The organism is Runella sp. R0.1_18 (assembly GCF_057652155.1).
Window position 1 is genome coordinate 321589 of record NZ_JBYFCK010000004.1, and the last position, 115343, is coordinate 436931.

General features: G+C 45.0%; 102 protein-coding genes (2 of these 102 only partly in view). 61 read left to right on the forward strand and 41 right to left on the reverse strand.

From position 1 onward, the window contains the following. Both AC23P2_RS09220 and tamL read left to right on the forward strand, forming a co-directional pair. Nucleotides 1–1478 carry the final stretch of a translocation/assembly module TamB domain-containing protein gene (locus AC23P2_RS09220; RefSeq protein ID WP_487772924.1) on the forward strand. Its footprint begins 3280 nt before the window's first position, so only the last 1478 of its 4758 coding nucleotides appear in the window; the start codon falls outside the window, past its left edge; the stop codon is at nucleotides 1476–1478. Nucleotides 1479–1497: 19 nt separating this feature from the next. Next, the gene (gene tamL / locus AC23P2_RS09225; protein WP_487772925.1) at nucleotides 1498–3828 is read left to right on the forward strand and encodes a translocation and assembly module lipoprotein TamL; all 2331 of its coding nucleotides are present in this window, start codon (nucleotides 1498–1500) and stop codon (nucleotides 3826–3828) included. Between the two features lies 1 nt (nucleotide 3829). On the opposite strand, the gene AC23P2_RS09230 is transcribed toward tamL, so the two are convergent. Together AC23P2_RS09230 and AC23P2_RS09235 are read right to left on the reverse strand one after the other, a co-directional pair. Continuing rightward, nucleotides 3830–4663 carry a helix-turn-helix domain-containing protein gene (locus AC23P2_RS09230; protein ID WP_487772926.1) on the reverse strand — a complete coding sequence of 278 codons (834 nt, stop codon included), beginning with the start codon at nucleotides 4661–4663 and terminating at the stop codon, nucleotides 3830–3832. Nucleotide 4664: 1 nt separating this feature from the next. After that, on the reverse strand, nucleotides 4665–5210 hold the full coding sequence (locus tag AC23P2_RS09235; RefSeq protein ID WP_472491432.1) for a cupin domain-containing protein: 546 nt from the start codon (nucleotides 5208–5210) through the stop codon (nucleotides 4665–4667). 149 nt (nucleotides 5211–5359) lie between these two features. On the opposite strand from AC23P2_RS09235, the gene AC23P2_RS09240 reads away from it, so the two are divergent. Both AC23P2_RS09240 and AC23P2_RS09245 read left to right on the forward strand, forming a co-directional pair. Continuing rightward, nucleotides 5360–6583: an MFS transporter gene (locus tag AC23P2_RS09240; protein WP_487772927.1), complete on the forward strand. Its 1224-nt coding sequence runs from the start codon at nucleotides 5360–5362 to the stop codon at nucleotides 6581–6583. Nucleotides 6584–6804: 221 nt separating this feature from the next. Next, nucleotides 6805–10440 carry a PKD domain-containing protein gene (locus AC23P2_RS09245; protein ID WP_487772928.1) on the forward strand — a complete coding sequence of 1212 codons (3636 nt, stop codon included), beginning with the start codon at nucleotides 6805–6807 and terminating at the stop codon, nucleotides 10438–10440. Nucleotides 10441–10452: 12 nt separating this feature from the next. On the opposite strand, the gene AC23P2_RS09250 is transcribed toward AC23P2_RS09245, so the two are convergent. Continuing rightward, nucleotides 10453–11676, reverse strand: a complete 1224-nt coding sequence (locus AC23P2_RS09250) for a serine hydrolase domain-containing protein (RefSeq protein WP_487772929.1) — start codon at nucleotides 11674–11676, stop codon at nucleotides 10453–10455. A 114-nt stretch (nucleotides 11677–11790) separates the two neighbouring features. Here AC23P2_RS09250 and AC23P2_RS09255 point away from each other — a divergent pair, with 114 nt between their 5' ends. Further along, entirely contained in the window at nucleotides 11791–12420 is a 630-nt protein-coding gene (locus AC23P2_RS09255) for an LON peptidase substrate-binding domain-containing protein (RefSeq protein WP_487772930.1), read from the forward strand. Between the two features lie 91 nt (nucleotides 12421–12511). Here AC23P2_RS09255 and AC23P2_RS09260 read toward each other — a convergent pair whose 3' ends face one another. Beyond that, on the reverse strand, nucleotides 12512–13708 hold the full coding sequence (locus AC23P2_RS09260; protein ID WP_487772931.1) for an NAD(P)/FAD-dependent oxidoreductase: 1197 nt from the start codon (nucleotides 13706–13708) through the stop codon (nucleotides 12512–12514). Between the two features lie 42 nt (nucleotides 13709–13750). On the opposite strand from AC23P2_RS09260, the gene AC23P2_RS09265 reads away from it, so the two are divergent. The 3 genes from AC23P2_RS09265 to AC23P2_RS09275 are packed head-to-tail and all read left to right on the forward strand — an operon-like array spanning nucleotide 13751 to nucleotide 16940. Beyond that, entirely contained in the window at nucleotides 13751–14983 is a 1233-nt protein-coding gene (locus AC23P2_RS09265) for a glycosyltransferase family 4 protein (protein WP_487772932.1), read from the forward strand. 25 nt (nucleotides 14984–15008) lie between these two features. Further along, entirely contained in the window at nucleotides 15009–15458 is a 450-nt protein-coding gene (locus AC23P2_RS09270; protein WP_487772933.1) for a PaaI family thioesterase, read from the forward strand. A 30-nt stretch (nucleotides 15459–15488) separates the two neighbouring features. After that, nucleotides 15489–16940: a cellulose synthase family protein gene (locus AC23P2_RS09275; RefSeq protein WP_487773128.1), complete on the forward strand. Its 1452-nt coding sequence runs from the start codon at nucleotides 15489–15491 to the stop codon at nucleotides 16938–16940. 77 nt (nucleotides 16941–17017) lie between these two features. Here the strand turns inward: AC23P2_RS09275 and rpmB are convergent, their stop codons facing one another. The 4 genes from rpmB to AC23P2_RS09295 all read right to left on the reverse strand — a co-directional run bounded on the left by rpmB (nucleotide 17018) and on the right by AC23P2_RS09295 (nucleotide 20234). Beyond that, on the reverse strand, nucleotides 17018–17242 hold the full coding sequence (gene rpmB, locus AC23P2_RS09280) for a 50S ribosomal protein L28 (protein ID WP_028525126.1): 225 nt from the start codon (nucleotides 17240–17242) through the stop codon (nucleotides 17018–17020). 77 nt (nucleotides 17243–17319) lie between these two features. Continuing rightward, on the reverse strand, nucleotides 17320–18348 hold the full coding sequence (ruvB, locus tag AC23P2_RS09285) for a Holliday junction branch migration DNA helicase RuvB (RefSeq protein WP_487772934.1): 1029 nt from the start codon (nucleotides 18346–18348) through the stop codon (nucleotides 17320–17322). Between the two features lie 71 nt (nucleotides 18349–18419). Beyond that, complete coding sequence (locus tag AC23P2_RS09290) at nucleotides 18420–19157, reverse strand: hypothetical protein (RefSeq protein ID WP_487772935.1); 738 nt, start codon at nucleotides 19155–19157, stop codon at nucleotides 18420–18422. 9 nt (nucleotides 19158–19166) lie between these two features. Then, nucleotides 19167–20234 (reverse strand): Ldh family oxidoreductase, encoded by a 1068-nt coding sequence (locus AC23P2_RS09295; RefSeq protein ID WP_487772936.1) that lies wholly within the window; start codon nucleotides 20232–20234, stop codon nucleotides 19167–19169. Between the two features lie 109 nt (nucleotides 20235–20343). Between AC23P2_RS09295 and AC23P2_RS09300 the strand changes: the two genes are divergently transcribed. Next, nucleotides 20344–21069: a 3-keto-disaccharide hydrolase gene (locus tag AC23P2_RS09300; protein WP_487772937.1), complete on the forward strand. Its 726-nt coding sequence runs from the start codon at nucleotides 20344–20346 to the stop codon at nucleotides 21067–21069. A gap of 121 nt (nucleotides 21070–21190) precedes the next feature. On the opposite strand, the gene AC23P2_RS09305 is transcribed toward AC23P2_RS09300, so the two are convergent. The 8 genes from AC23P2_RS09305 to AC23P2_RS09340 all read right to left on the reverse strand — a co-directional run bounded on the left by AC23P2_RS09305 (nucleotide 21191) and on the right by AC23P2_RS09340 (nucleotide 28981). Next, complete coding sequence (locus AC23P2_RS09305; RefSeq protein ID WP_487772938.1) at nucleotides 21191–21412, reverse strand: hypothetical protein; 222 nt, start codon at nucleotides 21410–21412, stop codon at nucleotides 21191–21193. Beyond that, complete coding sequence (locus tag AC23P2_RS09310; protein WP_487772939.1) at nucleotides 21387–21623, reverse strand: hypothetical protein; 237 nt, start codon at nucleotides 21621–21623, stop codon at nucleotides 21387–21389. Before AC23P2_RS09310 ends, AC23P2_RS09305 begins: the two co-directional genes overlap by 26 nt. A 61-nt stretch (nucleotides 21624–21684) precedes the next feature. After that, complete coding sequence (locus AC23P2_RS09315) at nucleotides 21685–23724, reverse strand: OPT family oligopeptide transporter (protein WP_487772940.1); 2040 nt, start codon at nucleotides 23722–23724, stop codon at nucleotides 21685–21687. A 58-nt stretch (nucleotides 23725–23782) separates the two neighbouring features. Beyond that, nucleotides 23783–24463, reverse strand: a complete 681-nt coding sequence (locus tag AC23P2_RS09320) for a pirin family protein (protein WP_487772941.1) — start codon at nucleotides 24461–24463, stop codon at nucleotides 23783–23785. Nucleotides 24464–24486: 23 nt separating this feature from the next. Next, nucleotides 24487–25230, reverse strand: coding sequence for a dioxygenase family protein (locus AC23P2_RS09325; RefSeq protein WP_487772942.1), 744 nt, complete (start codon nucleotides 25228–25230; stop codon nucleotides 24487–24489). A 273-nt stretch (nucleotides 25231–25503) separates the two neighbouring features. Beyond that, nucleotides 25504–26832: a S41 family peptidase gene (locus tag AC23P2_RS09330; protein ID WP_487772943.1), complete on the reverse strand. Its 1329-nt coding sequence runs from the start codon at nucleotides 26830–26832 to the stop codon at nucleotides 25504–25506. 196 nt (nucleotides 26833–27028) lie between these two features. Next, nucleotides 27029–27718 (reverse strand): LytR/AlgR family response regulator transcription factor, encoded by a 690-nt coding sequence (locus tag AC23P2_RS09335; RefSeq protein WP_487772944.1) that lies wholly within the window; start codon nucleotides 27716–27718, stop codon nucleotides 27029–27031. A gap of 87 nt (nucleotides 27719–27805) precedes the next feature. Continuing rightward, nucleotides 27806–28981, reverse strand: a complete 1176-nt coding sequence (locus AC23P2_RS09340; RefSeq protein WP_487772945.1) for a sensor histidine kinase — start codon at nucleotides 28979–28981, stop codon at nucleotides 27806–27808. A gap of 98 nt (nucleotides 28982–29079) precedes the next feature. On the opposite strand from AC23P2_RS09340, the gene AC23P2_RS09345 reads away from it, so the two are divergent. From AC23P2_RS09345 to AC23P2_RS09385, 9 genes are all read left to right on the forward strand, one after another. Then, nucleotides 29080–29652 carry a helix-turn-helix domain-containing protein gene (locus AC23P2_RS09345; protein ID WP_487772946.1) on the forward strand — a complete coding sequence of 191 codons (573 nt, stop codon included), beginning with the start codon at nucleotides 29080–29082 and terminating at the stop codon, nucleotides 29650–29652. 31 nt (nucleotides 29653–29683) lie between these two features. After that, nucleotides 29684–29929, forward strand: coding sequence for a GlsB/YeaQ/YmgE family stress response membrane protein (locus AC23P2_RS09350; RefSeq protein ID WP_028525139.1), 246 nt, complete (start codon nucleotides 29684–29686; stop codon nucleotides 29927–29929). A gap of 85 nt (nucleotides 29930–30014) precedes the next feature. Continuing rightward, on the forward strand, nucleotides 30015–30956 hold the full coding sequence (locus tag AC23P2_RS09355; protein WP_487772947.1) for a M20/M25/M40 family metallo-hydrolase: 942 nt from the start codon (nucleotides 30015–30017) through the stop codon (nucleotides 30954–30956). Nucleotides 30957–31031: 75 nt separating this feature from the next. Continuing rightward, nucleotides 31032–32312: a PQQ-dependent sugar dehydrogenase gene (locus tag AC23P2_RS09360; RefSeq protein WP_487772948.1), complete on the forward strand. Its 1281-nt coding sequence runs from the start codon at nucleotides 31032–31034 to the stop codon at nucleotides 32310–32312. Nucleotides 32313–32847: 535 nt separating this feature from the next. Then, a complete protein-coding gene (locus tag AC23P2_RS09365; RefSeq protein WP_487772949.1) occupies nucleotides 32848–34725 on the forward strand; it encodes a hypothetical protein in 1878 nt (625 codons plus the stop codon). A 107-nt stretch (nucleotides 34726–34832) separates the two neighbouring features. Then, entirely contained in the window at nucleotides 34833–36281 is a 1449-nt protein-coding gene (locus tag AC23P2_RS09370) for a Gfo/Idh/MocA family protein (protein ID WP_028525146.1), read from the forward strand. 377 nt (nucleotides 36282–36658) lie between these two features. Continuing rightward, complete coding sequence (locus AC23P2_RS09375; protein WP_487772950.1) at nucleotides 36659–37723, forward strand: zinc-binding dehydrogenase; 1065 nt, start codon at nucleotides 36659–36661, stop codon at nucleotides 37721–37723. Nucleotides 37724–37728: 5 nt separating this feature from the next. Further along, the gene (locus tag AC23P2_RS09380) at nucleotides 37729–38979 is read left to right on the forward strand and encodes an MFS transporter (protein ID WP_487772951.1); all 1251 of its coding nucleotides are present in this window, start codon (nucleotides 37729–37731) and stop codon (nucleotides 38977–38979) included. Between the two features lie 6 nt (nucleotides 38980–38985). After that, nucleotides 38986–39735, forward strand: a complete 750-nt coding sequence (locus AC23P2_RS09385; RefSeq protein ID WP_487772952.1) for a sulfite exporter TauE/SafE family protein — start codon at nucleotides 38986–38988, stop codon at nucleotides 39733–39735. Between the two features lie 76 nt (nucleotides 39736–39811). Here AC23P2_RS09385 and AC23P2_RS09390 read toward each other — a convergent pair whose 3' ends face one another. Continuing rightward, nucleotides 39812–42775: an Ig-like domain-containing protein gene (locus AC23P2_RS09390; protein WP_487772953.1), complete on the reverse strand. Its 2964-nt coding sequence runs from the start codon at nucleotides 42773–42775 to the stop codon at nucleotides 39812–39814. A 270-nt stretch (nucleotides 42776–43045) separates the two neighbouring features. Here AC23P2_RS09390 and AC23P2_RS09395 point away from each other — a divergent pair, with 270 nt between their 5' ends. Genes AC23P2_RS09395 through AC23P2_RS09405 form a run of 3 tightly spaced genes read left to right on the forward strand, consistent with a single transcriptional unit; the run spans nucleotide 43046 to nucleotide 44925 of the window. Further along, nucleotides 43046–43525, forward strand: a complete 480-nt coding sequence (locus tag AC23P2_RS09395) for an RDD family protein (RefSeq protein ID WP_487772954.1) — start codon at nucleotides 43046–43048, stop codon at nucleotides 43523–43525. After that, complete coding sequence (locus AC23P2_RS09400) at nucleotides 43525–43905, forward strand: DUF2752 domain-containing protein (RefSeq protein WP_487772955.1); 381 nt, start codon at nucleotides 43525–43527, stop codon at nucleotides 43903–43905. Before AC23P2_RS09395 ends, AC23P2_RS09400 begins: the two co-directional genes overlap by 1 nt. A gap of 6 nt (nucleotides 43906–43911) precedes the next feature. After that, complete coding sequence (locus AC23P2_RS09405) at nucleotides 43912–44925, forward strand: threonine aldolase family protein (protein ID WP_487772956.1); 1014 nt, start codon at nucleotides 43912–43914, stop codon at nucleotides 44923–44925. A gap of 408 nt (nucleotides 44926–45333) precedes the next feature. Here the strand turns inward: AC23P2_RS09405 and AC23P2_RS09410 are convergent, their stop codons facing one another. Then, a complete protein-coding gene (locus AC23P2_RS09410) occupies nucleotides 45334–45810 on the reverse strand; it encodes a hypothetical protein (protein ID WP_487772957.1) in 477 nt (158 codons plus the stop codon). A gap of 261 nt (nucleotides 45811–46071) precedes the next feature. On the opposite strand from AC23P2_RS09410, the gene AC23P2_RS09415 reads away from it, so the two are divergent. Continuing rightward, nucleotides 46072–46665, forward strand: coding sequence for a DUF502 domain-containing protein (locus AC23P2_RS09415; protein WP_122933820.1), 594 nt, complete (start codon nucleotides 46072–46074; stop codon nucleotides 46663–46665). 1 nt (nucleotide 46666) lies between these two features. Here AC23P2_RS09415 and AC23P2_RS09420 read toward each other — a convergent pair whose 3' ends face one another. From AC23P2_RS09420 to AC23P2_RS09435, 4 genes are all read right to left on the reverse strand, one after another. Next, entirely contained in the window at nucleotides 46667–47881 is a 1215-nt protein-coding gene (locus AC23P2_RS09420) for an MraY family glycosyltransferase (protein WP_487772958.1), read from the reverse strand. A 94-nt stretch (nucleotides 47882–47975) separates the two neighbouring features. Next, entirely contained in the window at nucleotides 47976–48746 is a 771-nt protein-coding gene (locus AC23P2_RS09425) for a glycosyltransferase family 2 protein (protein ID WP_487772959.1), read from the reverse strand. Nucleotides 48747–48789: 43 nt separating this feature from the next. After that, nucleotides 48790–49365, reverse strand: coding sequence for a WcaF family extracellular polysaccharide biosynthesis acetyltransferase (locus tag AC23P2_RS09430; RefSeq protein WP_487772960.1), 576 nt, complete (start codon nucleotides 49363–49365; stop codon nucleotides 48790–48792). Then, nucleotides 49307–50245: a glycosyltransferase family 2 protein gene (locus AC23P2_RS09435; protein ID WP_487772961.1), complete on the reverse strand. Its 939-nt coding sequence runs from the start codon at nucleotides 50243–50245 to the stop codon at nucleotides 49307–49309. Before AC23P2_RS09435 ends, AC23P2_RS09430 begins: the two co-directional genes overlap by 59 nt. A gap of 95 nt (nucleotides 50246–50340) precedes the next feature. Between AC23P2_RS09435 and AC23P2_RS09440 the strand changes: the two genes are divergently transcribed. The 3 genes from AC23P2_RS09440 (at nucleotide 50341) to AC23P2_RS09450 (ending at nucleotide 54316) form a co-directional block, all read left to right on the forward strand. Then, entirely contained in the window at nucleotides 50341–51564 is a 1224-nt protein-coding gene (locus AC23P2_RS09440) for a 3-phosphoshikimate 1-carboxyvinyltransferase (protein WP_487772962.1), read from the forward strand. 106 nt (nucleotides 51565–51670) lie between these two features. Then, a complete protein-coding gene (locus AC23P2_RS09445) occupies nucleotides 51671–53440 on the forward strand; it encodes an ABC transporter ATP-binding protein (RefSeq protein WP_487772963.1) in 1770 nt (589 codons plus the stop codon). A gap of 21 nt (nucleotides 53441–53461) precedes the next feature. After that, nucleotides 53462–54316 carry a flavin reductase family protein gene (locus AC23P2_RS09450; protein WP_487772964.1) on the forward strand — a complete coding sequence of 285 codons (855 nt, stop codon included), beginning with the start codon at nucleotides 53462–53464 and terminating at the stop codon, nucleotides 54314–54316. Here the strand turns inward: AC23P2_RS09450 and AC23P2_RS09455 are convergent. The 6 genes from AC23P2_RS09455 to AC23P2_RS09480 all read right to left on the reverse strand — a co-directional run bounded on the left by AC23P2_RS09455 (nucleotide 54313) and on the right by AC23P2_RS09480 (nucleotide 61427). After that, nucleotides 54313–55905 (reverse strand): serine hydrolase domain-containing protein, encoded by a 1593-nt coding sequence (locus AC23P2_RS09455; RefSeq protein ID WP_487772965.1) that lies wholly within the window; start codon nucleotides 55903–55905, stop codon nucleotides 54313–54315. The two genes, AC23P2_RS09450 and AC23P2_RS09455, sit on opposite strands and share 4 nt — an antisense overlap. A gap of 3 nt (nucleotides 55906–55908) precedes the next feature. Beyond that, on the reverse strand, nucleotides 55909–56640 hold the full coding sequence (locus AC23P2_RS09460; RefSeq protein WP_487772966.1) for a GDSL-type esterase/lipase family protein: 732 nt from the start codon (nucleotides 56638–56640) through the stop codon (nucleotides 55909–55911). Between the two features lie 345 nt (nucleotides 56641–56985). After that, nucleotides 56986–57354: a hypothetical protein gene (locus AC23P2_RS09465; RefSeq protein ID WP_487772967.1), complete on the reverse strand. Its 369-nt coding sequence runs from the start codon at nucleotides 57352–57354 to the stop codon at nucleotides 56986–56988. A gap of 120 nt (nucleotides 57355–57474) precedes the next feature. Continuing rightward, nucleotides 57475–58848, reverse strand: a complete 1374-nt coding sequence (locus AC23P2_RS09470; RefSeq protein ID WP_487772968.1) for a cytochrome-c peroxidase — start codon at nucleotides 58846–58848, stop codon at nucleotides 57475–57477. A gap of 191 nt (nucleotides 58849–59039) precedes the next feature. Next, on the reverse strand, nucleotides 59040–60416 hold the full coding sequence (locus AC23P2_RS09475; protein ID WP_487772969.1) for a hypothetical protein: 1377 nt from the start codon (nucleotides 60414–60416) through the stop codon (nucleotides 59040–59042). 102 nt (nucleotides 60417–60518) lie between these two features. Beyond that, nucleotides 60519–61427: an alpha/beta hydrolase gene (locus tag AC23P2_RS09480; RefSeq protein ID WP_487772970.1), complete on the reverse strand. Its 909-nt coding sequence runs from the start codon at nucleotides 61425–61427 to the stop codon at nucleotides 60519–60521. An 84-nt stretch (nucleotides 61428–61511) separates the two neighbouring features. Between AC23P2_RS09480 and bamJ the strand changes: the two genes are divergently transcribed. From bamJ to AC23P2_RS09505, 5 genes are all read left to right on the forward strand, one after another. Then, complete coding sequence (bamJ, locus tag AC23P2_RS09485; protein ID WP_487772971.1) at nucleotides 61512–62291, forward strand: BamJ family beta-barrel-assembly machinery protein; 780 nt, start codon at nucleotides 61512–61514, stop codon at nucleotides 62289–62291. A gap of 86 nt (nucleotides 62292–62377) precedes the next feature. Next, on the forward strand, nucleotides 62378–64471 hold the full coding sequence (locus tag AC23P2_RS09490) for a carboxy terminal-processing peptidase (RefSeq protein WP_487772972.1): 2094 nt from the start codon (nucleotides 62378–62380) through the stop codon (nucleotides 64469–64471). A 3-nt stretch (nucleotides 64472–64474) separates the two neighbouring features. Continuing rightward, nucleotides 64475–64780, forward strand: coding sequence for a (2Fe-2S) ferredoxin domain-containing protein (locus AC23P2_RS09495; RefSeq protein ID WP_487772973.1), 306 nt, complete (start codon nucleotides 64475–64477; stop codon nucleotides 64778–64780). A 112-nt stretch (nucleotides 64781–64892) separates the two neighbouring features. Further along, nucleotides 64893–66224 carry an NCS2 family permease gene (locus tag AC23P2_RS09500; RefSeq protein WP_487772974.1) on the forward strand — a complete coding sequence of 444 codons (1332 nt, stop codon included), beginning with the start codon at nucleotides 64893–64895 and terminating at the stop codon, nucleotides 66222–66224. 91 nt (nucleotides 66225–66315) lie between these two features. Next, nucleotides 66316–66726, forward strand: coding sequence for an OsmC family protein (locus AC23P2_RS09505; RefSeq protein ID WP_028525169.1), 411 nt, complete (start codon nucleotides 66316–66318; stop codon nucleotides 66724–66726). Between the two features lie 94 nt (nucleotides 66727–66820). Here AC23P2_RS09505 and AC23P2_RS09510 read toward each other — a convergent pair whose 3' ends face one another. Both AC23P2_RS09510 and xylA read right to left on the reverse strand, forming a co-directional pair. Further along, on the reverse strand, nucleotides 66821–67735 hold the full coding sequence (locus AC23P2_RS09510) for an Rpn family recombination-promoting nuclease/putative transposase (RefSeq protein ID WP_487772975.1): 915 nt from the start codon (nucleotides 67733–67735) through the stop codon (nucleotides 66821–66823). 103 nt (nucleotides 67736–67838) lie between these two features. After that, nucleotides 67839–69167: a xylose isomerase gene (gene xylA / locus AC23P2_RS09515; protein WP_487772976.1), complete on the reverse strand. Its 1329-nt coding sequence runs from the start codon at nucleotides 69165–69167 to the stop codon at nucleotides 67839–67841. 361 nt (nucleotides 69168–69528) lie between these two features. Here xylA and AC23P2_RS09520 point away from each other — a divergent pair, with 361 nt between their 5' ends. From AC23P2_RS09520 to AC23P2_RS09530, 3 genes are all read left to right on the forward strand, one after another. Beyond that, nucleotides 69529–70368 (forward strand): fumarylacetoacetate hydrolase family protein, encoded by an 840-nt coding sequence (locus tag AC23P2_RS09520; protein WP_028525171.1) that lies wholly within the window; start codon nucleotides 69529–69531, stop codon nucleotides 70366–70368. A gap of 15 nt (nucleotides 70369–70383) precedes the next feature. Beyond that, the gene (locus tag AC23P2_RS09525; protein WP_487772977.1) at nucleotides 70384–71310 is read left to right on the forward strand and encodes a dihydrodipicolinate synthase family protein; all 927 of its coding nucleotides are present in this window, start codon (nucleotides 70384–70386) and stop codon (nucleotides 71308–71310) included. Nucleotides 71311–71510: 200 nt separating this feature from the next. Then, nucleotides 71511–73364 carry a glycoside hydrolase family 127 protein gene (locus tag AC23P2_RS09530; RefSeq protein ID WP_487772978.1) on the forward strand — a complete coding sequence of 618 codons (1854 nt, stop codon included), beginning with the start codon at nucleotides 71511–71513 and terminating at the stop codon, nucleotides 73362–73364. A 25-nt stretch (nucleotides 73365–73389) separates the two neighbouring features. Here AC23P2_RS09530 and AC23P2_RS09535 read toward each other — a convergent pair whose 3' ends face one another. The 3 genes from AC23P2_RS09535 to AC23P2_RS09545 are packed head-to-tail and all read right to left on the reverse strand — an operon-like array spanning nucleotide 73390 to nucleotide 75797. Then, nucleotides 73390–75213, reverse strand: coding sequence for an ABC transporter ATP-binding protein (locus tag AC23P2_RS09535; protein ID WP_487772979.1), 1824 nt, complete (start codon nucleotides 75211–75213; stop codon nucleotides 73390–73392). Continuing rightward, entirely contained in the window at nucleotides 75214–75567 is a 354-nt protein-coding gene (locus tag AC23P2_RS09540; protein WP_487772980.1) for a DUF5615 family PIN-like protein, read from the reverse strand. Then, nucleotides 75564–75797, reverse strand: a complete 234-nt coding sequence (locus tag AC23P2_RS09545; protein ID WP_487772981.1) for a DUF433 domain-containing protein — start codon at nucleotides 75795–75797, stop codon at nucleotides 75564–75566. Before AC23P2_RS09545 ends, AC23P2_RS09540 begins: the two co-directional genes overlap by 4 nt. Before the next feature lie 187 nt (nucleotides 75798–75984). On the opposite strand from AC23P2_RS09545, the gene AC23P2_RS09550 reads away from it, so the two are divergent. From AC23P2_RS09550 to AC23P2_RS09570, 5 genes are all read left to right on the forward strand, one after another. Continuing rightward, nucleotides 75985–78348 carry a PSD1 and planctomycete cytochrome C domain-containing protein gene (locus AC23P2_RS09550; RefSeq protein WP_487772982.1) on the forward strand — a complete coding sequence of 788 codons (2364 nt, stop codon included), beginning with the start codon at nucleotides 75985–75987 and terminating at the stop codon, nucleotides 78346–78348. A gap of 33 nt (nucleotides 78349–78381) precedes the next feature. Then, nucleotides 78382–79839: a DUF1501 domain-containing protein gene (locus AC23P2_RS09555; RefSeq protein ID WP_487772983.1), complete on the forward strand. Its 1458-nt coding sequence runs from the start codon at nucleotides 78382–78384 to the stop codon at nucleotides 79837–79839. Nucleotides 79840–79967: 128 nt separating this feature from the next. Next, the gene (locus tag AC23P2_RS09560; protein WP_487772984.1) at nucleotides 79968–80501 is read left to right on the forward strand and encodes an REP-associated tyrosine transposase; all 534 of its coding nucleotides are present in this window, start codon (nucleotides 79968–79970) and stop codon (nucleotides 80499–80501) included. 95 nt (nucleotides 80502–80596) lie between these two features. Continuing rightward, complete coding sequence (locus AC23P2_RS09565) at nucleotides 80597–82738, forward strand: FN3 associated domain-containing protein (RefSeq protein ID WP_487772985.1); 2142 nt, start codon at nucleotides 80597–80599, stop codon at nucleotides 82736–82738. Nucleotides 82739–82777: 39 nt separating this feature from the next. Continuing rightward, nucleotides 82778–83323, forward strand: coding sequence for a DUF2911 domain-containing protein (locus AC23P2_RS09570; RefSeq protein ID WP_487772986.1), 546 nt, complete (start codon nucleotides 82778–82780; stop codon nucleotides 83321–83323). Between the two features lies 1 nt (nucleotide 83324). On the opposite strand, the gene AC23P2_RS09575 is transcribed toward AC23P2_RS09570, so the two are convergent. Next, nucleotides 83325–83867, reverse strand: coding sequence for a DUF2141 domain-containing protein (locus tag AC23P2_RS09575; protein WP_487772987.1), 543 nt, complete (start codon nucleotides 83865–83867; stop codon nucleotides 83325–83327). Between the two features lie 130 nt (nucleotides 83868–83997). Between AC23P2_RS09575 and AC23P2_RS09580 the strand changes: the two genes are divergently transcribed. Then, the gene (locus AC23P2_RS09580) at nucleotides 83998–85464 is read left to right on the forward strand and encodes an MFS transporter (protein WP_487772988.1); all 1467 of its coding nucleotides are present in this window, start codon (nucleotides 83998–84000) and stop codon (nucleotides 85462–85464) included. A gap of 216 nt (nucleotides 85465–85680) precedes the next feature. On the opposite strand, the gene AC23P2_RS09585 is transcribed toward AC23P2_RS09580, so the two are convergent. Further along, on the reverse strand, nucleotides 85681–86364 hold the full coding sequence (locus tag AC23P2_RS09585; RefSeq protein WP_487772989.1) for a hypothetical protein: 684 nt from the start codon (nucleotides 86362–86364) through the stop codon (nucleotides 85681–85683). A gap of 237 nt (nucleotides 86365–86601) precedes the next feature. Between AC23P2_RS09585 and AC23P2_RS09590 the strand changes: the two genes are divergently transcribed. The 7 genes from AC23P2_RS09590 to accC all read left to right on the forward strand — a co-directional run bounded on the left by AC23P2_RS09590 (nucleotide 86602) and on the right by accC (nucleotide 92059). After that, entirely contained in the window at nucleotides 86602–87147 is a 546-nt protein-coding gene (locus AC23P2_RS09590; protein WP_487772990.1) for a YceD family protein, read from the forward strand. Between the two features lie 60 nt (nucleotides 87148–87207). Beyond that, a complete protein-coding gene (rpmF, locus tag AC23P2_RS09595; RefSeq protein ID WP_028525183.1) occupies nucleotides 87208–87399 on the forward strand; it encodes a 50S ribosomal protein L32 in 192 nt (63 codons plus the stop codon). A gap of 128 nt (nucleotides 87400–87527) precedes the next feature. Next, nucleotides 87528–88466, forward strand: coding sequence for a phosphate acyltransferase PlsX (gene plsX / locus AC23P2_RS09600; RefSeq protein ID WP_487772991.1), 939 nt, complete (start codon nucleotides 87528–87530; stop codon nucleotides 88464–88466). Nucleotides 88467–88535: 69 nt separating this feature from the next. Further along, nucleotides 88536–89525 (forward strand): beta-ketoacyl-ACP synthase III, encoded by a 990-nt coding sequence (locus AC23P2_RS09605; protein ID WP_028525185.1) that lies wholly within the window; start codon nucleotides 88536–88538, stop codon nucleotides 89523–89525. A 94-nt stretch (nucleotides 89526–89619) separates the two neighbouring features. Next, on the forward strand, nucleotides 89620–90183 hold the full coding sequence (efp, locus tag AC23P2_RS09610; protein WP_472490899.1) for an elongation factor P: 564 nt from the start codon (nucleotides 89620–89622) through the stop codon (nucleotides 90181–90183). A gap of 36 nt (nucleotides 90184–90219) precedes the next feature. Then, nucleotides 90220–90699, forward strand: a complete 480-nt coding sequence (gene accB / locus AC23P2_RS09615) for an acetyl-CoA carboxylase biotin carboxyl carrier protein (protein WP_487772992.1) — start codon at nucleotides 90220–90222, stop codon at nucleotides 90697–90699. Nucleotides 90700–90715: 16 nt separating this feature from the next. After that, a complete protein-coding gene (gene accC / locus AC23P2_RS09620; RefSeq protein ID WP_183975257.1) occupies nucleotides 90716–92059 on the forward strand; it encodes an acetyl-CoA carboxylase biotin carboxylase subunit in 1344 nt (447 codons plus the stop codon). A 91-nt stretch (nucleotides 92060–92150) separates the two neighbouring features. Here accC and AC23P2_RS09625 read toward each other — a convergent pair whose 3' ends face one another. Next, the gene (locus tag AC23P2_RS09625) at nucleotides 92151–93188 is read right to left on the reverse strand and encodes a dienelactone hydrolase family protein (RefSeq protein ID WP_487772993.1); all 1038 of its coding nucleotides are present in this window, start codon (nucleotides 93186–93188) and stop codon (nucleotides 92151–92153) included. A gap of 564 nt (nucleotides 93189–93752) precedes the next feature. Between AC23P2_RS09625 and AC23P2_RS09630 the strand changes: the two genes are divergently transcribed. The 12 genes from AC23P2_RS09630 to AC23P2_RS09685 all read left to right on the forward strand — a co-directional run bounded on the left by AC23P2_RS09630 (nucleotide 93753) and on the right by AC23P2_RS09685 (nucleotide 108130). Then, on the forward strand, nucleotides 93753–94175 hold the full coding sequence (locus AC23P2_RS09630) for an IS1/IS1595 family N-terminal zinc-binding domain-containing protein (protein ID WP_028522187.1): 423 nt from the start codon (nucleotides 93753–93755) through the stop codon (nucleotides 94173–94175). Between the two features lie 387 nt (nucleotides 94176–94562). Beyond that, nucleotides 94563–95954, forward strand: a complete 1392-nt coding sequence (locus AC23P2_RS09635) for a porin (RefSeq protein WP_487772994.1) — start codon at nucleotides 94563–94565, stop codon at nucleotides 95952–95954. A 47-nt stretch (nucleotides 95955–96001) separates the two neighbouring features. Continuing rightward, the gene (locus AC23P2_RS09640; protein WP_487772995.1) at nucleotides 96002–97561 is read left to right on the forward strand and encodes an MFS transporter; all 1560 of its coding nucleotides are present in this window, start codon (nucleotides 96002–96004) and stop codon (nucleotides 97559–97561) included. A gap of 28 nt (nucleotides 97562–97589) precedes the next feature. Next, nucleotides 97590–97808 carry a DUF6814 family protein gene (locus AC23P2_RS09645; RefSeq protein ID WP_122933859.1) on the forward strand — a complete coding sequence of 73 codons (219 nt, stop codon included), beginning with the start codon at nucleotides 97590–97592 and terminating at the stop codon, nucleotides 97806–97808. 87 nt (nucleotides 97809–97895) lie between these two features. Further along, entirely contained in the window at nucleotides 97896–98105 is a 210-nt protein-coding gene (locus AC23P2_RS09650) for a hypothetical protein (RefSeq protein ID WP_122933860.1), read from the forward strand. After that, nucleotides 98098–100797 (forward strand): ATP-binding protein, encoded by a 2700-nt coding sequence (locus AC23P2_RS09655; protein WP_487772996.1) that lies wholly within the window; start codon nucleotides 98098–98100, stop codon nucleotides 100795–100797. The genes AC23P2_RS09650 and AC23P2_RS09655 overlap by 8 nt, the downstream gene beginning before the upstream one ends. A 16-nt stretch (nucleotides 100798–100813) precedes the next feature. Beyond that, entirely contained in the window at nucleotides 100814–101194 is a 381-nt protein-coding gene (locus tag AC23P2_RS09660) for a response regulator transcription factor (RefSeq protein WP_487772997.1), read from the forward strand. A gap of 126 nt (nucleotides 101195–101320) precedes the next feature. Next, nucleotides 101321–101455: a hypothetical protein gene (locus AC23P2_RS09665; protein ID WP_487772998.1), complete on the forward strand. Its 135-nt coding sequence runs from the start codon at nucleotides 101321–101323 to the stop codon at nucleotides 101453–101455. A gap of 24 nt (nucleotides 101456–101479) precedes the next feature. Next, on the forward strand, nucleotides 101480–103423 hold the full coding sequence (locus AC23P2_RS09670; RefSeq protein WP_487773129.1) for a propionyl-CoA synthetase: 1944 nt from the start codon (nucleotides 101480–101482) through the stop codon (nucleotides 103421–103423). A 342-nt stretch (nucleotides 103424–103765) separates the two neighbouring features. Further along, complete coding sequence (locus AC23P2_RS09675; RefSeq protein WP_487772999.1) at nucleotides 103766–104203, forward strand: hypothetical protein; 438 nt, start codon at nucleotides 103766–103768, stop codon at nucleotides 104201–104203. Nucleotides 104204–104502: 299 nt separating this feature from the next. After that, nucleotides 104503–106392 carry an acetate--CoA ligase gene (gene acs / locus AC23P2_RS09680; protein ID WP_487773000.1) on the forward strand — a complete coding sequence of 630 codons (1890 nt, stop codon included), beginning with the start codon at nucleotides 104503–104505 and terminating at the stop codon, nucleotides 106390–106392. A 247-nt stretch (nucleotides 106393–106639) separates the two neighbouring features. Continuing rightward, nucleotides 106640–108130 carry a DUF1501 domain-containing protein gene (locus AC23P2_RS09685; RefSeq protein WP_487773001.1) on the forward strand — a complete coding sequence of 497 codons (1491 nt, stop codon included), beginning with the start codon at nucleotides 106640–106642 and terminating at the stop codon, nucleotides 108128–108130. On the opposite strand, the gene AC23P2_RS09690 is transcribed toward AC23P2_RS09685, so the two are convergent. The 5 genes from AC23P2_RS09690 to AC23P2_RS09710 all read right to left on the reverse strand — a co-directional run bounded on the left by AC23P2_RS09690 (nucleotide 108127) and on the right by AC23P2_RS09710 (nucleotide 112326). Further along, nucleotides 108127–108531, reverse strand: a complete 405-nt coding sequence (locus AC23P2_RS09690) for a hypothetical protein (RefSeq protein WP_487773002.1) — start codon at nucleotides 108529–108531, stop codon at nucleotides 108127–108129. The genes AC23P2_RS09685 and AC23P2_RS09690 overlap by 4 nt on opposite strands. Before the next feature lies 1 nt (nucleotide 108532). Beyond that, nucleotides 108533–108718, reverse strand: coding sequence for a type II toxin-antitoxin system HicA family toxin (locus AC23P2_RS09695; protein WP_487773003.1), 186 nt, complete (start codon nucleotides 108716–108718; stop codon nucleotides 108533–108535). 167 nt (nucleotides 108719–108885) lie between these two features. Then, entirely contained in the window at nucleotides 108886–110247 is a 1362-nt protein-coding gene (locus tag AC23P2_RS09700) for a M28 family peptidase (protein WP_487773004.1), read from the reverse strand. Between the two features lie 50 nt (nucleotides 110248–110297). Then, on the reverse strand, nucleotides 110298–111314 hold the full coding sequence (locus AC23P2_RS09705) for a glycosyltransferase family 2 protein (RefSeq protein ID WP_487773005.1): 1017 nt from the start codon (nucleotides 111312–111314) through the stop codon (nucleotides 110298–110300). Nucleotides 111315–111348: 34 nt separating this feature from the next. Further along, nucleotides 111349–112326 (reverse strand): glycosyltransferase family protein, encoded by a 978-nt coding sequence (locus AC23P2_RS09710; RefSeq protein WP_487773006.1) that lies wholly within the window; start codon nucleotides 112324–112326, stop codon nucleotides 111349–111351. 197 nt (nucleotides 112327–112523) lie between these two features. Between AC23P2_RS09710 and AC23P2_RS09715 the strand changes: the two genes are divergently transcribed. The 3 genes from AC23P2_RS09715 to AC23P2_RS09725 form a co-directional block, all read left to right on the forward strand. Further along, nucleotides 112524–113591 carry an NHL repeat-containing protein gene (locus tag AC23P2_RS09715; RefSeq protein WP_028522174.1) on the forward strand — a complete coding sequence of 356 codons (1068 nt, stop codon included), beginning with the start codon at nucleotides 112524–112526 and terminating at the stop codon, nucleotides 113589–113591. Nucleotides 113592–113787: 196 nt separating this feature from the next. Next, entirely contained in the window at nucleotides 113788–114012 is a 225-nt protein-coding gene (locus AC23P2_RS09720) for a hypothetical protein (protein ID WP_028522173.1), read from the forward strand. Nucleotides 114013–114092: 80 nt separating this feature from the next. After that, nucleotides 114093–115343: the 5' portion of a hypothetical protein gene (locus tag AC23P2_RS09725; RefSeq protein ID WP_487773007.1), read on the forward strand. Its footprint extends 804 nt past the window's final position; 1251 of the gene's 2055 nt are visible here — the first part of the coding sequence; the start codon lies at nucleotides 114093–114095; its stop codon lies off the right edge, out of view.

Consider the following 115343-nt stretch of genomic DNA (forward strand, 5'->3'; position numbering starts at 1 on the left):
CGCTGTTTGACAGTGTAGCTTTTAATATCACCAAACTGGGCGCCACGTACCGCATTCCCAATAGCCGCTTGCAGTTTGCCAATTCGGATATATTTCTCAAAAAATTTGTGGTTAGAGATACCCTCAATCAGCCCTTGCAGGTGGACGGAAAAATCAACTGGGCCAACTTACCGAATGTGGCTTATAACCTGACGATTGAAGGAAAAGACTTTACGGTGCTTAACGCCTCACGCAAAGAAAATGACTTCTTCTACGGCAAAGGCATTGTGGACGCCAATTTGCACATCGAAGGCGTAGGTACCAATCCAACGATTGACGGGTCGGTCAAACTCAAACAAGGAAGTGATATTACGGTCATTATGCCTGACGATGATTTGGGCAAGGCAAGTACGGAAGGGATTGTGGAGTTTGTGAATAAATCAGATACGACTGCTACACCCAATGTAGGGAAAGAAACAGTTGCGCCGTTGGCTTTTGGGGCAGGTATTTCGCTCAACTTAGAAGCCGACGACCGCTCGCAATTGACCATTGTGGTGGATGAACTGAACGGAGATAACCTGAAAGTAAAAGGCAATGCGCAGCTCAATGCGGGCATCACACCCGAAGGACAACCGTATATTTTGGGATTATATGAACTTACCCAAGGGTCGTATAACCTTACTTTTGAAATTTTAAAAAGAGATTTTACTATCCAAAAAGGCAGCCGTCTGCTCTGGACGGGTGACCCCATGAAAGCTGATGTGGACATTACGGCGGTGTATCCCGTTGTTGCCGATTTAACACCCCTCCAAGGTAAAGCCGCACGGTACGGCAAAGTGCCGCTCGAAGTATTGCTCAAAATGCAAGGAAGCCTTAGCAGCCCGCAGATTAGCTTTGAAGTACGCCCCGATCCCACCAAGGTGCCAGCTAGTGTGCGTAGCAGCATCGAAGAAGATGGCGTTTTTAACAACATCAAAGACCCCGTTCAAATGAATAAACAGGTGTTTTCTTTGCTGGTCTTGAATAAATTTATGGGGGAACAGTCGTCTGATTTCTTCTCGTCGGTCAATCCCGAAGTGATAGCCCGCCAAAGCGTGAGTAAGCTTCTGACCGACCAACTCAACTTGTTGGCTTCAGATTTGATCAAGGGAGTTAAACTCAATTTTGATGTAAACTCAACCGCCGTGGCAACAGGAAGCGGCAGCTCAGGCCAAACCGACTTGAACGTGGGGTTGAGCAAAGCATTTTTGAACGAACGTTTGACGGTGAATGTGGGGCGAAACTTTGAGATTGAAAGTGGAAACCGTACCCAAAAATCCACCGAATTGGTCGATAACGTCAATATCAATTATAACCTGACCCGCGATGGGCGCTATGCGGTACGCGCTTACCGAAAAAATCAGTATGAAACCGTTTTAGAAGGATTTATTGTAGAAACAGGCGTGAGTTTTGCCGTTGTGTTGGACTATGAAACCTTCAAGGAAATGTTTAAAAAATAGGTTCTCAAATTAAAAGTAAATGTCAAGAATTACTGCTGTATGGCTTCTTCTGGTTGGAATCGTGCTGAGCAGCTGCTCGGTATCGAAGCACTTGCCTGCGGGAGAAAGTTTATACATGGGGGCAGAGGTGAAAGTGGTGGCAGACTCGGGGGTATCGGCCAAAGATACCAAGGCCGTGAAGGCAATGATAGAACCCATTATTCGCCCAGTGCCCAACAGCAGTTTGTTGGGGTTCCCGTACAAAGTTTGGTTTTATTATTTTATGGGCGAACCTACCAAAGAAAAGAGCTTTCGCGGGTGGTTTCGGAAGCGCTTTGGAGAGCCTCCCGTGTTGGCAAGCCGTCGGGCTGTAACTGCCAACAGTGAAATAGTGACGAATTATCTCACTAATGAAGGTTATTTTCGCACCGAAGCCTCGGGGGAGTTGGTCGAAAAAGGACGTACTGCCAAGGCCCATTATACGATTGCCCTAAAACCACGGTATTTGATTGAAAACGTCGAATTTGTGGATCCCAATACGGGACGAGGTTTTACCCGAGAGTTTCTCAAAAACCGCCAAGCGTCTTTGCTAAAACCAGGGCAGCCTTACCAGCTTTCGCTCATTGAGGCTGAGCGCCAGCGGATTGAACGGGATTTGAAACGCGTTGGGTTTTATTACTTTCGCCCCGACTACCTCATTGTCAAGGCCGATACCAACCTCAAACGTAATCGGGTAAACCTGTACGTGGAGCTAAAACCCAACACAACCCAGTTGGCCCTGAAAAGGTATTTTATAAAAAATGTATATGTTATTTCGGACAATGGCCTGCTGCGTTCGGATACCTTAGCGGGGGCAGTGTCGCGTCGTGGTTTTCAGATTGTGGATCCTGCAAGGGCATACCGCGTTCGGACCTTTGCCGACGCCATTGGTTTTCGCCCCAAGGCAATGTATAGTAGTGACATACAAGATGTGTCGTTGTCGCGGTTAATCAACCTCAAGAATTTTAAATTTGTCAAAAACCGTTTTGAACTACTTCCCCGTTCTGACTCAGCACTGTTGGATGTATATTATTATTTGACACCGCTGAAAAAGAAATCATTGCGGGCAGAACTAAGTGCCGTTACGAAGTCAAGCAACCTCACAGGGTCGCAGCTAAATCTGACGTGGCTCAACCGTAACCTGTTTCGAGGGGCCGAAATGCTACGCCTGACGGCCAATGCGGGGATCGACGTACAGATGGGAAGTCAGCGGAATATCAAAGTGCGGGATTATTACCGAACCAGTGTGGAAGGTGAACTGTCGTTCCCGCGTTTTGTCTTGCCTTTTTACCGAATGAACCCCGCCAAAAACCAAACATTGCCCAAAACAACGTTGACGGTAGGATACGAAGAGTTATCGCAAAAAGATTTTTATACCCAAACCTCAGTGAAGTTCAACTGGGGCTACGTATGGCGGCGAAGTACGAGGTTTGAACACTCATTTACGCCCATTTCGCTCAACATTGTCAAACCCCGAAACATCAGCGAGGCATTGGTGGACAGCATCACTAAGGCTACTACATCTTTGCAAGATTTACTTCGGTACTTTAGTATCCTCGAAAACCGCCTCATCTTGGGAGCGCAGTACAATTTTAGTTTTACACCTCAGCCTGCTTTTGGTAGCAAAGGAAAGTTTGTGTTAAACGCGGGAGCCGATATTGCAGGAAATGTGGCGGGTCTCATTGCCAAAGGCCGCCAAGAAGTGGGTTTGGTGTTTGGCATTCCGTACGAACAATACGCGCGTTTCGACGCTGATATGCGTTACTATTACGATTTTACGCCTTCCATCCGTTGGGCCAATCGTTTGCTCGGTGGAGTCGGAATCCCCTACGGAAACTCGTTTGCCTTGCCTCAGTTTAAGCAATATTTTGCGGGTGGAAGCAACGGGATTCGGGCGTTTCGTGGGCGGGCCATTGGGCCAGGAAGCTACCAGCCCGACTCACTGAGTTTGTTTGGCTTTACTTCCTTTGGGGATATTCGACTGGAAGCCAATACGGAGTTTCGTTTTAAAGTAAATCAATACATTGAAACGGCGCTTTTTGCCGATGCGGGCAATATCTGGATGTACCGAAACTTCGAAAACTCGTTTTATTTTCCCGAAGACAATGCGGTTTTTACCAATAAGTTTTACAAACAAGTAGCCGTAGGAGCGGGGCTTGGCTTGCGTTTGACCTTGCCGTTTTTGTTGCTGCGCTTCGACTTAGCGACACCCCTTCGCAAGCCTTGGCTTCCCGAAACCGACCGCTGGGTCATTCGTCAAATGGACTTTGGAAGCCGTAGCTGGCGAAAGGAAAATTTGGTACTCAACATTGCCGTGGGGTATTCGTTTTAGACTACACTTCGGCCACGCCAAAGGCGCGCTCGGGGGCTTTCCCTTCGGCAACGAGAAAACCGTTGGGCGTCAGGTGGGTAAATTCCTTAAAATCACGCACCAAATGCTGATAATCATAATAGCCTAGTTCGAGCGCAATTGTAAGCCAATCTTTGTGAGGGTGCGCGTTTTTGAGTTTGACAGCTTTTTCAAAACGTGTAATTCGGTCAAAGGTTTTGGGACTTACACCGACCCTTTCGGTAAAAACTCGGTGAAACTGGCGCACACTCAAGCAGGCGTCCTCGGCCAAAGAATCCATGACGGGGGCTCTGTTTTGGTATAAAAGAACTTGCGCCACTTTGTCAACCCCAAGCGATGGGCGTTTTGATTTTTTGATACAATCTTCCAAAAAACGCTCCGCTAACAGAATAGCCCCAAAAGGGTCGTCTAAATTGGAAATCTCTTCGTGAACCGAACGAATATTGCTTCCCCAAATCGCTTCCGCGTCAATAAACGTGTTGGTCAATTCGGAAGAAGGAAGCCCCGTGAGTCGAAATAAAGCCGTTGGTTGCAACACAATCTGCAACGCCCAAAAATCGCGTCCAATGTATCGGTTTGTCAGCAAAGTATGTTGGCCGTTGAGGGTACATTTGGGGTGTTTTTGGAGCGGTGCATCGTTGGAATAACCTACGTTTTGTAAATCTCTCAAATAAAAAACCAAGCACTGTTCGGGGCGGGGCACGTAGGCTTTGAAAGGCAATACCTCATTTGTCCCAAACTTAAATCGGATGATTTGGTGTTTGCGGACGTATTCTTGCAAATGCAAACTGGGCAGTACATCTTTCAGAATAACCATTTTATTTTAGGCTTAAAGGTGGTCCTACATTTTTCATGCCGTGCGCCATGGTGATTTGTTGAAACTCTTCTTCGGTCGGTGGCGCTTTCAATTCATTCATTTTTAGGAAAAATTCTTCCATTTTTCCCGCAGGCTGCACCATATAAATCAGCTTGCCTTTGTCGCTCAGTTGAATCCAAGTGTGAGGTATCTTGCGGGGTAAAAATATCGTATCTCCCTGATTTAAAACCTCTTCTTTTTCGCCCACCCGAAACCGATAGGTTCCTTCTACCACCGTAAAGATTTCGTCTTGGTCGTTGTGTACGTGCAAGACGGGGCCTTCTTTGACATGGCCAATATACTCAAAAACAGCCAATTGGCCATTGGTATCTTTTCCCGAAATCTTAACATCGTTGGGGTTGATACCTTTGTAGGGTGTATGAATCCCAAAACGAGCTTCTCCATTTTTAACGAGAAAAGGCTTAGGGTTGCTTTGGGCAAACGATTTGGGGGCAAAACTGCCAGCCGTAGCTACTGCGGTGGCAGAAAGAAAGAATCTCCGTTGCATACGAATGAAGTGAATTTTGTGCGTGAATGATGACACAAAAGTGGAAAGACGGAGGGTAAAGTTGGTGGTAAAAATCGGACGTTTTGGGGCAAGGAGAGTAATTTTTGGGGTTGAGTTTCTTTTCTGAGCATTCGCCTTAAACCTTAATCATGTCGCAAAAATCTACCTTACAGCACCTTGTTCAAATTCCCGTTATTGTTGCCGCACTGGGATATTTAGTAGATATGTATGACCTCTTTTTGTTCAGTGTCGTGCGTGTCAATAGCCTCAAAGCCTTGGGCGTATCGGCCGACCAACTTCTTCCCGAGGGGGTTTTCTTACTCAATACTCAGTTGGCAGGGTTGCTCATTGGCGGGGTGTTTTGGGGCATATTGGGCGATAAAAAAGGCCGTCTTTCCATTCTTTTTGGTTCAATTTTAATGTACTCGCTGGCCAATATTGCCAATGGCTTTGTCCAAACCGTAGAGCAGTATGCTTTCTTGCGTTTTATCGCGGGCATCGGTCTCGCGGGCGAACTAGGTGCAGGAATAACGCTTGTGTCAGAAGTGTTACCCAAAGAAATTAGGGGCTACGGAACTACGGTCGTTGCAACGATGGGGCTCGTAGGGGCAATCATGGCTAATTTTGTGTCCGATTGGTTCGACTGGCGGGTATCGTACTTTGTAGGCGGTGGCATGGGGCTTGTGCTGCTGATTTTACGCCTCAATGTGTTTGAGTCTGGGTTGTTTGAAAAAATAAAATCGCGGAAAGTCCAGAAAGGTAATATTTTGATGCTGTTCAACAATCGTCGCCGTTTTACCAAATACCTATTGTCGATTCTCATTGGTATTCCTTTGTGGTTTGTGACGGGGGTATTGATGACTTTTTCGCCCGAATTTGGCAAAGCCGTCGGACTGACCGAGCCCATTTTAGCGGGAAAATGCGTCATGTTTGCCTTTTCGGGGCAAATCGTTGGTGACATCGTCAGTGGGTTGGTGAGTCAGTACCTCAAAAGCCGCAAAAAGGTCATGGGGCTGTTTATTCTGCTTTCGTTCGTATTTATGCTCGCTTACCTGCTATTCCCCGTCAAAAGCGCCGATTCGTTTTATATAATTTGTGTGTTATTAGGCTTTTGTAACGGTTATTGGACGATTTTTATCACGATTGCAGCCGAGCTTTTTGGAACAAACCTGCGCGCGACGGTGGCTACCTCCGTGCCTAACGTGGTGCGTGGAACCGCCATCATTCTTACGTCGGCATTTGTAGCGCTAAAACCCAGTTTAGGAATCATCAACAGCGCCGTATTGATTGGAACAGTCACAGTAATCATAGCCTTGGCATCGCTGTATTTCTTGGAAGAAACTTTCACCAAAGACCTCAATTACGAAGAATGAGTTGAACTCCTATCGAGGGATTGTATATTTTATTACCTTACCGTTAAATGCGACAAAATTTTCGGTAAGGTTTTTTCGTTTTTAGTAAGACTTACCCCCTTTGAGATTAGATTTTGCTTAGAAACGCAGCGTAATCAACAAAATTTGCGTAAACAAGATAACAACATAATACGTTGAAATTAGGCACAAGATTTGAGGAAGAGGAGAAAGAGACTAAACCAATGAGAAAGCAACCCTACATATTTCTTGTTATCATCGGCTTATGGGCGTTGGGGATGGCGTTGCCTACCCAAGTACACGCTCAGTTTGACGTAAAAGGTAAACTGTGTATTCCAGACGTAGAATGTAAGAGCGATTCTGTGACATTTTCGGATACACTCAAGACCTCCACGGCTTGGCTTTGGGACTTTGGCGACCCAGGAAGTGGTACACAAAATACTTCTACCAAGGTCAGTGCCAAACACTTGTATCAAACGCCTGGGCCTTACACCGTGACATTGACCAGAACAGTAAATGGCGTACAGCAAACGGTTACTAAAACCATTAACATCGGTGTTCCTCCGCCACAGTTCCCAGGATGGCGACGCGATACCATGATTTGTAAAGAAGATTTGGGAAAATTAATCCTGAATCCTTATCCTTCCAATGCACCTTCTGGCGCTAAGTATTTGTGGTTTCCCAACGGAGATTCTACCCAAACCATGCGCGTGGACAGCTCGGGCTGTTATTCGGTAGAAGTAACCAACGCCGAAGGCTGTACCTACGAAGACCGCATCAACGTGAAAGTTTGTCTGGAACCTGAGCTGCCACCTGATTCAAAATGGTATTTTGGTACTAATGCAGGTATTAATTTTGTAGGAGGAGGAGAACCACAACCAATTACAGATAGTCAGATAAATACATCTGAGGGCGCTGCATCTATTTCAAATGCTAAAGGGCAACTACTTTTTTATACCGATGGTACTAAAATATATGATAAGAATGGAGGTGTAATGCCTTCTAAAGATGGAAGTACTACCCCTTTAGCAGGAAGCTCAAATTCTACCCAATCGGCCTTGATTGTTCCCAAACCAATTTGTAGAGGGTGTGAGTATTTGTACTATGTATTTACAACTTCAGATATTAATGGTACAAAACAACTAAGCTACAGTCTTGTTGATATGCGTGGTAATGGAGGGAAAGGCGAAATTGTGGAAAAGAATATACCATTGAATCAGGGCTCTCTTGCTACGGAAAGAATTGCAGCTGTACGAAATGACAGGGATTCGACCTACTGGGTAGTCACCCATGATTATAATAGCAATGCTTTTAAGGTATATCACGTAACCAAAGCGGGTATTGAAGGCCCTACGGCGTATCCGTTGGGAACGCTCCAAAATACACCTAGCCAAGCAGAGGGGTACATGAAATTTTCTACCCCTGATTCAACAGGACAAAAGTTAGCGATTATTGTTCCTGGCCCGCCTCGTAATTTAGTTCAAATTTATACTTTTAATGACACAACAGGACAACTTTCGGGGCCGACACTGACTCTAGATTTAGGAAAAATGCCACCTAAAGCATATGGGGTGGAATTTTCATCGGATGGTACTAAGATGTATGTAACCTTACAAAAAGATGACAGTGACACAACCCTATCGCGCCTTTATCAGTACGACATTAGTTTGGGAGACTCAGCCCGCATTGCTGATTCCAGAATACCTATTGATAGCTCGGCAACTGAAGTGTACGGGGCGTTGCAAAGAGGGCCAGATGGACGCATTTATATGGCGGTTAAGGGAAGTGAGTATTTGGGAGTAATTAATAACCCAGATGAGGACTCTAAAGAGGAAGTTAAGTTTGAATTACAAGGAATTCATTTAGGAGGAAAACTTAGCCAATTAGGTTTGCCAAACTTTGTGGCTTTACCACCACCACCACCTAGTGGCCCAAGTATAAGCTATAAAGATACTTGTTCAAATCAACCTACAACTTTTAACGGATCTCCACGTTGTGAACCAATGAAAGGAGATCAATATATTTGGAATTTTGGTGATGGTTCAGCTTCTATGACGGGGCAACAAGTTCAACATACTTATCGCGAGGCAGGAACTTACACAGTGACTTTGACACAAAGACATCCTTGTAGAGATACTGTCATGACTCAACGCATCACGATTATTGCCACACCTGACCCGATTAAATTACGTAATATTCCAGATACTTGTGTACCTGTTTTAACTTTAGATGCAGGCGTAGTAGCAGAACAATATGAATGGTATAGAGATGGAAGACCGTTTGCTAGAACTAAAACAATTACTCTACAGCCATTAGGAGGGTCGGGAACATACCGTGTTGTTGCATCTAATGGAATACTAGGCCAGTGTTCATCTCGTGGTAGTGCTGAAGTTAGAATAAGACGACCTCCTGCATATTCACTTGGATCAGATACGAGTTTGTGTGTTGGTGTAGGAAGTGTGGTGTTGGATGCGAGACCTACAGTTACGCAATGGGATGAGTTTTTATGGAGTACAGGAGAAAAAACGGAGTTAATTACAGTCACAAAACCAGGTGCTTATATTTCCCGTGTTTATAATAGGGCGCTTCAATGTTTTAACGAAGATACCATTCAAGTTCGACCCTCACCCAAAGCACGAATGCAAGCGACCCTTACCCCGCCGACGGGCTGTACCACGCGCGACGGTAGAATTGTGATTGGAAGTGCCACGCCTGCGGGCAATTATACCTTTAGCTGGTTTGGCCAACCGAACGACACGCCACTAACGGGCACTGGAAATACGTTGGCGAGTTTAGGCGAAGGGACGTACAAAGTCCGACTGACGGGGAATCCGACCGTTTGTCCGACCGATTCGTCGTTTACCTTGCGAGTTATCAAAAACCTGCGACTACAGCCGACGGTGGTTGATGCTCGTTGTACCATCCCAAATGCAGGAGCTATCAACCTTTCAACCTTGGCAGGAACTCCTACGCGCTATGTGTGGACAAATGCAACAGGTGGAACGGTGGGGACAAATGCGCCAATCATCAGCAACTTGTTGCCAGGGAAATACAACGTGCAAGTGACCGATGCGGGTGGGTGCGATACCACCCTGCGCGACATAACGGTGGGAGTCTTACCTGAGAAGTTTCTAAGCCTTGGCCCTGACCGTGAAAAGTGCATTGGTGATACGGCTTTGTTGGTGCCAACCCTTCCCAATATTGCAGGAAATCAATACCAATGGAGTACGGGAGAAACAACCAACCGAATTACGGTGAGTCGCGCAGGCACGTATTCATTGACAGTGACCAACGCCGTGACGGGCTGTACCGATACCGACAATTTTGTGTATTCGTTGGCGCCTAGGCCCGTCTATGATTTAAACCGTGATGTAGGGTTGTGTGATTTGGATGTGGGTGCAACGGCAACATTAATTATTCGTCCTACGACGCCCAATTTACGCTATCGTTGGTTTCCGCCTCTTGATGCCACAACGCTACGGGTTACTGTAAATCAGGTTGGAACGTACCGAGTAAGCATTACCAGCCCTGCCAGTTGTGAAGTTACGGACTCCGTGCAAGTGGTGGTGCGGTGCGAGCCTCGATTGTTTATCCCTGACGCATTTTCTCCAAACGGGGATGGCCAAAATGACCTGTTGGATGTGTATGGCGACCACTTGAGCGATTTTGAATTGAAGATTTTTAACCGTTGGGGAGAAGTCATTTTTTACACCAACGATATGAACGAGAAGTGGGATGGAAAATACCGAGGTACGTTTTATCCTCCAATGACCTATCCTTATGTGGTCTCATTTAAGTCTAAATTTTTCCCAGACCGCCCTCGTATTTCTCAACGAGGGGCGGTGACGCTACTCCGATAACCCAAAGTAGAGTTATCGTGGAAAAGCTTCTAAGATACGCTTGACAATCCCATCAAGCGACGAGTTTTCGATCCAGCGAACGACCATCACGAGTTCATGGTCGGGGTCAACATAAACGATGTTTGTCCCGTTACCAACGTGGTAATAAACGTTCGCTGGAGCACTTGGAAGCGGTTTGCGGTCGGTATTCAAAAACCAGTTCATATACCCATAGGTCGGTTGGGCTGTTGTAGGGGTTGTGGCTTGTTTTACCCATTGTTCCGACAACAGTTGCTTACCGTTCCAGCGGCCGCGATGCAGGGTCAATAGTCCGAAGCGAGCCATGTCATAGGCATTGATAAACATTCCTCCGCCCCAATGCCCGCCGCCACTCACCGACTGTGCAGGCTGTCCATCGAGTACAATCCACGCATTGCGATATCCTGTCCAACGCCACGTATTCGACGCGCCGATTTCGTCCATTATTTTTTCTTTTAGGACTTGGGGCAAAGGTTTTCTCCAAACACTCGTGGCAGCCAAAGCCAGTGCATTTACGCGTACGTCGTTGTACTCATAAACTGCTCCAGGGGTATTCCGAGGGCGAGTCAGCCACTTTGATGCATCGGCGTCGGGGCGGTCGGCCCAGTCGGGCTTTCCCCAAAGCGTCCCTTCCCAATCCGAGGTTTGACGTAGCATGTGGTCCCACGTAATGCGGCGATTGTGAGGTGTATCAAATAAGTTCAGAAGTTCAGGTTTGCCAAACTCTTCGGCTGGGCGCTGCACGGGTTGTCCGTACAATTCGATGGGTGGAACATAGCCCGCCACGGTGTCGTTTACACTACGAATCAGACCTTTATCCACTGCCAATCCTACCACTGTGGATAAAAAGCTCTTGGTGACACTGTGCGTAATATCGCAGCGGTTGGGTTCGCCCCACTGCGCCACAATATACCCTTTGTAAACAATGATGCCTGTTTGGTCGCCACGGTCGTTGAAGGGGCCAATGGCAAACCCATACGGTTCTTTTCCAAAAGTCTGGTAGTGTGACTGCTCCATGCTGCGCGGGTTTTTGGACTCCGATGCTTTCGCAAAAGCAATCGCTTCGGCCAATTTGCTAGGATTTAAACCCAGTTCGGCGGGTGTTTTTTGTGCCCATGTATGAGCAGGTGGGAAGTAAGGAGTGGGTGTAGTATTTTTTTGACCAAAAGAAGCAATAGCCAATGTCCAAAAAATCAAACCAGTAGCAACAATACGCATAAAGAGTGAGTTAAAATGTAAATTTAAAAGTAGGAAATTTTCAAAAAGCAGAAGTACATTTGTTACAACTGTTTTTTAACATTTCTGCCTATTCACTGGCAGTGTCGTAATCGTATGGAACGTTTTCTCCCTCTTTTTCCCTTGGCGTTGGTAGCTTATCCTACCGAAAATCTCAATCTCCATATTTTTGAGCCGCGTTATCGCCAGCTCATCAACGAATGTATCAATGAGCAAAAGACATTTGGGATTCCTACTTTTATTGGCAACAAACTCCCAGGCTACGGAACCGAAATGGAAGTTGTACGCCTAGTCAAACTTCACGAAGATGGTCGGATGGACATCAAGACGCGAGGAATACGGGTTTTTAGAATACTTACGTTACAAAATCCAGTGGCAGGAAAACTGTATGCGGGGGGAGATGTAACGTTTTTTGAAGATACGGATACTCCCCAAGGCGCGATGGCAGAGTTGCTGTTTCAACTCGACCGTCTATATACTTTACTTCAAACAAAAGTAGATTTTAATCCTGACATAGCGCCTTTCTCGTATCAAATTGCCCATAAAATTGGCTTATCGCAGGAAGAAGAATATCACTTGCTGACGATTCGTTCGGAAGCAGAACGCCAACAATATATTTTACGGCATTTGAATAAAGTACTTCCCGTCATGTCCGAAATGGAGCGTACCAAAGAACGCATCCGCATGAACGGACACTTTAAGAACCTCGATCCGTTGAATTTTTGATGTAGTGCTATGGGTTGCTCATGCCCCGCTTTATCGTCGAATTGGGAAAAGAGAGGCACGTTGATGTGTTGCGGGTTGCTCACAAACCGCTTTATTCCCGCATTCTGAAGAGATTTTCTAGCGGCCGTTTTCCCGAAATAACATTGGCAGCAAGTTCGCCTAGCGCGGGGCCGTGTTTATAGCCGTGTCCAGAGCCTCCTCCCAAAAACCAGCAATTTTCGGCCTCGGGATGCGTATCCAGAATGAAGTTGCCATCGGGGGAGTTTTCGTAAGGACACACGCGGTTTTCTACCAAAGGAGCATTTTTTAATGCAGGAAAACGGTGAGCCATAAAAGCCCGGGCTTTGGCCAAGACCTCCGCATTTGCTACGCGTTCTCCGTGGGTGGGGTCAAAAATTTCCCCTCGTTTGTCAACCCCTACTTTAAAGCCTCGGTACGCATTGCCTGGAATCCCATAATAAAAATCTTCCCCGTCGAGGTCAATCCAAGCGGGCATTTGGTCAAAATACGCGGTATGTGATGCAGGCACACCTAAGTAGTAAGCTTCTTGTTTGGTACAGGTAATGACATCGCCAAGTAGCTCAGGAAACAGCCGTCCTAACCAAGAACCACAAGCAAATACGTACGCATCGGCCGACAACGTACTGCCGTTGGACAAAGACAGTGCTTCCATTTTTCCCTTTTCAACCGCAGTGGGTTGTACCAGTGCATTGACATAGATACCACCTTCTTGCACAAATGCTTCTAGTACGGTTTGACAACTTTCGCGGGCTTTGAGATAGCCTCCGTAGGGGTCGAGTACGAGGTGGTGCAAATCATCGGTATAAATATGCGGATAGCGCTGCGCCGCTTCTGTTCTTGACAAGTACTGGTATTCTAACCCGTGTTTTTTCATAAATGGCAGCGTTGCTTCAATCATTTCGGGGGCTTCGTCGTAACAAAACCACAAGACTCCCGCATTATAAAACATCTTTTTATCCCACCGCTGCTGGTGTTCGCGCCATAGTTCAATCGCCCGTATATTCAAGTCAAAGTACGTTTCATTTGCGCCGTAGGTGGAGCGAATGACCCGCGTCTCGTCGCCCGAACTTGCCCGCGAATTGCCTGGCCCCCAAGCGTCAATCAACGTCACTCGAAATCCTAAACGGCGTAACCACAAGGCCGTCCATCCTCCAAAAACGCCTGCTCCCACCACCGCGACGTGGGCTCGGCTGTCGAGTAAGGCTCCTTGTCGGGGTGCTTCAAAGGTTTGATTGTTTCGGGGAGCAAAGGTAGGTTGAGCAGGCATAGGTTTAAGATTTAGGACTTTACTGTATCTTCGCACCAACTTATGAGAATTTTATTAATTCACCAATATTTTTTGGAAGACAACGACGGCGGAGGTTCGCGTTGGAACGAAATGAGTCGATTTTGGCAAGAATCGGGGCATCATGTTACTGTATTGGCGGGAATGGTGCATTACATGGGGCATCGTCCTGCGAAGTACAATGGTAAATATTTTGATCGCAGTACCAACCAAGACGGCGTGGATGTGATTCGTTGTCACGTTTCGGAGTCTTATAACAAAAGCTTTGTCGGACGACTTTGGGCGTATTTTTCGTTTACATTTTCGAGTATATGGGGTGGACTTCGCTATGCCCGTGGCAATTATGATGTCATTGTGGTGACTTCGCCACCTCTTTTTGTAGGAATCACGGCCTACGTACTGTCGCTGTTCAAACGCACTCCCTTTGTTTTTGAAATCCGCGACTTGTGGCCCGAATCTGCCATCGACACAGGAGTACTGACCAGTGGCATTCTTATCAAATTTGCCTATTGGTTTGAGAAATTAATGTACCGAAAAGCCCGCCTTATTAATGTATTGACGCCCGCTTTTCGCGACAAATTGATTACCAATAAAGGCGTGCCTGCCTCAAAAATTATTTTCATTCCCAACGCAGCCGATTTTTCCTTGTCGGAAGAATTACTCCAGACGTTTGATGTAGCTACTTTTCGCCGTGAACATCAGTTGGAGGACAAATTTGTGGTGACGTACGTTGGGGCTCACGGGGTGGCCAACCACTTAGTACAGGTGCTAGATACCGCCGAATTAGTACGCGATACCAACGTTTTGTTTTTGCTGATTGGGGACGGAATGCTGAAAGCTGAGCTCAAGGCCGATGCCCAGCAACGTGGCCTGAAAAATGTCCGTTTTATTGATTCAGTTCCCAAACGAGACGTTTTTAAGTATATTTTAGCTTCCGATGTAGGTGCATCGGTATTGAAAAAAGTAGATACGTTCAAGACGATTTACTCCAACAAAACGTTCGACTATATGTCGTGTCAAAAGCCTATTTTGATGGCCATTGACGGCGTTTCGAGGCAATTGTTGGAAGATGCCGATGCAGGTTTGTACGTCGAGCCCGAAAATCCTGCTGATTTTGCCGCCAAAATTCGTGTATATTTACTGAATCCACCATTGGCAAAACAACACGGACAAAATGGCTACCACTATGCCCAAGCCCATTTCGACCGCCAAGTATTAGCTACTAACTACCTAGCAGCGCTGAAACAAGTAAAGTAAAGTTTTTTTCACATACAACAACTTCATGACTCAAGAAACCAATCCACGTTTAGCATTTTTTCGTTCTCAAATCGGGCAACAGATGACCCATAGCCCATCGGGTCTTGGGCGTTGGCTTAATGGCAAACTTGTTGATATCCAGGCTAATTTAATGGTCGTCGAGTTTGTCGTGCGCGAAGATATGACCAACCCAATGATGACCCTCCACGGCGGCGCGGCAGCGTCTATTATGGACGATATTGTGGGCATGTTGGTGTTTTCACTTGACCGCGAATACGCTTACACTTCTGTCAATCTTAACTGTGATTTTCTCAATGCCGCCCGCGTCGGCGACGTACTCACAGCGCGGGCCGAGGTGATTCGCGCGGGTAAAAACGTCATCCATTGCGAAGCTCGAATTACCAATGCTGACCAAAAGATAATCGCAAAGTGTAGCACCAACCTGATTCAGACCTCAATGAAGTTGGCGTTTTAGGAAAACTCAACTCATGATGTAGCGTTGCGTATGAAATTTTTGGTGATTTTGTTATACCTCCTTCCCACTTGTGTACTGTTTCTGTACAGTTGCGCACAGCTGAGTTTGGTCTTGAGTTATTGGCGGGGTAAAAAATCGGGAAAAGACCTGGTCTTACATTCTTTGTCGCCCCCTTCGCTGGTATGTGTACAACTTCCCATTTACAACGAGCGCTACGTCGTCGAACGCCTCATTGAGGCAGTTTGTGCTTTTGAGTACCCCAAAGAATTGCTTGAAATTCAGGTATTAGACGACTCCACAGACGAAACCATTGCGCTTATCGCTCAAAAAGTGTCGTATTATCAATCATTGGGTTTTTCCATTTCGCACATTCGGCGGCCTCATCGCGAAGGTTTCAAAGCAGGCGCGTTGGCATACGGACTAGCCCTTACTAAAGCCGAATTTATTGCCATTTTTGACGCTGATTTTATTCCTGCGCCCGATTTTTTACAAAAAACCTTGCCTTATTTTTCTACCCCTTCGGTAGGGGTGGTACAAACCCGCTGGGGTCACCTCAATGCGTCCTATTCGTTGCTCACTCAGCTCCAAGCCTTTGGATTAGATGGGCATTTTGTGGTAGAACAAGGCGGCCGCAATGCTGATGGGCATTTTATCAATTTCAACGGAACAGCGGGAGTCTGGCGCGCGAGCTGCATTACCGATGCAGGCGGCTGGTCGTCGGATACCCTCACCGAGGATCTCGATTTGAGTTACCGTGCCCAGCTTCGGGCTTGGCAGTTTGTGTATCTTGAAAACGTGGAAAGTCCCGCCGAGTTGCCTGCGACCATGCCCGCGTTTAAGTCGCAGCAATACCGCTGGATGAAAGGTGCTGCTGAATGTGCTCGTAAGAATTTGTGGAAGGTGTTTAAAAATCAGGCACTTAGATTTTCTACAAAAATTCATGCGGCCTTCCACTTGCTCAATAGTGGCGTGTTTATCGCGGTCTTTGTGATGGCGATACTCAGCATCCCTGCCTTATTTATTACGCACGAGTCACCGCGTTATCATGCAGTATTGGGGATTTTTCAGTTTTTCCAATTGAGCGTTCTTATTCTACTTGGATTTTATGGCACGACCCACTACGGCCGAAAGTCATTTTTTGAATTAGTCTGGCAATTACCCCTGTTTTTGACGGTTGTCATGGGGTTGTCGCTCCATAATTCCATCGCTGTATTTGAAGGGTATTTAGGAAAGAAAACACCTTTTGTCCGTACTCCTAAATGGGGAATTGTAGAACATCAAGGAAATTGGCAGCAAAAAAAGTACCTTGTTCGGAGCCTCAATCCGCTCACTTGGGTAGAGCTAGGTTTGGTTTTATACTTCGGTTTTGGCCTTGCACTGGGTTTATATTGGCAGACTTACTCGTTGGTTGGGCTGCACAGTATGTTGGTATTGGGGTACGGGTTTGTGGGATATTATTCCGTCAAACACTCGTTATCCTAACTTTTTTGGCCACAAAGGGCAACAAAAAACCCCGCCGTCGCGGGGTTAAATCTTTTGCAAAAGATGGTCGTGTATGACTACAACGCACCTACTTCTTTCAAAACTGCTTCAATACCTTTTTTATTGATAGTACGAAGAGCTGAAGTAGCCAATTTAATTTCTACCCACTCGTTCAAAGAAGGAATAAAAAACTTCTTTGTTTGCAAGTTTGGATAAAACTTACGCTTGGTTTTATTGTTAGCGTGCGATACGTTATTACCAACTCGTGTTCTTTTGCCCGTAATTTCACAAACTCTGGCCATGACAATTGTTGTTTTCAGAATGAGGGTGCAAAAGTCGTAAATTTTCAAAAAAATAACAAGCCTTTTCTAAAAAAAGACTAGCCAAAGAGGTCGCCCGTCCTAAATTTAGGGACAATTCCTAGGTGTCGATAGGCTTTTTCAGTGGCTTCCCGTCCCCGTGAAGTACGTTTTATAAACCCTTCTTGAATCAAAAAAGGCTCATAAACTTCCTCGATTGTCTCGGCTTCGTCGCCGCAGGCGGTTGCAATTGTCGTAAGTCCAACAGGCCCTCCTTTGAATTTATCAATAATGGTGCTCAAAATGCGAATATCCATCTCGTCGAGGCCATGTTGATCTACATCAAGGGCTTTGAGGGCAATCTCCGCAATTTCAACCGTGATTCGACCTTGGCCTTTCACTTGGGCAAAATCGCGGGTGCGACGCAACAAATTATTGGCAATACGCGGGGTACCACGACTACGACGAGCAATTTCAAAGGCTCCATCGTCTTCAATCGGAGTGCCTAAAATGGCAGAAGACCTTTTTACAATGGACGATAGCAACTTCGCATCGTAATATTCTAGGCGGCAGTTAATTCCAAAGCGTGCCCGCAACGGCGATGTAAGCAAACCCGCGCGGGTGGTGGCACCAATCAGGGTAAAGGGGTTTAGACTAATCTGAATACTCCGTGCGTTCGGCCCCGAGTCGAGCATAATGTCGATTTTGTAGTCTTCCATGGCCGAGTACAAGTATTCTTCCACAATCGGGTTGAGGCGATGAATCTCGTCGATAAACAGCACGTCGTTGGGTTGGAGGTTGGTCAATAACCCCGCCAAATCGCTTGGTTTATCTAGGACGGGACCCGACGAAGTTTTCATGGTAGAACCCAATTCGTTGGCAATGATATTGGAAAGGGTAGTTTTTCCCAAACCTGGAGGCCCGTGAAGAAGTACGTGGTCGAGCGGTTCGCCGCGTTGTTTGGCCGCTGTTACAAAGATCCGAATGTTTTCAAGAATCTTGTCTTGCCCCGCAAAATCACTGAATGACAGTGGCCGTAATGCCTTGTCAATTTCTTTTTCGATGGGCGAAAGTGGCTCTTTATTTCCTGATAGATAATCTTGACGCATACATCAAAGATACGTTAAAATGGTGAATAGCCGAAGTCTTTGTGGACAAAGCGGTGTTTTACTACAAAAAACTAATCTCCTGCAAAGAACAGTCCTTTGATATAACTTTCCCACGGTTCGTTTTTGTTGAGACGTAGCCATCCGATGAGCCCAAAATCGGTACGAACCAGAAAATGTTCTTCTAGTTCAAAATCAGGGCGGCCAAATTCGGCCATCACTACTTCGACTTTGTAGCCTTTGGGGAGGCTGGCTACTACTTCTTTAGAGGTTTTGTCTTTGTACAAAGTAAGCTCTTTCAACGCCACTGATTGTAAACCCACGTGGTAAAAAGGTTGGGTAATTTCGGCGATGGTATCGTTCTTGATTTGAAATTTCCGACGTTTATCAAACAGGTTATTGGTATGGCCACTGACGTAAAAAGTGGTGCTATTGGTTAGAAATAGCTGCAACCCATTGACCATTCCTAGGGTTTTGCCCGATTTAGTTGCAATCATAAAATTGGGGTCTTCACTGGGCCCGTGCGAAAACAACACATACAGCGAATCACTGATTTGGGGATGCTTAAAACTAGCCAATCGCTCATAAACAGGTGCATCAGGGTCGGGGCAATACCAAGGGCTATTTTTGGGAAACTGTGTGCATTTTTTGCGACTGAGCTTGGCATTGGCTTTATCGTAGCCAAACACCACGGAGTTCATGCCGCCGTCGATACGGATTTTGGTCAGTTGTGGGAAATAATTGGGGGCTTGCCCAAAGGTGATATGCGCCACCAAACCACAGAGAATCAAGGTTGTAAATAGATTTTTCATAAAGGTTGATTAGAGAGAAACGCTAAATCGCTTGCCAAGCTCTTCCAATGACTGCACAACGGGGTCGAGCAAATCGAGTCCGTTTTCAAGGCGGTCGGCTTCGATGGCGCGTTCGGGGTCGCCAGGAATCAAGACTTGCTTGCCCTCAACGGCCTCGGCCGAGCGAAAACGGCGGATCCAGGTGTCCATGTGGGCTTTAAACTCGTCGGCTGGGCGGAAACCATCTATGCGCATCGCGCCAAAAAAGTGCCCAGTTCCTTTTCCCACGCCTTCGTTGGCAGTCATAAAACCTGCGGTAGCAAAAGGTGGTACCCAAGGCCCGTAATTAGCTCCCGACAATACGCCCGAAAAAATATCAACAATGGCGCCCAGCCCGTAGCCTTTGTGGCTACCGTGTTCTCGGTCAGAGCCGAGCGGAAGCAATGCCCCACCGTTTTTAATGGGGTTGGAATCGTCGGTAATATTTCCTGCCGAATCTTGTGCCCAGCCAAGGGGGGCGGGGAGGTTTTTGCGTTGTAAAATTTCAAATTTACCGTAAGCTGCCGCCGTACTGGCAAAATCGGCGACAAAGGCAGGTTCTTCTTGGGCAGGAACGGCCACGGCAATGGGGTTGGTACCGAGCATTTTTTCCAATGAAAACGTGGGGGCAACCAGCGGCGCGGCGTTGGTCATGGCCATGCCTATCATGTCGTGCGGGAGGGCGAGCATGGCATGGTAGCCCGCAATGCCAAAGTGGTTGGAATTTTGCACCGAAATCCAGCCCGAACCTACGTTTTTGGCTTTTTCAATGACAATTTCCATGGTTTTTGGCCCAACAACCAGACCCACTCCCGCGTCACCATCGACGACGGCGGTGCTGGGAGTTTGATGTACGATTTTAATGGTTGGGGTAGGGTTGAGCCGTTCGTGGTCAAACAGCCTCACGTAACCTGCCAAGCGAGCGATGCCGTGCGAATCAACCCCGCGTAAGTCGGCGGCTATAAGGACAGTGGCGGCTAGTGTCGCATCTTCTTCCGAAAAACCGATGCTTTGGAATATATTTTTGGTAAAAGTTCGTAGTTGTTCAGCAGAAAACATAGTGAAAAGTAGCTTGAAATTGTTTGGGCGCAAATGTCGCAAGAAATGCACGAAAGTAAAATAGTCTGCTTCTTGGCTTTGGATACGAACAGTCAAACTAATTTTAACGATGTATAAGCTAGTACTTTCACTCGCCCTGTTGATGGGAACTTGGGTCGCTCAAGCCCAAACGCAAAATGCCCTTTCGTCCCAAGAAAAGAAACAAGGATGGGAATTGTTGTTTAATGGTAAAGATGTGTCGGGCTGGCATACGTACGGTAGCAAAGGCGTAGGAACGGCGTGGAAAGTGGAAGGTGATGCCCTCAAACTAGACGTGCCTACCCGTGCGGGGAATAAAGCCCCTAATGGCGGCGACATTGTTTCAAATGTGCTTGTTTCGGGAGATTTTGAGTTTAAAGCCGACTGGAAAGTAAGCCCATTGGCCAATAGTGGTATTTTCTTTTTTGTGAAAGAAGCGGAGCAGTATAAAAACATGCACAATACGGGACTTGAGCTTCAGGTGTTGGATGATAAGATTTACGAAGGAGCGGCCGAAAATAAACACCGTGCGGGCGATTTCTTTGGTGTCGCCAACGCACGTCTCCGTGAAATAAACCCTGTAGGTGAGTGGAATCAGGTGTACGTGGTGTTTCGGAAAAATAAATTGACGATTACGCTCAATGGCTTTGTCGTTCAAGAACATGACTTATCAAGTGCTGATTGGAAGCAACGGATAACTAATAGTCCGTTGAAAAATGCGCCCATTGCCCAAAATCAACTCACGGGTGTCATTGGCTTACAAGACTGGGGAAGTACGGTTTGGTACCGAAACATTAAACTTCGGAAGTTGAAGTAGGCTGAGGCATTGCCTGAAATTTTTCTCGCAGATTAGCACAGATTTAAAGCCGCAGATGTCCGTAGGAAAAGGGCTTCACAAAGCCATTATTCTGCGGACATCTGCGGGCGAAAAATTCAAATTACCATGTATTTAGCCGCTCTAAGAGTTCTTTACCTTGCTTCTTACTTGAAATGGGCATTCTGATTTTGTATAAATCTTTGCCAAGTGGAGTCCCTTGTTGAGGACTTTCAAGAAGTTTATTCTTTAAATTTTGAATGTCCTTAACCAAAGAAGGGTATTTTTTGTATAAATACTTAAATTCCTTTTCGAAGGCTTCAAGAGGGATTATTTTCCAATTCATCTAAAAATTGGTCTAAAGTTTTTAACTGAACTTCACCTTTAATCGCTTTATTAAGCTGTTCCATACGGCCCTCGAACGAATCAAGAAACTCTTGCTTTTTACGCTTTTTTACGTCGTTCTTCCGTACTTCGTTTTTTATTTTCATTCGGTTCAAGACCGACTGTACAAATTGAAGTTCCTCCTCATTTCTTGGTTTGACAATCAGTTCCATAAGTGTGATTCTTTATCAAAAATAGGAGTTTTTAGTGAAAATTTGACTGTTAAAAACAACCTTACCGCTTCATCGCTATGCGATACAGCACCACGGCCATCGCTGTAAACAAACCTGCGCCGAGGAGTTGATACCCACCTTCGCCGAGGGTCGAAGCAAGTGCATGTTCGAGGTTGATGTTGGCAAGGGCATTAAAAATACTGTCGTTGACTGAGAGAAGAGCTACAACCACGCCCGCCAACGCACCACCTGCCACCAATCCCGTCGAAAACAAATTCCCTTTGCCCAAGTCGGCGTCTTCTTCTTCAATGCCTTGGCGTTTTGAGTTCCAATTGACAAACGCTTTGACGCACCCACCTGCAAAAATGGGCAAAGTCGTTGAGAGAGGAAGGTACAAACCCACGGCAAACGAAAGCGCGTTGACTCCCATGATTTCGATGGTGAGGGCAATAAAAACACCTACTAATACAAACTGCCAATCGAGGTTAAACGATAAAAGTCCTTTGATAAGGGTGGCCATCAAAGTGCCCTGAGGAGCAGGAAATTTGTCGGTACCAATTGCGTGCTGAATGCCTTGAGCAGCCAAGTCGGGAGTAGGCGTATCGAGCAATTTGACAGTTGCTCCAATCACCAACGACGATACAATAACCCCGATGAAAAGAGCAATTTGCTGATAACGCGGCGTAGCACCCACCAAATACCCCGTTTTGAGATCTTGTGAGGTGTTTCCTGCATTAGCGGCAGCGATGCAAATCATTCCCCCAATGACCAAAACGGCAGGTTCGTACATTTTTCCTGTTAATCCAAACCCAATAAAAACCAGCGAAGTAGCCATGATGGTAGCAATGGTCATTCCCGAAACGGGCGACGAGCTTGATCCAATAATGCCGACAATGCGGCTGGCGACGGTGACGAAGAAAAACCCAAAGACTACGACCAAAACCGCAATCAAAAACTTTGTTAAGAAGCCGTCGCCAGGAATTTGAGGGAGAATGACCATCAAAATCACTAGGGCTAAACAACCAAAAAGAACCACTTTAAACGACAAATCTTGTTCGGTACGGAGGCGAGTGGCATCAGCACCTGCTTTCATTGAGGCTAAACTCTGACTGAAGGAAGAAACAATGGTAGGAATGCTTTTTATCAACGCCATAAAACCACCCGCCGCCACGGCACCTGCGCCAATCTGACGGATGTAAGCGCGATAAATGGCCGATGCAGTGTCAGTAAAGCTGTGAGAATCAGGGTTCCAGCCACCTGGGCCGCCTGCGGTAGCGAGGTCTTTGAGGTAGCCTAACTTGATGAGTTGTTCGGCGATGGTATCGGCAGGGACGAGGGTAGCCAAAAGGGGAATTAGACCCAGCCATGCCAAAAGTCCGCCACCTACCAACACGGCCGAAATACGGAAGCCAATGATGTAACCTACGCCCAAATATTCGGGGGTGATTTCACCGCTTACGACGGCCGATGGGAAAATTTTGCTGGCTTGGGACGAGGCCAGTTTGGGTACTTCGGCAATCACGTGTAAGATTTTTTGGAAAAAAGCATACAACATGGCCACGCCCAGTCCCTGATAGGCTGTTTTGGCAAGGTCACCGCCTTTTTCACCCGCAATAAGCACCGAACCGCAAGCCGTCCCTTCGGGGTAGGGCAGGGTGCCATGTTCTTGGACAATCAGCGACCGCCGCAACGGAATCATCATAAATGTGCCCAGGAATCCGCCTAAAATCGCTAACGTGAGGATGGTCCAGTAATTGAAAAAATCAGCTCCTATGCTTTTGCCTTCCTCGGTCATGGAAAGGAACAAAAAGCCAGGTAAAGTAAAGACCACACCAGAGGCGATGGATTCGCCCGCCGAACCCGTGGTTTGGATGATGTTGTTTTCGAGGATGGTGGTGCCTAAAAATCTGCGACCCAGCGAGATAGCCAAAACGGCAATGGGGATAGAGGCCGAAACCGAAAGCCCCGCTTTGAGCGATAAATATACCGTAGCAGCGCCGAATAATACGCCAAAAATAGCACCCATGACGACCGATTTGACGGTGAATTCGGCGACGCTACTTTCGTTGGGAACGTAGGGTTTGAAGTCTTTTGATTCCATGGAATTTTAAGGTTTAGGAGATAAACCTTAAAGATAGCATTGAAATAGAAAACCGCAATTAGGTTTCCAAAATCAGCAGCATGGCATCGTTCGATAATGCTTCAAACTCCACCTCCGTCACCGACGAAAGCGATAAACCATCGCGGGCATGAAGCAGGCGGTTTTGGACTTCAAATGCACCCTCGATCACAAAAACATACACTCCTTTTCCTGCTGATTGCACTTGATAAATATCCTCTGCCCGCCCGTCATAACGCCCGATGAAACCTGGCACACACGCATTAAAAAGAGGAAGCAACTGATTCTTTTGCGAAAAATCAAACGTATTTATTTCTGTTTTTGGGGTAAAATCTTCTTGCGGACGCTTTAGCCAAATGTGCAAAAAATTGACCAGATGGTCAGGATACGGGTTGGTGACTTTGTATCTCATCCCTTCCTTTGCCGAAAAAACTTGTACTTGCCCAGCTTCTATAAAACCCGTTTGGTTAAGACTATTTTCGTACTCCAAAGCCCCAACCAACGGAATTAAGACCACATCCGTCGCTTGGTCAACTGTCATTTCGATGCTACGTTCGTAATCTAGGGTGTCGTCGTTCAGCACGCGCAAAGCACCAAATGGCCCACGGTTTTCGGCCTTATAGGCTCCAAAATTGAAACTGTGGTAGCTCCGAAACCAGTCGAGTTGTGAAACCCCGCGTTGGTCGGCTAAAAAAATAATGGCGTTGGTTTGGGGCATCATGATTTATGAATCAATATAATGGGTTACGCGCTTACAACAATGGTGTGGGTTAAAGTATATCCATTGGCAACACTTCCCGAAAGCGTTGCAAGCTCGTTGGCATACCCGTCTCCAAATACGTTATCTTTTTCGTTGGTCGTATCTGCTTTGCCTTTTTTATAGTAGTTGGTAGCAGTTGTAAATACTGTATCACACACGTCGGCAGGAAAGGCAATTTGGGTTACTAACAACGACTTACCCGTCGAATCATAAATGTGTACGTGAATATGTACCGCCCGTCCTGAATACCAACCAGGGAAAATAGTGGTAAAACCTACATTGCCCGACGTATCGGTCGTCTGGCGTCCCCGTAAAAAATGAACTGACGTGTAGTTGGTACTCTGCATACCTGTACCGCCGTATTCTGAGTAGTTGCCGTCGGCATCGCAGTGCCAAATATCCACCAACGCTCCCGCGAGATTTGTACAGTTGTTATTTTTGTTTTTGATGTTAATCGCCACTGTCATCGGAAGCCCTGAGCGGTCAGAACGGATGTCTTTCAATACCAAAGAGCTAGGAGTTTTGGTAGGAAACGGCCCTTCGGTTTCTGAATTTGTTACTGTACAGTTAGAGCTCGAAGAGCCATTGGTAGAGCCTTGCGATGTCGTAGAACCCGAAGTTGACGTGGTAGGGTCAACGGTGTCTTTGCTACAGGCACTTACGAGGGGTGTTACTGCTGCAATTCCTAAAAGTGACAAGCTTCTTTTCAAAAATTCCTTGCGTTCCATGTTCGTTTGATTCGTTTGAATGAGTGATTTTAATTACCTATACGTACAAGGCATTTGCAACGTTGTGCAAAAAGCTTTTTTTGAGGTAAAGGGCTCAAATGTTGCGGTAAACACTGGTCAGACGATAGTCAGACCAATTGGTGTGCCTGTGCCCTTCGTGGTCTGACTATCGTCTGACCACGGTGCAATTGGAATATATTCAGTGATTTTACTACAAAAAAATCCCCCTTACTAGATAATCTCAGCAAGGGGGAGAGGAAACCTTAGAACAATTTATAGGGTATGAGCAGGCTTTGCAAACGAGTTTTTTACCATTTTTTTATCAAAAGTTTGGTTAAGAATTACTTGCTCTGTTGATAAACGCGCATTGGTAGCCACCGTAAAACTTCCCGTTTGGATATAATTTAAGGCCGAGGCCAGACAGCTTTCTTGGGTATCTCCCCAGTTTTTGGTCAACCCATCCGATACGGCTGCATCCACGGCCAATCCTGTGTAATAATCACCCACATTTTGGGCATTGACAGTCTTAAACGCAATCGGAGCAATGACGTAATCCATCACCTCAAAACCATACATGCCTACAGGTTTTCCGTGCGTAGTACTACCAATCGTTTTCACGTCGAGGTAAGGTTTCAGGTTGTTGATAAGCAACTCCGAGGCCGAAGCCGTTGCGGCAGAGGTGATAAAGAAAATACGAGAGAGATTCAGTGAACCTGTTTTAGAAAAACGAATTGTTTCGTTCCACTGCGAAAGTTTAGCGTTATGTAGATAGCTAAACATCACCGATGATTTGGTAACACTCGTAGGGGCAAGTGCATTGGCTAGCATAACTTGGGTTTCTACATCCCCGCCACCGTTATAGCGCAAATCTACCACGAGCTCATTGACGCCCGCGCTTTCAAAACTACTCAACACGGTTTTTAGCTCATTTTGCGACGGCGTTCCTGTAAAACTATTAAATACCAAATACCCGACTTTTCGCCCTGCCACATCGTACGTTTTAGTGTAAAGAACAGTATTCATCGTGTAAGTCGCGGCCGTTAGCGCAACTGTGGACGTAGTTGCGTCCGATTTTTCAAATCCAAACGTGGTGGAAGTGGCGTCATAGAATGCACTAACGATGGCATCATCCGTCATTGATTTCACCGACTGACCATTGAGCGTCGTCAGTTTCCAGCCCCGTTCTACCCCAGCTTTTCCCGCTGGCGACTGCGCATATACATAGCGTACACGAAGGTCGTTGTTGGCATCGTATTTTATCCAAAACCCAAAATCTTGTGTTTCACCATCCGAGAAATAACTATTGAAGGTACTCGCTTTTTCGACAAACGACCAACGATCCAGCGTTTGATACGTACGCAATGCGTCCATCTCACTTTCTGGATCGGCATACGAACGTGGATTGAACGTAGTTGGAAGTTTGTCGTACCACAAATACACATCTTGCATATACAACCACAACGAATCTCGAATATCGGCCGTGGTAGTGGAGGTGTTCGATGAAGTACTACCCGTGCTAGTTTGGGGGTCTAACTCGTTCTGCTTGCAACTAAAAAGGGCAATACAAAACGCCACAATCATCCCAATAGTAAGTTTTGCCATGTTGCTCATGATACTGTTTTTTGTTTTAGTGAAGGAGAAAAAAAACAGGGAGATGTCTGGCAAATTCGGTCGATGCTCAAAAGTGGATGATTGCGTTAACAATTGCTGTTACGCATCTCCTCGTACTAGCGTTGCAGAAAACTGTGCCCGTGGTTTTGAGAAACCACGGGCACAGCAACGAAACCGCTTCCACTTACTAGGAAGAAAAGCGTTTGAAAAATTCTGCTTCGTAGCTATTTCCGATAGGAATTTCGTCGCCGCCTAACGTAATCACCTTATTACGAACGTTTTCGATACGTCGTAGTGGGACAATAAACGATCGGTGCACCCGTATAAAATCCCGTGAAGGTAATTTTTCGGTCATGCTTTTCATTGTCATCCGCGCGACGATAGGCTTGGCATTTTCTAGGTGGATTTTCAAATAATCATCTAGCCCTTCGATAAATACGATGTCCGAGACCGCAACTTTATACGTACTATAATCTGCTTTTATGTACAAATATTCCACCACCGTCTCAGATTTTTTGATAAACTGAGAATACTCCAGCGCTTTTTGAGCACCCTGCTGAAAACGTTCGAAAGTAAATGGTTTAAGGAGATAATCAATTGCCTTGAGATTAAAGCCCTCTACGGCATATTCGGCGTAGGCAGTTGTAAAAATCACCATCGCTGCCTTTGGTATAGATTTGTAAAAATCAATACCCGACATGGCAGGCATATTGATGTCTAAAAACAACAAATCAATTTCGTTTTGAGCCAAATAGGCCAACGCCTCATCCGTACGTGAAAATGTCTTTTGAAGAGCGAGAAACGGCACTTGGCCACAAAAATGAGTGATTATGCGTAGCGCAGGCGGTTCGTCGTCGATTGCAATTGTCTTTAGCATAATTGAGGTAGGGGCTAGATGCTTGTTTTTTTCAAATATAAAAACAATCGGGTTGTGAGCAACCCGACACACACACACAATCCGCCTTTATCGTAGGCGCAAACGTAAATCAACCGTAAAGCTTTCGGCTTCATCCCCAATTATCAATTCATAATCATTAGGGTATAACAACTCTAATCGCGTTCTTGTGTTTTCAATACCTATCCCACTCGACACTTCTTCATCGTAAAACACCCTCACTTTTTTGTTAAATGTAGTTAAGTGTAACACCCCTTCTTTCACCGAAATTCGTACACGAATCAGCGATTTTTCTTGAGGATTTACGCCGTACTTAAACGCATTTTCGATAAACGAAATCAGCAGCAGTGGGGCTATTTTGTAGCCATTTGAGTGGCCTTCAACGGCAAAATCTACCTCTACCGTATCATCTAGTCGAAGTTGTTGAAGAGCCACGTAATTAGTGACGTACCCAAGTTCGTGCTCCAGTGCTACCCAATCGGTATCAGCTTCGCGCATTACGTACCGCATCAGCGACGACAATCTCACGACAGCATCGGCGGTATGGGGGGATTGAACAATCGCCAATGAATAAATACTATTGAGCGTATTGAATAGAAAATGCGGGTTGATTTGAGCCTTCAAAAAAGACAATTCCGTATTCAGCTTCTCTCGCTCCGACTGACGCAAACGGTTATTGATACTCAACGCCAACGACACAAATACACCTACTAAATACAAAAACAAAGCATGGCTTAACTCAAACCCCACAGGCGGCTTATTTTTTTTTATCATTTCTTCTAAAGGCAGCGACTGGTTGGGAGGTGGGTGGTGCTCCATAGTAGAAGGTGGTGGTGGATGGTGATGCTCCATAGGAGCCCCTTGATACAACTGAGGCCCCACCATTGTGCGGTCGATTGAGGCCAGAAGCAGAAAAATAATTCCAAAAAATACCCCCACACTCAGCGCGTATTGAACATACTTTTGGGTAAAATACAAACGAGGAATCAAGTAATAATAGTTGAGATAAAAAAAACCGAACATGAGCAGGTAAGCAAGAAAACTCGTTAGCTCATGCGGGTTCGTTGTTATACTTAGCAGCTGTGCCAATCCATTGGGGGCAAATATGTAAGGGAGAGTCACAAAAGCCACTCCACCTACGATATGAGACAGTAGTTGCGACAAAGGGCTTTTCACAAAAGGATATTTTTTGGGAAAATTAGAAGTACCCTTTGTTCCTCCCAAATTCTTGCGGTCATCAGGCATAATTTGTCGGCAGATAAGTATTTATGAGGTAGGTTTTGGTTTTTGGTATAGATACTCCTACTTTGTCCCCAAATCCTATAATTGTTTGTTCTGTAGTTATGGCCAACGAAGTACTTCTGCAAATTAGCAGTAAACTGAAAGATTACCGCAAGTCGAAAGGAATAACGATTCAACAATTGGCAGATCGTGCCCAAGTAAGCAAGGGGCTTATCTCGCAAATTGAAAACAATCGGACGATTCCTTCCTTATTGGTACTTATCAACCTCATTCGTTCTCTAGGGGTGGATTTGAACGATTTTTTCGCCGACGTAGAACAAGCTTCCGAAGCCAAAGTGTTGGTCAAACGCAGTAGTGAGTATCAGTCGTTTGAAAAAGAACAATCCAAAGGTTTTTTGTACAAACGCATCATGACGCGCAACATCCAAAGTCTTCCTACCGACATCGTTATTTTGGAACTAGCCCCCAAAGCTACCCGCGCTTTCATGGTCAAAACCAATGCCTACGAATATAAATACATTATTAGCGGAGAAGTAGAATACACCGTAGGCGACCAAAAATATACGTTACGCGCAGGAGATTCTATTTTCTTTGACGCTAACCTCCCGCACAAACCCGTCAACGTAGGTGACACCACGGCTTCGATGCTCGTTATGTATTTCTTTAAAGAATAGTATATATTTTTCACCTTAAACCTTTACTACCATGAGTCATTTAATCTATGTATTGATTGTTGGTGCAATTTCAGGATGGTTGGCTGGTCAAATTAGACGCGGATTTGGATTTGGCCTTTTTGGAAATATCGTAGTAGGAATTGTGGGAGCGTTTGTCGGGAATTGGGTCTTTGGCCAGCTTGGCGTCTCGTTGGGCGCAGGTTTATTAAGTACGATTCTCACCTCCGTTATCGGGGCATTATTGGTGTTATTTATCATTGGCCTCATTAAAAAGTAGAGCGTTTATCAACATTTTATACCCAAATAGCCCGTATTTTGCGGGCTGTTTTATTTTAGTCACCCCATTTCCTGTTTTTAGTAGTATGAAACCTTTTATTGTTCTCGCCTTTTTCCTCGTATCGCTATTTGTACATGGTCAATCCGTACGTCCAACTACGGAATCCGTCGCAAAACACATTCAGTTTTTGGCTTCTGATAAAATGAAAGGACGGGGTACTGGAAGCAAAGAGAATAAAAAAGCAGCGGCGTATATTGTCAAACAATTTAAAAAAAATGGGCTCACGCCCCTCGGTACCGATGGCTTTTTGCAACCTTTTACGGCCAAAGTACGCCGTATTGTGGTACCCGACAGTATTCGTTCCGCTTCTAACGTGATTGGTTTTCTGGACAATGGTGCCCCATATACCATCGTTATCGGTGCGCATTACGACCACTTGGGCGAAGGCCGTCAGGGAAGTCTGCGTGACGCTAACGCCGTAGGGCAAATTCACAACGGTGCCGACGACAACGCATCGGGGGTGGCGGGTTTGTTAGAATTGGCCCGTTATTTTGCCAAAAATGACGTCAAAGAGCCCTATAATTTCTTGTTTATTGCTTTCGGAGCCGAAGAACTTGGGCTCGTTGGGTCACGTTACTTTGTGAATAACCCGACGTTGCCTTTGGATAAAATCAACTTTATGGCCAACATGGATATGATTGGCCGCTATGCTCCCGACCGTGGCGTAGGTATTGGGGGCTACGGAACGAGTGATGCCTGGCCCGCAATTTTTAAGGAAGTGAATGGCGGAAACGTCAAATTTTTTACGGACAATTCGGGTAGCGGTGGCGCTGACCATGCATCTTTCTATGCCAAAAAGATTCCTGTTTTGTTTTTCCACACGGGAGGACACGACGACTACCACAAGCCCACCGACGACTTTGAGAAAATAGACTTAGTTTCCGAAGTAGGTATCTTAAACATTGAAATTCAACTCATCGAAAATGCGATGAAGTTACCAAAATTAAATTTTACAGAAGTGAAGTAACCTATCTCGTCTCGTTATATTTATTGGGTTTGGTGCTTTATTCAGAATAAACACCAAATTCCTTTCGGTAACCTCATGAGTATTTATCTACGAACCCTTTCGGTGGCCGCAGCCTTGACCGCTGCCACTACGCTTGTGTCTTACAAAAGCGGACCTTCCCCACGTCCCTCTAAAAAACCAACCTTGGCCGCAGCCGATATAAAAGTGCCTGCGGGCTTTACGGCCACTATTTTGGCCGAAGATTTGGAGACACCACGGCACCTAGCTGTTTCTAAAGGCGGTGACATTTACGTCAAAATCAACAAACTCAAAGACGGGAAGGCGATTTACCGCCTCCGCGACACCAACGGTGACGGTGTTATCGACGAAAAAATAGGCTTCGGAAATTACAAAGGCTCAGGCATGTACATCCGAGGTGGCTATTTGTACGCATCGTCGGCTACGAGTGTATATCGCTATAAACTCAATGATAAAGAAGAGGTTATCGACTACGACAACCCCGAACTTATCGTCAAAGGACTCGTAGCTCGTGGTCGCGACGAAGCCAAAAACCTCACCGTCGATAACAACGGATACGTGTATGTCAACGTGGGTTCATACGACGAAACTTGCAAACAACCTGGCACCAAACAGGGCATCATGCCTTGCCCGTTGTTAGATTCTATCGGGGGGATTTGGCGTTTCAAAACCGACCGCTTGAACCAGTATTACAGCGACGGAATTCGCTACGCGACTGGTTTAAAAAATGTGGTGGGCCTAGATTGGAACTCAGCTAACAACTCGCTCTTTGCCCTCATGCACGGACGTGGCAAGTTTCACGAAGATTTCCCGCAATACTACACGCCTCAAGACAGCGAAAAACTACCCGCCGAGACCCTTTATGAACTCCGTCAAGGCGACGACGCTGGCTGGCCTTACGTCTATTATGACCCCTTCCAGAAGAAGAAAATTTTATGTCCTGAATACGGTGGTGATGGCAAAAAAACAGGCGGTGAAAAAGCTGTTAATCCCGTAGCCGATTTTCCTGCTCACCTTGGCCCCAACGCGCTTTTGTTTTATACGGGGAAAATGTTCCCTGCCAAGTACCGCAACGGAGCGTTTATTGCCTTCCACGGGCAGTCGCCTGTTTTGAAAAAGGGCTACATGGTGGCCTTTGTGCCGTTCAAAAATGGCAAACCTTCGGGGCCATGGGAGATTTTTGCGGATAATTTTGCAGGCACTGACCTCGCCAAGCCAACTGGCCCCGTTCAGCACCGCCCCACAGGTCTTGCCCAAGGGCCAGACGGCGCGATTTACGTCACCGATGATTTGAACGGGACGTTGTATAAAATTACGTACAAGGCTCCAAAGAAATAGGTTTTTCTAATTGCATGAAAAAGCCCGCGTCAGTAATTGGCGCGGGCTTTTTGTGTGTAACTTAAAAACCAAATAGCCTCGGTAGAGGCACAACATTTGTAGTAGCAGTGGGAGATTTTGTTAATTTTCGCTTCGGAGAAGCCTAACTTTTTGCTATTTACCTCAGGGAGGCGAAATCTTACAGAAAAAGGCAAATAAAGACCTCCTCGAAGCCCCATTTGGGTAGCCGATAATCAGCAAAAGATGTCACCCCGATGGGGCTTTTTTACACCTGATTCATTCTTTCTACAAAGATGTAGCTCCTCTGGAGCAATGAGTAGTAGCTTTTACTTTATGTACTCAATTTGTCCGAAATATCAAAATTCTACTAATATATCACCTTTTTTAGGCCCCTTTTTAAGACAGTTCTTCAGAGCAAGTTACTAAAGAAGGCTTACATCCTTCCATTTAGACTGACTTTTTTGCCCAAAATCCACTACCTCCCTTAGCCCAAATCCCCTTCTCCAACGTACTCTAAGAAAGACCGTTGAGAGGAATGAAAAAACTGTGTTTGACTGCTGTTATATTTGGTATTGGACTATCCACCACCTTCGCCCAAACGGGCAGCGTCCATGAGCCCGTACGCTACGTAGGTGGCATCAGCGCCGACCCACAAGTCCACGAAGGGCGGCTGCGGTATGCCATTGGCGTGGAAAGTCGGCAAACGGTACGCGTCAATCGTACGCATCCTGAATTGGCCGATGGTTTTGGCTGGACGTACAACCACGCTTCTACGATTTGTTATTGGAACAACACGTTTTACCAACAATACCTCAGTAACCCCGTTGATGAACACATCGCCCCTGGCCAAACCTTGGTCGTCACCTCCAAAGATGGGCGAATATGGGATAAACCTACGGTGGTCTTTCCGCCGTACGTCGCTCCCAAGGGTGTTAAAATCCCCAAAGGCTCAAATGGTTACATGATGCATCAGCGAATGGGTTTTTATACTGCTCCCAACGGCCGCTTGCTAGTCTTGGCTTTTTATGCCCATGCCGAAGAACCCTTTCGAGAAGGTGGCATCGGGCGAGTGGTGAGGGAAGCCTACAAAGATGGGACGTATGGGCCGATTTACTTCATTCGTTACAGCAGCCACAAGGCCGTTGATGGCACTCAGTGGGGCGAAAAAAATACGTCTTACCCTTTTTACAAAAAATCAACTGACCAAGGGTTTGTGGAGGCTTGTAATGCGCTCTTGGGCGATAAACTGATGACTTTACAATGGCGTGAAGAAGACAACGGCTTGGACGGTTTTTACAAAAACAACCTCGACAAATCGCTTGATATTCAGGCATTATCCTATTATCATCGAAAAGATGGCAAAGTAGTAGCTCTCTGGAAGCGCTCCAAAGCGGCCTTGTCTGATGACGAAGGAACTACTTTTTCTCCGCCCGTTAAAGTCCCTACGTTGACCATGGCGGGAGGGAAACAGTGGGGGCAACGCACCGACGACGGGCGTTATGCCATTTGCTACAATCCCATTGAAATGGACGAACATCGCTTTCCTCTCGTGATTATTACGGGCGACGACGGGGCTATTTTCGACAATATGCTTTTGGTACAAGGCGAAGTGCCGCCGCGTCGATTTTTTGGACGTTGGAAAGATTTCGGGCCGTGTTATATGCGCGGCATAGAAGAGGGAAATGGCAACCCGCCTGGCAACGATATGTGGCTGTCGTACAGCATGAATAAAGAAGATATTTGGATTAGTCGCATTCCTACGCCCGTGCGTTATGAAGTCAAAGGCGATGTCAACGACGACTTCAACGCCCTTCAAAACAACGGCTCAGTACCCGATTGGAATGTTTATGCTCCTCAATGGGCACCTATCACAGTCGTGGCAACACCCCAAAAACAAGGTAAATGCCTCGAATTGTCCGATAAAGACCCTTACGATTATGCACGCGCCATTCGGGTGTTTGAAGAGGGTAGCCAAGTCGAATGTTCGCTGGCAGTATCACCCGCCCAAAACAAGACAGGTTCGTTGGAAATTGACCTCACCGACCGCTACGGTAACCGCCCTGTTCGGGTACGGTTCGACGAAAAAGGGAATATCGTTGTGACTGATGGAGGGGCCGAAAAAATCGTCCAAACGTATGATGCCTCACAATGGTACACGTTAACGTTCTCGGTCAATGCCCAACTCACGGGCGGCTCTTTCGACTTAGCCATCAACGGCAAGAAAGTGGTAGAAAAGGCGGCTTTGGCAGAAGCAGTAAAATCAGTAGAACGCCTGTCGCTTCGCACTGGCCAGTACCGTGATTTACCCAACCGAAAAACCCCGAACGAAGACCCACACCCGCCCTTGGTAGGTGCCGACGAGCCCGTTGTACCAGCGATTTTCTACGTGGATGATGTTGTGATCAAAATGTGAAAAACATCCGTGAAAATCCGTGAGAAAAACCTGAGAAAAGGGAGGTACTATTGTGCTAAAAATCAGTAGTATAGAAAATTCTTAAACCCCCAAAAACCAGTATCCTCATGGAAGAAAAAAAAATCACTCCACACGCCAACAGTCGTCGCGATTTTTTGAAAGCTTCGTCGGTGGCAGCCACTTCTTTTTTCATTGTTCCTCGTCACGTATTAGGTAAAGGTTTCGTTGCACCGAGCGATAAGCTCAACATCGCAGGAATCGGCGTCGGTGGAAAAGGGAAAAGCGATTTGGCGTCGTTTGCCAACAGCCCCAACGTCAACATTGTTGCCCTCTGCGACGTGGACGACCGTCAGGCCGTAGAGTCCCGCACGCGTTTTTCTAAAGCAACGTATTACAAAGACTTCAGAGAAATGTTAGCGAAAGAACATAAAAATATCGACGCCTGCTCTATCTCTACGCCCGACAATACCCACGCCGTAGCGACGCTGGCCGCGATGCAATTGGGTAAACACGTTTACACCCAAAAACCACTGACGCATGATATTTATGAGGCGCGGATTTTGGGCATGGCGGCGAAAAAATACAAAGTGGTCACCCAAATGGGTAACCAAGGTGGTTCGGGCAATGGCGTTCGTCGGATGAAAGAAATTTATGACTCGGGCATAATTGGCGACGTGCATAAAGTATTGACATGGACCAATCGACCCGTTTGGCCACAAGCCATTCCGACTGACAAAACCTACGAAGTTCCCAAAGAATTGGATTATGATTTGTGGCTCGGTCCTGCCAAAAAAGTGCCTTACAATGAAGCCTATTTGCCTTGGAACTGGCGTGGTTGGTGGCCTTACGGTACGGGAGCACTCGGAGACATGGCTTGCCACATCATGGATCCCGTATATCGTATTTTACCGATTGATTATCCCACTTCGGTTGAGTGTAGCGTAGCAGGTACGTGGACGTTTACCCTCCGTCCGCAAGACGACAATCCCGACTGGACGCCCTTTTCGACATCCATCCACTTGGATTATCCGCGTAAAGACGGCAAAGGAAACATCAAAGTAAGCTGGTACGACGGTGGTATTTTACCCGAACTCCCCGAAGAATTGTTGCCAGGTGAAAGCTTTGGAAACTCCGACGGTGGCGTACTTTTTATTGGTACCAAAGGCAAACTCATGGCCGATTGCTACGGTGCTAAACCTCGTTTGTTGCCTCTGAAAGCCAACGAAACCCTCAACATTCCCGAAACCATACCGCGCGTTCCTAACGAAGACCACTATTTGCAGTGGGTGAATGCGTGTATTGCAGGCTATGGCAAAGGCGTGACGAGTTCGCCGTTTGAGTATGCTGCACCTTTTACTGAAAGTATTTTGATTGGTAACTTAGCCATCCGTAGCTGGATGTTGCGCGATAACCCAACTGCCAAGCGTTCGGTTGACCGATATAATGGCCGTAAGAAATTGTATTATGACGCGCCCAACATGAAAATTACGAATTATGATTTGGCCAACCAATTTGTAAAACGTGATTACCGCGAAGGCTGGAGCTTAAATCTATAATTTTTTAGTATGTAATCATCGCCCTTCATAGACCTTCCAAGTTTTCAAAACTTGGAAGGTCTTGCTGTTTTATAAACGGTTAAACGCATTAAAATCTGGAGTGGCTATTGATTGCTCCAGAGGAGCTACATCTTAGTAGAAAAATGAATCAAATCCACCACAAAGCCCCATCTGGGCGGACGACATTCGATCAAAGATGTCACCCCGATGGGGCTTTTGGATGGCCTTTACCCCCTTTTTCTACTAAGATTTAGCCTCGCTGAGGCTACTTTTTTTAATGCATTCAAACTGTTTTATAAACATAAGTTCAGTAATTATAAACAAAAAACCTCACCTTTGTGATTTCACTTTCATTTGTAAAAAAGGAATTGCAAACAATGGATTCTGGAAATATTGTAGTGTTTACGGCATCAGGGGAGGAAATGGAATTGCTGAACAAAAAAATACCTGAATTACGCCCAGGTGAAATCTTGGTTCAGAACCTTTACACTACCATTTGCGGCAGCGATTTACACACATTTTGCGGCCTACGAAAGGAAAAAACACCCACGGTATTGGGTCACGAGATTGTCGGGAAAGTTGTTAAAATAAGCGATACTCATTCGGGGAGAGACTATTCAGGAGCACAGCTTCGCCAGGGCGACGTCGTTACGTGGAGTATTTTTTCGGCCAATGACCAATCCGACATGGCGCAGCGTGGAATGCCCCAAAAAGCTGACAATGTCTTCAAATACGGCCATGCCCTCGTTACCGACGACGACTGTTTTCACGGTGGTTTGGCCGAATATACCATTCTGAAACCCAACACGGCGGTACTTAAACTTCCTGAGGAAGTGCCCCTTCCCGTGGCGGCAACCATCAACTGCGCCGTGGCTACCGTGGCAGGAGCACTTCGGCTGGCGGGAAACCTACAAAACAAAAACGTACTCATTACTGGAATGGGGCTGTTGGGTGTCGTGTGTGCGGCGATGTGCCGCGTAGCTGGTGCCGCCAAAATCATCGCAGCCGACATTGACGAACACCGTTTGCAGCAGGCCATTCCTTTTGGAGTAGATCAAACGCATTTGCTTCAGCCCCACACTATCGAGACCAACATCGACATTGTCTTTGATATGAGCGGCGCGCCTACTGCCATGGAAGCGGGCATCGAAGCCCTCGGCGTAGGAGGCGTAGCGGTGTGGGTAGGTGCTGTTTTTAAAAACCGTAAAATCGAAATAGACGCCGAACAGATTATTCGCCGCCTAATCACCATTCGCGGATTGCATAACTACAATTACGACGACTTTGCCAATGCCGTGGCCTTTATTTCTGAGCACCATCGGTCGTTCCCTTTTGAACAAATTGTCGCCAAAGAGTTTCCTCTTTCTGAGGCCGAACAAGCCTTCCAATATGCCCTCAAATACAAACCCCTCCGCGTAGGAATTCGTATAAACCACCTTTAACTCACATGAACTCATCTTTCCGTAGTCAGCAGTGGAAAATGTTGTTGGTCACGATGCTGTGTTACTTGTTTTTTTACACAGGTCGGCACAACTTCGGGTGGGCGGCCAAAGGCATGGCCACTGCCCTCAACGTTCCTTATTCGTTCATTGGTTGGATTAGCTTTGCTATGTTGTTGGGCTATGCCATTGGGCAATTTATCAACGGCAACCTAGCCGATCGCGTCAGTGCGCGGTTTATGATTACCACGGGAGCGTATTTGTCGGTACTTACCAACATCGCCATTAGTTACAGCAACTCCATCACCCTCATCCTAATTTTATGGGCTCTTAATGGCTATTTTCAGTCGATGGCTTGGGCACCTGGTAGTAAGCTTATTAGCAATTGGTGGAGCAAAGCCGAGCTAGGGAAAGCCTTCGGATTTTACACCATGGCCGCGGGGTTTTCATCGGCTGTTACGTACCTACTTTCCATTGTTTTGCTCCAGCAAGGCATGGAATGGCGGATGCTTTTTCGCCTTCCTGTGCTGTTATTGTTGATAGCTGCTACCATTTTTTTGATTTTTGCCAAAGATAGCCCTTCGCAAGCAGGTTTTATGCTAGACAAAGAACATGCCTCCCAAAACGTAGTAGAAGAAGGTTGGTGGAGTCGCTACCGCACTGTGCTGTCGCACCGTCATTTTTTGTTTACAGCCTTGGCACTCGGTTTTGAAAGCATGGCGCGTTATGGGCTTATTTTTTGGGTTCCCGTCCATTATTTGGGCAAAACGTGGAAAGAAAACCCTGCCAACCTTTGGGTAACGTTTTTGCTACCCGTCGGCATGGCCTTTGGCGCGCTGTCTTTTGGACTTCTTTCTGACACATTTTTTAAAGGAAACCGCATCCATGCTATTCGTTTTGGAATGGCCGTCAGTGCGATTATTTCATTGTTGGTTTTTATTACTCCAACGGATAGTTTGGTCTTAGGCGGTTTTTTGATGTTGTCGGTGGGCTTTTTTGTCTATGGCCCTCAATCCTGTTTTTGGGCACTCAGTCCTGAGATGTTGGGACAAACGTACACGGGCACGGGCGTAGGTTTGATGAACATGTGCGCTTACGTTTTTGCGGCTCTTGGCGAACCTTTGTTTGGATATATTATTGACAAAACGGGTAATACCTCCACCATTTTTATCTTTATTGCAGGAATTTGTTTCTTGTCGGTCGTGATGATTTCATTGGCAAAAAGGGCTTGGGCAAATTCGATTCAACGCGTATTTTGATAAACAATGGACATCTCTTCGACTTTTACGTGGCAACTTTGGGCTTTGGTATTTCTAGGGGCCTTCATCATTGGATTGGCCAAAGCAGGCCTCAAAGGCGTCGAAATGCTCAATGTCACCATTATGGCTTTGGTATTTGGTGGAAAAGCCTCTACGGGGGTAGTATTGCCAATGCTTTGCGTTGCCGATATTTTGGCCGTGTTGTACTATAACCGCCACGCCCAATGGAAATATTTTTGGCAACTGCTACCTTGGATTATTTTTGGGGTGTTGTCGGGGGTATATATTGGGAATTTATTAGAAGAGGCGGTTTTTAAGAAGATTATGGCTTTTGTCATCTTACTTATTGTGGGAGTAATGAGCTGGCTCGAATACCGTAAATCGGCTCCCATTCCCACCAGTAAATGGTTTGCTGCTATGATGGGAATTGTGACGGGTTTTACGACCATGTTGGGCAACCTCGCGGGGCCACTCTCTACCATTTATTTTCTAGCCCTTCGCCTTTCCAAAAACGATTTGATTGGTACAGCCGCTTGGTTGTTTTTGGTGATTAATTTGTTCAAACTTCCGTTTCAGGTGTTGGTATGGCACAACGTTACGTTTGATACCCTTCAGCTTAATCTTATGCTGCTGCCTTCACTGGTGTTAGGCTTTTTTGTGGGCATTCGAATCGTTTCTATCATCCAAGACAACAATTACCGACGGGTAATTTTGGGGTTGACCTTACTGGGAGCGTTGGTGATTTTTATGCGGTAATAGCAAATAAAAACGCCACCCGTCTCTCTTGAACTACTCAGAACAAGCGGGTGGCATTGCTATCAATTACTTACCTTTACTGCTTAATTCCTTTCAGGGTACGTTGTGTTTTATCTTCGTACTGTACTCGGATCAAATAAATACCTGTCGATAGCTTTTCGCCAAAGGAAACCCTCGCGCCACGCGTTATTTTTTCCAAACCTACGCGTTCTAAACCTAACACATCATATACTTTCAGAACCTCCACGTTTTTATCAGATACCCATGTAAAGTCATTTTGGGTTGGATTAGGATACAAGGAAAACGAAGCAACCTCGGGTAACTCCTCCGCAGCGACTCTGGCCGTTGCACAAACACTCACCGTTTTGCAATATTGCTTGTACCAAGGGGAAGCCGAATAGTTTACCCCCACGCACACCTGTCCACCCGTAAACCACTGACCACTATTAATCGTCACTTTATAAGGCTGCCCCGATGTAGGCGTAATACTTTGTACCGAACCCGTACTCCACCAAGAATAATTGGTGGCATTGGCTCGGTTAGCAACGTTGAGCTCAAAGGTTTTTATTGAATTAACGGCGGCACACTCATCTCCGATAATATCAGCGGTTGTTGTAGGGGAAGCATTGACCGTCACCGATACTGCTGAAGAAATGCTCGTTGCTCCTTGGTTATCAGTTGCTTTTGCGGTTAAAATGTAAGAACCTGCCCCAACGTTTGCCCAGCTAAAAGTATATGGAGACGTCGCATCTTCCCCCAGCTTGGTGTTGCCGTTGTAAAACTCCACTTTGGCGATGCTGCCATCCGCGTCAGAAGCAGTGGCAGTCAACGACATAGAAGCAGGTGCCAGAAACGTCGCATTGCTAGAAGGTGCGGTTACGCTTACTGACGGTGCTTGGTTAACTACGGGTGCATTTACCGTCACCGAAACCGCCGCCGAAGTCGTTGTTGCTCCTTGGTTATCAGTCGCTTTCGCAGTTAAACTATAAGAACCTGCCATGACATTCGTCCAGCTAAAGGTGTACGGAGACGTCGCGTCTTCACCCAACTTAGTAGTACCGTTGTAAAACTCCACTTTGGTGATGCTGCCATCCGCGTCAGAAGCAGTGGCGGCCAAAGAGATAGAAGCAGGTGCCTGAAACGTCGTATTGTTGGTAGGCGCAGTTACGCTTACTGATGGTGCTTGATTAACTACGGGAGGTTGTCCTGTACAAAGTGTCACTGTTTTACAAAACTGCTTGTACCAAGGTGCGGCCGAATAATTGACGCCAATGCATACTTGTCCACCCGAAAAGTTAGCTCCAAAATTGATATTGACTTTGGAAGGCTGCCCCGACACTGCCGTAATGCTTTGAGTAGAACCCGTACACCACCATGAAAAACTGTTAGCGTTGGGTAGATTGATTGAGTTCAACTCAAACACTTTAACTTCGTTTATACTCACGCAATCAGGGCCAATAATGTCTGAGGAAGGATTGCCAGGACTATTTACATACACGGTTACACTTCCTGACGTTGCCACTGAATTTTGGTTGTCGGTCACTTTAGCTGAAAGCGTGTAAGCTCCCGATGCTACGTTGCTCCAATCAAAACTATACGGCGCCGAGGCATCTTCGCCGAGTTTGGTCGAACCATTGTAGAACTCCACTTTTGCTATACTCCCATCACTATCAATGGCATTGGCCGAAATCGTAATCGTAGCAGGTGCCGTAAAAGTCGTCCCATTGGCGGGGGCGGTCAGGCTCACTGTTGGCGGCTGGTTGGGAGCAGGAACCGCCGTTACTTGCACCAGCGACGACGTCAGCGGCCCACCCGACGCAAGTAGTGCTTTGACAGTAAAAGTATAGGTTCCCGCTTGCACATTCGAGAGGGTTAAAGTGTAGGGAGCAGTTGTATCTTCTCCTAGCTTGGTAGCGCCATCGTAAAACTCCACTACCGTTGCTGTCGCATTTCCAACGCTTGCGTTGATGGTTAGATTAGCCCCAATCGTTACTGTCGAATTGTTGGCAGGGCTCGTAATCGCCACAAAAGGTGTAGGAGGACCGAAATTATCAGCAGGGTTCAGGATTTTATCTTTGACCCACGTTCCTGAAGTACTCGTATTGTTCCAACCATTGTTGCCGCACGCCCCAGGCACCAACGCTGCCGACGATTCGTCTTTGTCGCAATAACTCCAGTTGCACCAGCTTATTTTCATGCCCGACGAGTTATTGCCTCCCATAAAACTTACCCAATTTTGGGCGTTGGTGTAATCGTTTCCGCCATTTCCTGAGTAGTTGCTTGTCCCCCATTCTGATACAAACAGAGGCACCGTTTTGATGACATCGTCGATGTAGCTTTGGGTATAATGCGAACCCGCGTAGAAGTGGAACGTGTACATGATGTTGTGGGCGTTAGCGCCTGTCAACGGATTGGAGCGCACATCGCCAGGGGCTCCACTCCACGAAGGCGTTCCCACCAAAATAATGGCATCAGGGTCGTACTGACGGATCGCTGGGATGACCTGCTCAGCATAACTTTTGACCGACGACCAGCTGACGCCGTTGGGTTCATTGCAGATTTCGTAAATGACGTGTTTTTTACCCGCGTGCTGCTGCGCCATCAACTGAAAAAATTCAATGGCATCGGCAGTGTGTAGGTTAGGGTCACCAGGGTTCAGAATATGCCAATCGATGATGCAATACATTCCAAACTGAGCCGACCAATCTACCAATTGGTTGACTTTATTGCGCAGACCGACTTTGTTATTCATGTACCCACCTTCGTCCACGTACATGGCTGCCCGAAACACGTCAGCGCCCCAGTCGTTGGCCAGCGTTTGTAAGGCCGAAGAATTATAACATTGGTCAAACCAATGCAATCCGTGCGAGCTCATTCCCCTCAATTGAATGGGCGTCCCTGCTTCGTTACAAAGCTGTCGGTTGATTACCTGCAAGCGGCCGTTGGCCGCCAAAGGAGTGGAGGATTGTCCGAAGGTAAAAGCATGGACAATCAAAAGGAGCGCAAATACTCCGAAGATACGTACAATTGCGTTTTTCATACACCTAAAACTTAATGGAACAATAGATAAAAACTAAGCTTCCCACGCTATTTTTAGCGGGGAAAACAATGCCATTAAAAAGTAGGGAAAAATGCGACTAGGGGTAAATATACGCGTTTTTGGTTTTTTTTAGTCTTATTTATTACAAACTTTTTTTGAGTCTCTAAATAGGCTTTCTTTTGTCTATTTTCTGGATAAAAACTTGTTTTTTGTCCAGAAAACTCTTGCTTTGCATAAGTTCACTTCTTTCATCCCTAAACCTCTATTTTCATGAATACCTTTCCACTTGCTGGGTTTGGTAACCGCTTAGTTGCCCAAATCATTGATAGTATTATTGTCGGAATTGCCTTTAGTCTTATTCTCGTCCCTTTTGGGGGCTTAGCTGCCCTGATTGGTCTCAGTTCAGCCGACGCCCTTGGTGGCTCCGACGAAGCTACTGCCGCCGTGATGGGGCTTTTTGGCATTGGACTTATCGTTCTTCTTTTGGCCAGTATTTTTACTCCTTTGCTTTATGATGCTTTCATGGTGAGCTCAAGTAAGCAAGCCACGTTTGGTAAAATGATTATGAAAATCAAAGTGGTAGGCCCTAGTGGTGAACGCCTTACGTTCAGTCAAGCGTTAGTTCGTTCACTGATTAAGTACATTTCAGGCCATTTTTGTTTTCTGCTGTGGTTATGGCCTTTATTTAACCCCGAAGAGCAAGCCTTACACGATTTGGCTGCCAAAAGTTTAGTAATTCGAGAAGCGTAATGATAAAAAAAGTCATTTTAACGGTAATGGCCTTGGTCATTACCGTTTTTTATTTTTACTACAATCCTGCTGTTCAATCGTTTGGGCCGCCTTGCCTCATTCACAAAACCACAGGTTTGTATTGTTGGGGCTGCGGTGGGCAACGGGCGTTTCATGCGCTACTTCACGGAGAATTTCGTGGGGCATTTCAGTACAATGCGCTCATTTTCTTGGTTCTGCCGCTTTTAGGCGTGGTTTTGTACGCCGAACTTTTCGACGATGTCCGTCCGTTTCATTATCTTCGCCGCCGCTGGGTAGTCCTCCTAGCCGTAGGAATATTTTTCCTGTTTACGATTATTAGAAACCTAGACGGATTTGATTTTTTAATTCCAACAAACTAATTCATTATGCTTACCATTGACCTTCGTTCCGACACCGTTACCAAACCCACCAAAGCAATGCTCGAAGCCATGTTTGCCGCCGAAGTTGGTGACGATGTCTTCGGTGATGACCCTACCGTTAATGCGTTGGAAACCAAAGCTGCAACATTATTTGGCATGGAAGCGGCGCTTTTTTGTAGTTCAGGTACTCAAACCAATCAACTGGCTATACGCGTTCATACACGCCCTGGAACTGAGGTTATCTGCGACAAACTTTCCCATATCTATCTGTACGAAGGTGGCGGCATCGCGCTCAACTCGTTGAGCTCAGTCAAACTGTTAGACGGAGACAAAGGTCGTATCTCTGCGCAGCAAGTACGAGATGCCATCAACAACCCCGACGATGTACACGCGGCTGTATCGCGCTTAGTTTCTCTCGAAAATACGATGAACAAAGGGGGGGGCTGTTATTATAATTTCAGCGAAATTGAAGCGATTAAAGACGTTTGTACCCAACATGGTTTGGCACTTCATTTAGATGGAGCTCGTCTATTTAATGCCTTGGTTGAAACCAACGAAACTCCTTCTCAGTACGGGCAAGTTTTCGATAGTATCAGTATTTGTCTGTCCAAAGGACTTGGATGCCCCGTCGGGTCTTTGTTGTTGGGCAGCAAAGAGTTTATCAAACAAGCCCGTCGAGCTCGTAAGGCCATGGGAGGCGGATGGCGCCAAGCTGGTTATCTTGCTGCCGCAGGAATTTATGCCCTTGACCACCACGTAGAGCGCCTTCGCCAGGATCACGCCCGTGCCCGTGCCATCGGAGAGCTCCTAAAAGGCCGCCCCGAAGTAGCAGAAATTTACCCGATTGATACCAATATTGTAATTTTCCGTTTGCCCGAAACCATCCTTGCGACCGATTACGTAGCCCAGCTTGCTTCTCAAGGCATCAGAGCAGTAACGTTCGGGAAGCACCTGGTTCGCTTTGTGACGCACCTTGATTTTACCGACGATCACCTTTCAGAATTACAAAAACGGCTTTAAAGTTATTTTTCGGTAACAAAATGCGTATTTCTACGCTATAATTTTGCCCAAAAAGTTGGCACTTTTGTTGCTGTAAAATTTTTGTAATTTTTTTTAAACCTTTTTGCACTTTTTCCCGTCTAAAGTAAAAACAGGCGCAAAAAGCAATGTGATTGAGAAAAAAGCAGAAATGCTGTTTTTTCTACAATAGCAAGGCAGAAAGTCCGTTAATTGAGCTAAATTAGTTGTTTTGTTAATTTCTAAATCGTCCGTCAAAGCCATGAAAAAAGTCGTCAAACTCTTGTCAGTTGCTTTAGCAGTGGGTGCAGCCGTATATACATACAAAAAGTTGCAACCTAAAAAAGCATAGAAAGGGGGCGTTGCTGAGGGTCAGCAGCGCCCTTCGCTTTTATGTCCAGTTTGACTTGTTTATGAAGCAACGCCCAGGCGTTCAAAACCAGTATTCTGCTCTGCGGTAGTTTCAAAAATACCCTTCGTTTTTTCAAGGTGATACTCCTGAATCACCATTTTTTGGGCAATTTGTACGAGTTCGTTTTCATCAACCCCTGCGGGAACCTCACCTGCCCACTGCAAGAAAGTTTGGTAGTCTTTAAAATCGCATATCGGTAGCGATATCGCCAAAATTCTACATAAGCCATCAAGCGTTGTTGTATCAAAACAACAGTTCCATGGGCTATTCCACATTTTACTGTAACTTTTTTTGGCAGCTTCAGGAGTGGGTACTTTTCCCAAATGATGGCAAAGGGGAATTTTTTCCGAAAACCAATGAAGCAACTTCTTATCAGTGGGCCTATTTTTGGGATAATCCTCTATTGCCCAAGCAAGAAGACTTGTCAATAAGCCCATGTAATAGGCTGAGTGAGTAGGGTTAGGTTTACGTGGCATAGAACTAAATGGTTTAGATGTCGGTACACCAAACAACTAAGTATGCGCACGAAAGTACTTTTAACGGGGTAAAGTTAACACCTTGTAAAAATGAAACTAATGAATTTAAAATACTAGGAATGAAAGTAGAAAATTTTAGGAATCTTATTCATGGGTATCAACAAGGAACTTCCCTCGATCAATAGCAGTTACTAATTCATAACATTTCATAGTGATTAGGCTTGGAAAGTGCAGTTTCCCTAAGTCGCTATTTATTTCAAAATGCTCCAAAATCGATTCATAAAACGGGTTTTTGCCTACTTTGTACGGGGGCTTGTACTTGTTGCTCCCACTTATTTTACGTTCCTGATTATCAAAGAAGGAATTTCATATTTGGACAGTATTTTACCCATTTACATTCATACCGATGCCAAGCATCCACTTTATTTGCCAGGGCTTGGGCTGTTGATTATCGTCTCAAGCATTGTTTTTTTAGGATTTATTTTTTCCCGCTTCGTACCCCAATCGGTATTTAGTTTTAGCGAAAGTATTTTGAAGAAAATGCCGTTGGTGAGTTTGATATACTACTCTATCAAAGACCTAATTTCGGCTTTTGTGGGTGACAAGCGCAAATTTAATCAACCTGTGTTGATTACAATTAACCCTCAGTCTGACCTAAAAAAACTGGGTTTTATAACGCAAAACGACCTTTCTAGCTTCGAGCTTAGTGAGTACGTAGCCGTTTATTGTCCACACTCTTACGCGTTTTCGGGAGAGTTGTTTATTGTGGCAAAATCCAACATCAAGATTCTCGACAATGTATCGAGTACTGACGTCATGAAGATGATTGTTTCGGGAGGGGTTTCGGTCAAATAGCCTACAACCCACGAATCACACGGCGTGCCCATGAGTTACGTCCGCGTGGCGTGTCGGGGGCTTTGAAAACATCCGTCCAAGTCATTTGTTTCTTGCGCTTCATTGCCCGCATTTTAAGGAAGTAGCCCGCGCTCAGATAGATACAGAACAAGCCTACTAGGATAAAAAAGGCTTCGGTATTGGTGATGTATTCAAACGTGAGAAAATAACCCATCACATTGACAATGGTCATAACCCAAAACGTAAGTGAAGTTTGGATGTGGGTAAATCCATTATCTAAAAGTACGTGGTGCATGTGATTGCGGTCGGCTTTAAAGGGAGAGCGGCGGTTAAGAATACGCACCAAAAACACGCGTAAGGTATCGAAAATGGGGACAATCAGAAGCACTACTGCAAGAATAGGCGCATTGAAAAACGCGGTAGAATCATGTTGATAGGTGATGTTAAGACGGATAAACTTCACGGCAAAAAATGCCAACAAGAAGCCAACAATCAACGACCCCGTATCGCCCATGAAAATTTTGCTCGTCTTTGAAAAGTTGAACCGTAAAAAGCCTAAAAGAGCTCCCGAAAGAGAGAAAGCCATGCAGGCCATTGAGAAGTGGTGATTTAACAAAAACCACGTTCCAAAACTCAAACTTGCGATAAAAGCGATACCTCCTGCAAGTCCATCCACGCCATCAATGAGGTTGACGGCATTGATGATGGCAATGAAAATGAAAATTGTGAACGGAATACTGATGACGTCAGGAATGTGAGTCCAACCAAAAATGCCAAAGAAGTGGTCAACTTTCAGTCCTCCAAGTAATATCAAGGTAGAAACGGCTACTACTTGAAGCAAAAGCTTTTTGTTGGGGTCAAGTACTAAAATATCATCTTTGAGCCCTAAAAAGAACAGTATTGTAAGCCCTACCACTGCCAAGCTGGTCAAGTAAGCATCGGTTTGCTCGTTGGTATGGGGCCACAAAAAATGGGCAATGAGAAGCGAAGCGTAAATAGCAATCCCTCCAAACTCAGGTGTTTCTTGCTGGTGAGAGCTGCGGAAGTTGGGTTTCTTTTTCAGTTCCAACAATCCACTAATATTGATAATCACTGGAATAGACGTAATGGCCACAGCGCAGGCAATCAAAAAGGATATAAGACACTGATACACTTCGTGTTGAAGTATATTTTGATACTGGCTTCTGAGTACGTCTATTAGTATATCTGCGTTCATAGAATTCCGTTTCTGCCTTTTTGTCTCTCATAACGGAAGACAAAAATTATAAAAATTAGCTTATCTCACAAAAAACACTCCAGAAAATACGATTCTATTTATTATTCGGTCGTTTTGGTTTGTAAACAAATTGTAAAACCTTTCTAAGGGGTTTGAGCCATAAAGTAAACCAATAGGGCTCCAATCCATTTAGGTCCCACGCTTGTCGGTCACTTTGGTTTGCCTTTAAGCGATTCCCCACTGTTTTGTTACTTACCCCGCCCGTTCGCATCATGGTGACAATCTCTGGAAGGTAAGCGACATTTAGACGGTGCTTGTATAGGAAACGTAACATTAATTCGTAATCTGCCGCACTTCCCAAATCAAGACGATACGTCCCAAGCTGCTCATAAGACGCTTTTTTTACAAAAAACGTTGGGTGAGGGGGCATCCAACCGAAAAGAAATTTTTTTCTATCAAACCCGCCCGACTTCCAATAACGTTTTACCTGTGTTGTATCGTTTGCATCTACGTAAACCAAATCACCATAGATGCCGTCAGCGCCCGTTTCTTCCAACTTTGTCACCAACTTCTCAATGACTTGGTTGTCTGCATAAAAATCATCGGCATTCAAGATACCGATTATTTCGCCCGTTGCGTGGGCGATACCTTTGTTCATCGCATCATAAATCCCTTGGTCTTTTTCGGAGATAAATACAGCAATTTTTGTGCCGTAATTAGCGACTATCTTAGGGGTATTATCGGTTGATTTTCCGTCAATTACGATGTATTCTATATCGTGATATGACTGATTTAGTACCGATTCTATGCAACTATTTAGCGTTTGTTCTCCGTTAAAAACTACTGTAATAATACTTACTTTCAAAGCCTCTTGGGTTGGTGATGAGATGATGTCTAACGTTTTAGCGTTACTCCGTTATTTTACGTTCGCGGATCCACTGAGCGGGATTCCCTTGATAAATGCCGTATGGTTCTAAGTCGCGCACGGCCACTGAATTGACGGCTAATACGGCATGTGAATGACAGGTAACCCCTGGGCAAACCACCGCTTTGGCGCCAATCCATGCGCCTTCTTCGAGAACAATTTTACCCACCTTCAAATCAAAAGTACTTCGGGTATAGTCGTGGTTTCCAGTCAGGAGCATGGCCCCTTGCGAAAGGCACACATTGTTCCCAATCACAATCTCGGTTAAGCTATCAATCCATACCTCTTCGCCTATCCAGACGTAATCTCCAATCGTAAGTAACCAAGGATACTTGATGTTTACTTTGGGTTTAATCATCACATTGCGCCCGACTTTCGTTCCAAAACCTCTCAAAATAAAACACTTAATAGAGGTTGGCAACGGAAAATACGAATTAAAAAAAAGTGCATTTACTAGAAACCAAAGCACATTTTTCCAAAAAGGCGGATGCTTGTACCAACTATTGTCGTACCGAGACAGGTCGGTTTTGAACCGATGATAGGTCTTTTCCGTATTCATTTCGGAAAAATTCAATGATAGCTTGTTTATCTTTTCCAACTCGAAACTCTACTTCAAACAGTTTGGCATCTACCAAGAAACGATACCATAACCCCTGTAAAAAGTGCCATACTAAGCCTTTTTTACCATCAAGGAAGCCAAACTTTATAAAATAACGATACAAAAAATAAGCGAATGGACGAGTAAAAAGGGGTAAGGAAGCATACTTTTGCTTTAAATAGCGTTTCCGTTGCTCTTGTGTTCCAAAAAGCTTGGGAATAACGCGCTCCGCTTCTGCAAAATTATACTTTATGTCCAATAAATCAATTACTTCTCGAATGGCATAATTATTATGTTTTTGTGTCCACCACGTGAGGTTATTCAAATTATGATCCACAATGTCATTTTTGAATTGGACAGTTTCTCCTTCCGAAAGTTTAATGTGTTCGTCCATCCAAAGTTCTTCGCAAATCCCTTTGTCGCGGTGCCATAAGCGCAACAACCAAATGGGATAATACCCTCCGCGCCGAATCCATTGATTCATAAACATCACACGGCGCTTGACATATACACCAGTAATTGTAGGTGTAAGTCCAGCAAGGGTTTGGTTGATTTCGTTGGCCAACTCGGGCATTACGTACTCATCGGCGTCCATCCGCATGAGCCACTTGGTCTGAAAAGGTGTATTCTCAATCCCAAAGTTAAATTGCGTAGCGTAGGTAATCCACGGGTTTTGAACGACTTTCGCACCTAATGATTCTGCGATTGCCACTGTGCGGTCGGTAGAACCCGAATCCACAATAAAGATTTTGTCCGTAAACACCAGTAAGCTACGGAGACACCGTTCGATGTGCTTTTCTTCGTTGTGCGTGAGGATAATGACTGAAATATCAGATTTCACAGTTGTGCGATTTCAAGCTGCAAATTGTACTTTTTTAGGTTGAAAAGCAAAAAAATGCCCTTAACTTTGTAAAATTATCAGATTATCGACTCTCAATGCAAGCAGTAACCGTTTACCCACCTCTGGCTCCCATTCAAGCCCCAATCCAGTTAGCAGCTTCTAAAAGCGAAAGTAATCGCGCTTTGATTATCAATGCGTTATCGAATTTTGGAGGACAACTTTCTAACGTGTCAGCCGCTCGTGATACCCAAACGATGCTGCGTTTGTTGCAATCGTCGGAAACGGTCGCCGATGTACTTGACGCTGGTACTACCATGCGTTTTCTCACTGCTTATTTTGCAGTGACAGGCCAAAACAAAACCATGACAGGTACACCACGCATGTGTGAGCGCCCAATCGGGATTCTGGTCGATGCCCTACGCACGCTTGGCGCAGATATTACGTATTTAGGAAAGGATGGATACCCACCAACCCAACTAAATGGTTTTACCTATTCAGGAGAAAATAAGGTAAGAATACGGGGCGATGTGAGTAGTCAGTATATTTCTGCCTTGCTAATGGTAGGGCCTACGCTTCCCGAAGGAATTACGTTAGAACTTACGGGCGAGGTTGGTTCACGCCCTTATATTGAAATGACCCTTCAACAAATGGTTGCTTTTGGAGCAACGTTTGAAGCGGACTGGGAACAGAAAATTATCCGTGTTCCTGCCCAAAAATATACCCCAACTCATTACCAAGTGGAATCCGATTGGTCGGGTGCTAGTTATTGGTATAGTGTAGTTGCTTTGGCCGAACAAGCTGAAGTAGAGCTTTTGGGTTTAAAAGAAAACTCATTGCAAGGCGACAGCGCGATTGTCGATATTATGCGACACATGGGCGTGGCAAGCACTTTTACGGCGCAAGGGGTTCTTTTGACCAAAATTCCTGCCCAAGAAGCTTTTGCTTGGGACTTTACTGATTGTCCTGATTTGGCACAGACAGTGGCAGCTTGTGCCGTAGCTAAAGGCATTACGGTAACAATGACTGGCATTGAAAGCTTAAAAATCAAAGAAACTGACCGTGTAGCGGCCCTTCAAGCAGAATTACCCAAAATTGGTGGAGAATTAGTAGAAGTTGAAAGCAATACCAAATACGTAGTAAGACGTACTGTAGCGCCTACAACACAACCTACCATCGAAACCTACGACGACCACCGCATGGCCATGGCGTTTGCACCTGTAGGAATGGTAATGCCTATTATTATTGAAGAACCGCACGTGGTGGCCAAGTCGTACCCAAGTTTCTGGGAAGACTTGAAAAAAGTCACAACTGTTGAATAAATCGTAGGAGCATCACTTTCTATACTCTACTACATTTTGCCAGCCCGAAGCTAATACCTTCGGGCTAAAATCATTGTTTCATTTTACTGATATTTTCCTCAAAACAATGAAAAATCCTTATTTCTCGCTCTTACAAACGGCTTGGCGATATGCACGCAAAGAAAAAGGGCGATACGTGTTGGTGTATGGCCTTTTTGTCCTTGCCAATGTGGTTTTTGCGCTTAATCCTCTTTTGTACGGCTGGTTTGTCGAAGCTATTCAAAAAGAGGGAACGGGTGTAATCGAGCACGTTTGGATGTATGCAGGTGGCTATCTATTCTTGATGCTGTTGGAGTGGGCTTTTCACGGCCCTGCGCGGGTTATGGAGCGCGAACTTGCGTTTAACCTGAGCCGTAATTTTTTAGAAGAACTGTATCACCAATCGCTGCATTTGCCCGTTCGTTGGCACCAAGACCACCACAGTGGCGCTACTATCAACCGTATTCGGAAAGCCTACGAAGCTTTGAAAGATTTTTTTCAAAACGGCTTTATGTTTTTGCACGCTTTTTCAAAGTTCGTTTTTTCCTTTTTAGCCATTCTCTATTTTTCTCCACTTTACGGAAGCATTGGCGTTTTGATAGGAGTGTTTACGGTTTGGATTATTTTTAAGTTTGACAAACCCTTCATCAAAGCCCTCGACGAAACCAACGAAAAAGAACACGTCGTGTCATCGACTTTGTTTGATAGTCTTTCCAACATCATTACGGTGATTACCCTGCGCCTCGAAAAACGCATGGAAAATAGCCTGTTGGCCAAGGTAAAAGAGATATTCCCGCCATTCCGTCGGACGGTGGTTATCAATGAATGGAAATGGTTTGTAGCAAGTGTGCTCATTGGGGTTATTTATGTGGTGGTTGCGGTTGGGTATGTGTATCAAAATTACGTTCCCAATGAAGTGTTTTTAGTGGGCGGACTGGTCACTTTGTTGGGTTATGTCAATCAATTTACTAGTGTTTTTCAGGATGTTGCGTGGCAATACACCGAAATCATTCGCTATAATACCGACGTTCAAACGGCTCGTTCCATTGGCGAAGCCTACCGTCAGCAACACCGCGCGGAAGCATCTGAAACACTTCCTTCTGACTGGAAAACATTACAAATCAATCATTTGAGTTTTTCGCATCACGATACCTACGATGCCCAGAAAGCGGCGCATAGCCTTCATCAATTGAACCTGTGCATCGAACGAGGCCAACGCATTGCTTTTATTGGTGAAAGTGGTAGCGGAAAAAGTACCCTTTTGGCCTTGTTAAGAGGATTGTACGAACCCGAAAAAGGGGTAAAATTGACCATCGATGGAAAACCAGTGGAAGGTGTTGGTCTGATTACGGACACCGTGACGTTGTTTCCACAGGAACCCGAAATTTTTGAAAATACCATTGCTTACAACATCACTTTGGGACTGCCCTTTGAAGAACAAGATATTTGGCAAGTATGCGATACGGCTCAATTTAGCGAAGTAGCCCGTCAATTACCCAACGGCCTTGAATCCAACATTCAGGAAAAAGGGGTGAATCTTTCGGGGGGACAAAAACAGCGGTTGGCGTTGGCCCGTGGCATTTTAGCCGCCCGAAGCAGCGATATTGTATTGCTCGATGAGCCTACCAGCAGCGTTGACCCCAAAACTGAGTCATTGATTTATGACCAATTGTTTGACGAATTTAGGGGCAAAGCTGTACTTTCGTCCTTGCACCGTTTGCACCTTTTGACCAAATTTGACTACGTGTATGTGCTCGAAAACGGCCGAATTGTTGACCAAGGTACGTTCGAGTCCCTCAGGGCAAATAGCCCAGTTTTTCAAGAATTGTGGAAACATCAAGAGAAAACTTCGAGTTAGTGAATCATAACCAAGACATTTATGCTAACCATCAACCCTAAAGACGTTTCAGTACCTGTTTTGCATCACTTTTTGCAAGGTGCGGTGGCGCCTCGTCCCATTGCTTTTGCCAGCACGATTGATGCCGAAGGCAATGTAAATCTCAGCCCGTTCAGTTTCTTTAATTTGTTTGGGACAAAACCCCCGACCTTGATTTTTTCGCCTAATCGCCGCGTGCGAGACGGAAGCAACAAACATACGCTGGAAAACGTACAGGCCGTGGACGAAGTGGTGATTAGCATGGTTGACTACGCCATGGTGGAGCAAATGTCGCTGGCGAGTTGTGAATATCCGCGTGGCGTCAACGAATTTGTAAAAGCAGGTTTTACCGAGGTTCCATCCCAACTGGTGCGCCCCCCACGCGTTGGCGAATCGAAAGCTGTATTTGAGTGTAAAGTCAAACAAATCATTTCGTTGGGCGAAGAAGGAGGAGCGGCCAACCTGGTGATTTGTGAAGTAATTCTAGCTCATTTTTCGGAGGATATTTTGGGAGAAGATGGCCGCATCGACCAACGTAAGACCGATTGGGTGGCTCGTATGGGTGGCGACTGGTACGCACGTGCCTCGGGCGATGCTATTTTTGAAATTCCCAAACCAAGTACTCAAAAAGGCATTGGGGTTGACTTGATTCCTGATTTTATCAAAAATAACCCTGAATTTTCGGGAAATAACTTAGGGCGTTTGGGGAACATCCAACAGTTGCCTGAGGCCGATAAAATTGAAGAATTTAAAGCCCAACATGAGGGGCAAGATTGGGTAACGACAGCCAAGCAGTACCTTTCGGAAGGAAAAGTAGAGCAAGCTTGGCTATCGTTGTTGGCTTCACAAGGAAGTTAAGCCAGCGCTTTACCTTGTAGTACGGGTCGTTTGTCTTTCGCTCCCGACATTCGGTTGAGGCTGTTGTCAAAACTTACTTTCAGGGTATCGCCCTCAAATTGGCAAATGAGGTAATTGCGGTGTGGCGATTCGTAGTAACGCAACGTTATTTCAAACGTATTGGCGTCTTTCCACGCACCGCTAGCCGCCACTTTGGCAATTTTTTCGGTTTTAATTTTTTGAGATGCTACTAAATTGGGTCTTGGCAAGTCGGTTTGTCCAAAGACCCATTTTTCCAATCCCACTTCTACTTTATGCGCACCCGTTGCATCTTTGAGCATGAACTGATACGTACCTCCTTCACGGTAAGCCAGCGAAATTTGTTGTACGTTCATCGAATTTGCTTCGATTGCAAACGCTTTCCCTGATACTTTGACAGCTTCCGAAGGCTTTATATTTCCTTTGGGAGGCAACAAAGCCAAGGCCGCCATTCGTTGTTTCAAGGCACTGGCCGAAGCCGCATTGGCAGGTAATGCCTGAGCTTTCATGGCGGGCAATAGATGTTCCCATACCAAATCCAGAATCCCCTGCATGTCAGGAGTTTCGCTCGTGATGGCCAATACCGCGTCTTGGTCGGGCATCACTATTGTGTATTGTCCATACGCTCCGTCGCCTCGGTACGCGTTGTGCTGACAACGCCAAAACTGATAACAATATCCCTGAAGCCAGTCATTTTTTTCATTGGGGCGCGTTGGTTTTGCGGGAGAAGGTTGCTGAATTTTAAAGGTAGTAGCTTCTTCTACCCAGGCTACTGGAATGATTTGTTTGCCATTCCATTTGCCTTTTTGAAGGTACAACTGTCCAAACTTCGCCATGTCTTCGGTACGGACGCGCAAGCCCCACCCGCCCGTGTTGATGCCCAACATATCTTCTTCCCAATCAGCACCTTCAATGCCAAGAGGCTCGAACAAACGAGGGCGTAGGTAATCAATGATTTTTTGCCCTGTGACTTTTTGAACAATGGCTGAGCACATATAGGTGGCCATGCTATTGTACAAAAATGTACTTCCAGGCTCGTTTTGGATCGGGAAGGCCAAAAACGTTTTTATCCAATTGGCTTCATCCCGAATGCTCTGCCCCGTGGGGTCCACGCCGTGCCCTACCGACATCGTTAGCAGGTCTTTAACCGTCATTTTGGCCAAATAATCGCTGACCGTTGCGGGCGCGTATTCGGGGTAAAAAGAAATCACTCGGTCGCTGGTTTTGAGTTTACCTTCATTTACGGCAAATCCTACGGCCGTAGAAGTAAAACTTTTACTCATTGAGTACATGGTATGTTTCAATTCCGCCCGATACGGTGACCACCAGCCTTCGGCCACCACTTGGCCGTGCCGAACGAGCATCATACTGTGAAACTCGTGCTTGCTTTTGGCAATGGCGTCCAAAAACGCATTGATATTTGTCGAATCAATCCCTTGGGCTTCAGGTGTGCTACGAGGTAACCGAACGGCTGATTTGCCCAAGCTGTCCAACGGCAACACCGCCGAAAGCCCCAGGCTAATTCCTGACAAGCCTAACTGTTGAATAAACTGACGACGCGTAGTTTGCATGGTCTATTTGTATTTTTTTTGTAGAAAAGGAACAAGAATTTTGGCGTATTCACGATAGCCTTGCGGGTTGATGTGTAGGCTATCCTTGGTATATAATTCGCTTTTGACCATACCATTAGGGTGAAATAACGCGGGGTTAATATCCACGTACGACAAACGCTTGCCTGTACTAAAAGCCTTCACCATTTGATTTCCTTTGGTAACTTCAGCCCAATGCTGGCGGCGCGACGGCGATAGTTTCATTGACACAAAGCAAATGTGAGTTTTGGGAGAGCGCTTGTGAATGAGCGATACAAAATCGCGGTAAGAGTCGAAGAGTTGTTCGGCCGACTTGAATTTTTTTCCTGATAAATCATTCTCACCTCCGTAAACAACCAATAATTTCGGCTCGTGCGGAATCACCGTTCGTTCTGCATAATGAATCAGTTCGGGAATAGTAGAACCCCCGAATCCACGGTTGACGACGGGCAGCGGTGCCAAATCAGTCGCCATGTCTTTCCATAGGCGCCAACTGGAACTTCCGTACAAAACTACTTGGCCTTTTTTGATACCTTTGGTTGCATCTTCTTGCTCAAATTTCTTAATTTCCTCTTCAGAGCGGTCGATTTTATAGTCTAGCGCAAAAGGCTCGGCAATGGGTTGATAGGTGAGGCTACTACGTTGGCAGGAGGCTACCACTAGAAGCAGTAAAAAGCTACTTACGAAAAAGTTGCGTTTGTTAAATAAAGGGGGCATAGGTGGAGTGTTTTCTAGTTGAAAGCGCCAAAAGGGTAGAATTTACGCTTAGACCGAAAAAAAAGCTACCCTAAGAAGGTAGCTTTTTTTGCTCACAAACACTTGACCTAGTTTTCAAAAAAAGATGTTGATGTGTCTATAGTAAGTCTCCTGGTGATGCCATAAGACGTAGTTACAAGTCAAAGATAAGATATAAAATCGCGATTTCCTCATAATAGTGTACTTTTGCGCAAAAACTAAAATCGCCAGTTAGGGCTATCCCGACTGGCGATTTTAGTGAGACAACGGTTCTAATTACGTGACTCTTAGCCAAAAAGTAGCTTGGCGATTTATTTCTTTAGGTGGTTAGTCTTTTTTGCCTTCAAATGCCATTCCTTGGTACTCTACGGCCACCTTAACTATTTTTTTCTGCTCATCGCGAATGAAAGTAAACTTGGCATCAGCTTCCACAATTTCAAATTTGTCAGCCACATCTTTGGCAGGTTTGAGGGCACCACCTTGGTCACCTGCAACTACATTGAGCATTCCTTCTTTCAGGGAAAATTCCATGTATTCAAACGGAAGTCCTTCAAATTTGTATTTACCTGTATATTCTTTCAGCACTGTCGTGTCCGAACTTATCGCGGTGAGAGTAGGGGAGGGAATAGTCACAGCAGAGGCATCAAATGCAAAAGCACCAACTCCAATGAGGCAAAAAAACAAGATTTTTTTCATAGTTTAAAACGGGGTTACAAGAATTGTTTTTTTGTGCAATAGTAGGAAGTAATTGTCATATTTTTATACAGTTATTCTTTGAAAGTACGAATTTTATGTTTGAATAGTACCAAATCTAGCCTAAAATCCCAAGTCTTTGCGGCTCTGAGTATCGTTGTTAGGAAAAGCAAGTCCTGAGGGTAAGGACGTTGGAACATAACGTTTGAGATTGGGGTCATAAAGACCTTCTTTAATAAAAGTGGTTAACTCTTTAATTTCTTGCTCGTTCAAATTGAGCGGTTTAAACTCTGCGGCCAACTGTGAGGTTAGGACGGACTTGTTTTCGGCAACTGCTCTGTTTTTGTAAGTAATCACTTGTTCTATGGTTGTAAATGATGCTCCATGACCATAGAAAGGTGAATCTTTCAAATTATATAACTGAGGAACTTTAAATTTGTTCATGTCCTCTGCCCGTCCTGTGAAACCTCCTCGTCCTTTGTGTTCAGCTTTATCGGGGCCTGTATTGACAACAATAGCATTGCCGTATTTTCCATTGGTAAGATTTTTCATACCAAGTGCATAAAACTCCATATTGGCCAATGATGGGCCGTTGTGACAGGTGTAGCACTGAGCTTTCCCGAAAAATAAGGTAGCCCCCTGCTTTTGGGTATCATTCATGGCACCATATTCTCCGCGTAACCAACGTTGAAAAGGTGCTTCATTGGCTAGGAGGGTTCGTTCATAAGCGGCAATTGCCAAACCTACATTAATTACGGACTGCGTAGGGTCGTTTAATGTTTTAAGATCAAATGATTTTGCATACAAATCCCGATAAATGGGGCGATTAAACAAAAAATTAGGATTAAAACCCAGTCGGTGAACGTCTTGACCAGCAATCGCCTGTGTTTCAATGCCTTGAAATCCGAGGGTGTTTTTTTCTTTTGGGGTTCCTTTGGTCCATGCACTTTGGGTATTGGCGTTTAGGTGAGTCGCACCAAATTGACCATTCCATAGCACATTGGTTTGGTATGCACTATTCATGGCCGAGGGTGTCCGAATCGGTTGTACATCCACATCGGTACTCGAATAAGCAGCTGATACTGTGCGTGCTTCGCCCGTTACCCCAAAACCATTTCCACCTTCTCCAAACCCTTGAGGTAAGCACGCTTGAAAACCTGCCTTTGCATGATGGCAGCTAGCACATGAATAGGTCTGATAGCCTTGAGATTTGATGGGCGTCATTCCAAGCCCTGTTTCGTGAAATAGTAATTGCCCCAACGCAACTTTGTCTGCCGTAATTGGATTGCGGGGGTCTTGGGGTATTTTTGAATAGTCTGTACTATTGGGAAGCAAGTAAAATTGTTTGCCCTTATTACCCGACGACTGCATAAGTACTTGCTCCAACTGTTTGTCGATACTGGTGACTACGGGTTCGTCGTTCGTAGGCTTGCAACTTGTCAAAATACTGCCAAGTGTTAAGCCCGTACTTAAAATAGTATAAGTTATTTTTTTCATGTGCGAAGGCATTTTTTCAAAGAGTTACTGTGCAAAAAGTGCTCCAAACTAGCCACGAGAAGTATGATTTATGTCAAGATATGCTTAAAAAGGCATTAAAAATTAAACAAAAATCCGACCTCTCATCGAAAAGTCGGATTCTTACACGATACCTAAACCTTTACTCTACTGAAGGATGGAAAACGCTTTTGTTAGATAAAAATCTGATATTGTAACGTCAGTGCACTTCGGCGACCGTTGGGGCTCAGGCGGCCGTCGGTTGCATTTTGATATACTGGACGGTTTTGATAGTCGAGCGTAATTTTGGAGTTATGGCCTTTAATGAGCCAATTCACCCCTACACTGTAAATACTTGCAGTTTTTGACAGGCGCTGGTAGTTGGCTACTTGAGCTGTGGCGTAGGGCATTAAAGTGCCATTTTTGCCCAATAAGTCGGCTGCGCACAAATAGCCTAGTTGGCTATAGACCACACTTCCTGTCCCAAACATTGGAAACGCATTGCCTTGTACGCCCGATACCCCCGAAAGCCCTTGGGTGGTTCCACTGGCAGGGTTCATAATGCCATTGAAACGTAAATAATTAGGGCCGTAGTCGGTATGAAAATAGCCCAAATATCCCGAAAATGCGGTTCCTTTAGTCTTGTTGATTGGCATATCAGCAAACAATGCCAACGACCATAAATTCATCGCATTATACACTGTGTCTTTGCCTTGGTTGGCGGTATTCCACATTGCTTTTTTCTGCGAAATAAACCCACCTTCTAGGTTCAAAATTTTCTTCTTACCCAAATATGTACCCGTCATGTAAGGCGTCTGGTGCGTGTCTTTGTCGAACAAATTATACACCAAAAAACCTTGGTATTGCTTGTGGTGACCTTTGGCCGCGAAGCTAGCGTTGGCCGAAATCGCTGGCACAGCAGCGCCGTTGGTGGTGATGGGGAAGGGGTCGGTTAATCCTATACGATAATCCCATTTGCCTACCTGACCACGGGCATAGATGGTGAGTTTGCGAGAAAACTCATCGGTTTGGTCCACAGTGGCTTGTGCAAATACAGGTACATCCATTGACATAATAGAGGTTACGCTTGGCTGACTAAAGCGTGAAAGGCCGTTCAAGATGGTTAGTCCCCCCCCAATTTTTAGCCAATCTTTATTGGCAAATGCCGAATATTCAACTACCGCATCGTGAATAAAGAAAGATACTTTACGGTTGGTAGGCACTCCTTGGGCATTTCCTAAGGCAGGAAAACCGTTTAGGAAGTTGAAGTTGTTCATCCCCAATTGGAAATAGACAAAGGCGCGGTCTGAAATCTGCCCAAACAACTGCATACGCGTCCGACGAAGCCCTAAATCTAAGGTTTGTGAAGCGGGTTCATTTATTACTGTCGTACCTGGATTGCTTTGGTTGAAACGTACCCAAGTCTGATTCAAAAAAGTAGCTTTAAAGAAGTGCGTGCCCGACGCATTTAGGTTGTATTTTAGTTCATTTTTGTCGGGAGCAGGTTTGACTGAATCCTGTGCCGTAGCAATTCCCCCCGTAAGAAGGAGCATCCAAGTAAGGTGCTTCATGGTGCGTTTTTTAAGTATTGTTTACGCTCACAAAGCACCTACTTAACTATTAATACCACATGAAAAAAAAATTAAAATCATGTTAAAGCAAAGGAAGTGGACTTATTTGCCAAAAGCCCACTGTAAGAAATTTGGCATAATCCGTGACCACGTTGCTTGGTCGTGATGCCCGCCTTTTACCTCTACATAACGCACTTCTTTGCCCCACCGAAACCCTTTTCGTTCGAGTTCGGCTACAAGGTCTAATGTATCTTCAATAGAATCAATGACACCGTTGTGGTTTCGGTCGTCTTTTTCGTCATCGGTGCCCGTTTGGAACCAAAAAGTGGGCGCAAGTTCTTTAAACTGCTCTCGCCGTACCGACGATTCGCGCACCAAACGGTGCATAATGCGGTCTTGGTGGTCGTCGTAATGATTTTCGTAAGCCCGTTGGCGCCACCAAAAAGAACCCGAAAAAGCCCCCGCTTTGCCAAATACTTGGGGATGATGCCACACAATATCAAACGCCGACAAGCCGCTCAACGAAAACCCGCAAAAGACCGTGTGCGGCGGGCCTGTCAGAACCCGATAATGATTTTTGATGTAAGGAAGAAGCTCTTCTAGTACAAACGAAGTATATGCACCTGCTTTTGCGCCACGGTGTTTGTAATCGGCTTGGGATGCTGTGCCGTATTCTTGAATTCGCTCACCGCAATGTATTGCTACAAGAATAAAAGGAGGCACTTGCTGATGATGATACAACTCACTTAGCACACGCGTCATTTGTAGGCGTTCTAAATCCTGTCCGTCGTTCATGTACAATACGGGATAGGCCGTATTCGTTGCCTCATAGTGAGGCGGTAACACCACGTCCATGACGATGCCGCGATGCAAGTGCTGAGAATGAAGTGTTGTGTCGTGTTTTACGACCAGTTCAGAAGGAGTGATGAAGTGTTCCAATGAGGTAAAAGCTTTGAAAGGCAACAAAAATACAAATAACCCAATATGGGGTATTAATTTCAAATAATTCATTCTTCCAAACTTTTTTCGGACATTTTTGCGTTTATTTACGAAAACTATCAAAAATTGATTTTAATCCCAAATTTTTCTAATTGCATGAAGTATCCCATCGCGCTGACCCTCACGGTAATAGCATCAACCGTTGTTTCATTTGCTCAAACCAAGAAAGCGCCTGTAAAACCTGCTACACCTGCTGCTAAAACCGCCGCACCTGCCAAAACTGCTACGCCAGGCAAACCTGCAACAGGGTTAAAAATGACAAACGAGTTAGATTCCGTTGCTTATAGTATAGGTATGAATATTGCCCAAAATTTAAAAGGGCAAGGACTTGATAAAATCAACGTTGGCTTACTTTCTAAAGCCATTCAGGACGTGTTGAAGTCGAGCAAAACCGACCTCGACGATTCTCAGGCGCAGATGATTCTTGGTAATTTCTTTAACAAACTCCAAGCCAAGCAGCAGTCGGAAGAAGCCAAAAAATATGAAGCTGTGAAATTAGCGGGCGAAAAGTTTTTGGAAGAAAACAAAAAGAGAAACGGCGTAGTTACACTTCCGAGTGGGTTGCAGTATGAAATTATGAAAGCAGGTGACGGCCCCAAACCAACGGCCAACAACACCGTAAAAACCCATTACCACGGCACGCTTATCGACGGAACAGTCTTTGATAGTTCAGTACAACGTGGCCAACCTGCCGAGTTTCCTGTAGGGGGTGTCATTCAAGGCTGGGTAGAAGCCCTCCAGTTGATGCCTGTAGGTTCAAAATGGAAATTGTTCATCCCTTATAACTTAGCATACGGTGAGCGTTCGGCTGGCCCAACCATCAAACCGTATTCTGCCCTTGTTTTTGAAGTAGAGTTGTTAGAAATAGTTAAATGATTTTAGCGGGTTGTCGCTTTTGACATCCACTCGCAAGGCTGGTTTTAGAAGTCGCCACACTAAAGTCAATAAATCAGTTTATGAAAATGAAAAGCCTATTAATCGCCTTAGCTCCAGTGTTGCTGCTTGGTCTGCAACCTGATGATTCTCGCTCGCGGGGAGTGATTGCTTCTCACCCCTCCACCATTAGTGAAGACGACTTGAAGCCTACCATCACCCAAGAAAAGGTGGAGGCGTACGTGACCAAAATTTTCTCGGGATACCATTACCGTAAGTTTGGCCTCAATGACTCGTTGTCGAATAAAATGTATGAGAACTATCTTAATGAGATTGATCGCGGAAAACTTTATTTCTTAGCGAGTGATGTGCAGTCGTTTGAAAAATACCGTAACCAATTGGATGAGTCACTCAACAATGGGGACTTAACGGCGGCTTACGATATGTACAATACGTTCAGAAAACGCTATCGCGAGCGTAGTGCTTACATTGATAAACTGTTGACAAAGCCTGCTTTTGATTTTGCAGTAGATGAGTCATTCAATACCGACCGTGAAAAGGCTGCTTGGGCCAAAACTCCCGACGAATTGAATGAAATCTGGCGTAAACTGATTAAAAATGAAGCGCTTGAGCTTAAAATTTCGGGGAAAGCCGATTCGTCTATCGTTACTTTACTCAAAGACCGCTACAAAAACCGTGAGCGCAACTTAGGCCGTTTCCGCAGCGAGCAGGTGTTCCAAATGTACATGAACGCCTTCTGCGAAGTGCTTGACCCACATACGCGGTACTTCTCACCTGCTGATTCTGATCGCTTCAAGCAAGATATGTACCAAGCCCTTGAGGGTATCGGTGCTGTGCTTCGCGAAGACGGAAACTACATTAAAGTGGTAGAAGTAGTGCCAGGTGGACCTGCTTTTAAAGACAAGCGTTTGAAAAAAGATGACCGTATCATTGGGGTAGCCCAAGGCGACGAAGGAAAATACGAAGATATCGTTGGTTGGTACGTGGACGATGCCGTGAAGAAAATCAAAGGAGCCAAAGGAACGGTTGTTCGTTTGCAAGTTTTAGCGGCGGATGCCCTTCCAAGCGATCCTCCAAAAGAAATCCGTTTGGCGCGCGAAAAAGTAAATTTGCAAACCTCTCGGGCTAAAAAGGAAGTTGTAACCATTACTCAAAACAAACACGATTATAAGATTGGAATCATTCAGATTCCGTCGTTCTACCGTGACTTTGAGAGTGCTGGCAAACGTGATAAAGATTTTGCAAGTACTACCCGCGACGTACAAAAGCTATTGGATTCACTCAAAGCTGAAAACGTAGAAGGGGTAGTTATTGACCTTCGCAACAATGGCGGTGGCTCGCTTACTGAAGCCATTTCACTCACTGGTTTATTTATCTCAAAAGGGCCTGTAGTGCAAGTTCGTGAGCAAACAGGAGAAACCGAAGTTCAATCTGATCTCAATCCCGAAGTAAATTATGATGGCCCATTGGCGGTATTAACCAACCGTTTCAGTGCGTCAGCTTCCGAAATCTTTGCGGCGGCTATCCAAGATTACAAACGCGGGATTGTATTGGGCGAGCAAACTTACGGTAAAGGTACCGTTCAAACTATGGTGGACTTGAACCAGTGGATTAAAGATCCCGACAAATTGGGTCAAATCAACATTACTGTCGCGAAGTTTTACCGCATCAATGGCAGCAGCACCCAGCGCAAAGGGGTATCTCCAGACATTGAGTTTCCGTCGGCGTTTAGTGCCGCAGAATACGGCGAAAGCTCGCAGCCAACGGCGCTTCCTTGGGACCAAATCGCAACGGCTCGTTTTGACCAAACGAAGTTTTTGAACGAGAAACAAGTTGAAAAATTGCGGGACAAATTCCAACAACGCCTCAAAAATGAACCTGAATTGAAGACGTTCGTAGATGAACTTGAACTGTTCAGAAAAGCGCGCGAAAATACAGTTGTTTCTCTCCAAGAGACCAAACGTAAGAAAGAACGCGAAGAAGCGGAGAAAAAACGTCAGGCGTTGAAAAAGTTGGAAACCGAAGAAGAGGATGACGACGAAACTTCGGTAGCGACTAAGCCTGCCGATAAAAAGAAAAAAGATATTTACATGATTGAAACTGAGCGCATCTTGGCTGACTATATTGCGTTGATAAAGTCGCCTTCGATGGCTAAACGCTAATTTATGAAATACAAAAAGCACGTTTTTATTTGTGCCAACCAAAAAGATGGTGGTAAAAAATGTTGTGGCGCCGAACACGGAACAGCCCTAGTAGATGCCTTTAAGACATCGTTGAAAGACAAAAATCTCCATATTGATATCCGTGCTCAAAAAGCAGGCTGCCTCGATATCTGCGCTTTTGGCCCAGGCTTGGTGGTGTATCCTGAGGGTATTTTTTATGGCAATGTCCAGTTGGCTGACGTCGAAGAAATCGTAGAAAGTCACTTGGTAAACGATACGCCAGTGGAGCGCTTAAAACTTCCATTCTAAGCCGTTCTTTTGATTTTTTGAATGCCATTGCAGGCGAGTAAATGTTTCAAAGCTTTACTTTCTGCAATGGCATTCTTATTTTTACTGTTACTCAAACCTTGACCTGCGCTCTATGCTCGAACGTTACTTTTCGCTCTCCCATCACCAAACTACCCTTCGTACCGAAACCATCGCGGGGGTATCGTCATTTTTGGCAACGATGTACATTATCGTCGTTAATCCTGCCATTTTAAGCCAAGCAGGTTTGCCCTTTGGGGCTGTCCTGACGGCGACTGTCCTGCTGTCGTTCTTTTGTAGCTTGATGATGGGATTATATGCCAAAAACCCGTTGCTCGTCGCGCCAGGTATGGGCCTGAATGCTTTCTTTACTTTTACGGTAGTCAAAGGAATGGGAACCGCTTGGCAAACAGCGCTTGGTGCGGTGTTCTGGGCGGGCGTATTGTTTTTGATTTTATCCATTTTCAACGTCCGTACGCACATCGTCAAGGCCATTCCTAAACCGCTACGGTATGCCATTTCGTCGGGCATTGGCTTGTTTATTACCTTGATTGGTTTTACAAATGCCAAATTTATCGTTGGTAATCCTGCTACGCTTGTTGGAATTGGTAACCTCAAAGACCCTGTTTTGATTACGTTTTTGGTAGGTTTGCTATTAACGGCGGTGTTGGTCGCAAAACGTGTTACGGGCGGTATTGTCATTGGCATCATTACAACCACCCTTTTGGCCATTCCCATTGGTCGTTGGTGGGGCGATGCGTCAGCGATTAATTTTGGACAAAAAGCCCTCGTCAACTGGAACGGTGTACTTGCTTCGCCCGACTTCAGTCTATTGTTTCAGCTTGATTTAGGCGGGTCATTGAGCCTAGCGCTGTTCCCCGTTATTTTTGCATTCGCTTTCACCGACCTCTTCGATAGCTTATCGACCTTCGTAGGCGTGGCCGAAGCCGCAGATTTGTACGACGAAAACGGCGACCCACGCCATATCAAAGAATCGCTTCTTACCGACGCCGTGGCTACTACGCTCGCTGGGGTCTTGGGCACAAGCCCAGGCACAGCTTACATTGAGTCGGCGGTGGGGATTGAGCAAGGTGGTCGTACAGGTCTGACAGCCGTAATCGCCGCCTTTTTGTTTTTGCCTTTCATGTTTTTATCGCCCTTACTGTCGGTGGTGCCTAGTATTGCTACTGCACCTGCGTTGGTGATTGTTGGGGCATTTATGATGAAGCCCATCACCAAAATCGACTGGTCACGCATGGACGAGGCCATTCCCTGTTTGCTCGCCCTTGTTCTGATTCCGTTCAGTTATTCCATTACCCAAGGCATCATCTTTGGTTTCTTGAGTTGGAGTGTTTTAAAAACAATGACGGGACAAACGAAAGACGTCTCGCCAACGCTTTGGATTATCAATCTTTTTGCCATTGGTTCCCTGATTTGGGGACATTGATTGAATTTAGAAAGCAACAAATCACAATTCCTGACTATTTTTGAGTGTTTATATATCAATCCATTCAATTTTATTCAAACGCAACAAAACTATGAAAAGAACAGCAGCTGCCAATTGGCAAGGAAGTGGCAAAGAAGGCCATGGAACGGTTTCAACGCAAAGCACGGTATTAGACGGAACGCAATATTCGTTCAATACACGTTTTGCCGATGGCATTGGTACCAACCCAGAAGAGCTCGTTGGGGCAGCTCATGCGGGTTGTTTTACGATGAAATTAAGCTTTGTGATTGGAGAGTATGGGTTAACGGCCGAAAATATCGACACCAAAGCCACGGTTACGTTTGAAAACGGAGCGATTCCAAACATTCATTTGTCGGTAAAAGCAAGTGTGCCAGGCATGACAGCCGAGCAATTTGCCGAAGCGGCTCAAAATGCAAAAGCGAACTGCCCTATTTCAAAATTGTTGAATACCGACATCACCATGGATGCGGAATTGGTTTAATGATCGTAAGTAGTACAGGCGACAAAATTAGGTGGCACAGCTCATTTAATTTTGTCGCTATTTTTTCCTGTAAATATAAAATTGTATTTCTGTCCTATTTACGGATTTGTTGGACAATCGAAACATCAACCCCCGTTAAAGAAGCTATTTTAGAATCGTCAAAGTCGGTGTGATTAATGAGGGCTTGGACAAATGATAGTTTCTGAACTTCAATCCCTTTCTCAATCCCTTTCTCAATCCCTCGTTTTTCACCAATGCGTTCTGCTCTGGTCAAAACAAATTCTTCAATTCCCATAGTTTTTTTTGTTTTGTTGGTCAACAGTTCAATTTCTTTCTCAAAACTAGCACTTTTATCCTTGCTTGAAAAACGTACATACAATTTTAGAAAGTTCATCAACGCTCTAATTTTGACCTTGTTAAACCGTTTTTCTAGCAATCGTCGGGCCAATGCTATTTTTTCGTTCAACAACTCATCTTCTGATACTTTACCTTTTTTCAGAGCAACTAACGTTGTTAATACAACCATTGCAAAGGGATTATCACTATCGATAAGAACGGCTTCATTTTGATCTAATACTTTAAAGCTATTGAAATCGTAACGCAAGCTCGTTCCCAAATACCGTTGCTCAAAATAACTAGGCTTAAAACTCTTATTGGCATCCGTTAATATGGCAAAAGCTGTAATAGGACGTTGATATTTATCATAAATCCGATAGAAATACTGAAACATTCTTCCAGCAAAATCCCTATCTGTACTTCCTTGTACCTCAATATGAACCAAAATCCACTGCTCTTCTCCTTCTTTGGTGAATACTTTTACCAATTTATCCACATACTTTGGTGAAAAGTCATCGGGATTACTAGGGAAAAGTTGTTCTAATTCTTTATCCAAAAATTCAAAAGGCCTTTGAAAGTCGAAAAGAGCATCTGCATTTTTGAAAAAAAATCGCAAAAAGTCATCGAAAGTATCTTCTAAAATTGCTTTCCAAAGCGAATCGTCTCTTTTCATAAAATAAAGATAACGAAATAAAAAGGATTTACAAATCAAACGCCAGCGGAAAATCCCGACTGGCGTTTTGCACTTATTAAGATGTGGTGGGTTGAGTCAATGACTAGATGTATTGATTCAAGATGTTTTCGAATAATTCTTGCTTGCCGCTGATTAGCTTCGGCTCGCCATTGGCTACGGCGTAGCTATGAAGGTCTTCCAACGTTAGTTTTCCTGCTTCAAAATCTTGGCCAGCGCCGCTGTCAAACGAAGCATAGCGCTCTGTACGAAGCTTGCTGTACGGAGATTTTACCAAAATATCATTGGCAATCACCAACGAACGCGCAAACGCATCCATACCACCGATGTGAGCAATAAAAATATCGTCAAGGTCGGTAGAGTTACGACGGGTTTTTGCATCGAAGTTGATACCACCTGCCGTGATACCACCTGCTTCCAAAATCACCAACATCGCTTCCGTTAATTCGCTTAGGTTGATGGGGAATTGGTCAGTATCCCAGCCGTTTTGGTAATCACCACGGTTGGCATCAATACTACCCAACATACCCGCATCGGCTGCAACTTGCAATTCGTGTTGGAACGTATGCCCTGCCAATGTAGCGTGGTTTACTTCGATGTTCAATTGGAAATCTTTGTCTAAACCGTACTGACGTAAGAAGCCAATTACCGTTGCCGAATCGTAATCGTATTGGTGTTTGGTAGGCTCACAAGGCTTAGGCTCGATGAAGAACGTACCTTTGAAGCCATTTTTACGCGCGTAATCACGAGCCACGGTCAAAAACTGCCCTAGGTGATCCAATTCGCGTTTCATGTTGGTATTGAGTAGGCTCATGTACCCTTCACGACCACCCCAGAATACGTAGTTTTCACCGCCTAGCGCAATCGTTGCGTCAATGGCATTTTTCACTTGTACGCCCGCATGAGCCACCACATTAAAATCAGGGTTGGTCGATGCGCCGTTCATATAACGTGGGTTTGAGAATACGTTGGCCGTACCCCAAAGCAATTTTACCCCACTTGCTTGTTGCTTTCCTTTCGCATAGTCCACAATGGCTTGCATACGGCGTTCGTACTCCGAAATGCTTGGCCCTTCGTCCACCAAATCCACATCGTGGAAGCAGTAGTAAGGTACTCCTAGCTTAGTGATAAACTCAAATGCCGCGTCCATTTTGTCTTTGGCACGCTCTACGGCATCTGCTTTGGCATCCCAAGGAAATACTTTTGTTCCTGGACCAAAGGGGTCAGCGCCTGTTCCGCAGAACGTATGCCAGTAAGCTACGGCAAAACGCAAGTGTTCTTTCATGGTTTTTCCGCCAATGATACGGTTTTCATCGTACCACTTAAAAGCAAGCGGATTGTCTGAATCGCGACCTTCAAACTGAATTTTGGAGATGCCCTTGAAATATTCGGAATTTCCGAGTGTAACTGACATAAAATAAGTTAGTTTAAATGTTTTTTGGAAAGCTTAATTACTACTAAAAGAGCGAATTTTGCTTTCTTACTGATGCAAAAAAAGAAAATAATTGTCAAATTGACAATTTTATATTTAAACTTGCACTTGACAATCTTTTTTTAAACCATCACAAAACTGTCAATTGGCTATCATACAGTATATTAACTTTATTGTACGTACAAAAAAAAAGACAAAAAAAATAGAAGCTTCGCCTCTTCTATACGCAACTCTGAACGAGTTTTGGTAGTCTTTTTTACCTAAAACTGCGTAGTAAAGAAATCCAAGTATGGTAATTTATTGAGCAAAGTCTCTTTTGACCGAGAGAACCCAAAAATATTCTATGAAACTCTATCGTACCACCAATGGCTTTTATGCCGAGGCTGATGGCCAATTTTATAAAATCCCAACCTTTATTTGGGACGAACTTATCAACCGCGACGATTTGCACGCTTATTTGCGAACTACCATTGCTAGTCTTGCTCCCGAAGCGTCTTTCGATGAAAGTAGCATTGTGGCTCCCGTAGGAACGCAAGAAGTGTGGGCGTCGGGGGTGACTTACTATCGGAGCAAAATTGCGCGGATGGAAGAGTCAAAAGACTCAGGAGGGGATACCTTCTACGACAAAGTATATGATGCCGAGCGCCCTGAATTGTTTTTCAAAAGTCTCGCTCACAAGGTGGTCGGCAGTGGTGGCACTGTCAACATCCGCCCTGATTCGTCGTGGAACGTACCTGAGCCAGAATGGACGCTTTTTGCGACTTCAACGGGAAAAATTGTGGGATATACCATCGGAAACGACATGAGTTCGCGTAGTATCGAAGGAGAAAACCCACTTTACTTGCCTCAGGCCAAAGTCTATGACGGTTCGGCAGCATTGGGCCCTTGTTTGTATGTACCCGCCGAGCCAATGGCCGTTACGACCACTATTGACATTGAAATTTTACGGAATGACGCAAAAGTATTTGAAGGCCGTACAACCCTCGAACAACTTAAACGCCGCCCTGAAGACTTGGTGAGCTATTTGTTCCGTTCTAATACATTCACGACGGGGGTTTTCTTGATGACAGGAACAGGCCTTGTACCTTCCAATGAGTTTACCCTTCAAGTAGGCGATGTAGTCAACATCCGTATTGATAAAATTGGTCAGTTGACAAACACCGTTGCGTTTGCTAAAGCTTAAAATACACCAATCTATATGCAAGATACACTCCCGCAGGGCTTTATCCCTGTGATGCTCACCCCGTTTAAAGAAAATGGTGAGATTGATTTCGATGGTCTTACCAAACTTACCGAATTGTACTTAGAAGCAGGGGCGGCTGGTCTTTTTGCCAACTGTCTCTCTTCTGAAATGTACGAACTCTCCGAAGAAGAACGCCTTGCCATTACGCGTCACGTCGTAGAGGTGGCCAACGGTCGCGTGCCAGTGGTGGCGACGGGAACATTTGGCGGGCCGATTGCCGAACAGGCTGAGTTTGCCAAGAAAATTTACGCAACGGGGATTCAAGCAGTAATTGTGATTACCAGCTTGTTGGCTGATGCCGATGAATCGGACGAGGTGTTTATGGAGCGAATGAACGAACTCCTTCAACTAACGCCAGGCGTAATTTATGGACTGTACGAATGTCCTGTTCCTTACAAACGTCTCGTTACGGCCAAAGATTTGGGAGAACTTGCAGCTACGGGGCGGGTGGTTTACCACAAAGATACGTCGCTTGACATTGACAATGTAAAAGGCAAAATCGCGGCGACCCAAGGGCAGCGTTTTGGCGTATATGATGCCTACATGGAACACGCCGTGGCATCGTTGCAAGCAGGTTCGGCAGGGTTATCGTGTATTCAAGGGAATTTCTTCCCAGAAGTTATTGTGTGGTTATGCGCAAACTATAACAATCCTGACCAGCAAACAGGCATTGCCCGCGTTCAGCAACTGTTGATTGAAACCATGCCCGTTATTCACTATGCGTATCCTACGGTCGCTAAGTATTACTTACAAAAACGCGGTTTTCCGATTTCGCTTTATACCCGTCGCAAGGTAGAAGAATGCACGGTCGAAGTAAAAACGGAAGTCGATGCACTTTACGAGCGAGTTGAGGCGCTTTCCAAAGAACTCGGAATTAGCTAAATAAAACAGCAGCTATTCCTGCATTTTTGGAATTGAGTTCTAGCTTTGCAGGAATAACTGCTGAAAATTCTTTACGGTCAGCCCCTAATAGCGGCTGGCTTTTTTATTTGCATTTCGTGGCTTTGACCAAACAATGGCTGAGAGCGATTAAAAATCATCCTCTCTGTGCTTTTCTTCCTAGTAAAACTATCTACCTCTCCATGAAATCTTGTCTCTACTTCATCATCGCTATGGCTGGAGCTATTAGTGCATTAGCACAGCGGCAAATTGTACCTGTTAATTTTTCGCAGGTCACGGTCAATGATTTTTTTTGGAAACCTCGCATTGAGAAAGTGCATTCGGCGACGTTGCCCGTGTGCATGACCTATACCGAGGACTCAACGGCGCGGATTCGCAATTTTGAAAATGCCGCGAAACGAAGCGGGCAGCATAAAGGCATTTATTTTGATGATTCGGACGTCTATAAAGTCATTGAAGGTATTGCTTACACCCTCAAAACTACGCCTGACAAAAACTTAGAAGCCAAAACCGACGAATGGATTGATAAGATTGCCGCCGCTCAACTTCCCGATGGCTATTTGAATACGTACTATACACTGAAGGGACTTGATAAACGCTGGACCGACATGGAAAAGCACGAAGACTACTGCTTGGGGCACTTGATAGAGGGGGCCGTGGCCTATTATGACGCTACCAAAAAACGAAAACTACTCGATGTCTCGGTTCGGTTTGCCAATCATTTTGATTCGACTTTTCGCCTTCAAAACCGACCTTGGGTAACAGGACACCAAGAATTGGAATTGGCACTGGTTAAATTGTATCATACCACTCAAAACGACCGCTACCTCAAACTCGCCGACTGGTTGATTGAACAACGTGGCAAAGGAAACGGCCGTGGGCAGATTTGGACGGATAAAAACTTTGACGGTGCTCGCTATTGCCAAGACGATGTGCCCGTCCGCGAAATGAACGACATCAAAGGCCACGCCGTAAGGGCCATGTATCTCTACACGGGTATGGCCGACGTAGCCGCCGAGACAGGCGATCGTGGCTACACCCAAGCCCTCGAACGCGTATGGGCCGATGTGGTAGAGCGAAATATGTACATTACAGGCGGAATCGGTTCTTCGACCAAAAACGAAGGCTTTACCGTGGACTATGACCTTCCCAACGAATCGGCTTACTGCGAGACTTGTGCCTCGGTGGGTATGGTCTTCTGGAATCAACGAATGAATCTCTATTCGGGCGAATCGAAATACGTCGATGTACTCGAACGTTCGCTTTATAACGGTGCGTTAGCAGGCGTACAACTGACGGGAAATTTGTTTTTTTACGTAAACCCGCTGGCTTCGTTTGGGATGCACCACCGCAAACCTTGGTATGGGACAGCTTGTTGCCCCAGCAACGTATCACGCCTGTTACCATCGGTAGGAGGCTATATTTACAACACTTCGGCGAACTCGCTTTGGGTGAACTTGTACGTTGGAAGTAGTACTGAAGTGAAATTGGGAAATAACAAAGTAAAGTTTAGCCAAAAGACCAACTACCCTTGGGCAGGTGAAGTAGAGTTTAAAGTAGTACCCGATAGCAGCAAAGCTGATTTTGGTGTTAAGTTGAGAATCCCCGCATGGTGTGAAAAATACAGCGTTGAAGTCAATGGAAAGGTCGTTGCGAACCTTGTCGCAGAGAAAGGGTACGTGACGGTTTCGCGCACATGGACAAAAAACGATGTGTTGAAACTTCGTATGGATATGCCTGTAAAAGTTGTCGCGGCTGACCCTCGCGTGCAAGCCAATGTAGGCAAACGTGCGATTCAGCGTGGCCCGCTTGTGTATTGCATTGAAGAACAAGACAACCGTCATTTGGATTATGACCAAATGGTGCTTTCGTCCAAAACCCAATTTACAACAGCATTTGAGCCTGCTTTGCTCGGAGGTGTCACTACGATTAAGGCCCAAAACGGCGGCGATAGCTTTACGTTGATTCCTTACTATTCTTGGGACAACCGCCAAGCTGGCCGCATGAAAGTATGGATGGACTGGAAAGGAAAATAACCGCAAACGGTTCCGTATCGGAAGTTTAGCTTTGCATTAAGCTTAACTTCCGATAAAAGCTTTTTTCTTCCTTCAAAAGCGCGTCGTGTGTGCCGCGTTCGATGATTTTTCCACCGCTCAATACCAATATTTCATCGGCGTGTTGAATGGTGCTGAGGCGGTGCGCGATGACCAAGGTCGTGCGGTTTTTCATCAAATTAGTCAAAGCTTCTTGCACCAACTTTTCGGATTCGGTGTCCAAGGCTGAAGTTGCTTCGTCCAAAATCAAAATCGGAGGATTTTTCAAAATTGCTCTTGCAATGCTCAAGCGCTGACGCTGCCCACCCGAAAGCTTAGTGCCTCGGTCGCCGATGATTGTTTGGTAACCGTCTGGCTGTTCCAGAATAAAATCGTGGGCGTTGGCGATTTTAGCCGCCGCCATCACTTCGGCTTCGGTGGCCTCGGTGCCAAAAGCGATGTTGTTAAAAATCGTATCGTTGAAAAGAATCGACTCTTGCGTTACAATCCCCATTTGGTCGCGCAGCGATTTTGTGGTGATGGAACGTAAATCCAGCCCATCAATCAAAATTTGCCCGTCAGTAGGGTCATAAAAACGGGGAATCATATCGGCAATCGTTGATTTACCCCCGCCCGACGAGCCTACAAGCGCAACAGTTTTGCCTTTTTTGAGTGAAAAAGAAATGTTTTGCAATACAGGAACTCCTTTTTCGTACTCAAACGAAAGGTTTTTTACTTCAATTGCTGAGTTAAATTGCTTGAACTGCTGGGCATTGGGCGCATCTTGAACTTCCAAAGGCATGTCAATCAAACGCATGATACGTTCGCCCGACGCCACTCCGCGTTGGATGCCACTGATGGCGTTAGAAATCTCTTTGGCTGGCCGTAACACCTGCGAAAAAATGATGATGTACGTCACGAAGGTAGAAGCTGAAAGCTCAAAATTATCAGAAAGCACCATCGAGCCACCGTATAATAAAATCCCCGCTACGACCGAAACTCCCATAAATTCTGACATCGGTGGGGCTAGTTCTTGACGAAACACCATGCGCAACAAGGAATGGCGATAGCCTTGGTTTTCTTCTTCAAAACGGCGACGAATGACTTTTTCGGCGTTGAAACCCTTCACCACGCGAATCCCACCAAAGGTTTCGTCGAGGACGCTGATGATATTACTCAAACGCTGCTGCACTTCCGAGGCTGATTCTTTGAGTTTTTTGGCTAACGTTCCAATAATAATCCCCGAAAGAGGAATGACTATGAGCGTAAAAAAAGTCAGTTTGACCGACATAGCAAAGAGCGTGACGAAGTAAAAAATAAGCGTAAACAGCTCTTTGAACAACGCACTAAACGCCCGTCCGAGCGAGTTTTCGATTTCCTGAACGTCGGTGGTTACGCGAGAGATAAGGTCTCCTTTGCGTTCGTTGGAGAAAAACGAGAGGCTCAAACGAATGGCACTGTCAAAGACCGCTTGGCGCAGCTGGGCGACGGTGTGTGCTTTAAAATTTTCAATGATTCGTATTGAAAGATATTTAAAGACGTTGGCCAAAAAAACGCACAGCAAAATAGCCCCGCACACAAATTGCAACGCTCCGAGTTTTCCGTATTGCTGAATGGCGTGCCCAAAGTAATATTGGAACAAATCGACCAAATAGGCTGCATCGAAACGGAAAGAAGGAAAAACCAATTGAGACGGAATTTTTGCTTTCCCAAAAAGAACATCTAGTAAAGGTTGAATCAGTGTAAAATTGAGTACCCCAAACAAGCTACCCAATAAAGAGGTAAAAAAGTACGGCCCTACGTATCGGCTAAGCGGGCGGGCGTACTGTAAAATGCGCCAGTAAATTTTCATTTAGCTATGTAAATCAATTTTGTCGATGCCCACTATTACCAGGTCTTTATACTTTAGTAATTGAATAAGCTTGTCGAAGTTTTGTTCAAAAATGCTTTTCATCTCCCTAATTCTCATGTTCCCTGCTTTGACCATAATGAGTTTTCGGGGCTGTTTTTTTAAGAGAAAGGAGTTGTAGAAGTCTTTGTCTTTTGTGACGAGGATATAATTATTTTCAATCGCGATTTCTAAAATTTCGCTGTCAGGTGTGTCGTTTTTTTGGGGTAAATCAAGTGTATGAATCGCCTCATAACCTCTATTTAAGAAGACAAATTTTAGAACTGGGGGCAGTTGAGCATCAATCAAAAACTTCATGCGACTAAATTTGCACTTTGTACTTTGAGTGTTGTGAGGGCATATTGAATACAAGCCAATACGTCTTCTCGCTCTAAGTCGGGAAATTGTTCTAAAATGTCTTCTACGCTATCGCCACCCGCGAGATATTCCAACAACCCTTCTACCAAATAACGAGTATTACGAATGGTAGGTTTTCCGTGACCCACGCTAGGGTTTAACGTAATTCGGCTCAAATAGGTTGTGTCCATACAGTTCGATTTTAGGGTTCAAAGGTACAAAAAAATACCCATTGTGAATGAGCTACTATATAACGTAGATGACTCAAAAACAATTTTGGTAAAAAGAAAAAGACCGCAGATGAGTATAAATTAGTTTTTAATATTTTTTAAAATATATTTGTACTTATTATAAACTGTTCCTGCCTTTATCGTGAAAATGAATCGAAAAATACTTTCTTACCTGTTCAAAAACAGGCTTTTAATAGGAGTAGGCATTGCAGTTAGTTGTGTGACTACTGCTTGCTTTCTGAATGGAGGTAGCACGTCGGCAGCTTCTGTTCCTGACGAGGTTGACTATAACTATCACATCCGACCGATTCTCTCGGATCGTTGCTTTAAATGCCACGGCCCCGATGCTAACAAACGGGAGGCTGATTTGCGTTTGGACACCGAAGAAGCCGCTTACGCCGCGCTGAAAGACAATGCTAAACTCCACGCGATTGTGCCAGGTAAACCCGACGAGTCGGCGGTGTGGTTACGCATTATTACCAAAGATACGGCCGAAATTATGCCGCCTTTGGAATCCAACCTCAAATTGAACGAGCACGAGATTGCACTGATTGAAAAGTGGATCAAACAAGGGGCAAAATACAAACCCCACTGGGCGTTTATTGCGCCAGAAAGACCCAAGTTGCCTAACGTTGACAACGATGCTTGGCCCAAAAACTCCATCGACTACTTCACGTTGGCCAAAATGGAGGAAAATGGCCTAAAGCCCAACGAAGAAGCCGATAAAGAACGGCTTTTGAAACGGGTGGCCTTGGATATTACGGGGCTTCCGCCTTCGCTTGATTTACAAGAACGCTTTTTGAAAGACGAGTCGCCCAATGCCTATGAAAAAGTGGTGGACGAATTGCTAAGTTCAAAACACTATGGCGAAAAAATGGCGATTCCGTGGTTAGATGCTGCTCGGTATGCCGATTCGCATGGGTACCAAGACGATGGACTACGAACCATGTGGCCGTGGCGTGATTGGGTGATTCATGCCTTTAACCAAAATTACAGCTACAGTAAATTTTTGACGTGGCAACTTGCGGGTGATTTGATCGTAAAACGTCAGAAGGGCAATCCCGCTAATCCTCGTATCAAGGAGGCATTGCTGGCAACGGGCTTTAACCGTAATCATAAAATCACGCAAGAAGGAGGGGTGATTGACGAAGAATACCGCATCGAATACGTAACTGACCGTACCAATACTTTTGGGAAAACGTTTTTGGCATTGACCTACGAATGTGCCAAATGCCACGATCACAAGTACGACCCCATTCTACAAAAAGATTACTACAGTGCTTTTGCTTTCTTTAACCAAGTGCCCGAAAAAGGCTTGGTAGGGACGATTGATGCCTCTTTTGCCGATCCTCCAAACCTGAAATTGACGACCAAAGACGTCAAGAGTATTCTGACCTTTGTCAATAAAACCGATACCGCCGATGTGACGGTTATGGTGATGCAAGATTTGGATACGTTACGCAAAACGCACGTGTTGGGGCGTGGTAATTATGACCAACCGACCGATGTAGTTGGAGCTCAAATGCCCAAATTCTTGTTGCCTTTTGATACCAAAAAATACCCCGAAAACCGCCTAGGGCTTGCCCAGTGGATGCTTGATGCGAAAAACCCGCTAACGGCACGCGTGTTTGTGAATCGGGTGTGGCAAGAGTTCTTTGGACGCGGCATTGTCAAAACCGTTGGCGATTTTGGAATGCAAGGTGAGTTGCCTTCGCATCCGCAGTTGTTAGACTGGTTAGCGGTGGATTTCCGCACCCACGATTGGAACATTAAGCGTTTGGTGAAACAAATCGTGATGTCGGCAACCTATCGACAGTCGGCCGTGATAACGAAAGAACACTTGGCCAAAGACCCCGAAAATGTGTTGCTGGCTCGTGCCCCTCGAATGCGCCTTTCGGCGGAGTTGGTGCGCGATTTTGTGTTATCTACAAGCGGACTGCTCAGTCCTGCCATTGGTGGGCCAAGCGTCAAACCTTATCAGCCAAAGGGCTTGTGGGAAGTAGCGACTTCAGGGCGTGGAAGCCTTAAAAGCTACATTCAAGACCACGGTGATAGCCTTTACCGCCGAGGGATGTACGTGTTTATAAAACGGACGGTGCCGCCGCCATCCATGTTGATTTTTGATGCTTCGAACCGCGACCAATGCGAGGTGAAACGTTCCCGAACCAATACACCACTTCAGGCATTGGTAATGCTCAACGACCCCGTTGTACTTGAGTCTGCTAGGGTTTTGGCTGAGAAATTAGCCGTTGAAAAAATCCCTGACGAGGATAAAATCAAGAAAGCGTTTCGCATCGTCGTATGCCGAACAGGGAAGGAAAAAGAGCTCAGTGTGCTCGAAAAGTATTTTGAAAGTGAGCAATCGGTGTTTGCCAAAGACCCCAAAAAGGCGGCGAAACTGCTGAGTGTAGGAGAACGTCCGCAAGCACGAATCGCTAATCGTTCTATGGTAGCAGCCCTTATGCAATCCATACTGATGATGTATAACTTGGAAGAGGCGATTATGAAATAACTGAGCACGAACACACAACAATTCATTAAAACTATGAATAAGAACGAATTTTTTGAAAACCGTTTGAATGTCAACCGTCGGCATTTTATGGGAAAAATGGCGGCGGGGATTGGTAGTGTTGCATTGGGGTCTTTGCTTGTTCCTGACTTGTTTAAGGGGGCAGGGGATGACGTAGAAGAACTGCCTTTGGGGGTTGCTCAGTTTGCACCCAAAGCAAAACGAGTCATTTATTTGTTCCAAAACGGAGCTCCATCTCAGTATGAAAGCTTTGAATATAAGCCGTTGCTCAATAAAATGGCAGGTGAAGAACTGCCCGCCTCGATACGGATGGGGCAACGCCTAACGGGGATGACGGCCAATCAAGCCAAGTTTCCGTTGGTAGGTTCCTATTTTAAGTTTGCGCAACATGGCCAATCTGGAATGTGGATGAGTGAGTTGTTTCCCAATATTGCCAATATTGCGGATGATCTTTGCATGATTAAAACCATGAATACCGAGGCCATCAACCACGACCCTGCATTGACTTTTATGCAGACGGGGGCGCAGCAGGGCAATCGCCCAAGCATGGGTTCGTGGGTAAGCTATGGTTTGGGTAGTGAGAATAAAAACTTACCTGCGTTTTCGGTGTTGCTGTCGCGTGGTAAAGGCAATGGACAAGGGGTGTACTCAAAACTTTGGTCAAACGGATTTTTGGATTCAACGCACCAAGGAGTGGTATTTAGTAGCGGTGAAGACCCTATTTTGTACCTCAACAACCCCGCAAACTCCGACCGAGCGTCGCACCGAAAAATGCTTGATAACTTAGCTGAATTGAATAACATGGCATTCGATGATTTTGGCGACCCCGAAATCAAAGCCAAGGTTCAGCAATATGAAATGGCGTATCGGATGCAAACGGCCGTTCCTGAATTGACAGATTTGAGCAAAGAACCTGACCACATTGTCAAAATGTACGGCCCCGAGTGTTTGGTACCAGGGACGTTTGCTGCCAACTGTTTGTTGGCACGTAAGCTTTCGGAAGCAGGAGTGCGCTTTGTGCAGTTGTATCATCAAGGCTGGGATCAGCACGGAAATATGGTCGGTGAAATGCCATTGCAAGCCAAAGATACCGACCGTGCTTCAGCGGCTTTGATTACCGATTTGAAACAACGTGGCCTGCTCGACGAAACATTGGTAATTTGGGGAGGAGAATTTGGGCGTACTAACTATGGTCAAGGAACTTCAACCAAAGATAACTATGGCCGCGACCACCATCCAAGGGCGTATTGTACGTTTATGGCAGGGGGAGGCGTAAAACCTGGGACAGTCTATGGCCAAACGGATGATTTTGGGTACAACATCGTGCGTGACCCTGTTCATATCAACGATTTTCACGCGACGGTGATGCACTTGATGGGTATCAATCACGAAAAACTTACCTACAAGCACCTCGGCCGCCGCTATCGCCTGACCGACTTGGCTGGAAAAGTATTGCCTGGGCTAATTGCGTAATAGGCTGGAAGCCTTGTAATAGTCGTCACTCGGCAGAGCCGAGCGACTGCGCCGAACGATTGCAGTCGCTCGCATCCTGCGAGTGACGACTATCATAAGGCCTCTGGCCATAAAATGTAACAGAAACCATGTCTGAGCTTCGTAAAGCAAATATACCCGACGCCACCTATTTTGTGACTTTGACGGTTGTAGGATGGATAGATGTATTTACACGACGAGAATATTGCGATGAAATAGTCAAAAACCTTGCTTATTGCCAGCAAAAAAAAGAGTTGGAAGTTTTTGAATACGTAATTATGCCAAGTCACCTCCATTTGATTTGCCGCCGAAATGAGGGAGTTTTGAGCGAATTATTACGCGATTTTAAAAGCTATACATCCAAACGATTACTAGGGTTGATTCAAGAAAATGAACAAGAAAGCCGTAAAGAATGGCTGATGTATATGTTTCATTTTTTTGCAAATCGTTACGCTCAAAATGCGGAGTATATGTTTTGGCAAAAAACAAATTACCCGATTGAGTTATATTCTAATAAAGTAATTCAACAAAAAGTAGATTATATTCATGAAAACCCCGTGAAGGCAGGTATTGTGACAGAGCCTTGGTATTACTTATTTAGCAGTGCCTGTGCTGAATCGCCTTTGAAAGTAAGTAATTTATGATGCAGGCTGGAAGCCTGCTAATAGTCGTCACTCGGTAGAGCCGAGCGACTGCCTTAAAATTCGACATTCCGCCCTCTAACCTCGACACTTAAAAAATGTTTCGTTTCCAAACCCTTCTATCTTATTTACTGGTTGGCCTTCACGTATTATTGTTGTTTTTGTTGATTTTTCAGGAAAAAGTCATGCTGCCCGCTTGGCTTCAGCCCGTCGGACGAATGCACCCGATGCTGTTGCATTTGCCGATTGGTCTGTTGGTCATTGTGGGACTACTTTGGATTTTTAAGCGGGAGTTTGCGGGTGAAAGCTTTACAAAACTCATGAAATTTGTTTTGGGCATAACCGCTTTGTCGGCCGCAGTAGCTGCTTTGATGGGTTTCTTTTTGTCGCGCGAAGAAGGGTACACCGCCGATGTACTCAGTTGGCACAAATACACGGGCATCGGGTTGAGTTTCTTGTGCTATGGTCTTTGGGCTTTGTACCAGACAACCCAAGAACAGCGCCTTTTTACGCCACTGTTGGGGATTAGTGCCGTTGCTATGTTCGTGACGGGGCATTTTGGTGCAAGTTTGACCCACGGGGAAGGCTACCTGTTTCCCAATGCCGACGCAGCATCGCAGTTAACGTTTACGGACGACACCCCTGTCTTTGAAGCGGCGATTCAACCCATTTTGAAAGCCAAATGCTACCAATGCCATAACGAACAAAAAACCAAAGGAGAACTGCTGATGACAACCCTTGCGGGTTTGCTTAAAGGAGGGAAAAATGGCCCGATATGGGTAGCGGGCGATGCCCTAAAAAGCCACCTTATCCAACGTGCCAATTTGCCACTGGAAGATAAAAAACACATGCCACCCAAAGGCAAAGCTCAGTTGGCCGCCGACGAAATTGGCGTATTAATGGCTTGGATTAACGCAGGTGCTAGTACTAAACAGAAGGTGGGGCAGTTGGCCGCAAATGACCCCATTAGGGCTTTTTTGAACAAAGAAAAAAGCGCTGAGGCTCAAGTAGCCACGTACGATTTTGAGCCTGCTAGTGAAGAAACGATTGAAAAGCTAAACACGCCTTTTCGCGTTATTTTTCCGATTGCGAATGGTTCACCCGCATTGCATACCGATTTTTTTGTGCGTCAAGCTTACAAGCAAGAACAGTTGGGAGAGTTGTCCGAAATCAAAGAGCAGTTGGTGGCATTGAATTTGTCAAATATGCCCGTCAAAAACGAAGACCTGAAAACCATCGGGCAGTTTGAACAACTTGAAAAATTGGTGTTAAATAATACCGACATTACCGACGCGTCTTTGTCGAACTTGCAATCGTTGACCAAATTGAAATCATTGTCTCTTTCAGGAACGAAACAGACAAAAGCAGGCATGGCGGCATTGGCAAAACTTCCAGCTCTTAAAGAAGTGTTTATCTGGAATACCCCTATTTCGGAGGCCGAAGCCAAGGAACTTCAAAAACAACACCCTGCCATTCGTTTTGAGATGGGGTACGTACCTACTGATGCCGAAAAATTGAAGCTCAACCCTCCTGTGTTGGTCAACGAAAATTTGGTTTTAACCAATGCTACCCCCGTTTCGTTTAAACATCCTCTCAAAGGTGTTACCATTCGCTATACCACCGACGGAACTTTGCCTGATTCACTGACGGCACCAGCTTACCAAAAACCGTTTGCACTGAACGGCTACACCATCGTAAAAGCACGGGCGGTAAAAGACAAATGGTACGCCAGCGATATAGTCGAATATACTTTTTTTAAAGGAGGATACCGCCCCAAAACGGTAGAATTGCTCAACGAGCCTAACCCACAATACATGGGCGAAGGAGGTGGAACGCTGGTAAACTTTAAAAAAGGGGAGGCCAACGACTTTAAAAACAAAGCATGGCTAGGCTACCGAGAAAAGCCGTTGGAAGCACTTTTTGTATTTGACAAACCAACGCCCGTCAAATCGGTGATGTTGAGTATAGGACGAAACATAGGAGGGTATATTTTTCCGCCAGCGTCGATTGAAGTGTGGGCAGGAAACGACCGTACTAAACTCCAATTAATGCAGAAGCTGAACCCTGTTCAGCCGACCCAAAACGAAGCAGCGCGGATAGAGGCCATCGACACCAAGGTAAAAGAAGGTAGCTATACTTTTATCAAGGTAATTGCTCGACCTGTAGCCAAACTCCCCGAATGGCACGGAGGCAAAGGGCAACCCGCTTGGGTATTTGTGGACGAAGTATTTTTTAATTGAGTACGTATCGTTTTATTTGTAACATAAACCCTTTTACCTATGAAAAAAGCCCTCAAATGGATAGGCATCGTGGTCGGTGCACTAGCAGTAGTGTTGTTCGTTGCATTCAAGTTCATGCAATTAAATACCAAAAAAGCAAGCCCAGAAGCAACGGTTAATTACAAAAAAGACGGGACAGAAGTGTCGGTGTTTTACTGTCGCCCCTCTAAAAGAGAACGCGAGATTTTTGGCGAATTGGTGCCTTACGGCAAAGTATGGCGTACGGGAGCCAACGAGGCCACGACCTTTACCACCAACAAAGACTTAAGCATTGGAGGTAAGACCCTACCAGCAGGAAAATATACCCTTTGGACGATTCCTCGGGAAGACAAATGGACAGTTATCTTCAACAATAAAATGTACGATTGGGGAGTAAGTTTCGGAGGAGAAGCAAGCCGCGAGGAAAGTGCAGACGTTCTTCAAGTGGATGTACCTGTCAATATATCTTCAATTCCAGTAGAAAAATTTGAAATTTCATTTGACGAAAATCAACCCGCTCTTGTCTTGGAGTGGGATATTACCAGAGTGGTCGTCCCTTTCAAATAACCTAATCAATAAGCTTGATTTTCTGACGGTTTTGGGGGCTGTTTTCCTTGATTTCAATGGCACAGTCCTCAAAACTTGGCGCAGAAAGAATCGGCCTAAAATTCTTACTAAACCCAAAAGGTTCTTTGGGATAGCCTACCATGTTTTTATCAAGTTTACCGTTGTCGTTGATGTCATGATAGACCGCAATGACGTACCTTCCTGCGGGTAAACTAACGACGACTTGTTGCGTCGTTGCTGCGGTAATCGGTACTACTTTAAAGAAATCTGGCTTTGCTTTTGGCCCCGTAAAAGGGTTTCCTTCCCGAAAAATTCCGATGCGAAGGCTTCCCCTCGTTTGTGTAATATTGGAGACATCCACCGAGACCGTAACGCCATTTTCAGTGTGTGGTTTGCTGTCTTTCTCGTGTGGCTGGTTGCTCACAACGTGTGGGTGGTTGCTCACAACCAGCCCAAAGCCCCAAATAGCACTCGGAAGCATTTTATTCGCGAATGATTGAATTGAAAACAGGCTAAAAAGAAGGCTTACAAGAAGATTTTGCATGGGATAACGGCGGAGATGGTTTATTGTTTTCATCCTAATTTTTATAACTTAAATGTAAACCAGAAGGTTTGCAATTCGTTGCTAATTGTCTATACTTGCAGAAATACTTGATTTTAAACTTAACCTAGTGATGAAAGAAAAAAACAATTTAAGTTTTTGGCAAATTTGGAACATGAGTTTCGGATTTTTAGGGATTCAGTATGGCTTCGGATTACAGCAGGCCAACATGAGTCCAATCTTCCGATACCTCGGTGCCGACGAAGCTTCAATCCCTGGTCTTTGGCTCGCAGGCCCACTCACGGGGCTACTACTTCAACCAATTATTGGCGCGGTATCCGACCGCAGTTGGTCGCCCAAATGGGGGCGTCGTCGTCCGTTTATATTGGTAGGGGCACTTGTTGGAAGCCTTGCCATGATTCTCATGCCCAATTCTTCGGCCGTATGGATGGCGGCAGGGTTGATGTGGATGCTTGATGCGGGGCTCAACTCGGCCATGGAGCCATTTCGGGCTTTTGTAGGTGATATGCTCAACGAAAAACAACGCCCCGTGGGTTTTGCGGTACAATCGTTTTTTGTTGGTTTTGGACAGACCCTCGCCAACCTCATGCCGTACATTTTGCCACTTTTGGGCATTTCGATGGTTTTGAGCGACGAGCAACTCGCCAATGGTATCCCTAACTCGGTTCGTTATCCTTTTTACATCGGAGCTGCGTCGATTTTGATTGCCGTATTTTGGACCATGCGCACCACTAAAGAGTACCCACCCGAGAATGATGACTACAAGAAAAAGCATGTTTTTACCGACGAAGAGAAAAAATCTATTTCCTTTTGGCACCTATCGCTTGCCGTGGGGGCTGCTATTCTAGGCTTCGGATTCGCGTATTTTTCAGGAGGACTAGCGACTGGACTTCAGTGGGGATTGGGCATTTTAATTGGAGGCTATTTGATTTTGATGCTCCCTGTTTTTAAAGAAATTTTGGCGCCATTGTCATCCATGCCTACCGTGATGCGCCAGCTTTGGTGGGTAAAATTTTTCACCTGGTACGGACTTCCGTTGATGTGGCAATATTTATCGCTTTCCGTGGCCAAATACGCCTTCAATGCCCCCGATGCCGTTTCTAACCCTACGGGTTTTGAGGAAGGAACAAAATGGGGTGGTTTGTGTTTTGCCATGTTTAGCGTATCCTGCGCAGTGATTTCCTTTTTTATTCCCCGAATCGTAAAAATGGTGGGAAGCTCACGCGGAACGCACGCACTATTTCTGGTTCTCGGGGCAATGGGCTTTTTTATGACATTGCTTTCTAATGATAAAATGGTATATCTCGCAGGAATGACCATCATCGGTTTGATGTGGGGGTCAATTATGTCAATGCCTTATTTGATGTTGGCTGCCGCTGTGCCTAAAGAAAAAATGGGCGTGTATATGGGGATTTTCAACGGGTTCATTTGTGTCCCGCAATTCATCGGGATGTTAACTGTTCCTATTTTTTATAAAACACTTCTTGGCGACGACCCACGCAATGCGCTCGTTTTGGCAGGGGTTTGTATGTTATTGGCCGCAGGCTCGTGCTTCTTGGTCAAAGAACAGCAAGCGTAGAACGAATTACGAATGAGTGAAAAAGAGAAGGGTCTTGAAACTTATCTGTGAGTTTCAAGACCCTTCTCTTTTGTTTCGCCTGTCCCAAACTATACTTAGGAGCAAAATGGCTTCTATCGCTTGTTCTAAACTGTAATTTGGGACAAAAATGGCTTCTATCGCTTGTCCCAAACTGTAATTTGGGACAAAAATGGCCTTGCGTCTCTGACGCCAATGTTATTTCTTCCCAAAGTTATACCCCAACGTCACGAAGAAAATCTTAGACTCCGTGTTGGCATAAGGTTTCACGCCATTTTCTGAAAAATCGGGATTTAAGAAATCAGTGAGATAATATTGCACTTTCAACCCAAATCCGCTTTTGGTTTGGAACCCTGCAAAAACGGCAGGCATAAATGGGTTGGAACGGTTGCTAAACCACTCGTTGAACTTATCGACTTTTTCGCCGTTGATAAATGTTTTTTGCTTGAAGTTAATAGCATACGCAGCTTCGGCACCACCATAGACATAAAACTTACGAAGATCGCCGATTTTGATACCTACAGGAACGCCCAAGGCATACACCCGTTGTTTGTACTTAAATACGTCGGTTTTGACAGTTCCAACGATTGTTTCTTCGGTAATCATTCCAATGTTAGTCAAATTCAAACCTGCAAAAAGGCCCAAGTGGTTGCCTAAATCGACGTTGGCGTTGGTTCCAATGTTGAAAAACATCGTGAAACGTGGGATAGAAGACACTTCTTCCCCGTCGCGGGTAACTTGGGCAAATGATAGCAAGCTGGCATTCCCTCCTCTGGTATAATACACTTTGGAGTTATTCTTTTTCTGAGAATAATCGTCTGAGTCTTGGGCGAAAGCACTGAATGAAGCAGCGAAGGCGAGAGCGAAGATGAACGTTTTCATGGCTATAAATTTGTTTAGTTTAAGAACTGATTTCGATAGCAAGATGCAGCAACGACTCCAAAAAGTTGCGCGATTAGGATAAACGGAACGATTTGCAGGATAAGTGGTTTATAATGTAGTTGGAAGAAAAAAAGGAAGCTGGCTTTTGGAAAAAACCTTTAAAAAACAGCAGAAACTTTTTTTGACTTGTGAATATTAATAATTAATTCTAACTTTGCAGCCCATTTTGACAGAGAAGTGAAAGCGCTAACACAGTACGACATAGACATTTACGGCTTAAAAGAAAAGCAATATGTTTTTGATTTTGAGTCTAAAAACGAGTTTTTTGAAGAGCTGGAGCAAGAACTCATTGAAAGTGGGCACTTTAAAACCCATTTAAAACTGGACAAATCGGCTACGATGCTGATGCTTACTTTCCACATTGTTGGGAAAGTAGATTTGGTTTGTGATCGCAGTCTTGAGGTATTTGAAGAGCCTTTGGACATTCAGGAACGGCTCATTTTAAAGTTTGGCGACCACAACGAGCAGCTTTCTGACGAAATTGAACTCATTCGTCAAGACACGGTTCGTATCAATGTAGCCAGTCATATTTTTGAGTACATCGCATTGGCATTGCCAATGAAAAAACTTCATCCACGATTCCGAACCGACGAGGAGGAAATAGAAGACGATGAAGAAATTGACGGAATTTTGGTTTATCAAACTCCCGAGGAAGAAACACCAGAAGAGCCAGAAGATGACGACCCGCGCTGGGCAGCCCTAAAAAAGCTAAAAGGCAATTAATACGCACTTTTTTAAGTATTTATAAATAGCAAACGAACAATTAATTAAAGACATAAGGTAATGGCACATCCCAAACGAAGACACTCAAGCACACGCCGTGACAAGCGCCGTACGCACGACGCATTGACGGGCAAGGCTCTTTCTACTGACCCAACAACAGGCGAAGTACACGTAATGCACCGCGCCCACGTTTTTGAGGGTAATCTGGTTTATAAAGGCAAAGTTGTAGTAGAAGGCTACGCAAAAGTCTAGTTTATAAAGCATTGTATATGAAAGCATTTCATCACAACTTGTATAGAAAGTTGCGATGAAATGCTTTTTTAGTATTGCTTATCTACTATTTTTACAGCCTCTTACTACCCAATACCTACAATAGAAAAATGAAAATAGGAATAGATGCAATGGGAGGGGATTTCGCCCCCGAGGCAATTGTGGAAGGTGCTGTCTTAGCAGCAGCTAATTTACCAACCAATGTCCAGCTGGTGCTTATCGGCAAACAAGACATCGTTAATCAGTTAGTGACTAAGTACGGCTATCAAGGCTCGCAGATTGAGGTGGTACACGCAGAAGACGTGGTAGAGATGGGTGAACACCCCACCAAAGCCTTATCCCAAAAACCTCATTCGAGCATTTCAATTGGGTTTAAGTTACTCAAAGAAAAGAATATAGACATCTTTTGTGGCGCAGGCAATACGGGAGCAATGCACGTAGGCGCTTTGTTTAGCATCAAAGCGATTGAAGGCATTATCCGCCCCGCAATTGTTGGGCTTGTCCCTCAGAAAAAAGGAGGATACGCTGCCATGCTTGATATTGGAGCCAATGCCGACTGCAAACCAGAAGTGCTTGAACAATTTGGCGTGATTGGCTCTATCTACGCCCAATATACCTTTGGCATCGACAAACCACGCGTGGCATTGATGAACATTGGTGAAGAAGAACAAAAAGGTTCGCTCGTAGCTCAAGCAGCACACCAGCTTTTGAAAGAAAATACACGTATCAACTTCGTTGGTAACATGGAAGGCGGCGACTTTTTCGATGACAAGGCCGACGTAATCATTACGGATGGTTTTACGGGAAATGCCCTTTTCAAACTCGCAGAATCGTTTTATACGGTCGTAAGCGAACGAGGTATCAAAGATGACTACATCGACAAAATGAACTACGAAGCGGTGGGAGGAAGTAGCATCGTGGGCGTAAACGGCAATGTGATGATTGCACACGGTATTTCGTCACCAACGGCTATCAAAAACATGATTACTTGGGCTTGCAAACAAGTGGAAGCTCAAATCCATGTCCATATTGCCAAAGCATTGAGTTGAAACCACCTTTATCGTCGTCCCTCTGAGTTATAAAGAGGTGAGACCTAATCACTTATATCAAAGTAAAAAATGAGTCAAATTCGCGCGGCTATTACGGGGATACAAGGATACTTACCCGATTATGTACTAACCAACGCTGAGTTGGAGAAAATGGTAGATACCAACGACGAGTGGATTACGGCCCGTACAGGTATTAAAGAACGGCATATCCTCAAAGGCGAAGGACTGGGTACATCTCACATGGCCGCCGAAGCAGTAAAAGGGCTTTTGGCCAAAACAAACACTGCGGCAGGTGATATTGACTTGTTGATTTGTGCAACAACTACTCCCGATTTTGTATTTCCGAGTACAGCCAATCTCATCTGCGACATGGTGGGCATTAAATCCATCGGAAGTTTTGATATTCAGGCGGCTTGTTCGGGCTTTATTTATGCCCTGACGGTCGGTTCGCAGTTTATCGAAACAGGTAAATACAAGAAAGTGATTGTGGTAGGAGCGGATAAAATGTCGGCTATTATTGACTACACCGACCGTACGACCTGCGTGTTGTTTGGGGATGGAGCAGGCGCTGTTTTGCTCGAACCTAACACCGAAGGACTCGGAATTTTAGATACTATTATCAAATCAGACGGAGCTGGTCAGCCATTTTTGCACCAAAAAGCAGGTGGAAGCCGCTTCCCGCCCACGCACGAAACAATCGACAAACGCTGGCACTATGCCTACCAAGATGGTCAGTCAGTATTTAAGTTTGCTGTCACCAATATGGCCGACGTTGCGGCTGAAATCATGGAGCGTAACCACCTCTCAGGCGACGACGTGGCGTGGTTGGTACCTCACCAAGCCAACAAACGCATCATTTCCGCAACGGCTAACCGCATGAAAGTCGGAATGGACAAGGTGATGCTGAACATTCATAAATACGGAAACACGACTGCGGCAACCATTCCTCTGTGCTTATGGGATTATGAATCGCAACTAAACAAAGGCGATAATCTCATTTTTGCCGCTTTTGGAGGAGGTTTTACGTGGGGTTCGGTGTATGTAAAATGGGCGTATTAACGAGGAAACTTCTCAATTCTCAAAAATCAAATTTCGATAAGAGGCTAGGGTTATTCGTAGCCTTCAATCTAATGAATTAACGATTCATACTAAAATGGCAACAACTGCAGACATCCGTAATGGATTAGTAATTAATTTTAACCACGATTTGTTTCAAATTGTCGAGTTTCAACACGTTAAACCTGGTAAAGGAGCGGCTTTTGTACGTACAAAATTGAAAAGCCTTACCAGTGGTAAAGTGTTAGACAATACCTTTAACTCTGGCGTTGCCATCTATCCTGTGCGCGTTGAGCGCCGCGAGTTTCAATTCCTTTATAAGGATGAAGCAGGATACAACTTCATGGATAACGAGTCGTTTGAGCAAATTTCAATCGACGAGAAATTGGTTGATGGAGCTGATTTGATGAAAGAAGGTCAAGTCGTAGAAATTTTATTGAATACCGAAAACGAAGCACCTCTCACGTGCGAACTTCCAGCCACAGTTGACTTGGAAGTAATATATGCAGAGCCAGGCATTAAAGGCGATACTGCTAACAACCCTCGCAAGGCAGTAGAAGTAGAAACGGGAGCGCGTATCATGGTGCCTATGTTTATCGAACAAGGTGATAAAATCCGCATCAAAACGGCTACCAGAGAGTACTCAGAACGCGTTAAGTAAGACGTAAGTCTCCAAAAAACCTAACTTCAAACAACAATGGAAATTAAAGACATTCAAAAACTACTCGATTTCATCGCTCACTCAAGCTTAGATGAAGTAAATATCGAAACTGGTGAGTTTAAAGTAAGCGTAAAACGCAACGCCGTTACTACCGTGGTTGCTGCTGCCCCTGCTCCAGTAGCAGTAGCACCAGTGGCCGCCGCTCCAGCTCCAGTAGTGGCCGCTCCTGCGCCAGCAGCAGCACCAGCTCCTGCGGCCAAAGCGGATGAATCGAAGTATTTGACCATCAAATCACCAATGATTGGTACTTTCTACCGTTCAGGGGGACCAGATAAACCTTCGTTTGTAGAAGTAGGCGACGAAGTAGCAACTGGAAAAGTGGTTTGTATTGTAGAAGCGATGAAGCTTTTCAACGAAATCGAATCGGAAGTATCAGGTCGTATCGTAAAAGTATTGGTTGAAAATGCTACGCCTGTAGAATACGACCAACCATTGTTCTTGGTAGAGCCTGCTTAACAATTTCCAAAAACTCATGTTCAAGAAAATACTAATCGCCAATCGCGGGGAGATTGCATTGCGCATTATCCGTACTTGCCGCGAAATGGGTATAAAAACAGTCGCTGTGTATTCCACAGCAGATCGTGATAGTCTTCACGTCCGCTTTGCTGATGAGGCTGTGTGTATTGGGCCTCCGCCAAGCCGTCAATCATATTTGAGTATTCCTAACATCATTTCTGCCGCAGAAATTACCAACGCTGATGCCATTCACCCTGGATACGGGTTTTTGTCAGAAAACGCTGAATTTTCGCGAATTTGTGCCGAATACGGTATCAAATTTATCGGAGCAACGGCCGAGCAAATCAACTTCATGGGGGATAAGTCAACCGCCAAGGCAACGATGAAAGCTGCTGGAGTTCCCGTAATTCCTGGTTCAGAAGGGTTATTGGAATCGGTTGAAGAAGGAAAAGAACTTGCGAAGGGAATCGGTTATCCTGTGATTGTCAAAGCCACTGCAGGTGGTGGTGGCCGTGGGATGCGGATTATCAAAGACGAAAGTGAATTTCAGAAAGCATGGGACGATGCTAAAATGGAATCAGGAGCAGCCTTCGGAAATGATGGCTTGTACCTTGAGAAATTTGTAGAAGAGCCTCGTCACATCGAAATTCAGGTAGTAGGGGACCAATACGGAACCGTTTGCCACCTTTCGGAGCGCGATTGCTCGATTCAGCGTCGTCACCAAAAATTGGTCGAAGAAACTCCATCACCAATTGTATCACCCGAGCTTCGTGAGCGCATGGGCGAAGCCGCTATTCGTGGAGCGTCAGCGATTGCCTACGAAGGAGCAGGAACGATTGAGTTTTTGGTGGACAAATACGGCGAGTTTTATTTCATGGAAATGAACACGCGTATTCAGGTAGAACACCCAATCACGGAAGAAGTGACTGATTTTGATCTTATTAAAGAACAAATCAAAGTAGCGGCTGGCGAACGTATTTCTGGTCAAAATTATTCTCCTAAGCTATACGCGATGGAGTGCCGTATCAACGCCGAAGACCCTGCCAACGGTTTCCGCCCGAGCCCAGGAAAAATTACGCAGTTGCATTTCCCTGGAGGACACGGTGTTCGTATCGACAGCCACGTGTATGCAGGTTATACCATCCCACCAAACTATGACTCAATGATTGCGAAAGTAATCGTCAGTGGCCAGTCGAGGGAAGAAGTAACAACGCGTATGAAGCGTGCCTTGCAAGAGTTTGTAATTGAAGGTATCAAAACAACGATTCCTTTCCACATTCGCTTGATGGACGACGCAGGCTTCCAATCGGGAATGTTTACGACAAAATACCTCGAAACATTTGATTTTAGTGGTTTGTAATAAATCATAAAACGGAGTTTCTGTTGCTTAAAATAAACATGGAAAGCGGGCTGTATGGCCCGCTTTTTTTATGTCGTTATACCGATTAAGATTACAAAGTTGCCGCTAACCAGCTTGAAACTTTGGTTCGAGCGGCGGCTTTGGCTACGGCATCGTCGCCCGTTGTTTTTTCGTCAAAAGAATGATTGGCATTGTCGTACGTAACCAGTTCAATGCTTGTTCCTGCGCCGTTTAATTTGGCACGGTCGTACTGTACTTGGGTAGCAGGAAGCAAATCATCGTTTTTCCCAATCAGAATCAACAGTGGGGCGTAGTTGATGTATTTGCCCTTGGTAGCATCCGAAACACTTCCAAAGTAACTAAAGAACCCACCGCCAGGATAATAAGCAACGGCCGTTTTGAACCCACCTTGGGCAGGACGAGCAACGGGAGCGGCGACATTGTAAGTCTTATTTTGATACCAAACTGTCCATTGGCTTTTGGTGACTAATGTGGTATTGACAAGCGCTGCCATTGTCGTAGAACCTCCGTGAGAGAAGCCCATCAACCCAATTCGACTTCCTTGAATGTAAGGCAAAGTACGCAAATAAGCCAAGCCAGCGTAGGCATCGTAGGTGCGTTCGTAGGCAGGAGAGCAAATGCTATCGTTGAGCGGAGTACGGCCGCAAAACTCCACAATCGGCTGACCATTTTCAAGGCGGTTGGTGTAACTGTCGATAAACAACGAGGCAATTTTCTTCGTAGTAAAATCGGCTGCCCATTCGTTGAAATTGGTTTTCATTTTGTTGGCAGCTACGTTATCGTTTGACCACATTCCGCCGCATCCGTGCATCACAACCATGGCAGGAACCTGCTCGCCAGGCTGGAGGGCAGGCACGTATAGCTTGGCGGTGAGCGTTAATCCTTTGGCATTTTGGAAGGTGATATTATAAACGGTGTCGCTGGTCGAAACGGCGATGGCGTCGGTGGCAAGGCGGGCATTGGTGGTGGTTTTATGGGGTGCTGGAGCTACCTCTGCGTTTGGTTCTTGGCAGCTTATAACAAAGAAAGAAATGCCTAAAATGGCGATTAAAAGGGCTTTTTGAAAAATTGTGTTGAACATTGAACGTACTGTTTTGTTTGTTTTCATGGCTTGTATGTGTTTAAAAATTTGACGCTGCAAAATTGGTTAACTCATAAAACCTCCGAAAAAAATACTCCGTTAGCCTACCATTTTTGCAAGTAAGTCGTGTAAAATTGGGGCTAAATCGTTGGCAAGGCCGTGCCACCCCAATGCTTCATCGGGTTGCCTTTACCTCTCTTTTTCTATTAAGATTTAGTACAGTGTTAAGTAAATAGCTTTTTTGTTACCCGCAGAAAGCCGCAGAATTATAAACGCTGATTTTCGCTGAAAAAGGGCTTTATATTGTCATTAATCTGCGTCATCTGCGACTTTCAATCTGCGCCAATCTGCGGGTAATAGTTAAAGAAACTTAGCTTACAGTGTATTTAGTATCGCTGAGGCTATTTTTTAAATGCCTTTAACCAGCCATTGAGAAATCAAAAAAAGGTAAAAAAAATGGCGAACTATAGTTAATTAGCAAAGCAATACTAAACGTGACCAAAAACATTTTTTTATATGAATAGTCCTATTAGCTTTGGTAAATTACTATAGGACACTTCCTCTTAATTATAACTTAACTATTCCTTTTTCATGGCAGCAACACTCAAATGCCCCAAATGCGACAGCCTTGAAACTGTCAAGAACGGAATCATCAAAGACCGTCAGCGTTTCCGTTGTAAAAAATGCGATTACAATTTTACGGTCGATAAGCTTGGTAAAGGAATTAGCTCCTACTACGTGATTAAGGCGCTTCAGTTGTACATTGAGGGGGTGAGTTACCGTGAAATAGAGCGACTTTTGGGAGTTAGCCACGTGTCAGTAATGAACTGGGTAAAGAAATATCAAATCAAAATGCCCGACCGAATTACGCACCATGCTACCTACAAAGTGATGAATCACAAAGAGCTGGCTGAGTTTTACGCCGACCGTAAAAATTTGGAAGGAACGGGCATGATTGTGACCGAATTAGGCGATAAGTTTATGATGATTAAATGGGAAAGATTCAAAGATTAATTACACCAATAAGTGCATTGAGGCGGGGGCAATACATGATATTGCCCCGTTTTTTTATATAAAATGGCCGTTTATTGCTAAATTACTATATGTTTGCTAAATTAAAATAGATGGTTTTTGGGGCGTATTTTCAAAATACTATAGGGGTAACTTCCGATAATGCCTTTAATTTATTGCTTATTCTTCTTCTGTAACGTATTTTTCTACTGATTTTTACTTAAAAACAGCCATTTTGTTTGCTACCTATATGCGTTTAGCATAACAACATCACCCAAGCGGATTTTTAAATCCTTTCTTCCACTTTTGTCGAGTGATTATTCAAAAAAATATTTGAATAACACAAAATAAGCCGACCTCTTTTTTTAACCTCTTTCCTTTAACGAACCTATGAAAAAGTGTTTAACCTTACTGGTATTGATGGCCAGTAGCCTCTTGGCCACTACGAGTTATGGCCAAGGCTCAACTGATTACGGAACGGGTATTAAACTTGATTTGAACCCTGAAAAAACAAAGTACATTCGTGTGATTACGTGGAACCAAACGTGGTTTAGAGCAACTCAGCTTAACCCTGGGACGACTGTAGGGGGAGAAGCTGCCAAATCAAATTTTGATATTTCGGGACGTCGCCTTAGGATGTTGGCCTATTCACAAGTAAGCAAACGGTATATGATTTTGGCTCACTTTGGTATCAATAACCAAACATTTATCAACGGCGGTGGCTCAGGAAGTACAGGAACAGGAGGTTACGGAAATGGCAAGAAACCGCAGATGTTTTTTCACGATTTTTGGAACGAGTACCACTTGATTTTACCTACCAAAGAAAACAAAAACTCAAGTTTGAGCGTAGGAGCAGGGTTACATTATTTTATGGGTATATCGCGGATGACAATGGCTTCAACACTTAACTTTTTGACCGTTGACTCGCCTATTTTCTCTTGGGCAACGATTGATAATGCTGACCAGTTTGCACGTCAATATGGCTTTTTTGCCAAAGGGAAATTGAACAAACTTGAATACCGTTTTGGATTAAATAAGCCCTTCAACACAAGTATTGCGCCAGCAAACGTAACAGATGGCGTAAAAGCAGTGGCAGTTGATAACAACGGGACGAGCAAGTGGGCCAAAACGGGATACGTGGAGTACCAATTCTTAGATTCAGAATCAAATATGTTGCCGTTCAAAGTAGGAACCTATCTGGGAACGAAGCGCGTGTTTAACATCGGAGCTGGGTTTTATAGCCAACCCGAAGGTACACGCTCGTCGGTCAATGGCACGGTGACCAAACACAACGTAAACCTGATGTCAGTAGATGCTTTCTTGGATATGCCCATTGGTAAAAAAGAAAAAAACACGGCTATTACCGTTTATTCGGGCTTTTTCAAGTATAATTTCGGTCCAAACTACTTGAGAAATATCGGAATTATGAACATTGGAGCTGCCGATGCTTCTTATACAGGTGCTGATAAACTTTTGGCAGGAGCAGGAAATGCACAACCTATGATTGGAACTGGAAAAATCTTCTACACACAGGTGGGCTTATTGTTGCCTAAAGCCACCGACAAACCTAAAATGCGCGTACAACCCTTCATGGCATATACCAGCAAGAACTTTGATGCGCTGTCAAAAACAGTTTCAAACTTTGATACAGGCATCAACTGGCTTATCGACGGTCACCATGCCAAAATTACCACCCAATATTCGCTTCGCCCAGGCCTGACGGCGGCGGGTGTAAGTAAGAAATATGGAGAGTTTATTGCCCAACTTCAAATTTACCTCTAATACCTTTTAACCTAATCAAATTTAAAAAACTTACAACCTTTTCAATCATGTCTGAGAAAAAACAAAGTTTAGCGTACATCATCGGAGCCTCGTCGGTTGGTACGCTCATCGAATGGTACGATTTCTACATATTCGGAAGTTTGGCGACCGTAATCGCTACCAAATTTTTTCCGCCCGATAACCCAACGGCGGCTTTCCTTTCGACCTTGGCGACGTTTGCGGCAGGTTTTGTGGTTCGGCCTTTTGGCGCCTTGTTTTTTGGCCGTCTTGGTGACCTCATCGGCCGTAAATATACCTTCATGGTAACCCTGATTTTGATGGGCGGAGCGACGTTCTTGATTGGATGTATCCCGAGCTACGAAACCATCGGCTTTTTTGCTCCTCTTTTGGTATTACTACTTCGTTTTTTACAAGGACTTGCCTTGGGTGGCGAATACGGCGGCGCGGCGACCTACGTAGCCGAGCACTCACCCGCCGAAAGACGCGGATTCTGGACGTCATGGATTCAGACGACAGCTACGATTGGTTTGTTTGTGTCGTTGTTGGTTATCATGGTAACTCGTAATACACTTGGTAATGAGGCTTTTAACGATTGGGGATGGCGTATTCCTTTTTGGGTATCGTTGATCATGGTTGGGGTATCGTTTATCATTCGCCGTAACATGCACGAGTCACCACTTTTTGCCAAAGCCAAAGCCGAAGGAAAAACGTCGGCCAACCCATTGAAAGAGTCGTTTGGCAATAAATACAACTTCAAATTTGTACTGTTGGCGCTTTTTGGGGCTACGATGGGTCAAGGCGTAGTTTGGTACACGGGTCAGTTTTATGCCTTGAGTTTCTTGCAAAAAATCTGTAACGTCGATGACAACCAAGTGAACGTTATCATTGCTTTAGGATTATTGTTGGGTACGCCGTTCTTCGTGATTTTTGCTTCATTGTCCGACAAAATTGGTCGCAAAGGCATCATGTTGGCAGGTATGTTGTTAGCGATTATTTGTTATCGTCCGATTTTCGAGAAGATTTACCAGACCACTAATCTTAAAAACAAAGAAGAGATTGTGGCCAATACCAAAGTGGAGGTAAAACGTGCGCTTGCTGCTGGGTCTGAAGTTGATTCGCTCATTACGACAACCACGACCAAGGAGTTTACAGATGGAACAAAATACAAAGAGGTAAAGAAAGTAACGATTCTGGCCGATGCGAGCAAGGAAGCTCCTAAGCCTGAGGTGAAAAAAACAACCACAATCAACAACAGCGACCGCAACACGCTAGTCTTGATGGTATTTATCTTGTTACTTTTTGTAACGATGGCGTATGGCCCTATTGCGGCCTTCTTGGTAGAAATGTTCCCAACCCGTATTCGTTATTCGTCGATGTCGTTGCCGTACCACATTGGTAACGGGGTGTTTGGTGGATTGATGCCTGCCATTGCGACTTACTTGGCTACCCGTGCGAAGGACATCAACGATGCGGCCGAAAAAGCGGGAGAAGCGATTGTGAACACCCAGCCGTATTTGGAAGGGCTTTGGTACCCAATTATCCTTGCTGGGGTAAGTTTTGTGATTGGTTTACTTTACATCAAGGAAGACAAAAACGCTAACGACTAATCTTTAACCTTTTAAAAGACAACGAATTATGAACGCAATAAAAAGAATATTAGGAATTGTTTGGATAGGTATTGGTCTATACGCAGGCTACTATCTCTTCATCAACCAAGCATTGCCAATGTGGGACAAAGGCGGTACTGACCTCGTGCCTGCCATCATTTATACCTTCATTTTGGCACCAATCATCGCTGGCGGAATGTCGATACTCGGGTACTACGCACTTACGGGCGAATACGACGAAAAATAAATAAGGTTAGGTTTAGGGTTTATAATTAGGAATGGTTGTCGAGTGTGCTTCAAACCCTCGGCAGCCATTTTTCACATGCTTAATTGTATGTCAAAAACGCGAGAATTGGCCTTGGTGGCTTTGAGTTTACTGGCTTGGGCGTTGTACAACAACCCCATTTTGAGCATTTTCAACCGCTTGAGCTTCAAGTGGCGCACGCCTGTGTTGTACATGGGAATTTTTGGAATCTGGTTTTTGATTATTGTTGTCACGTTTTTGATTGTTAATAATACCAACAACCACCATTCTGATGAATAGCTTTTGGTTGATTTTCTGGTCTGTATCGTACTTGTTGGTCTTGTTTTTTGTAGCCAATTGGGCCGAACAGCGCTCGGCCAAAGGGCGGAGCTTGGTCAGTAATTCGTACGTTTATGCGTTGTCACTGGCGGTTTATTGCACAGCATGGACGTTTTACGGGAGCGTCGGGCGGGCGGCGGAGTCGGGCGTGGATTTTATTGCCGTTTTTATTGGCCCTACCATTACGATGCCGCTTTGGTGGGTTATTTTTCGGAAAATCATCCGCATTTGTCAAGTTCAACGCATTACAAATATCGCCGATTTTGTGTCGGCACGTTACGGGAAAAGCCAAGCGCTGGGCGTGATTGCTACGATTTTGTGCGTTGTTGGGACGATTCCCTACATTTCAATTCAACTCAAAGCAATTTCCAGTGGGTTTAGTATTTTAACCACCGCCAACGATGCAGGCAATTCGCTTTGGCTGGATAAAGCCTTCTACATTTCGATAGTTCTGACGATTTTTACCATTCTATTTGGGGCGCGTAAACTTGATGCCAACGAGCGCCACGAAGGAATGGTGGCTGCCATTGCATTTGAATCGTTGTTTAAGCTGTTTGCCTTTTTGGCAGTGGGCGTTTTTGTAACATTTATCGTCTTTGATGGATTCGATGACATTGTTCAGAAAGCATCAAAACTCGTTGATTTACAGCGAATATTTACCATCAAAGAAGAAAATACCAGCGATTGGTTTTGGTATTGTTTCTTGGCGTCTTTGGCCATTATGTTTTTGCCAAGGCAATTTCAGGTGACGGTGGTGGAGAATGTGAATGAAAATCACCTTCGCAAAGCGCTCTGGATTTTTCCACTGTACTTATTGGTTATCAACATTTTCGTCGTTCCGATTGCGTTGGGAGGGAGAATTTTGCTTGGAACAGCCGTCAAAGCCGACCAATTTGTGTTGTCGATTCCTTTGCATTTTAACGAAAAAGTATTGGCTTTTGTCGCGTATTTGGGAGGATTTGCGGCTTCTACAAGCATGATTATTGTGGAATGTACGGCTTTGACAGTCATGCTGACCAACAACCTGGTCATGCCTTGGCTGGTCAGTCGTACCGATTTTCAGCGACGTTTTGGCGAAGACATGGGGCAAGTCGTTATTACGTTGCGGCGTTTGTTTATTGTCCTGCTGATGGCGGGGTCGTATTTATACTATAAAAACGTCAGCGACAAATACAGTTTGGTATCGGTCGGGATGGTGTCGTTTGCGGCGGTAGCACAGTTTGCGCCCGTGGTACTAGGTGGTATTTTTTGGAAACGTGGGTCATTGGTGGGAGCCGTGGGGGGGCTTTTGGTTGGCGGAGGCGTTTGGTTTTATACCCTGATTATTCCGTCGATGGTGTCGGCGGGATACATATCGCCCGATATGCTCAGTAAAGGTCCTTGGGGAATGGATTTGCTACGGCCTGAATCGCTACTGGGCGTAACGGGACTCGACAATATTTCTCACGGAACGTTTTGGTCGTTGTTATTGAACTTGCTTTTTTACGTGGGAGGGTCGTTGTTGTCGCAGCCTACGGCGTTGGAACACAACCAAGCAGTATTGTTTGTAGATGTTTTTAAATACTCAAAAACCTACGAAAGTGCGGTAGCTTGGAAGGGGAAAGCGCTGGTAACGGATATTAAGTCCCTGTTGACAATTTTCTTTGGGAAAAGCCATACGGAAGAAACGCTGCAGTTGTATGCCAAACAGAACATGTTGGATTTGAATACGAGGTACGCCGACTCCCAAGTGGTAAACTATGCCGAAAAAATGCTGGGCGGAGCCATTGGCGCAGCTTCGGCGCGTATTTTGGTGTCGTCGGTGGCAAAAGAAGAACAAATCAGTGTCGAAGAAGTGATTGATATTCTGAAAACGTCGCAAGAGTTGAAGACGCTGAATGAAGAATTAACGCGAAAGTCGGAAGAATTGGAACAACTGACGCAGCAGTTAAAACAAGCCAATGAGCTGTTGCAAATTGCTGATATTCAGAAGGATGATTTTTTGTCAACGGTTACGCACGAAATACGTACCCCGCTGACGTCGATACGGGCTTTGTCGGAAATTGTCCACGATAACCCCGACATGGAAGAAGACCAACGATCACATTTTGTGAATACCATTACCAAAGAATCCGAACGTTTGACTCGGCTAATCAACCAAGTGTTGGCCCTCGAACGTTTTGAAACGGGTAAACAAGAGTTGGACATCGACGAATTTTTGATGGAAGATATTGTGGAAGAATCCTTGGAAGCACTTGACCAACTGGCAAAAGAAAAAAATATCAAAATCGAAGTCGCTTATGAAGGGATTTACGGCCCTATTCGCGCTGATCGTGATCGACTTATTCAGGTGATTATCAATTTGGTATCCAACGCGATTAAGTTTTGTCCTGCTGATACGGGAAAAATTCAAATCAATACACTTCAAACCGAAGCATCTCTATCATTTAGCATATCAGATAATGGACAAGGCATAGATAATAAATATCGAGAGCTTATATTTGAGAAATTTTATCAAACTCGCGACCAATCGGTACGAAAACCAAAAGGAAGTGGACTCGGATTGGCTATCTGCAAAAAAATCATAGAACTACACCAAGGAACTATCAAGGTAGAAAGCGAGCTAGGTAAAGGAAGTGTGTTTACGTGCGAAATCCCACTGGATAAAAACTAAAAACAAAATGACGGGCATGAAAATTTTGATTGTTGATGATGAGCCTAACATCTTAATGTCTTTGGAGTTTTTGATGAAAAAAGAAGGACATAAAGTGTTTATTGCTCGCGACGGTGCCGAGGCATTTGACATCATCGAGGCGAACATCCCTGATATTGTACTACTTGATATTATGATGCCCAGGGTGGACGGGTACCAAGTCTGCGAATTTATTAAAAAGCACGATTCTTATAAACATGCTAAAGTGGTGTTTATGAGCGCAAAAAGCAAAGAAGCCGATATGGCTAAAGGACTTGAGCTAGGGGCAAGCTTGTACGTTCCGAAGCCATTTTCTACCCGTGATTTGATGGCAAAAGTAAATGGATTAATACGGGAAATTTCGGAAGTAGCAGCCTAAAAATCAGGATGTTATGCTGTGAAATAGTAGCTATACCAACTTAGCGAAAAATATTACTATTCCTCGAATATTTTAGATTACTTTTGGATAAAAATTCAGTTATCCCAAACTTTAATCTTATTCGTCATGGAAGAAAATAAGTCGTCGTCGGGTATTGTTACCAAGGTAATCATTGCGGTTGTGGTGCTAGTATTTATTTATGGTATTTACTGGCTTTTGAATGGTGGTATGGACGGAGCTTCACTCGAAGGAAGCCATTAAGGTTGTCTCAATTTCACCCTTTCAATTGCCTTTGCCATGTCTAGCAATACACAATCAACAAACTATACTTCCCTTTTTGAAGCGAGTTTAGCCAATCCCGAAACCTTTTGGGCTGAGCAAGCCGAGCAAATTGCGTGGTTTAAGAAACCCGAAACCGTGCTTGGGAAAGATGCCAATGGACTTGACCGCTGGTATGCTGGGGGGCAGCTCAATACTTGCTATTTAGCGATAGACTACCACGTTCTGAACGGACGAGGAGCGCAAGTAGCGATGATTTATGACTCTCCTGTCACAAATACCATCCAGAAATATACATTTGCTGAGTTACAACACGAAGTGGCTAAATGTGCAGGGGCATTGCGGGCATTGGGGGTTGACAAGGGAGACCGCGTGGTGATTTATATGCCCATGATTCCCGAAACGGCGTTTGCCATGCTGGCTTGTGCGCGTTTGGGGGCGGTGCATTCGGTCGTTTTTGGAGGTTTTGCACCACATGAGTTGGCTATACGTATAGAAGATGCCGAACCCAAAGTAGTGATTTCGGCTTCGTGTGGAATTGAGTTTGACCGTGTATTACCTTACAAACCGCTGTTGGACGAAGCCATCGAATTGGCCGCTTTCAAGCCCAAACATTGCCTCATTTATCAGCGGTCGATGTGCCATGCCCCAATGCTAGAAGGGCGTGATGTGGATTATTCTGAAGCCGTCGCGCAGGCCGACCCGACCGAATGTGTACCCGTGGACGCAACTCATCCACTGTACATTTTATATACTTCAGGAACGACAGGGAAACCCAAAGGTGTCGTGCGTGACAATGGTGGGCACGCAGTGGCACTTAAATTTAGTATGCACCATGTTTATGATGCCCACGCGGGAGATGTTTTTTGGGCAGCCTCCGATTTTGGGTGGGTAGTAGGGCACAGTTATATTTTGTACGGGCCGTTGATTGCAGGTTGTACAACTATTTTGTTTGAAGGGAAGCCCGTACGGACGCCCGATGCAGGTACGTTTTGGCGGGTGATTGCTGACCACCAAGTAAAGACGTTTTTTACGGCTCCAACGGCGTTTCGGGCGATAAAAAAAGAAGACCCTGAGGCGTTGTTAAAGGCCAAGTACGATACATCAAGTTTGCAAAATATTTTTGTGGCGGGCGAGCGTTGCGACCCACCAACGTTGGAATGGCTCCAAAAAATAGCCCAACTTCCCATCACTGACCACTGGTGGCAAACCGAGTCAGGCTGGCCGATGGTAGCTAATATGATGGGATTAGAGGCTTTTCCTGTCAAAGCAGGTTCGGCGACCAAGCCTGTGTGTGGGTATAATCTTAAAATTGTGGGAGAAAATGGTCAGGAACTTGAAGCCAACCATGAGGGATATGTGTGTTTGAAACTACCGCTTCCTCCTGGATTTACACCCACGCTTTGGAATGATGATGCGCGTTTTAAGAGTTCGTATCTCAAAAAATTTGAAGGCTATTATTTGTCGGGCGACGGCGGGTATGTGGATGACGACGGTTATGTGTTCATCATGGGGCGCGTGGATGATGTCATCAATGTCGCAGGACATCGCCTCTCCACGGGCGAAATGGAAGAGTTTGTGGCGTCGCATCCTGCCGTGGCCGAATGTGCCGTGGTTGGAATCGCCGACGAACTTCGCGGGCAGCGTCCTGTTGGTTTTGTGGTTTTAAAAGACGGTGTTATTATTGATGAAACGGCGTTGGAGTCGGAGTTGGTGGGCATTGTGCGTGATCAGATTGGGGCAGTAGCGTTTTTCCGCACGGCTATTTTGGTGAAGCGTTTGCCAAAAACGCGTTCAGGTAAAATACTTCGTAAAACAATTCGTCAAATTGCCGATGGAGAATCTTACACCGTGCCATCAACGATAGACGACCCCGTTATTTTGGAGGAAATTGCCGATTCCTTGCAGCGCAGAGGAGTTGGGCAAGCCTTTGAAAATCAGAAAGCTTGAATTTAGATTACAATCATAATGTTAGGTTAACTTCGAACGCCAGACTTGCCTCAAGTCTGGCGTTATTGGTAATAGGTGACTTTGCGTTATTTTTACCGTATCTACGATCGGTATCAGAGGCGGATTACTGCGTTTGCGATTTTGACAGACCGCAACCGACGATTTAAGCCTGATAAGTTTTCTCAAGTTTATTTGGGGACGAGTATTGATTACAGGTTTAATCTGTACAAAGTTTTTGAGCAAAATGCTGAAGTTTTAGCAGCGAGTACAAACCCTTTTGCGATGATAATTTTGACGGTTTTGGTCGCATTGCAGAAAGGGAGAGTAAGGGAAGACGAGCTTTTGCAAGAAAAAGTGGAATTGCTGAAACGTCTGGTTAGCAAGGGTTTTAGCCGTGTTAAGATAGAGGCATTGATGGGGTTTTTGAAGCTGTACGTACGTTTTGGAAAACGGGAAAATGATGTTAAATTTGACGAAGCGATTGATATATTGTTAAACAAACCGAAAGAAACGATGGGTATTGTTGAATTTGTGTTGGAGCGCGAGCGACGCCTTGGGGAAAAGCGAGGGTTAGCTAAAGGTGAAAAAAAAGGTATTGAAAAAGGTATTGAAAAGGGAGTTGAAAGAGGTATTGAGAAAGGAATAGAAACCCAAAAATTACTTTTTGTGAATACCCTGCTAACTGAAACGGACTTTGATGATGCTAAAATTGCGTCGTTGGCTGATGTGACTGTTGAAACTGTGCAGAAGCTTCGGAAGGAGAAAGAAGATGTTGCCTAGTTTAGATATAATAAATAAAAATTTTCAGCGATGAAATTTTTATAAAAATCGTTGAAAATCAGTGAGAATAAAGCTTAGTAGGCATTGTTCGATGGCTATCTTTTCAGACGCCAGACTTGACTCAAGTCTGGCGTTTTTGGTAGGTTTGAAGCATGATTTTTGTCACTTTCTATATTGAATTAGCAATTTTGTGATGATAATTTCACCTAAACGGGAAAATGTTTTGCTATTTTTATACCCACAATTCAGCAACGGACTTTCCTTTTAATAACCTTAATCAATCAAACACCTTTGAAATCATGCTTATCCGTACATTTGAAGAGTATCAGGCCGCTTACCAGCATAGTGTAGAAGACCCGGAAGGTTTTTGGGCAGAAGTGGCTCAGGAGTTTAAGTGGCATAAGCCTTGGAAGAAAGTATTAGACTGGAATTTCACTGGCCCAGATATAAAATGGTTTGTGAATGGTAAGACAAATATTACCGAAAATGCGCTTGACCGTCATTTGCGTGAGTTGGGGAATCATCCCGCTATTATTTGGGAGCCAAACGACCCAAATGAGCCAAGTGTGACGCTTACTTACAAGATGTTACATGATCAAGTATGCCGTTTTGCTAACGTATTGAAGCGCAACGGTGTTCAAAAAGGAGACCGTGTTTGTATTTATTTGCCAATGGTACCCGAGGCTGCAATTGCTATGTTGGCCTGTGCCCGCATTGGAGCGATTCACTCGGTGGTGTTTGGAGGGTTTTCGGCTCAGTCGTTGACCGACCGTATCAATGACTCTGATTGTAAGGTGATTATTACGTCAGATGGTGCGGCACGAGGCCCGAAAAACATTCCAATGAAAGATACCGTGGATGATGCCTTGATAGGCTGTCGGTCGGTCGAAAAGGTAATTGTATTGACGCATACCCGCACACCGATTTCGATGATTAAGGGACGTGACGTATGGTGGGAAAGCGAAATGAAACAAGTGACGTCTGACTGTCCTCCCGAAATCATGGATTCGGAAGACCCCTTGTTTATTTTATATACTTCAGGGTCAACGGGTAAACCCAAAGGGGTAGTTCACAGTACTGGGGGGTATATGGTCTATTCGGCTTATACATTCCAGAATGTTTTCCAATATGAATCAGGGCAAATTCACTTTTGTACCGCCGACGTAGGTTGGATTACAGGACATAGCTATATCGTTTATGGCCCCTTGTTGAGTGGTGCTACTACCTTGATGTTTGAGGGAGTGCCAACTTATCCCGATGCTGGGCGTTTTTGGGACATTGTGGATAAGCACAAAGTAGATATTTTGTACACGGCCCCCACGGCGATTCGTTCGTTGATGGGTTTTGGTTTAAAACATGTGGAAGGTAAAGACCTAAGCTCACTCAAAGTGCTAGGGTCGGTAGGGGAGCCTATCAATGAGGAAGCATGGAATTGGTACAATGAAAACATTGGAAAAGGTCGTTGTCCGATTGTAGATACCTGGTGGCAGACCGAAACAGGGGGGATTTTGATTTCACCGATTGCAGGGGTAACCAAAACCAAACCTACTTATGCAACTCTTCCATTACCAGGCGTACAACCAATCTTGGTGGATGAAAATGGCGTTGAGATTGAAGGAAATGGCGTGAGTGGTAACTTGTGCATCAAATATCCATGGCCATCAATTATTCGTACGACTTGGGGCGACCACGAGCGTTGTCGTCAGACGTATTTTTCTACCTATCCTGGACGTTATTTCACTGGTGATGGATGTTTGCGTGACGAGGATGGATACTATCGTATTACAGGACGGGTGGATGATGTATTGAACGTATCGGGGCACCGTATCGGAACGGCCGAAGTCGAAAATGCCATCAACATGCACGCCGATGTCATCGAAAGTGCCGTGGTTGGTTATCCGCACGACATCAAAGGGCAAGGCATTTATGCCTTTGTGATTTGTGATAATGTGCTTGACGATGAAGATTTATCGCGTCGTGATATTTTAGCGACCGTAACGCGCATCATTGGGCCTATTGCAAAACCAGATAAGATTCAGTTTGTGAGAGGATTGCCTAAGACGCGTTCGGGTAAAATCATGCGTCGTATTTTGCGTAAAATTGCCGAAGGTGATACTTCAAACTTAGGAGATACCACCACGTTGCTCGACCCAACGGTGGTAGAAGATATCAAAGAAGGGGCTCTATAGATAATTTGAATATATAGTTGAAAAGGGCTTGAAGCAATTTGTTTCGAGCCCTTTTTTTATGCAGAATGGGTGAAAAAATAGAAAAAAGCGTCGGGTTGTGAGCAACCCGACCCACGGTGAAAAGGGTTGCTCACAACCCGACGATAGCGTGATACTAACCACGAGAAGTAAGGGGTATATTTTCTGAATTTTTTTCTTTTTAACTACAAAAGCGAAGTTTTACAACGAATTGTATAGCACCTAGTTCATGGAAAAGTTATTAAAAGAACTTCAACAGGCGGAATTGGAACGTCAGACGCGTCGGTATTTCTTGCAGACACTTGGCGCAGGCGTAGGTGGATTAGGCTTAGGATCGTTGCTTGGAAGCTGTGGATATAGCTCAAAAGAGAAAATGGCCGCAGCTCCACTGGTATCTGCTGACCCAATGAACGTTCGGATGCCGCAGTTTGCACCCAAAGTAAAACAGGTGATTTATATTCACATGGCGGGGGCACCTTCGCAGTTGGAATTGTTTGATTATAAGCCAGAACTGGAAAAATATCACGGAAAAGATTGCCCTGCTGAATTTTTAGAGGGAAAGAAATTTGCCTTTATCAAAGGTGTTCCTAAAATGTTGGGACCCAAAGGACAGTTTGCCCAGCATGGACAATCGGGGGCGTGGGTTTCGGATTATTTACCCTATTTGCAAACGGCGGTGGACGACGTGTCGTTTTTGAAGGCCATGTACACTGATCAATTTAACCATGCTCCTGCTCAGTTGCTCATGCACACGGGCAGTGCGCGGCTGGGGCGTCCTAGCTTGGGGGCTTGGACTGTCTATGGCTTAGGTTCAGAAAATCGAAATCTTCCAGGATTTATCGTGCTGGCGTCGGGAGGAAAACAGCCTGATGCGGGGAAGTCGGTGTGGGGAAGTGGGTTTTTACCAACGGTGTATCAAGGAGTTCAGTGCCGTACGGGTGGCGACCCTGTTTTGTACGTATCAGACCCACAAGGGATGAACCGCGACATTCGTAAACAGACCATTGAAGCCATCAATGAAATCAATAAACAAACCTACGAAGAGGTACATGACCCCGAAATATTGACGCGGATTAGTCAGTACGAAATGGCGTTTCGGATGCAAATGTCGGTACCCGAAGTAATGGATGTCAGCAAAGAACCGCAGTATATTTTGGATATGTATGGTGTGCAAGCGGGCGAGGGGTCGTTTGCGATGAACTGCCTTTTAGCTCGGAAATTAGTCGAAAATGGCGTACGCTTTGTGCAACTTTTTGACTGGGGCTGGGACACCCACGGCACGAGCGAAGACGGTTCGGTAGAAGTGGGGCTTCGGAATAAATGTTTGGCTTCCGACCAAGCCGTAACGGCCTTGTTGAAAGACCTAAAAATGCGTGGATTATTGGATGAGACGCTAGTGGTATGGGGCGGCGAATTTGGACGAACACCCATGCAAGAAAACCGTGACGGCCAAGTGCTTCCGTATTCAGGGCGCGACCACCACCTCGAAGCATTTACGGTCTGGATGGCAGGCGGTGGAGTCAAAAAAGGGTTTTCAATGGGAGAAACCGACCCGCTAGGGTATGCTGGGGTCAAAGACCGTACGCACGTCCACGACCTGCAAGCGACGATTCTGCACTTAATGGGCTTCAACCACGAAAAGTTCACGTATCCTTTTCAAGGGCGTAACTTTCGCCTAACGGATACCGCTGGCAAAATCATTACGCCCATTTTGGCTTAAACCAAAGAAACTTTCATGAGTTTTTGGGCAAAAGAATGAATCGCTGCTTCAATTTTTTGCACTTGCTGTGCAGAAGGATGTTTGACGCCCGAAACGTATTGACGCATTAAAGCTTTGTTAATACCTGCTTTTTCGGCGATAGAATTTATTTTGAGTGGAGAAAATATTTCGAAGAAGGCTGTTAAATCATAACGATACTCAAAGGTGATACTATCAAGAGTAACATCTTTCCAGTAATCGTTGTCCTTACCTTCATTTTCCAAAAAATCTTCTATCAATTCAAGCATATTTTGGGTAATCTCTGCTTCAGAATCACCCACGGTAACGTTTAGAAAGCCAGGAGCCTCTAAGCGGCCCCAGATTTCGCCGTCGCCTTTTTCTATGATTATGGTTAATTGCATGTTATTTGATACCTGCTTTTTTCAAGATAGCTTTCAGCGTACCTATGGGAATATCTTTAGTCCCATGATCGGCCACTGGAATATTATCTGGATTGATTGGATGCTTGAAAATACGGTGGCTTCCTTTTTGTCGTACTTCAAACCAACCGTTTTCTTCTAAAAGCTTTATGAGCTGTTTGGCATTCATAAAATTTGCAATGGGAAAATTTAGTTTTTTGAGTCATATCTTAACGAGGGTAGTTTGGATTGGAGCTTTTAAATACAAAAGTAGCAAAAAAGCTACCACTTTTGCAAGTACATTGGTAACTTTTTTGCTACTTTTCTTGAATGTAACAATTAAAAAAGAAAGGACTTTTAAATCCCGTACTTATCCAATAAATAAATGATAGCTGCCATAGAAGCGCTTCCAAGGTCTAGTTCGCGTTTGTTAACGTTTTCAAAGTTGTCGTTGGGAGCGTGGTGTACATCAAAATACCGCTGAGAATCAGGTTTATAGCCAAATAATACAGTTCCCGATTGCGCTAACGGGCCAATGTCAGCGCCACCGCCTCCTGGGCCAATTTCGTGCAAACTATACGGAGCAAGCAACTCTTTCCACGTTTGAATTTTAGCTTTTTGTTCTGGACGACCCACGATGCCAAAACCTTTTGGCGTAAAGCCACCGTTGTCAGACTCTACCGCCGCAATGTGCTTTTCATTATTTTGTTTGGCCAAATCAGCGTATTTTACGCCTCCGCGCAGGCCATTTTCTTCGTTCATAAACATCACCGCGCGAATTGTCCGTTTAGGTTTGTAACCAATGGCTTTCAATACGCGTAGCACTTCAATGGATTGTACACAGCCCGCGCCGTCGTCGTGAGCGCCTTCGGCCAAATCCCACGAATCCAAATGGCCACCTACGACGATGATTTCATCGGGAAACTCGCTCCCTTTTATTTCACCTACTACGTTGTGAGAGTCAGCATCGGGCAATGTTTCGCAGTTTTGGCGAAAATAAAACGTCAACGTTGGGTTTTCTTTGAGCTTGTCACTGAGCAGGTTTGCGGCATTGGTGCTGATTGCCGCCGTTGGAATAAGGGGAGCACCTGTGGCATAACGCATACTCCCCGTGTGCGGAAAGTCGTCTTGAACGGTACTCACTGAACGGACAATTGCACCGACGGCACCTAAATTCCCTGCTTCGCTAGCTCCGTTGGCGCGTTGTTCAACCGCACTTCCGTAAGCTTCAAATGTATTGAGCTTGGTTGGGTCCATTGGGCGATTAAAAAAGACAATCTTTCCTTTGACTTTCTCTTTGCCCAATTCCCGTAATTGCTGAAAGCTTTTAACCTCAATCACTTCGGCTTCAACGCCCTTAGTAGAGGTCGCAATCGAGCCACCGAGGGCAGCAATGGGAACGTTGATTTTTTGTTTACCCACATGAATGTACGCTTCTTCTTTTTTTCCGCGCACCCAATGTGGCACTTTTACATCCTGTAAAAACACCCGATCAAATCCTTGCTGTTGCATGAGCTGTTGGGTATAAACCACTGCTTTTTTAGCCCCTTCTGAGCCACTGAGGCGGGGGCCTACTTGCTTACAGAGGTAGCGGAGCCATTCATAGCCTTGTCCATTGGTGAGTGTTTCGTTGTAAATTTTGCGAATGATGACCGAATCTTCGCGGGTTTGAGCTAGTGAACTACCAGCCAAAAGCAGGAGTAAAACAAGTTGTTTCAATGGGTGGGTGGTTAGAAGGTTGATGATGTGATTCATCACAAAAATACATTCTATTCCAATATGTCTCCTAGCGCTGTCAAAAGAATTCCCGTCGTAGTAGCATCTTGGTCGGCAAAACGATGATAATTCCCTTTCCGCCACTGCTGTAACGTAGGCCAAATTCGTCGAAAACGATTATCGGGTAAATGGGCGCGTACGTTGAGAAAATGCAATTTTTCGGCAATCACTTGCAGCTTAGGATGTGTAGCTGGAATTATCCGAGCCAAATGAGCATACACCTTCTGAAGTTCTTCGGCTTGTTTTTGAAGCGGGGCAAGTTTAGTACTATGCGGGCGAGAAAAACGATTGGTCAATGTAATCGATTGGCCATTTTTGGGTTGAGTGCCTACTTGCTGAGAATTGTGTTGGCGATAATGGATGAGGACTTCTGGAATGAATTGAATTTGATTGCGTATGGAAGCGACATACGCCATCCATGTATCGTGCAAAAACTCCGAAATATCGGTAGGGAAAGGTAAAATCATGTCCACGAACGATTTGCGCACGGCCATCGTACAACCCGCAACTCGGTTGCCGACAAGCAATATCTCGATACTTTGTCCCTGTTTCCATTGCTCTTGTTGAGGGGTGCCAAAACGAACAACTTCCCAAAAATGCTTTTGGAGGGAATGAGCATGTTCATCTACCAAAAGAGCATCCGAAAAAACAACATTTACGGAAGGGTTCTCACTGAAAGCTTTGCTTAAATGGGCTATTTTTTCGGGAGTCCAACAGTCGTCTTGGTCGGCTAAAAAAAGAAGATTACCTCGGCAATGGGTCAGTGCCTTTTCAAAGTTTTTGGTTACGCCTAGTTGATGGTCGTTTTGAAAAATACGGACGGGAAAGGGGGCTTTTTTTGCAAATTGTTCGACCAACACAAGGGTGTTGTCAGTCGAACCATCATCGCAAACGACAAGTTCGTTGGGAAGTAACGTCTGATTTTGAATGCTTTCCAACTGTTCCGTTACAAATCTTGCACCGTTGTATGTACACATTGCAACCGAAATCAGCTGTTGATGGCTGGGCATAAAGTCGAATATCGAGGGTTAGAACAGAGTTTAATTAGGCGTCGAGTAAACGCAACAAGCGTCGGCAGCCATTAATGAGTACTCTCCGAAGCGCCTTATTTTTTTGGTAAAAATACGAAGGTTTATGATATGCGTTTGGTAAACTTTTAAAATGAGCATCGTTATTAGCTGTTAGTTCCTTTTGGTATATGTCAAAAAGCGGTTTTACGTCGGGACGAGCGTTAAAAGAGAACCTATCTTGGTGAACAGACAAGTTATCTGGACTCGAAAGTCGATAGCCACTAAAATGAAAAAATACCAAAGGAAAGGTGTCGTTTACCCAAAAGCCACCATTTTTTTGTGACACTTTTCGCTCGTGCATGTTCCAGTAAGCCAAATTATAACCTAAATGCGAACTAACGAGCGAAGTTGGATAAAATAGAGGTACATAGTTAAGCCATAGTTGGTCGCAGTTCATTCCTTCGGCAAAGTTGAAATAGCCTTCGTGCCAAACACGGTCTTCCCACCAAGCTAAAAAACGAGCAGTTTCTTCGGAGCGGCGAAGCGCAAAAAAACCGCCGTTGTACAAGCCCGCATTCAAAAAACTGCGCAGATGCGGAGTCCCCTCGCCAGTGATGGGAGTGACCACGTGTGGCGTAATGACAATGCTGTGATTATCAAGGTCTTTTTCGATGGGAGCAACATCTCCAAAAAGGCGAATATCAGCATCAAAATAAAGCAGTTTTTCAACGTCGGGATAAGTTTTGTAAAGCCAACTAGCCATAAAAGGCTTAGCCAAACAACTCAGCTCGAAAACAGTATATCGGTTGAAAAGATTGTGAAAATCAGGGACTTGTTGTTCATTGATTTCTACGATTGTATGTGTACTGACGGACGAAACATCACGGTCGTTGATTTTGTCAAAAAGCCCAATGACTACGTGGTAGTCAGGGTTAAATTTTACCAAACTATCGGCCATCGTTTTGGCCAGTGCTAAATGACTTAGGGTACAGATTGTAAATGCAAGACGCATTAGAAAAGAAATAGTTTTGAGGCAAAAATACATACTTCTTCTGAGTTTCGGTCGGCAGAAGTTGTTTTTTGATTAAGCGGAAACGTAAGTTTTTAACGAACTGAAAGAAAGGACTTTGAAAAAGACCTAGTAAAAACGTAAATGAAACCACTTATAGGACAAAACCCTTTGATAACTATTTAAGAGACGTTACACACATGAACCTTTCTAGCTCACGTCGCGATTTTATGAAAGCAACCGCAACTACGTTGCTCGCTCCCTCTATTTTATCAAATTCTTCTATGGCTAGTGCCGCCGACGGTGACATTGTTGGGCACGGTAGCCACCGCTACAAAATTCAGGCAGGCTGGGGTAAACTTGATGCCGCACAATTTCCCGTTAAAAACTGCCATGAAATGGTCATGGACAGCAAAGGAAGGCTTATCATGGTAACGGATGAAACCAAAAATAATATTTTGGTGTACGACCGTTCGGGTAAATTGCTAGAAAGTTGGGGGCACGAATACCCTGGTGGGCACGGTCTTACGCTCTGGAATGCCAACGGCGAAGAATTTTTGTTTATCTGTGACCCTAACTCTGGAAAAGTGACCAAAACCGACTTGAAAGGGAAAGTTTTGATGACCATCGAGCACCCATCCAAAGTAGGAGCATACAAACCAGAAGATAAGTTTTTGCCTACCGAAACGGCCGTCGGCCCAACGGGCGACATCTACGTCGCAGACGGATACGGTTCGCAGTGGATTTTGCAATATACCTCAAAAGGGGAGTTTATTCGGAAATTTGGAGGCTCGGGCGATGAAGATGGACAATTTTCGACCGCTCACGGAATCACCGTCGATTACCGCAATAAATCAAACCCGACGTTGTTGATTACTTCGCGCGCACACAATGCCTTCAAACGCTTTACACTTGATGGAAAATACTTGTCAACTATCTTTTTACCAGGGGCTTATGTGTGTCGTCCTGTGATTCACGGTGATACGTTGTATGCAGGGGTATGTTGGTCGCGTTTGCGTTATTTAAACCAGACTCCAAACTCGGGTTTTGTGACAATTTTGGATAAAAATGACAAAGTCATCTCCAATCCAGGAGGAACCAAACCCGAATACCGTAACGGACAACTTCAATTGATGGTGCAAGATAAAGCCGCAGTTGACGGGATTTTGATGCACTGCCACGATGTGTGTATCGACAACGACGAAAATATCTACATCTGCCAGTGGAATGCCAAACAGACGTACCCAGTGAAGCTGGCAAGAATCTAAGATTTAGTGTCGAGTGTCGAGTGCAGAGGGTAGAATGTCGAATAGATTTTTTATTCGACATTCTGCACTCGACCCTCGACACTAAACCTTCGACACTCATTATCCACCATTCCAATTTGGCAGGAATTGAATTGATAGAAGTCATTTTATTTGTATAAAAATTAGATTTAATTTTGTATTTCTAAGCCTAGATACAATGAAAACTTTTAATTCTGTTGCTGAAAAAGAAGAATATTACGCCAAGCGCCGAAAGAAAGGCTTGATAGTTGGTGCAGTAGGGGCGGCTATTTTGGGGGGAGGATTTATTCTTCAGTATATTTTATACATGACGGGCCATTCGTTCAATGGAGTTATGTATTCGTTAACAACCATCGGCATTTGTCTTGTCATGTACGCTGCCGTCGAAATATTTGGTTGGTAAATTTATTCATTTCCATCTTTTTTCTCGTTTACAGATAATTTTTTGGCATTTTGGAGTTTTTAAAAGAAAAGACTTCCACAATGTTGAGATATGCTATTGCTGTGTTTTGGTTATTGCTCTTTGAGTTATTAACTTTTAAAGGGTGGGGACAGACCGAACGCATTTCGTTACGAGCCATGCTTTTGCTGAAAGCCCCTTCTGCTACCAAGACGTATATGGTAACAGACGAGGGAAAAGCAGGTACGTGGCGTTTTGATCCTAACGACCAAGATTCGCCCGCTAATGGTGGTACTGTGCTAGAAAGCAATCATCGGACGGTGAGAGGGAGATTCAAGCGGCAGTTTGACCCGATTACGGGGGTACATATTGATTGGTTTTTGGACAAGTCAATGTCAACAATCAACGGCGCTTTGTTGGAAGCGGTGAAAGTGAGTGAACGGGTAAACTTTGGGCCTAAAGCCTATGTCATTGCTCCAATGATGTTAACACCCGATGCGCTGTGGTCGCCGCAGCGGTTACGGTTTCACTTTCAAAATACGACCCTGCAAGCACAAAGTGGATTGAAAGTCGTTAAAATGTTAGAACTGCAAGATATTACCGAACTGACGCTTTCAGGGGTTGTTTTTTTGGATGGAAATGTAAAAAAAACGCAAATTGCGCAACCTTTGAACGAAGGAGGCAATGCTTTTTTGACCATTGTAGCTCCTTCTAATCGAGCTGCTTCTCGTTTAGAAATAGGATCGTTGACCATTCAAAATATGCCGATGTGCGGCGTGAATATTGTCACTCATAACGATGAACGAGACGAAGGATATCGCCGTATTTTGGTAAAAGCATTCCGAGAAATCAATGGTTATAACGGGCTCAATATCCAGAATGATGGATTTGCGGTGTGGGGTTTCAACGTCAAAGGAGCGCATCGTTCGGTGGTGATAGATTCGCTGTATGCGCTGCAAGACAATGAACCTTGGGGCGACGCGCCGATTGAAAAATCGTTTTATACCTTCACGTTTGAGAACCAAGTAGATCCGCAAGTTCATAAGCGAAAAGACACTCTCTACATCAAAAACCTGTATGCCAAATACCCTTGTTCTCTGATTTTATACACCCAGGCAGTCAATAACGTGCTGATTGATAACTACGTGATGGATGGTGTGCTTAGAAAGCCTGCGGTGGCCGATGAAAAAGCGTACCCAACCATGCTACGAAAAAACCTGTCGTGGGTTGGTTCCAAACATACTTGGACGTCGTTTAAAAGCCCGAAGAGTAGTTTTCGGGTAAAGAAAATGCGGATTCAGAACACCAATAAAGTGTTTATGAGTGAGTCGTCC

What these genes read in the sequence shown, in the direction of transcription:
- tamL (WP_487772925.1), top strand. Translation starts at nt 1,498, where the DNA reads ATGTCAAGAATTACTGCTGTATGGCTTCTTCTGGTTGGAATCGTGCTG.
- AC23P2_RS09230 (WP_487772926.1), bottom strand. Translation starts at nt 4,663, where the DNA reads ATGGTTATTCTGAAAGATGTACTGCCCAGTTTGCATTTGCAAGAATAC.
- AC23P2_RS09235 (WP_472491432.1), bottom strand. Translation starts at nt 5,210, where the DNA reads ATGCAACGGAGATTCTTTCTTTCTGCCACCGCAGTAGCTACGGCTGGC.
- AC23P2_RS09240 (WP_487772927.1), top strand. Translation starts at nt 5,360, where the DNA reads ATGTCGCAAAAATCTACCTTACAGCACCTTGTTCAAATTCCCGTTATT.
- AC23P2_RS09245 (WP_487772928.1), top strand. Translation starts at nt 6,805, where the DNA reads ATGAGAAAGCAACCCTACATATTTCTTGTTATCATCGGCTTATGGGCG.
- AC23P2_RS09250 (WP_487772929.1), bottom strand. Translation starts at nt 11,676, where the DNA reads ATGCGTATTGTTGCTACTGGTTTGATTTTTTGGACATTGGCTATTGCT.
- AC23P2_RS09255 (WP_487772930.1), top strand. Translation starts at nt 11,791, where the DNA reads ATGGAACGTTTTCTCCCTCTTTTTCCCTTGGCGTTGGTAGCTTATCCT.
- AC23P2_RS09260 (WP_487772931.1), bottom strand. Translation starts at nt 13,708, where the DNA reads ATGCCTGCTCAACCTACCTTTGCTCCCCGAAACAATCAAACCTTTGAA.
- AC23P2_RS09265 (WP_487772932.1), top strand. Translation starts at nt 13,751, where the DNA reads ATGAGAATTTTATTAATTCACCAATATTTTTTGGAAGACAACGACGGC.
- AC23P2_RS09270 (WP_487772933.1), top strand. Translation starts at nt 15,009, where the DNA reads ATGACTCAAGAAACCAATCCACGTTTAGCATTTTTTCGTTCTCAAATC.
- AC23P2_RS09275 (WP_487773128.1), top strand. Translation starts at nt 15,489, where the DNA reads ATGAAATTTTTGGTGATTTTGTTATACCTCCTTCCCACTTGTGTACTG.
- rpmB (WP_028525126.1), bottom strand. Translation starts at nt 17,242, where the DNA reads ATGGCCAGAGTTTGTGAAATTACGGGCAAAAGAACACGAGTTGGTAAT.
- ruvB (WP_487772934.1), bottom strand. Translation starts at nt 18,348, where the DNA reads ATGCGTCAAGATTATCTATCAGGAAATAAAGAGCCACTTTCGCCCATC.
- AC23P2_RS09290 (WP_487772935.1), bottom strand. Translation starts at nt 19,157, where the DNA reads ATGAAAAATCTATTTACAACCTTGATTCTCTGTGGTTTGGTGGCGCAT.
- AC23P2_RS09295 (WP_487772936.1), bottom strand. Translation starts at nt 20,234, where the DNA reads ATGTTTTCTGCTGAACAACTACGAACTTTTACCAAAAATATATTCCAA.
- AC23P2_RS09300 (WP_487772937.1), top strand. Translation starts at nt 20,344, where the DNA reads ATGTATAAGCTAGTACTTTCACTCGCCCTGTTGATGGGAACTTGGGTC.
- AC23P2_RS09305 (WP_487772938.1), bottom strand. Translation starts at nt 21,412, where the DNA reads ATGAATTGGAAAATAATCCCTCTTGAAGCCTTCGAAAAGGAATTTAAG.
- AC23P2_RS09310 (WP_487772939.1), bottom strand. Translation starts at nt 21,623, where the DNA reads ATGGAACTGATTGTCAAACCAAGAAATGAGGAGGAACTTCAATTTGTA.
- AC23P2_RS09315 (WP_487772940.1), bottom strand. Translation starts at nt 23,724, where the DNA reads ATGGAATCAAAAGACTTCAAACCCTACGTTCCCAACGAAAGTAGCGTC.
- AC23P2_RS09320 (WP_487772941.1), bottom strand. Translation starts at nt 24,463, where the DNA reads ATGATGCCCCAAACCAACGCCATTATTTTTTTAGCCGACCAACGCGGG.
- AC23P2_RS09325 (WP_487772942.1), bottom strand. Translation starts at nt 25,230, where the DNA reads ATGGAACGCAAGGAATTTTTGAAAAGAAGCTTGTCACTTTTAGGAATT.
- AC23P2_RS09330 (WP_487772943.1), bottom strand. Translation starts at nt 26,832, where the DNA reads ATGGCAAAACTTACTATTGGGATGATTGTGGCGTTTTGTATTGCCCTT.
- AC23P2_RS09335 (WP_487772944.1), bottom strand. Translation starts at nt 27,718, where the DNA reads ATGCTAAAGACAATTGCAATCGACGACGAACCGCCTGCGCTACGCATA.
- AC23P2_RS09340 (WP_487772945.1), bottom strand. Translation starts at nt 28,981, where the DNA reads ATGCCTGATGACCGCAAGAATTTGGGAGGAACAAAGGGTACTTCTAAT.
- AC23P2_RS09345 (WP_487772946.1), top strand. Translation starts at nt 29,080, where the DNA reads ATGGCCAACGAAGTACTTCTGCAAATTAGCAGTAAACTGAAAGATTAC.
- AC23P2_RS09350 (WP_028525139.1), top strand. Translation starts at nt 29,684, where the DNA reads ATGAGTCATTTAATCTATGTATTGATTGTTGGTGCAATTTCAGGATGG.
- AC23P2_RS09355 (WP_487772947.1), top strand. Translation starts at nt 30,015, where the DNA reads ATGAAACCTTTTATTGTTCTCGCCTTTTTCCTCGTATCGCTATTTGTA.
- AC23P2_RS09360 (WP_487772948.1), top strand. Translation starts at nt 31,032, where the DNA reads ATGAGTATTTATCTACGAACCCTTTCGGTGGCCGCAGCCTTGACCGCT.
- AC23P2_RS09365 (WP_487772949.1), top strand. Translation starts at nt 32,848, where the DNA reads ATGAAAAAACTGTGTTTGACTGCTGTTATATTTGGTATTGGACTATCC.
- AC23P2_RS09370 (WP_028525146.1), top strand. Translation starts at nt 34,833, where the DNA reads ATGGAAGAAAAAAAAATCACTCCACACGCCAACAGTCGTCGCGATTTT.
- AC23P2_RS09375 (WP_487772950.1), top strand. Translation starts at nt 36,659, where the DNA reads ATGGATTCTGGAAATATTGTAGTGTTTACGGCATCAGGGGAGGAAATG.
- AC23P2_RS09380 (WP_487772951.1), top strand. Translation starts at nt 37,729, where the DNA reads ATGAACTCATCTTTCCGTAGTCAGCAGTGGAAAATGTTGTTGGTCACG.
- AC23P2_RS09385 (WP_487772952.1), top strand. Translation starts at nt 38,986, where the DNA reads ATGGACATCTCTTCGACTTTTACGTGGCAACTTTGGGCTTTGGTATTT.
- AC23P2_RS09390 (WP_487772953.1), bottom strand. Translation starts at nt 42,775, where the DNA reads ATGAAAAACGCAATTGTACGTATCTTCGGAGTATTTGCGCTCCTTTTG.
- AC23P2_RS09395 (WP_487772954.1), top strand. Translation starts at nt 43,046, where the DNA reads ATGAATACCTTTCCACTTGCTGGGTTTGGTAACCGCTTAGTTGCCCAA.
- AC23P2_RS09400 (WP_487772955.1), top strand. Translation starts at nt 43,525, where the DNA reads ATGATAAAAAAAGTCATTTTAACGGTAATGGCCTTGGTCATTACCGTT.
- AC23P2_RS09405 (WP_487772956.1), top strand. Translation starts at nt 43,912, where the DNA reads ATGCTTACCATTGACCTTCGTTCCGACACCGTTACCAAACCCACCAAA.
- AC23P2_RS09410 (WP_487772957.1), bottom strand. Translation starts at nt 45,810, where the DNA reads ATGCCACGTAAACCTAACCCTACTCACTCAGCCTATTACATGGGCTTA.
- AC23P2_RS09415 (WP_122933820.1), top strand. Translation starts at nt 46,072, where the DNA reads ATGCTCCAAAATCGATTCATAAAACGGGTTTTTGCCTACTTTGTACGG.
- AC23P2_RS09420 (WP_487772958.1), bottom strand. Translation starts at nt 47,881, where the DNA reads ATGAACGCAGATATACTAATAGACGTACTCAGAAGCCAGTATCAAAAT.
- AC23P2_RS09430 (WP_487772960.1), bottom strand. Translation starts at nt 49,365, where the DNA reads ATGAATACGGAAAAGACCTATCATCGGTTCAAAACCGACCTGTCTCGG.
- AC23P2_RS09440 (WP_487772962.1), top strand. Translation starts at nt 50,341, where the DNA reads ATGCAAGCAGTAACCGTTTACCCACCTCTGGCTCCCATTCAAGCCCCA.
- AC23P2_RS09445 (WP_487772963.1), top strand. Translation starts at nt 51,671, where the DNA reads ATGAAAAATCCTTATTTCTCGCTCTTACAAACGGCTTGGCGATATGCA.
- AC23P2_RS09450 (WP_487772964.1), top strand. Translation starts at nt 53,462, where the DNA reads ATGCTAACCATCAACCCTAAAGACGTTTCAGTACCTGTTTTGCATCAC.
- AC23P2_RS09455 (WP_487772965.1), bottom strand. Translation starts at nt 55,905, where the DNA reads ATGCAAACTACGCGTCGTCAGTTTATTCAACAGTTAGGCTTGTCAGGA.
- AC23P2_RS09460 (WP_487772966.1), bottom strand. Translation starts at nt 56,640, where the DNA reads ATGCCCCCTTTATTTAACAAACGCAACTTTTTCGTAAGTAGCTTTTTA.
- AC23P2_RS09465 (WP_487772967.1), bottom strand. Translation starts at nt 57,354, where the DNA reads ATGAAAAAAATCTTGTTTTTTTGCCTCATTGGAGTTGGTGCTTTTGCA.
- AC23P2_RS09470 (WP_487772968.1), bottom strand. Translation starts at nt 58,848, where the DNA reads ATGAAAAAAATAACTTATACTATTTTAAGTACGGGCTTAACACTTGGC.
- AC23P2_RS09475 (WP_487772969.1), bottom strand. Translation starts at nt 60,416, where the DNA reads ATGAAGCACCTTACTTGGATGCTCCTTCTTACGGGGGGAATTGCTACG.
- AC23P2_RS09480 (WP_487772970.1), bottom strand. Translation starts at nt 61,427, where the DNA reads ATGAATTATTTGAAATTAATACCCCATATTGGGTTATTTGTATTTTTG.
- bamJ (WP_487772971.1), top strand. Translation starts at nt 61,512, where the DNA reads ATGAAGTATCCCATCGCGCTGACCCTCACGGTAATAGCATCAACCGTT.
- AC23P2_RS09490 (WP_487772972.1), top strand. Translation starts at nt 62,378, where the DNA reads ATGAAAAGCCTATTAATCGCCTTAGCTCCAGTGTTGCTGCTTGGTCTG.
- AC23P2_RS09495 (WP_487772973.1), top strand. Translation starts at nt 64,475, where the DNA reads ATGAAATACAAAAAGCACGTTTTTATTTGTGCCAACCAAAAAGATGGT.
- AC23P2_RS09500 (WP_487772974.1), top strand. Translation starts at nt 64,893, where the DNA reads ATGCTCGAACGTTACTTTTCGCTCTCCCATCACCAAACTACCCTTCGT.
- AC23P2_RS09505 (WP_028525169.1), top strand. Translation starts at nt 66,316, where the DNA reads ATGAAAAGAACAGCAGCTGCCAATTGGCAAGGAAGTGGCAAAGAAGGC.
- AC23P2_RS09510 (WP_487772975.1), bottom strand. Translation starts at nt 67,735, where the DNA reads ATGAAAAGAGACGATTCGCTTTGGAAAGCAATTTTAGAAGATACTTTC.
- xylA (WP_487772976.1), bottom strand. Translation starts at nt 69,167, where the DNA reads ATGTCAGTTACACTCGGAAATTCCGAATATTTCAAGGGCATCTCCAAA.
- AC23P2_RS09520 (WP_028525171.1), top strand. Translation starts at nt 69,529, where the DNA reads ATGAAACTCTATCGTACCACCAATGGCTTTTATGCCGAGGCTGATGGC.
- AC23P2_RS09525 (WP_487772977.1), top strand. Translation starts at nt 70,384, where the DNA reads ATGCAAGATACACTCCCGCAGGGCTTTATCCCTGTGATGCTCACCCCG.
- AC23P2_RS09530 (WP_487772978.1), top strand. Translation starts at nt 71,511, where the DNA reads ATGAAATCTTGTCTCTACTTCATCATCGCTATGGCTGGAGCTATTAGT.
- AC23P2_RS09535 (WP_487772979.1), bottom strand. Translation starts at nt 75,213, where the DNA reads ATGAAAATTTACTGGCGCATTTTACAGTACGCCCGCCCGCTTAGCCGA.
- AC23P2_RS09540 (WP_487772980.1), bottom strand. Translation starts at nt 75,567, where the DNA reads ATGAAGTTTTTGATTGATGCTCAACTGCCCCCAGTTCTAAAATTTGTC.
- AC23P2_RS09545 (WP_487772981.1), bottom strand. Translation starts at nt 75,797, where the DNA reads ATGGACACAACCTATTTGAGCCGAATTACGTTAAACCCTAGCGTGGGT.
- AC23P2_RS09550 (WP_487772982.1), top strand. Translation starts at nt 75,985, where the DNA reads ATGAATCGAAAAATACTTTCTTACCTGTTCAAAAACAGGCTTTTAATA.
- AC23P2_RS09555 (WP_487772983.1), top strand. Translation starts at nt 78,382, where the DNA reads ATGAATAAGAACGAATTTTTTGAAAACCGTTTGAATGTCAACCGTCGG.
- AC23P2_RS09560 (WP_487772984.1), top strand. Translation starts at nt 79,968, where the DNA reads ATGTCTGAGCTTCGTAAAGCAAATATACCCGACGCCACCTATTTTGTG.
- AC23P2_RS09565 (WP_487772985.1), top strand. Translation starts at nt 80,597, where the DNA reads ATGTTTCGTTTCCAAACCCTTCTATCTTATTTACTGGTTGGCCTTCAC.
- AC23P2_RS09570 (WP_487772986.1), top strand. Translation starts at nt 82,778, where the DNA reads ATGAAAAAAGCCCTCAAATGGATAGGCATCGTGGTCGGTGCACTAGCA.
- AC23P2_RS09575 (WP_487772987.1), bottom strand. Translation starts at nt 83,867, where the DNA reads ATGCAAAATCTTCTTGTAAGCCTTCTTTTTAGCCTGTTTTCAATTCAA.
- AC23P2_RS09580 (WP_487772988.1), top strand. Translation starts at nt 83,998, where the DNA reads ATGAAAGAAAAAAACAATTTAAGTTTTTGGCAAATTTGGAACATGAGT.
- AC23P2_RS09585 (WP_487772989.1), bottom strand. Translation starts at nt 86,364, where the DNA reads ATGAAAACGTTCATCTTCGCTCTCGCCTTCGCTGCTTCATTCAGTGCT.
- rpmF (WP_028525183.1), top strand. Translation starts at nt 87,208, where the DNA reads ATGGCACATCCCAAACGAAGACACTCAAGCACACGCCGTGACAAGCGC.
- plsX (WP_487772991.1), top strand. Translation starts at nt 87,528, where the DNA reads ATGAAAATAGGAATAGATGCAATGGGAGGGGATTTCGCCCCCGAGGCA.
- AC23P2_RS09605 (WP_028525185.1), top strand. Translation starts at nt 88,536, where the DNA reads ATGAGTCAAATTCGCGCGGCTATTACGGGGATACAAGGATACTTACCC.
- efp (WP_472490899.1), top strand. Translation starts at nt 89,620, where the DNA reads ATGGCAACAACTGCAGACATCCGTAATGGATTAGTAATTAATTTTAAC.
- accB (WP_487772992.1), top strand. Translation starts at nt 90,220, where the DNA reads ATGGAAATTAAAGACATTCAAAAACTACTCGATTTCATCGCTCACTCA.
- accC (WP_183975257.1), top strand. Translation starts at nt 90,716, where the DNA reads ATGTTCAAGAAAATACTAATCGCCAATCGCGGGGAGATTGCATTGCGC.
- AC23P2_RS09625 (WP_487772993.1), bottom strand. Translation starts at nt 93,188, where the DNA reads ATGAAAACAAACAAAACAGTACGTTCAATGTTCAACACAATTTTTCAA.
- AC23P2_RS09630 (WP_028522187.1), top strand. Translation starts at nt 93,753, where the DNA reads ATGGCAGCAACACTCAAATGCCCCAAATGCGACAGCCTTGAAACTGTC.
- AC23P2_RS09635 (WP_487772994.1), top strand. Translation starts at nt 94,563, where the DNA reads ATGAAAAAGTGTTTAACCTTACTGGTATTGATGGCCAGTAGCCTCTTG.
- AC23P2_RS09640 (WP_487772995.1), top strand. Translation starts at nt 96,002, where the DNA reads ATGTCTGAGAAAAAACAAAGTTTAGCGTACATCATCGGAGCCTCGTCG.
- AC23P2_RS09645 (WP_122933859.1), top strand. Translation starts at nt 97,590, where the DNA reads ATGAACGCAATAAAAAGAATATTAGGAATTGTTTGGATAGGTATTGGT.
- AC23P2_RS09650 (WP_122933860.1), top strand. Translation starts at nt 97,896, where the DNA reads ATGTCAAAAACGCGAGAATTGGCCTTGGTGGCTTTGAGTTTACTGGCT.
- AC23P2_RS09655 (WP_487772996.1), top strand. Translation starts at nt 98,098, where the DNA reads ATGAATAGCTTTTGGTTGATTTTCTGGTCTGTATCGTACTTGTTGGTC.
- AC23P2_RS09660 (WP_487772997.1), top strand. Translation starts at nt 100,814, where the DNA reads ATGAAAATTTTGATTGTTGATGATGAGCCTAACATCTTAATGTCTTTG.
- AC23P2_RS09665 (WP_487772998.1), top strand. Translation starts at nt 101,321, where the DNA reads ATGGAAGAAAATAAGTCGTCGTCGGGTATTGTTACCAAGGTAATCATT.
- acs (WP_487773000.1), top strand. Translation starts at nt 104,503, where the DNA reads ATGCTTATCCGTACATTTGAAGAGTATCAGGCCGCTTACCAGCATAGT.
- AC23P2_RS09685 (WP_487773001.1), top strand. Translation starts at nt 106,640, where the DNA reads ATGGAAAAGTTATTAAAAGAACTTCAACAGGCGGAATTGGAACGTCAG.
- AC23P2_RS09690 (WP_487773002.1), bottom strand. Translation starts at nt 108,531, where the DNA reads ATGCAATTAACCATAATCATAGAAAAAGGCGACGGCGAAATCTGGGGC.
- AC23P2_RS09695 (WP_487773003.1), bottom strand. Translation starts at nt 108,718, where the DNA reads ATGAATGCCAAACAGCTCATAAAGCTTTTAGAAGAAAACGGTTGGTTT.
- AC23P2_RS09705 (WP_487773005.1), bottom strand. Translation starts at nt 111,314, where the DNA reads ATGCCCAGCCATCAACAGCTGATTTCGGTTGCAATGTGTACATACAAC.
- AC23P2_RS09710 (WP_487773006.1), bottom strand. Translation starts at nt 112,326, where the DNA reads ATGCGTCTTGCATTTACAATCTGTACCCTAAGTCATTTAGCACTGGCC.
- AC23P2_RS09715 (WP_028522174.1), top strand. Translation starts at nt 112,524, where the DNA reads ATGAACCTTTCTAGCTCACGTCGCGATTTTATGAAAGCAACCGCAACT.
- AC23P2_RS09720 (WP_028522173.1), top strand. Translation starts at nt 113,788, where the DNA reads ATGAAAACTTTTAATTCTGTTGCTGAAAAAGAAGAATATTACGCCAAG.